102 protein-coding genes, 1 tRNA gene, 3 rRNA genes and 1 pseudogene (2 of these 107 running past the window's edge) are annotated in these 114,738 nt (G+C 63.3%); 60 read left to right on the top strand and 47 right to left on the bottom strand.

Annotated features, from left to right (window positions below; genetic code table 11):
- The 9 genes from EP007_RS01110 to EP007_RS01070 all read left to right on the top strand — a co-directional run.
- A protein-coding gene (locus EP007_RS01110; protein ID WP_128475893.1) for a FlaD/FlaE family flagellar protein crosses the window boundary here: on the top strand, positions 1-1,241 show its 3' portion. It extends 283 nt beyond the left edge of the window; the window shows 1,241 of its 1,524 coding nt (coding positions 284-1,524); the start codon falls outside the window, past its left edge; it ends in the stop codon at positions 1,239-1,241.
- Positions 1,225-1,674: a fla cluster protein FlaF gene (locus tag EP007_RS01105; protein ID WP_128475892.1), complete on the top strand. Its 450-nt coding sequence runs from the start codon at positions 1,225-1,227 to the stop codon at positions 1,672-1,674. The genes EP007_RS01110 and EP007_RS01105 overlap by 17 nt, the downstream gene beginning before the upstream one ends.
- Positions 1,675-2,127, top strand: coding sequence for a flagellar protein G (locus EP007_RS01100; protein ID WP_128475891.1), 453 nt, complete (start codon positions 1,675-1,677; stop codon positions 2,125-2,127).
- Positions 2,124-2,891 carry an ATPase domain-containing protein gene (locus EP007_RS01095; protein WP_128475890.1) on the top strand — a complete coding sequence of 256 codons (768 nt, stop codon included), beginning with the start codon at positions 2,124-2,126 and terminating at the stop codon, positions 2,889-2,891. The genes EP007_RS01100 and EP007_RS01095 overlap by 4 nt, the downstream gene beginning before the upstream one ends.
- Positions 2,892-2,901: 10 nt before the next feature.
- Entirely contained in the window at positions 2,902-4,692 is a 1,791-nt protein-coding gene (locus tag EP007_RS01090; RefSeq protein ID WP_128475889.1) for a type II/IV secretion system ATPase subunit, read from the top strand.
- Between the two features lie 143 nt (positions 4,693-4,835).
- Positions 4,836-6,572, top strand: coding sequence for an archaellar assembly protein FlaJ (gene flaJ, locus EP007_RS01085; protein WP_128475888.1), 1,737 nt, complete (start codon positions 4,836-4,838; stop codon positions 6,570-6,572).
- 118 nt (positions 6,573-6,690) lie between these two features.
- On the top strand, positions 6,691-7,545 hold the full coding sequence (locus EP007_RS01080; protein WP_128475887.1) for a CheF family chemotaxis protein: 855 nt from the start codon (positions 6,691-6,693) through the stop codon (positions 7,543-7,545).
- Between the two features lie 103 nt (positions 7,546-7,648).
- Positions 7,649-10,003, top strand: a complete 2,355-nt coding sequence (locus EP007_RS01075) for a PAS domain S-box protein (RefSeq protein ID WP_166035400.1) — start codon at positions 7,649-7,651, stop codon at positions 10,001-10,003.
- A gap of 81 nt (positions 10,004-10,084) precedes the next feature.
- Positions 10,085-10,171 (top strand) — tRNA-OTHER (locus EP007_RS01070).
- Positions 10,172-10,590: 419 nt separating this feature from the next.
- Here EP007_RS01070 and EP007_RS01065 read toward each other — a convergent pair.
- Both EP007_RS01065 and glmS read right to left on the bottom strand, forming a co-directional pair.
- Entirely contained in the window at positions 10,591-11,538 is a 948-nt protein-coding gene (locus tag EP007_RS01065) for a polysaccharide deacetylase family protein (protein WP_128475885.1), read from the bottom strand.
- Positions 11,539-11,616: 78 nt separating this feature from the next.
- Positions 11,617-13,440, bottom strand: coding sequence for a glutamine--fructose-6-phosphate transaminase (isomerizing) (gene glmS / locus EP007_RS01060; RefSeq protein WP_128475884.1), 1,824 nt, complete (start codon positions 13,438-13,440; stop codon positions 11,617-11,619).
- Positions 13,441-13,887: 447 nt separating this feature from the next.
- On the opposite strand from glmS, the gene glmU reads away from it, so the two are divergent.
- Entirely contained in the window at positions 13,888-15,069 is a 1,182-nt protein-coding gene (gene glmU, locus EP007_RS01055) for a bifunctional sugar-1-phosphate nucleotidylyltransferase/acetyltransferase (protein ID WP_128478467.1), read from the top strand.
- A gap of 85 nt (positions 15,070-15,154) precedes the next feature.
- Here glmU and EP007_RS01050 read toward each other — a convergent pair whose 3' ends face one another.
- On the bottom strand, positions 15,155-15,574 hold the full coding sequence (locus EP007_RS01050) for a chemotaxis protein CheW (protein ID WP_128475883.1): 420 nt from the start codon (positions 15,572-15,574) through the stop codon (positions 15,155-15,157).
- A gap of 112 nt (positions 15,575-15,686) precedes the next feature.
- On the opposite strand from EP007_RS01050, the gene EP007_RS01045 reads away from it, so the two are divergent.
- The 6 genes from EP007_RS01045 (at position 15,687) to EP007_RS01020 (ending at position 21,427) form a co-directional block, all read left to right on the top strand.
- Entirely contained in the window at positions 15,687-16,025 is a 339-nt protein-coding gene (locus EP007_RS01045; RefSeq protein WP_128475882.1) for an ArsR/SmtB family transcription factor, read from the top strand.
- Positions 16,026-16,113: 88 nt separating this feature from the next.
- Positions 16,114-16,395, top strand: a complete 282-nt coding sequence (locus tag EP007_RS01040) for a DUF7521 family protein (RefSeq protein ID WP_128475881.1) — start codon at positions 16,114-16,116, stop codon at positions 16,393-16,395.
- A 192-nt stretch (positions 16,396-16,587) separates the two neighbouring features.
- Positions 16,588-17,169, top strand: a complete 582-nt coding sequence (locus EP007_RS01035; protein WP_128475880.1) for an archaellin/type IV pilin N-terminal domain-containing protein — start codon at positions 16,588-16,590, stop codon at positions 17,167-17,169.
- Positions 17,170-17,254: 85 nt separating this feature from the next.
- On the top strand, positions 17,255-18,475 hold the full coding sequence (locus tag EP007_RS01030; RefSeq protein WP_128475879.1) for a HEAT repeat domain-containing protein: 1,221 nt from the start codon (positions 17,255-17,257) through the stop codon (positions 18,473-18,475).
- 112 nt (positions 18,476-18,587) lie between these two features.
- Complete coding sequence (locus EP007_RS01025; RefSeq protein ID WP_243700415.1) at positions 18,588-20,480, top strand: methyl-accepting chemotaxis protein; 1,893 nt, start codon at positions 18,588-18,590, stop codon at positions 20,478-20,480.
- A gap of 77 nt (positions 20,481-20,557) precedes the next feature.
- A complete protein-coding gene (locus tag EP007_RS01020; RefSeq protein WP_128475877.1) occupies positions 20,558-21,427 on the top strand; it encodes a CheF family chemotaxis protein in 870 nt (289 codons plus the stop codon).
- A gap of 75 nt (positions 21,428-21,502) precedes the next feature.
- Here the strand turns inward: EP007_RS01020 and EP007_RS01015 are convergent, their stop codons facing one another.
- The 3 genes from EP007_RS01015 to EP007_RS01005 form a co-directional block, all read right to left on the bottom strand.
- On the bottom strand, positions 21,503-22,468 hold the full coding sequence (locus EP007_RS01015; protein ID WP_128475876.1) for an NAD-dependent epimerase/dehydratase family protein: 966 nt from the start codon (positions 22,466-22,468) through the stop codon (positions 21,503-21,505).
- 92 nt (positions 22,469-22,560) lie between these two features.
- A complete protein-coding gene (locus EP007_RS01010) occupies positions 22,561-24,027 on the bottom strand; it encodes a flippase (RefSeq protein ID WP_128475875.1) in 1,467 nt (488 codons plus the stop codon).
- A 36-nt stretch (positions 24,028-24,063) separates the two neighbouring features.
- Complete coding sequence (locus EP007_RS01005) at positions 24,064-25,869, bottom strand: hypothetical protein (RefSeq protein WP_128475874.1); 1,806 nt, start codon at positions 25,867-25,869, stop codon at positions 24,064-24,066.
- Positions 25,870-26,127: 258 nt separating this feature from the next.
- Between EP007_RS01005 and EP007_RS17255 the strand changes: the two genes are divergently transcribed.
- A complete protein-coding gene (locus EP007_RS17255; protein ID WP_166035398.1) occupies positions 26,128-26,292 on the top strand; it encodes a DUF7331 family protein in 165 nt (54 codons plus the stop codon).
- 60 nt (positions 26,293-26,352) lie between these two features.
- Here the strand turns inward: EP007_RS17255 and EP007_RS01000 are convergent, their stop codons facing one another.
- The 7 genes from EP007_RS01000 to EP007_RS00970 form a co-directional block, all read right to left on the bottom strand.
- Entirely contained in the window at positions 26,353-27,441 is a 1,089-nt protein-coding gene (locus EP007_RS01000; RefSeq protein ID WP_128475873.1) for a lipid II:glycine glycyltransferase FemX, read from the bottom strand.
- Positions 27,438-28,532 carry a polysaccharide deacetylase family protein gene (locus tag EP007_RS00995; RefSeq protein WP_243700414.1) on the bottom strand — a complete coding sequence of 365 codons (1,095 nt, stop codon included), beginning with the start codon at positions 28,530-28,532 and terminating at the stop codon, positions 27,438-27,440. Before EP007_RS00995 ends, EP007_RS01000 begins: the two co-directional genes overlap by 4 nt.
- Positions 28,525-29,586 carry a non-hydrolyzing UDP-N-acetylglucosamine 2-epimerase gene (gene wecB, locus EP007_RS00990; RefSeq protein WP_128475872.1) on the bottom strand — a complete coding sequence of 354 codons (1,062 nt, stop codon included), beginning with the start codon at positions 29,584-29,586 and terminating at the stop codon, positions 28,525-28,527. The genes EP007_RS00995 and wecB overlap by 8 nt, the downstream gene beginning before the upstream one ends.
- Positions 29,587-29,869: 283 nt before the next feature.
- On the bottom strand, positions 29,870-31,219 hold the full coding sequence (locus EP007_RS00985; RefSeq protein ID WP_128475871.1) for a nucleotide sugar dehydrogenase: 1,350 nt from the start codon (positions 31,217-31,219) through the stop codon (positions 29,870-29,872).
- On the bottom strand, positions 31,216-32,238 hold the full coding sequence (locus tag EP007_RS00980) for a Gfo/Idh/MocA family protein (RefSeq protein ID WP_128475870.1): 1,023 nt from the start codon (positions 32,236-32,238) through the stop codon (positions 31,216-31,218). Before EP007_RS00980 ends, EP007_RS00985 begins: the two co-directional genes overlap by 4 nt.
- Complete coding sequence (locus tag EP007_RS00975) at positions 32,228-33,310, bottom strand: DegT/DnrJ/EryC1/StrS family aminotransferase (protein WP_128475869.1); 1,083 nt, start codon at positions 33,308-33,310, stop codon at positions 32,228-32,230. Before EP007_RS00975 ends, EP007_RS00980 begins: the two co-directional genes overlap by 11 nt.
- Positions 33,307-33,840 (bottom strand): acyltransferase, encoded by a 534-nt coding sequence (locus EP007_RS00970; protein ID WP_394346046.1) that lies wholly within the window; start codon positions 33,838-33,840, stop codon positions 33,307-33,309. Before EP007_RS00970 ends, EP007_RS00975 begins: the two co-directional genes overlap by 4 nt.
- Positions 33,841-34,368: 528 nt before the next feature.
- Here EP007_RS00970 and EP007_RS00965 point away from each other — a divergent pair.
- Positions 34,369-34,929: a DUF7344 domain-containing protein gene (locus EP007_RS00965; RefSeq protein ID WP_208023513.1), complete on the top strand. Its 561-nt coding sequence runs from the start codon at positions 34,369-34,371 to the stop codon at positions 34,927-34,929.
- On the top strand, positions 34,930-36,288 hold the full coding sequence (glmM, locus tag EP007_RS00960; RefSeq protein WP_128475868.1) for a phosphoglucosamine mutase: 1,359 nt from the start codon (positions 34,930-34,932) through the stop codon (positions 36,286-36,288). It begins immediately after the preceding gene.
- Positions 36,289-36,294: 6 nt separating this feature from the next.
- On the opposite strand, the gene EP007_RS00955 is transcribed toward glmM, so the two are convergent.
- The 3 genes from EP007_RS00955 to EP007_RS00945 form a co-directional block, all read right to left on the bottom strand.
- Positions 36,295-36,522, bottom strand: a complete 228-nt coding sequence (locus EP007_RS00955; protein WP_128475867.1) for a hypothetical protein — start codon at positions 36,520-36,522, stop codon at positions 36,295-36,297.
- A complete protein-coding gene (locus EP007_RS00950; RefSeq protein ID WP_128475866.1) occupies positions 36,512-36,763 on the bottom strand; it encodes a hypothetical protein in 252 nt (83 codons plus the stop codon). Before EP007_RS00950 ends, EP007_RS00955 begins: the two co-directional genes overlap by 11 nt.
- A 247-nt stretch (positions 36,764-37,010) precedes the next feature.
- Positions 37,011-37,265: a hypothetical protein gene (locus EP007_RS00945; protein ID WP_128475865.1), complete on the bottom strand. Its 255-nt coding sequence runs from the start codon at positions 37,263-37,265 to the stop codon at positions 37,011-37,013.
- 238 nt (positions 37,266-37,503) lie between these two features.
- Between EP007_RS00945 and EP007_RS00940 the strand changes: the two genes are divergently transcribed.
- Positions 37,504-39,138: an alkaline phosphatase family protein gene (locus EP007_RS00940; protein WP_243700413.1), complete on the top strand. Its 1,635-nt coding sequence runs from the start codon at positions 37,504-37,506 to the stop codon at positions 39,136-39,138.
- Position 39,139: 1 nt separating this feature from the next.
- Entirely contained in the window at positions 39,140-40,159 is a 1,020-nt protein-coding gene (locus EP007_RS00935) for a GNAT family N-acetyltransferase (RefSeq protein ID WP_128475864.1), read from the top strand.
- 79 nt (positions 40,160-40,238) lie between these two features.
- Here the strand turns inward: EP007_RS00935 and EP007_RS00930 are convergent, their stop codons facing one another.
- Genes EP007_RS00930 through EP007_RS00915 form a run of 4 tightly spaced genes read right to left on the bottom strand, consistent with a single transcriptional unit; the run spans position 40,239 to position 43,806 of the window.
- The gene (locus EP007_RS00930) at positions 40,239-40,613 is read right to left on the bottom strand and encodes a methylglyoxal synthase (protein WP_128475863.1); all 375 of its coding nucleotides are present in this window, start codon (positions 40,611-40,613) and stop codon (positions 40,239-40,241) included.
- A gap of 50 nt (positions 40,614-40,663) precedes the next feature.
- On the bottom strand, positions 40,664-42,109 hold the full coding sequence (locus EP007_RS00925; RefSeq protein ID WP_128475862.1) for a hypothetical protein: 1,446 nt from the start codon (positions 42,107-42,109) through the stop codon (positions 40,664-40,666).
- 15 nt (positions 42,110-42,124) lie between these two features.
- A complete protein-coding gene (locus EP007_RS00920; RefSeq protein WP_128475861.1) occupies positions 42,125-42,766 on the bottom strand; it encodes a metal-dependent hydrolase in 642 nt (213 codons plus the stop codon).
- A gap of 23 nt (positions 42,767-42,789) precedes the next feature.
- Positions 42,790-43,806 (bottom strand): DUF1616 domain-containing protein, encoded by a 1,017-nt coding sequence (locus EP007_RS00915; protein ID WP_128475860.1) that lies wholly within the window; start codon positions 43,804-43,806, stop codon positions 42,790-42,792.
- Between the two features lie 440 nt (positions 43,807-44,246).
- Between EP007_RS00915 and EP007_RS18345 the strand changes: the two genes are divergently transcribed.
- Together EP007_RS18345 and EP007_RS00910 are read left to right on the top strand one after the other, a co-directional pair.
- A complete protein-coding gene (locus EP007_RS18345) occupies positions 44,247-44,366 on the top strand; it encodes a DUF7556 family protein (protein WP_449405015.1) in 120 nt (39 codons plus the stop codon).
- A 161-nt stretch (positions 44,367-44,527) separates the two neighbouring features.
- Positions 44,528-44,728 (top strand): XapX domain-containing protein, encoded by a 201-nt coding sequence (locus EP007_RS00910; protein ID WP_128475859.1) that lies wholly within the window; start codon positions 44,528-44,530, stop codon positions 44,726-44,728.
- Positions 44,729-44,794: 66 nt separating this feature from the next.
- Here EP007_RS00910 and EP007_RS00905 read toward each other — a convergent pair whose 3' ends face one another.
- The 5 genes from EP007_RS00905 to EP007_RS00885 all read right to left on the bottom strand — a co-directional run bounded on the left by EP007_RS00905 (position 44,795) and on the right by EP007_RS00885 (position 49,461).
- Positions 44,795-46,633 carry an FAD-binding protein gene (locus tag EP007_RS00905; protein WP_128475858.1) on the bottom strand — a complete coding sequence of 613 codons (1,839 nt, stop codon included), beginning with the start codon at positions 46,631-46,633 and terminating at the stop codon, positions 44,795-44,797.
- Positions 46,634-46,654: 21 nt separating this feature from the next.
- Entirely contained in the window at positions 46,655-47,530 is an 876-nt protein-coding gene (locus EP007_RS00900) for a succinate dehydrogenase/fumarate reductase iron-sulfur subunit (RefSeq protein WP_128475857.1), read from the bottom strand.
- Positions 47,531-47,532: 2 nt separating this feature from the next.
- A complete protein-coding gene (locus EP007_RS00895) occupies positions 47,533-47,898 on the bottom strand; it encodes a succinate dehydrogenase (protein ID WP_128475856.1) in 366 nt (121 codons plus the stop codon).
- A 1-nt stretch (position 47,899) separates the two neighbouring features.
- Positions 47,900-48,292: a succinate dehydrogenase, cytochrome b556 subunit gene (sdhC, locus tag EP007_RS00890; RefSeq protein WP_128475855.1), complete on the bottom strand. Its 393-nt coding sequence runs from the start codon at positions 48,290-48,292 to the stop codon at positions 47,900-47,902.
- A 101-nt stretch (positions 48,293-48,393) separates the two neighbouring features.
- Positions 48,394-49,461, bottom strand: a complete 1,068-nt coding sequence (locus tag EP007_RS00885; protein WP_128475854.1) for a succinylglutamate desuccinylase/aspartoacylase family protein — start codon at positions 49,459-49,461, stop codon at positions 48,394-48,396.
- A 99-nt stretch (positions 49,462-49,560) separates the two neighbouring features.
- On the opposite strand from EP007_RS00885, the gene EP007_RS00880 reads away from it, so the two are divergent.
- Both EP007_RS00880 and EP007_RS00875 read left to right on the top strand, forming a co-directional pair.
- Positions 49,561-50,904, top strand: a complete 1,344-nt coding sequence (locus EP007_RS00880; RefSeq protein ID WP_128475853.1) for an ATP-grasp domain-containing protein — start codon at positions 49,561-49,563, stop codon at positions 50,902-50,904.
- A 193-nt stretch (positions 50,905-51,097) separates the two neighbouring features.
- Positions 51,098-51,709, top strand: coding sequence for a DNA-3-methyladenine glycosylase family protein (locus EP007_RS00875; protein WP_128475852.1), 612 nt, complete (start codon positions 51,098-51,100; stop codon positions 51,707-51,709).
- A gap of 245 nt (positions 51,710-51,954) precedes the next feature.
- Here the strand turns inward: EP007_RS00875 and EP007_RS00870 are convergent, their stop codons facing one another.
- Positions 51,955-52,326, bottom strand: coding sequence for a DUF7344 domain-containing protein (locus EP007_RS00870; protein ID WP_128475851.1), 372 nt, complete (start codon positions 52,324-52,326; stop codon positions 51,955-51,957).
- A 444-nt stretch (positions 52,327-52,770) separates the two neighbouring features.
- On the opposite strand from EP007_RS00870, the gene EP007_RS00865 reads away from it, so the two are divergent.
- The 6 genes from EP007_RS00865 (at position 52,771) to rrf (ending at position 61,754) form a co-directional block, all read left to right on the top strand.
- Entirely contained in the window at positions 52,771-53,805 is a 1,035-nt protein-coding gene (locus EP007_RS00865) for an ABC transporter ATP-binding protein (protein WP_128475850.1), read from the top strand.
- On the top strand, positions 53,802-54,632 hold the full coding sequence (locus EP007_RS00860) for an ABC transporter permease (RefSeq protein ID WP_128475849.1): 831 nt from the start codon (positions 53,802-53,804) through the stop codon (positions 54,630-54,632). The genes EP007_RS00865 and EP007_RS00860 overlap by 4 nt, the downstream gene beginning before the upstream one ends.
- Positions 54,633-54,722: 90 nt before the next feature.
- The gene (gene aglM / locus EP007_RS00855) at positions 54,723-56,009 is read left to right on the top strand and encodes a UDP-glucose 6-dehydrogenase AglM (protein WP_128475848.1); all 1,287 of its coding nucleotides are present in this window, start codon (positions 54,723-54,725) and stop codon (positions 56,007-56,009) included.
- A gap of 661 nt (positions 56,010-56,670) precedes the next feature.
- Positions 56,671-58,142: ribosomal RNA gene (locus tag EP007_RS00850) — 16S ribosomal RNA — on the top strand.
- 438 nt (positions 58,143-58,580) lie between these two features.
- A 23S ribosomal RNA gene (locus tag EP007_RS00845) occupies positions 58,581-61,499 on the top strand.
- A gap of 132 nt (positions 61,500-61,631) precedes the next feature.
- A 5S ribosomal RNA gene (gene rrf, locus EP007_RS00840) occupies positions 61,632-61,754 on the top strand.
- The 16S, 23S and 5S rRNA genes sit together here, the layout of an rRNA operon.
- A gap of 120 nt (positions 61,755-61,874) precedes the next feature.
- Here the strand turns inward: rrf and EP007_RS00835 are convergent.
- Positions 61,875-63,488, bottom strand: a complete 1,614-nt coding sequence (locus EP007_RS00835; RefSeq protein ID WP_128475847.1) for a lipopolysaccharide biosynthesis protein — start codon at positions 63,486-63,488, stop codon at positions 61,875-61,877.
- Between the two features lie 186 nt (positions 63,489-63,674).
- Between EP007_RS00835 and EP007_RS00830 the strand changes: the two genes are divergently transcribed.
- Together EP007_RS00830 and EP007_RS17845 are read left to right on the top strand one after the other, a co-directional pair.
- Positions 63,675-64,664, top strand: a complete 990-nt coding sequence (locus EP007_RS00830) for an extracellular catalytic domain type 1 short-chain-length polyhydroxyalkanoate depolymerase (RefSeq protein ID WP_128475846.1) — start codon at positions 63,675-63,677, stop codon at positions 64,662-64,664.
- Positions 64,665-64,670: 6 nt separating this feature from the next.
- On the top strand, positions 64,671-64,916 hold the full coding sequence (locus EP007_RS17845; RefSeq protein WP_128475845.1) for a PKD domain-containing protein: 246 nt from the start codon (positions 64,671-64,673) through the stop codon (positions 64,914-64,916).
- A gap of 70 nt (positions 64,917-64,986) precedes the next feature.
- On the opposite strand, the gene EP007_RS00820 is transcribed toward EP007_RS17845, so the two are convergent.
- The gene (locus EP007_RS00820; protein WP_128475844.1) at positions 64,987-65,937 is read right to left on the bottom strand and encodes a hypothetical protein; all 951 of its coding nucleotides are present in this window, start codon (positions 65,935-65,937) and stop codon (positions 64,987-64,989) included.
- 183 nt (positions 65,938-66,120) lie between these two features.
- Here EP007_RS00820 and hisD point away from each other — a divergent pair, with 183 nt between their 5' ends.
- Entirely contained in the window at positions 66,121-67,395 is a 1,275-nt protein-coding gene (gene hisD / locus EP007_RS00815) for a histidinol dehydrogenase (RefSeq protein WP_128475843.1), read from the top strand.
- Positions 67,396-67,401: 6 nt separating this feature from the next.
- Here hisD and EP007_RS00810 read toward each other — a convergent pair whose 3' ends face one another.
- Positions 67,402-68,808, bottom strand: coding sequence for a hemolysin family protein (locus EP007_RS00810; protein WP_128475842.1), 1,407 nt, complete (start codon positions 68,806-68,808; stop codon positions 67,402-67,404).
- A 173-nt stretch (positions 68,809-68,981) separates the two neighbouring features.
- A complete protein-coding gene (locus EP007_RS00805; protein WP_128475841.1) occupies positions 68,982-69,350 on the bottom strand; it encodes a HesB/IscA family protein in 369 nt (122 codons plus the stop codon).
- Positions 69,351-69,488: 138 nt separating this feature from the next.
- Between EP007_RS00805 and EP007_RS00800 the strand changes: the two genes are divergently transcribed.
- On the top strand, positions 69,489-70,334 hold the full coding sequence (locus tag EP007_RS00800; RefSeq protein WP_128475840.1) for a twin-arginine translocation signal domain-containing protein: 846 nt from the start codon (positions 69,489-69,491) through the stop codon (positions 70,332-70,334).
- Positions 70,335-70,364: 30 nt separating this feature from the next.
- On the opposite strand, the gene EP007_RS00795 is transcribed toward EP007_RS00800, so the two are convergent.
- From EP007_RS00795 to EP007_RS00780, 4 genes are all read right to left on the bottom strand, one after another.
- On the bottom strand, positions 70,365-70,565 hold the full coding sequence (locus tag EP007_RS00795) for a dodecin (RefSeq protein ID WP_128475839.1): 201 nt from the start codon (positions 70,563-70,565) through the stop codon (positions 70,365-70,367).
- Positions 70,566-70,694: 129 nt separating this feature from the next.
- The gene (locus tag EP007_RS00790; RefSeq protein ID WP_128475838.1) at positions 70,695-71,345 is read right to left on the bottom strand and encodes a hypothetical protein; all 651 of its coding nucleotides are present in this window, start codon (positions 71,343-71,345) and stop codon (positions 70,695-70,697) included.
- Entirely contained in the window at positions 71,342-71,950 is a 609-nt protein-coding gene (locus EP007_RS00785) for a hypothetical protein (RefSeq protein ID WP_128475837.1), read from the bottom strand. Before EP007_RS00785 ends, EP007_RS00790 begins: the two co-directional genes overlap by 4 nt.
- Before the next feature lie 88 nt (positions 71,951-72,038).
- The gene (locus EP007_RS00780) at positions 72,039-73,013 is read right to left on the bottom strand and encodes a metal-dependent hydrolase (protein ID WP_128475836.1); all 975 of its coding nucleotides are present in this window, start codon (positions 73,011-73,013) and stop codon (positions 72,039-72,041) included.
- Positions 73,014-73,601: 588 nt separating this feature from the next.
- On the opposite strand from EP007_RS00780, the gene EP007_RS00775 reads away from it, so the two are divergent.
- Positions 73,602-74,792, top strand: coding sequence for a pyridoxal-phosphate-dependent aminotransferase family protein (locus tag EP007_RS00775; RefSeq protein WP_208023512.1), 1,191 nt, complete (start codon positions 73,602-73,604; stop codon positions 74,790-74,792).
- A gap of 67 nt (positions 74,793-74,859) precedes the next feature.
- Here EP007_RS00775 and EP007_RS00770 read toward each other — a convergent pair whose 3' ends face one another.
- On the bottom strand, positions 74,860-75,183 hold the full coding sequence (locus EP007_RS00770) for a DUF7116 family protein (protein ID WP_128475835.1): 324 nt from the start codon (positions 75,181-75,183) through the stop codon (positions 74,860-74,862).
- Positions 75,184-75,305: 122 nt separating this feature from the next.
- Complete coding sequence (locus EP007_RS00765; RefSeq protein ID WP_128475834.1) at positions 75,306-75,545, bottom strand: DUF5816 domain-containing protein; 240 nt, start codon at positions 75,543-75,545, stop codon at positions 75,306-75,308.
- A 102-nt stretch (positions 75,546-75,647) separates the two neighbouring features.
- Here EP007_RS00765 and EP007_RS00760 point away from each other — a divergent pair, with 102 nt between their 5' ends.
- Both EP007_RS00760 and EP007_RS00755 read left to right on the top strand, forming a co-directional pair.
- A complete protein-coding gene (locus EP007_RS00760; protein WP_128475833.1) occupies positions 75,648-77,030 on the top strand; it encodes a bifunctional metallophosphatase/5'-nucleotidase in 1,383 nt (460 codons plus the stop codon).
- 27 nt (positions 77,031-77,057) lie between these two features.
- On the top strand, positions 77,058-77,462 hold the full coding sequence (locus EP007_RS00755; RefSeq protein ID WP_128475832.1) for a universal stress protein: 405 nt from the start codon (positions 77,058-77,060) through the stop codon (positions 77,460-77,462).
- A 49-nt stretch (positions 77,463-77,511) separates the two neighbouring features.
- Here EP007_RS00755 and EP007_RS00750 read toward each other — a convergent pair whose 3' ends face one another.
- Positions 77,512-78,480, bottom strand: coding sequence for a mechanosensitive ion channel family protein (locus tag EP007_RS00750; RefSeq protein WP_128475831.1), 969 nt, complete (start codon positions 78,478-78,480; stop codon positions 77,512-77,514).
- A 106-nt stretch (positions 78,481-78,586) separates the two neighbouring features.
- Here EP007_RS00750 and EP007_RS00745 point away from each other — a divergent pair.
- The 4 genes and pseudogenes from EP007_RS00745 to EP007_RS00735 all read left to right on the top strand — a co-directional run bounded on the left by EP007_RS00745 (position 78,587) and on the right by EP007_RS00735 (position 82,556).
- Positions 78,587-79,329, top strand: a pseudogene (locus EP007_RS00745) (proteasome assembly chaperone family protein).
- A gap of 474 nt (positions 79,330-79,803) precedes the next feature.
- Entirely contained in the window at positions 79,804-80,859 is a 1,056-nt protein-coding gene (trmB, locus tag EP007_RS00740; RefSeq protein ID WP_128475830.1) for an HTH-type sugar sensing transcriptional regulator TrmB, read from the top strand.
- Positions 80,860-81,126: 267 nt separating this feature from the next.
- The gene (locus EP007_RS17250; protein ID WP_166035396.1) at positions 81,127-81,273 is read left to right on the top strand and encodes a hypothetical protein; all 147 of its coding nucleotides are present in this window, start codon (positions 81,127-81,129) and stop codon (positions 81,271-81,273) included.
- A 218-nt stretch (positions 81,274-81,491) separates the two neighbouring features.
- Positions 81,492-82,556 carry a Gfo/Idh/MocA family protein gene (locus tag EP007_RS00735; protein ID WP_128475829.1) on the top strand — a complete coding sequence of 355 codons (1,065 nt, stop codon included), beginning with the start codon at positions 81,492-81,494 and terminating at the stop codon, positions 82,554-82,556.
- 70 nt (positions 82,557-82,626) lie between these two features.
- Here the strand turns inward: EP007_RS00735 and EP007_RS00730 are convergent, their stop codons facing one another.
- The gene (locus EP007_RS00730) at positions 82,627-83,562 is read right to left on the bottom strand and encodes a hypothetical protein (protein ID WP_128475828.1); all 936 of its coding nucleotides are present in this window, start codon (positions 83,560-83,562) and stop codon (positions 82,627-82,629) included.
- 146 nt (positions 83,563-83,708) lie between these two features.
- Between EP007_RS00730 and cyaB the strand changes: the two genes are divergently transcribed.
- The 4 genes from cyaB to EP007_RS00710 all read left to right on the top strand — a co-directional run bounded on the left by cyaB (position 83,709) and on the right by EP007_RS00710 (position 87,656).
- Positions 83,709-84,260, top strand: a complete 552-nt coding sequence (gene cyaB / locus EP007_RS00725; RefSeq protein ID WP_128475827.1) for a class IV adenylate cyclase — start codon at positions 83,709-83,711, stop codon at positions 84,258-84,260.
- A 274-nt stretch (positions 84,261-84,534) separates the two neighbouring features.
- Positions 84,535-85,746, top strand: coding sequence for a methionine adenosyltransferase (locus EP007_RS00720; protein ID WP_128475826.1), 1,212 nt, complete (start codon positions 84,535-84,537; stop codon positions 85,744-85,746).
- 226 nt (positions 85,747-85,972) lie between these two features.
- A complete protein-coding gene (locus EP007_RS00715; RefSeq protein WP_128475825.1) occupies positions 85,973-87,160 on the top strand; it encodes a tRNA sulfurtransferase in 1,188 nt (395 codons plus the stop codon).
- A 40-nt stretch (positions 87,161-87,200) separates the two neighbouring features.
- A complete protein-coding gene (locus tag EP007_RS00710) occupies positions 87,201-87,656 on the top strand; it encodes a DUF5804 family protein (protein WP_128475824.1) in 456 nt (151 codons plus the stop codon).
- Positions 87,657-87,842: 186 nt separating this feature from the next.
- On the opposite strand, the gene EP007_RS00705 is transcribed toward EP007_RS00710, so the two are convergent.
- The gene (locus tag EP007_RS00705) at positions 87,843-88,229 is read right to left on the bottom strand and encodes a hypothetical protein (RefSeq protein WP_128475823.1); all 387 of its coding nucleotides are present in this window, start codon (positions 88,227-88,229) and stop codon (positions 87,843-87,845) included.
- A 441-nt stretch (positions 88,230-88,670) separates the two neighbouring features.
- Between EP007_RS00705 and EP007_RS00700 the strand changes: the two genes are divergently transcribed.
- On the top strand, positions 88,671-89,540 hold the full coding sequence (locus EP007_RS00700) for an ABC transporter ATP-binding protein (protein ID WP_128478463.1): 870 nt from the start codon (positions 88,671-88,673) through the stop codon (positions 89,538-89,540).
- Entirely contained in the window at positions 89,537-91,009 is a 1,473-nt protein-coding gene (locus EP007_RS00695; protein WP_128475822.1) for an ABC transporter permease, read from the top strand. The genes EP007_RS00700 and EP007_RS00695 overlap by 4 nt, the downstream gene beginning before the upstream one ends.
- Before the next feature lie 146 nt (positions 91,010-91,155).
- Here EP007_RS00695 and EP007_RS00690 read toward each other — a convergent pair whose 3' ends face one another.
- Positions 91,156-92,214 carry a PLP-dependent cysteine synthase family protein gene (locus tag EP007_RS00690; protein ID WP_128475821.1) on the bottom strand — a complete coding sequence of 353 codons (1,059 nt, stop codon included), beginning with the start codon at positions 92,212-92,214 and terminating at the stop codon, positions 91,156-91,158.
- A gap of 188 nt (positions 92,215-92,402) precedes the next feature.
- Between EP007_RS00690 and EP007_RS00685 the strand changes: the two genes are divergently transcribed.
- Positions 92,403-92,774 (top strand): thioredoxin family protein, encoded by a 372-nt coding sequence (locus EP007_RS00685; RefSeq protein WP_128475820.1) that lies wholly within the window; start codon positions 92,403-92,405, stop codon positions 92,772-92,774.
- Between the two features lie 37 nt (positions 92,775-92,811).
- Here the strand turns inward: EP007_RS00685 and EP007_RS00680 are convergent, their stop codons facing one another.
- From EP007_RS00680 to EP007_RS00670, 3 genes are all read right to left on the bottom strand, one after another.
- Positions 92,812-94,905: a CHAT domain-containing protein gene (locus tag EP007_RS00680; protein ID WP_128475819.1), complete on the bottom strand. Its 2,094-nt coding sequence runs from the start codon at positions 94,903-94,905 to the stop codon at positions 92,812-92,814.
- A 90-nt stretch (positions 94,906-94,995) separates the two neighbouring features.
- Positions 94,996-95,763, bottom strand: a complete 768-nt coding sequence (locus tag EP007_RS00675) for a DUF7504 family protein (RefSeq protein ID WP_128475818.1) — start codon at positions 95,761-95,763, stop codon at positions 94,996-94,998.
- A 181-nt stretch (positions 95,764-95,944) separates the two neighbouring features.
- Positions 95,945-96,688: a winged helix-turn-helix transcriptional regulator gene (locus tag EP007_RS00670; protein ID WP_128478462.1), complete on the bottom strand. Its 744-nt coding sequence runs from the start codon at positions 96,686-96,688 to the stop codon at positions 95,945-95,947.
- Positions 96,689-97,061: 373 nt separating this feature from the next.
- Here EP007_RS00670 and EP007_RS00665 point away from each other — a divergent pair, with 373 nt between their 5' ends.
- The 3 genes from EP007_RS00665 to EP007_RS00655 all read left to right on the top strand — a co-directional run bounded on the left by EP007_RS00665 (position 97,062) and on the right by EP007_RS00655 (position 99,957).
- On the top strand, positions 97,062-97,418 hold the full coding sequence (locus EP007_RS00665; protein WP_128475817.1) for a hypothetical protein: 357 nt from the start codon (positions 97,062-97,064) through the stop codon (positions 97,416-97,418).
- Positions 97,419-97,603: 185 nt separating this feature from the next.
- On the top strand, positions 97,604-98,290 hold the full coding sequence (locus EP007_RS00660) for a potassium channel family protein (protein ID WP_128475816.1): 687 nt from the start codon (positions 97,604-97,606) through the stop codon (positions 98,288-98,290).
- Between the two features lie 113 nt (positions 98,291-98,403).
- Positions 98,404-99,957 carry a TrkH family potassium uptake protein gene (locus EP007_RS00655; protein ID WP_128475815.1) on the top strand — a complete coding sequence of 518 codons (1,554 nt, stop codon included), beginning with the start codon at positions 98,404-98,406 and terminating at the stop codon, positions 99,955-99,957.
- Between the two features lie 114 nt (positions 99,958-100,071).
- Here EP007_RS00655 and EP007_RS00650 read toward each other — a convergent pair whose 3' ends face one another.
- Positions 100,072-102,246: a thioredoxin domain-containing protein gene (locus tag EP007_RS00650; RefSeq protein WP_128475814.1), complete on the bottom strand. Its 2,175-nt coding sequence runs from the start codon at positions 102,244-102,246 to the stop codon at positions 100,072-100,074.
- Positions 102,247-102,397: 151 nt separating this feature from the next.
- Between EP007_RS00650 and EP007_RS00645 the strand changes: the two genes are divergently transcribed.
- Positions 102,398-102,727, top strand: coding sequence for a hypothetical protein (locus tag EP007_RS00645; RefSeq protein WP_128475813.1), 330 nt, complete (start codon positions 102,398-102,400; stop codon positions 102,725-102,727).
- A gap of 273 nt (positions 102,728-103,000) precedes the next feature.
- Here the strand turns inward: EP007_RS00645 and EP007_RS00640 are convergent, their stop codons facing one another.
- A complete protein-coding gene (locus EP007_RS00640; protein ID WP_128475812.1) occupies positions 103,001-104,689 on the bottom strand; it encodes an acyl-CoA synthetase in 1,689 nt (562 codons plus the stop codon).
- A gap of 81 nt (positions 104,690-104,770) precedes the next feature.
- Positions 104,771-105,676 carry an S-layer glycoprotein N-glycosyltransferase AglJ gene (aglJ, locus tag EP007_RS00635; RefSeq protein ID WP_128475811.1) on the bottom strand — a complete coding sequence of 302 codons (906 nt, stop codon included), beginning with the start codon at positions 105,674-105,676 and terminating at the stop codon, positions 104,771-104,773.
- Positions 105,677-106,078: 402 nt separating this feature from the next.
- Between aglJ and EP007_RS00630 the strand changes: the two genes are divergently transcribed.
- The 6 genes from EP007_RS00630 (at position 106,079) to EP007_RS00605 (ending at position 112,534) form a co-directional block, all read left to right on the top strand.
- The gene (locus EP007_RS00630; protein WP_128475810.1) at positions 106,079-106,693 is read left to right on the top strand and encodes an archaellin/type IV pilin N-terminal domain-containing protein; all 615 of its coding nucleotides are present in this window, start codon (positions 106,079-106,081) and stop codon (positions 106,691-106,693) included.
- A 139-nt stretch (positions 106,694-106,832) separates the two neighbouring features.
- Positions 106,833-107,975 carry a glycosyltransferase gene (locus EP007_RS00625; protein ID WP_128475809.1) on the top strand — a complete coding sequence of 381 codons (1,143 nt, stop codon included), beginning with the start codon at positions 106,833-106,835 and terminating at the stop codon, positions 107,973-107,975.
- Positions 107,976-107,985: 10 nt separating this feature from the next.
- A complete protein-coding gene (locus EP007_RS00620) occupies positions 107,986-109,026 on the top strand; it encodes a glycosyltransferase family 4 protein (RefSeq protein WP_128475808.1) in 1,041 nt (346 codons plus the stop codon).
- A gap of 141 nt (positions 109,027-109,167) precedes the next feature.
- The gene (locus tag EP007_RS00615; protein ID WP_128475807.1) at positions 109,168-110,130 is read left to right on the top strand and encodes a hypothetical protein; all 963 of its coding nucleotides are present in this window, start codon (positions 109,168-109,170) and stop codon (positions 110,128-110,130) included.
- A gap of 92 nt (positions 110,131-110,222) precedes the next feature.
- Positions 110,223-111,581 carry an oligosaccharide flippase family protein gene (locus EP007_RS00610; protein ID WP_166035394.1) on the top strand — a complete coding sequence of 453 codons (1,359 nt, stop codon included), beginning with the start codon at positions 110,223-110,225 and terminating at the stop codon, positions 111,579-111,581.
- Between the two features lie 71 nt (positions 111,582-111,652).
- A complete protein-coding gene (locus EP007_RS00605; protein WP_128475805.1) occupies positions 111,653-112,534 on the top strand; it encodes a hypothetical protein in 882 nt (293 codons plus the stop codon).
- A gap of 39 nt (positions 112,535-112,573) precedes the next feature.
- Here EP007_RS00605 and EP007_RS00600 read toward each other — a convergent pair whose 3' ends face one another.
- Complete coding sequence (locus EP007_RS00600; protein WP_128475804.1) at positions 112,574-113,671, bottom strand: glycosyltransferase; 1,098 nt, start codon at positions 113,669-113,671, stop codon at positions 112,574-112,576.
- A gap of 133 nt (positions 113,672-113,804) precedes the next feature.
- Here EP007_RS00600 and EP007_RS00595 point away from each other — a divergent pair, with 133 nt between their 5' ends.
- Positions 113,805-114,738, top strand: partial view of an oligosaccharyl transferase, archaeosortase A system-associated gene (locus EP007_RS00595; protein ID WP_128475803.1) — the beginning only. The gene runs 2,255 nt beyond the window's last position; only the first 934 of its 3,189 coding nucleotides appear in the window; its start codon is at positions 113,805-113,807; the stop codon falls past the right edge of the window.

The raw sequence follows: 114,738 nt of genomic DNA, 5'->3' as shown, positions 1-114,738 counted from the left end.
GTGGCGGCGGTGACGACGAGTTCGCCATGGGCGGTGGCGGCGGGAGCGGACCGACCCAAGAACTCGAAAACCGGATCGACGAACTGGAAAACGAGGTCGCCGAAATCTCCTCGACGGTCGGCACGGTTCGGAGCGAGAACGAACAGATATCCTCGAAAGTCGATGAGACCGAGGAGAACGTCCGCAAACTCCTCGAAATCTACGAGATGGTGACTCGCGGCGTCAACCCCTTCGTGGACGACGTACAGCAGGGCGGTATGGGCGGTGGCGGTGGTGGCGGCATGGGCGGTGGCGGCGGTGGCTTCGGTCTCTTCGACGAGGAAGAGGAGGAGGAAGACGACGAAGACCTCAGCGAGGATGTCGCCGACGCCGAGGCCGAGAGTTTCTTCGACGACGACTTCGAGGATGACTTTGAGGAGGAGGAGGGCGGCGAGGAGTTCGAGGATGCGGACGACGAGATGGAAGACGGCGACGAGTTCGCCGACGACTTCGAGGACGACGCGGCAGACGACGAGTTCGCCGACGATTTCGAGGACGACGCGGCAGACGACCTCGGCTTCGAGTCACCCGACGAGGCGCTCGACGACGAGGGACCATCCATGGACGACACCGAAACTGAGACCGACACCGATGACGGAGGCGGACAGGCCGGTGGCTCGACGTTCGAGGAACTCAAAGAGGAGTACGAGTCGGGCGACGCCGACTGGGCGGAGGAGGAAGGAGCCGAGGGCGAGCCGGAACCGGAGCCAGAGCCGGACCCCGAACCGGCTATCGAGACCGATCCGACTCCCGACGAACCCGAAGACGGTGATTTCGAGTTCGAGGAACCGTCCGATACCGAACCCGCGACGACCGAGACGGCCACGCCCGCGAGGGGTCGGGGCGGCAAGCCGTACCTCGCACAGCTCCCCAACGGCTACGTCTCGGACCTCGTGGTGATGGAGTGGTTGGAGTTCCTCGTCACCGAGTTCGGTCCCGAGGACGCCGTCCGAACCATCGAGTATTACAACGACATCGGGTGGATAAGCGAGTCGGTCGAGGAGGAGCTGCTGGCGTTCGTGAGCGGATTCGCCGACGTGGAGTCGGTCGATACCGAGGAGACCGGTCCCGCGACGCTCGAAGTTGACGACCATATCCAGAGTCTCACCTTCCTGAGTCAGCTGACCGGCGACGCTGCCCAGCGGAAGATTGTCGAACACTGTGCGCAGATTCGAGGTGGGCGCGATGGGATTCAGCGTTAGCGGCGGGACCGTCGTCCTGTTCCTCGGTATCTTCATCAGCTTCGGCATCGCCTTCTCAGCGGGGAGCAACGGTCTCGAACGGGTTAACAAGGCTTACGAGGCGAACGCGGACGACGAACTCACGCGTCAAAACACCGCGATAGACATCGGTAACGCTTCGACGACCGACGTGGGCGGGCAGCGCTACGTAAACGTGACAGTCAACAACACCGGCTCCACGACATTATCGATAAATGACACGGACATACTTATAGGTGGAAATTACACCAATCACACGAGTCCGAACATGGAGACATTGGAAGTAGCGGGCGCGGCCGAGACGGACCTCTGGCTTCCCGGAGAGACGTTGCGGTTCAACGTCTCCGTTGACGCCGCCCCCGACCGTGTGAAAGTCGTTGCCGGGCCAGGTATCGCCGACTCGGAGGTGGTCTGAGTGGCGAGCGTCTCCAGTTCCCATCTCATCCTGTTCATCGCCAGTCTCATCATCGCCGCGAGCGTGGCGGGAACGTTCACGCAGGGCGTTCAACGACTCTCCTCGGCGCTCGGCGACAGGAGCGTTGACGTGAGCGGCGACATCCGTACCGATATCACCATCATCAGCGACCCCGGAAGCGGCGCGGTGTACAACGCATCTGGGAACGAGAACGTAACGGTGTTGGTAAAGAATACTGGGTCACGTCCGCTCCCTGCGGAGAGTGACCAAATTGAAGTGCTCGTAGACGGGAGGTATCAGACGAACGTCGGTGTCACCGTTCTCGACGGGTCGGCGTGGCGCGTCGGCAACGTCGCCAGACTCGAAATCGATCAGTCGCTCGACACCGGTACCGACCATCGCGTGAAGATTATCGTCAACGGCGACGAGGAGGTGCTTCAGTTCCGAACATGAGTCAAGACAATCTCTACTCCCTCGGCCTCGAAGACCACGACCGATTGAATCACGAACTCGGCGGCGGCGTCCCCAGAGGGTCCATCGTCCTCATCGAGGGCGACTACGGCGCGGGCAAGTCCGCGATAAGCCAGCGGTTCAGTTACGGGCTTTGCGAGACCGACCACTCGGTCACGCTACTTTCGACCGAACTCACCATCGGCGGGTTCATCGACCAGATGCACTCGCTGTCGTACGGCATCGAGGACCACCTGCTGGACGAGCGCCTGTTGTTCCTCCACGCCGACGTGGACACCGGTAGCGGTCGTCGCCTCACCAAGCCAGACGAGGACGAAGAAGGCAACCGCAAGGAACTGCTCAACCGCCTGATGAACGCCGAGGCGATGTGGAACGCGGACGTGGTCGTCATCGACACCTTCGACGCCATCCTCCGCAACGACCCCATGTTCGAGGCGCTGATCCGTCAGAACGAGGAGCGCCAAGCCGCCCTCGAAATCATCTCGTTCTTCCGCGATCTGGTCTCGCAAGGGAAAGTTATCGTCCTGACGGTTGACCCCTCGACGGTTGACGAGGAAGCCATCGGGCCGTTCCGAGCCATCGCTGACGTGTTCATGGAACTCCAGATGGTCGAAGTCGGGAACGACGTGCGCCGAAACATCTCCGTGAAGCGTTTCGCCGGGATGGGCGAGCAGGTCGGCGACACCATCGGATTCTCGGTGCGGGCCGACGCCGGAATCGTCATCGAGAGCCGTAGCGTCGCGTAACGACCTCATTATGACAGAGCACGGGACCGCACAGATTCAGGACGACCTTCGGGAAGTCGCCATGCGGCGACCCCACCTGCGGGACTATCTCAAGCGGTTCAAACAGTTCACCGGCGAGTTCCCGAGACTCATCGACGAACCGGGCGACGAGTGGGAGGTCGATAAGCCCAACGTCATTTACCCGGTCGGCGGTCCCATCTACTGCCACGTCTACGGCGACGTGGGACAGGACACCGAGTATTACGCGGTCGAACCGGAGCTATCCGGCACCGAACAGGAGTTGTTCGGCAAGGTCCGTGGCGAGATTCTCGAAAAGAGCGTCAAGAAGCCCGCTCCCCAAGACGAGGCGGAGTACGACGACCGCATCGAGGAACTGCTCGACGACACGGTGTTGGTCAACAACGGCAACAACGGCGGCGGCGGTGGGAGGGCTAACCTCGAAAACGTCTCGGCTGGCCGGATTCTCGACTGGATAAAGAACATCTCGTACAACGACTTCAAGCAGGGCGTTCGCGGGTTCTCGACCGACGACATCGTGCAGTACGTCAAGGACTTCACCAACATCGGCACCTACGAAGTGTCCGAACAGACCTACGAGAACATCCGCTATCGGCTCAATCGGGACATCGTCGGCTTCGGTCCGCTCGAACCCATCATGCGCGACCCTGCCAACGAGGACATTCACGTCATCGGTCCCCACGAGACGTACGTGGACCACGGCACGTTCGGCATGCTCGGGACCAGCGTGGACTTCGGGTCGCCCGACCGCTTCGACAACTGGCTGCGCAACATGGGCGAACGAATCGGCGACCCCGTGAGCGACTCCGACCCCATCGTGGACTCGACGCTACCCGACGGGTCGCGTATCAACATCATCTACTCCGACGACGTGAGTCTGAAGGGACCGAGCCTCACCATCCGTCAGGGCGAGGGGACGCCGCTGTCGGTCGCCCAGATTACCAAGTGGGGTACGCTGTCGCCCAAACTGGCGGCGTACCTCTGGCTCTGTCTGGAGAACGAACAGACCGTGTTCGTGGTCGGGGAGACGGCGTCCGGGAAGACGACGACCCTGAACTGTATCATGTCGTTCATCCCCCGCGACTCGAAGATTTACACCGCGGAGGACACCGCCGAGGTCCTGCCGCCACACGATACGTGGCAACAGCTCCTGACCCGCGAGGGCGGCGGCGAGGACAGCACCGACGTGGACATGTTCGACCTCGTGGCGGCCGCGCTCCGTTCGCGCCCCGACTACATCGTCGTGGGTGAGGTCCGTGGCGAGGAGGGTCGCATGGCCTTCCAAGCCGCCCAGACCGGCCACCCCGTGATGCTGACGTTCCACGCGAGCGACATCGTTTCGATGATTCAGCGTTTCACCGGTGACCCCATCAACATCCCTGAGACGTTCATGGACAACGCCGACGTGGCGCTGTTCCAGAACCGGGTCAAGCAGGGCGACGACGTGCTTCGTCGCGTGACCTCGGTGCAGGAAATCGAGGGCTACTCCAAGGAGATGGGCGGGGTTGTCACCCGCCAGTCGTTCTACTGGGACCCCGTCGAGGACGAAATCGTCTTCCAAGGCATGAACAACTCCTACGTCCTCGAAGAGCAGATTGCGACCCTGCTCGGGTACGAAAACACCCGCGACATCTACAACGAACTCGACTTCCGAGCGGAGATATTCGAGCGGATGATAGAGGAGAACATTCTCGGCTATCACGAGGTCAACGAGACCATCGAGTCGTTCCAGCGCGACGGCGTGGACGGGTTGCCCTTCGACATCCACCGCTCTATCGACTAGCGACCGGTAGCGCGCTCGTCGCCCGTATTTTCTCCGGACTCGGCGACTCCGGCGACGCCGTCGCCGAGTATCAGTAGGAATATTCCGAGGGAAAGAGAATTGAGGGTGGAACGTAAACCCCGCGAACACCGACGGCCTCCACCATGGCGACCAACGAACAATCAGAGGACGCTCCCAAGGACGTGAAAGACCTCGTTTCGGGCTTCGCGTCCTCGACCATCGAGTCCTACCAGCACATGGAGACGCCCGTCTCCAGATATCTCACGCTGGTCGTGGCTCCCGCGGTCGTGTTCTTCCTGTTCACCGTGGTGGTCTACGTCGTCACCGACCTGCCGATGCTCATCGCCGCGCCGATTCCGCTGCTCGGTCTACTGTCGGTCGGGGTCGCGGTCGTCTACCCGAAGATTCTGCGCGACCAGAAGCGCAAGGAGATAGAGGACAGTCTCCACCTGTTCATTACCCACATGACCATCCTCTCGACCGCGAACATCGACCGCGTCGAGGTGTTCCGGACGCTCGGCGAGGAGGAGGAGTACGGGGCGCTGGCCGAGGAGATGCGGCGCATCACGCAACTCGTGGATACGTGGAACCAGAGCCTCGACGACGCCCTGCGTATTCGGGCGAACAAGTCCCCGAGCAAGCCGTTCGCCGACTTTCTGGACCGACTGGCCTACACCATCAACGCCGGACAGGAGATTCAGGACTTCCTGTTGAGCGAGCAGGACGTGGTGATTCAGAACTACGTCACCATCTACGAGGGGTCCTTACAGAACCTCGAAGTGATGAAGGACCTTTATCTCTCGATGGTGCTGTCCGTGACGTTCGCGCTGGTGTTCGCTACAGTGTTGCCGATTCTGACCGGGAGCAACCCCACGATGACGGTCGGTGCAGTCGTGATGCTGTTCGCGTTCGTCCAGACCGGGTTCATCGTCCTGATTCGCAACACCGCGCCCTACGACCCGGTGTGGTTCCACCCCGAGGGACAGACCACGGATACGGAGTGGCGCATCCGCATCTCGGTCGCGGTCGGGTTCGTCCTCACGGTTGCGCTCATCGTCGCCTGCCTGCTGGTGTTGATGGGCCAGACTGGAATCGACCCCAACTCCATTCCGCTCCCCATCTACGCCGCGATTCCGACGACGCCGCTGTTGATTCCCGGCATCGTCGCGCGCCGCGAGGAGGAAGACATCAAGGAGCGCGACGAGGAGTTCACGAGTTTCATCCGGGCGCTCGGCGCGACCGAGACCGCAAAGCAGAGTACCACCACCAAGGTCCTCCAGAGCCTCCGCGGGAAGAACTTCGGCGCGCTGACGGACAACGTCGATGACCTCTATAAGCGTCTGAACATGCGCATCGAACCGTCGATGGCGTGGCGACATTTCACCGCCGAATCGCGGTCGTACCTCATCCAGAAGTTCAGCGAGATGTTCCTCATCGGGCGACAGATGGGCGGCGACCCGAAGAAACTCGGCGAACTCATCTCCGCCAACATGAACGAGGTGTTGCAACTCCGCGAGCGCCGCGCCCAATCGACGGTGACGCTCATTGGGGTCCTCTACGGGATTACCGCGGCCTCGACGTTCGCGTTCTTCATCGGTCTTGAAATCGTCGAGGTGCTGTCCCAGATGTCAATCGGTCTCAACAGTAACCAACTCGACATCACGACCATCATCCACACCAACGTCTACGACATCCCGACTATCGAGTACCTGCTGGTCATCATCATCCTGCTCAACGCCGTGCTGTCGTCGCTGATGATTCGCATCGCCGACGGCGGCCACAAAGTCAACGCCTACATGCACTTCGTCCTCTTGACGTGGTCTTCGAGCGTCATTGCGGTATTCACCCGCATCGTCGTCGGGTCGTTCCTGAACGTCTGAGTGTTGTGTTCCTCGGACCGCCCGAGGACGGATACAGGACCGAAAAAATATTTACCCCGACTGAGAATTGCATTGCAAAGAGGCGCGCGGACAGCGAGCGCCCTCGGTCCCGTCTACTATGTCCGAAAAGGTAATCGCCGACTTCGTCGCACGTTTCAGCCTCGATACGTTCGACTCGCCGGAGCCGGTCAAAGGTCGAATCGTCCTCAGTCGGAAGCGTCTGGTGCTGGCGTCCGGCGACTCGAAGACGACGGTGCCGCTCTCGTCTATCTTCGATATCAACGTCGGACAGGTCCCCGGCGACCTCGAATCGTTCTTTCAGGACACGATCACCATCGCGTATCGGAAAGACGACCGTCGCCGGACCGCGGTCGTCGAGGCCGGAAGCGAGGAGGTGACCCGGTTCAAAACCGTGCTGTTCAAGGCCCAACTCAACGGCTCGAAGGCGAAAGTCAAACATCCCTCGCGGGTCGGCGGCCGCGTGACCGGCGCATCGTTCCGGCCCTCGAAGCTCAAGATTCGACCCGGCGAGGTCGAGTTCGTCGGGAGCGAGTCGGTGACGGTCAACCTCGCCAACGTCACCCACTTCCAGAAGGAGACCCGCGAGCGCGGGTCGGTCCTCGCAGTCCGTCACGCCGACGAGGGTCAGTCAGTCACCTCGGAGTTCGCCATCGAGAGCGACCGGAAACTCAACCTTCTCGGGCGGTATCTCCGCCTCGAATACTCGGAACTCGCCCAAGAGGTCGAGGAGGTGACGACCTCCGAGGACGAGATGGAGGCGCTGGTCGCCATCTACTCGGGGGCGCGAAGCGGCGACCTCGCCGGAACGCTCGGCGTCGATTCGAGTCGAGTCACGATGCTGCTCAACGACCTTCGGGAGAAGGGCCTTATCGACGAGGGCCAGAAGGGCCTGTCGCTGACCGCGCAGGGCCAACTTCTCGTCAGCGACCGCATCGAGTCGGTCAACACTTAGGAAATTTTGTCATTTCAACTTGTAAATAATATATTCCAAAGTATTCACCGACGCAAATCTCCTATGGATTTTTATGCAGCCGTTTGGTAAACAACAACATACAATGGGGCACGCCATCCGCGTCTTGTTGGTGGACGATGATCCGGCCATCGCGGACCTGACTGCCACGTATCTGGAGCGGGCGAGCGACCGCATCGAGACGGTCGTCGAAACCAGTCCGGATGCGGCCCTCGACCACGTAACCCGCCAGAGTATCGACTGCGTGGTCAGCGACTACGAGATGCCCGAGATGGACGGTCTCGAGTTTCTGGACGCGGTCCGCGAGACCGCTCCGTCGCTTCCGTTTATCCTGTTCACTGGACGAGGGAGCGAGGAAATCGCCTCCGAGGCCATCTCGGCGGGCGTCACCGACTACCTCCAGAAGGCGACCGGCTCCGACCAGTACGCTGTGCTGGCCAACCGCGTCGAGAACGCCGTCGCTCAGTTCCGCGCAGAGCGAGAAGCCGAGGAGGCCGACGAACGGATTCGCCGCATCTTCGAGCGAATCACGGATGCCTTCTTCGCGCTGGACGACGAGTGGCGGTTCACCCACGTCAACGAGCGCGCGGCCGACTTCTTCGGCCGCGACGCCGACGACCTCCTCGGCGAGGACATCCGAGAGGCGTTCTCGAAGGACTTGGGCGAGCAGTTTCACGCGGCCTATCGGAAGGCCTTCGACGTGCAGGAACCGGTCACGCTCGAAGCCGAATCGACGTTTCAGCCCGGAACGTGGCTGGAAGTTCGGGTCTACCCCGCAGAGGACGGCCTGTCGGTGTACTTCCGGAACGTCACCGAGCGTCGCGGTGTCCAGATGGAACTCCGCGAGACCAAACAGAAGATAGAGGCCCTTCACGACGTTGCCGCCCGAGCGGTCGCCTGCACGTCCGAACAAGAGATTTACGACCTCGCCATCGAGGCCGCCGAGGAGATTCTGGCGTTCGACCTCTGCACAGTGGACGCCGTGGAGAGCGACGAACTGGTCACGAGGGCCGTCTCGAAGGTGGTCTCGACGGACGGCTACTACGACCGCACCCCGTTAGACACCGAGGACAATCTCGCGGCGACGGTCTTCCGCGAGGGCGAGACCTCGCTGGTCGAAGACCTCCACGCGACGAACATGGTGCCCGCCGAGAGCGAGTACCGGTCGGCGCTGACGGTTCCGATAGGCGACCTCGCGGTGTTTCAAGCGGTCTCGAAGGACGTGGACGGCTTCAACTACGGCGACCGCGAACTCGCCGAACTGCTCGCGGCCCACATCTCGGAGGCGCTGGCCCGCATCCGGACCGAGACCGAACTCCGGGCCGAGCGCGACCGCTTCGCCGCGCTGTTCGAGAACGTTCCCAACGCGGTCGTGCGCTACGAAATCGACGGCACCGACGCGATTTGCCGGTCGGTGAATCCGGCGTTCGAGGACGTGTTCGGCTGGCCCGAGGACGAAATCGTTGACAGCCCCGTGGACGACTACATCCTGTCGGACGACCAGCGCGAGGAGGCCGAAGCCCTCAACGAGCGAGTGAGCCACGGCCAGCGCATCGAAGGGGAGGAGGTCCATCGCCGGACCCGCGACGGCGGACGGGACTTCCTGCTCCACACCGCACCGGCGGGCGACGGCGACGACGAGGCGTTCGCCATCTACGTGGACATCAGCGAGCAGAAGGAGCGCGAGCGCCAACTGGCCCGCCAGAACGCGCGACTGGAGGAGTTCGCCAGCGTCGTCAGTCACGACCTCCGCAATCCGCTCAATGTCGCCCTTGGCCGGTTCGACCTGCTCGCCGAAGAAGTCGAGAGCGAACACCTTCCGCCCATCGCCCGGTCACTCGACCGGATGGACGGTCTCGTCGAGGACCTGCTCACGCTCGCCCGGCAGGGACAGGTCGTGGACGACCCCCAACCCGTCGAACTCTCGGCGGCCGCCCGGCAAGCGTGGGAGACCGTCGATACCGGCGAGGCGTCGCTATCGATAAACGACGACGCCGTGGTGGACGCCGACGCCGCCCGGTTCCGGGAACTGCTGGAGAACCTGTTCCGAAACGCGGTCGAACACGGGTCTGCGAGCAGTCGTCGTGCCGACGACGACGCGGAACGCGACTCCGCGAACGGTGTCGTCGTGGACCGCGCCGATTCGGAACTCGTCGTGGAGGTCGGCGTGCTGGACGACGGCCGCGGCTTCTACGTTGCCGACGACGGGCCGGGAATCCCCGAACACGAGCGCGAGAGGATATTCGACCACGGGTTCACGACCGACGAGGAGGGCACCGGCTTCGGTCTCGCTATCGTCTCTTCCATCGCAAACGCTCACGGCTGGAACGTCGAGGCCGTGGACTGCGACTCCAGCGAGGAGACCGGCAGCGACTGCGACGGCGCGCGCTTCGAGTTCTCTCGCGCCCCCGTCCGGGACAAATCGGCGTCGGAACGTTGATTGGGGTCCGGGACTCACACTCCGAGTGCAAGCGTTCAGGCAGTTCGTAACGAAGTCGGTCTGGACCGAACTGCCGGACGAGGAAGGGTAGCTCAGTGGTAGAGTGCCACCGGGCGGTACCGGTGGCAGCCTTACAGGCTTCGCGTGGTTCGACTCCCGCCCCTTCCGTTCTGTGGCGAGCAACCGGCGAGCACCGCGTAGCGTGTCCTCGCCACACTGCGAGCCACGAACGGAGTTCTGAAGGGAGTCGAGCAGACGAGTCGCAAGCCCGGAACGGCGCGAAGCGCCGCACGCCCGGACCGTCTCGGCGAGTTCGACTCCCGCCCCTTCCGCTTTTGCGACGAACAGACGGTAAGCAGTTCACCTGTTCGCTACTTCCTGAACCATCTGATAGAACTTCGTCGGGAGAGCTGGCTTCAGGCGTGAGCCAATCATACCGCATCCGCCCCGCACAGCACCGCGTCAGCCTCACGCCTCCCCAACCTCTTTTCCCTCCCTCCGGTCGCTCAGTCATCCACCGTCAGAAGTCGAATCGAACGAGCCGAGAAACGGTCAGTATCGTCGGCCGGAATCGCGGCAAAGCCCGATTAGCGCGGGCCGATAGGCTCGCGCGGGAGCGGTTCGTCGTCCTTGATGTCGGCCGCGATGGACCCCATCGTCTCGACCGAAAGCGGGGTCGTGTCCCGAACCTGCGCGAGGTACGAGAGGATAGCGTCGAGTCGGTCGAAGTCCCGCTCGTCGGTCAGGTTGTTCGGATGGAGCCACATGTGGAACACGCCGTTCTCGGCGCTCGCGCGGTCGATGCCGCGCTTGGCCACGCTGACGACGGGGTCGTCGGTCACGCGCTCGACGGCGGCCCGCGGTCGGCCCTCGAAGCAGAACAGATAGAGCGAGGCCGGGATGTTGACCAGTCCGTACTCGTCCTCCTCGGGGGTGACCAGCGTCGGCGAAACCGCGCCCGTAGGCCACCCCAGTAGCTTGCTCAGCGCCCCGAGCGGGCCGCGGTCGTACCACTGCCGGGGTTGGGTTCCCCGGTAGCTCTTGACGCCGTAGGCCGCCAGCACGTCGCGGTGGCCGACGTAGTTTCTCGGGAAGACGACCGAATCGACCGAGAGACCTCGGTCCTCGGCGAGTTCGACGCACTCGCGCATCTCCGCCGACGCGATTTCCCGCGTGGTGTGGCCCATCTCGACGTGCGAGTAGGTGTGGGAGCCGATTTCGTGGTCGGCGTCGGCGTCCTCGATGGCGTCGATTAGCTTCGCGCCGTACCACTGTTCGTCGCGGCCCTCCCACGTACCGGGGTCGCGGTCGAACCACCCTTCGGGTGTCGGATGCGCCTCGTGGTCGCCGTCGCAGGAGTCGTGGAACAGGTGACCCACGACTGCCCATGTCGCCGGAATCCCGTGGTCGTCGAACAGGTCGAGCAGGCGAAGCCACGACTCGCGGGCCGTGGTCACCCGGTCTTCTGGCATCGTCTCGCGGTCGTGGAACCCCCACGCGAGTTCGGCGTCGAGGGAGAGTACGACAGAACCCATCGTGTCGCTTCGTTCGGGCGGTCGGTGAGTAAATCGGACCGACCGTTCAGGTGCGTTCTGCACGGTAATCGTCGGTTTCTACTCGACGGTCACGCTCTTGGCGAGGTTTCTCGGCTTGTCGATGGCGCGCCCGAGCAGGTCGGCGGCGTGGTACGACAGCAGTTGCAACTGGACGTTGGCCAGCACGCCCGCCACGTCGGGGTGCGTCTCGGGAATCGTCAGCACCTCGTCGGCGTACTGGTGGACCATCTCCTGCTCGGGGCTGGCGACCGCGACCACGGGCGCGCCCCGCGCCTCGGCCTCCTTGACGTTGCCCAGCGTCTTCTCGTCGTTGCGGCCGGTGAACACCGCGAAGACGGGCGTCTCGGGCGTGACGAGCGCGAGCGGGCCGTGTTTCAACTCGCCCGCCGCGAACCCCTCGGCGTGTTCGTAGGAGATTTCCTTGAACTTCAAGGCCCCTTCCAGCGCGACCGGTCGGACCGCGCCCCGGCCGATGAAGAAGTACGCCTCGCTGTCGCGGTAGCTTTCGGCGACTCTGCGGGCGCTCGTGTAGTCGAGAATCTGCTGGACGTGACCCGGCAGGTCCGAGAGGGCTTCGAGACGCTCGCGGGCGTCGTCGGTGCGCGACCCCGTCGCGTCGCGGACGAGGCGCTCGGCCAGCAGGGCGAGCGAGACGACCTGCGAGGAGAAGGTCTTGGTCGCCGCGACGCCGATCTCCGGCCCGGCCCGGATGAACAGCGCGTCGTCGCACTCGCGGGCCGCAGTCGAACCGACGACGTTCGTCACCGCCAGCGTTCGCGCGCCGGAGGCGTTGGCCCGCCGGAGCGCGCTCAAGGTGTCGGCGGTCTCGCCGCTCTGGGTCACGCCGACAACGAGGGTGTTCTCATCGACCGGCGGTTGAGCGGTCGCGTACTCGCTGGCGAGGAACGCTTGGGCGGGCACGCCGCCCGAAGAGAGGAACTGGGACCCAACGAGACCTGCGTGGTAGGAGGTCCCGCAGGCGACGAACTGGACCCGGTTCACGCCCGCGAAGGTCCCCTCCGGGAACTCTTCGAGGTGGATGTCGCCGGTTGGGGGGTCGGCCCGGCCGCGGAGGGTCTGGCGGAGCGCGGCGGGTTGCTCGTGAATCTCCTTGAGCATGTAGTGGTCGTAACCGCCCTTTCCGGCGTCTTCGGGGTCCCAATCGACCGTCTGGACCGAGCGTTCGACCGTCTCGCCCTCGGTAGTCGAGATGCGGTGGCCGTCGGGGTTCACGACGACCACGTCGCCGTCGTCCAGATATATCACGTCGTCGGTGAAATCGAGAAACGCGGGCACGTCGCTGGCGAGGAAGTATTCGCCCTCGTCCACGCCCAGCACCAGCGGGGACCCGCGTCGAGTGGCGTACACCGCGTGGTCGTGTTTCGTTATCATCGCCACCGCGTAGCTCCCCGAGAGCTTCTCGATGGTCTCGCGGAACGCGGTCTCGGGGTCGGTCCCCTCGGCCAACTGCTCTTCCACGAGGTGGGGAATGACCTCGGTGTCGGTGTCGCTCTCGAAAGCGTGGCCGCGGGACTGCAACTCGGCTTTCAGTTCGTCGTAGTTCTCGATGATGCCGTTGTGGACGACTGCAACCTCGCCGGTGCAGTCGGTGTGGGGGTGGGCGTTCGCGTCGCTCGGCGGTCCGTGGGTGCTCCAGCGGGTGTGACCGATGCCGAGGCCGCCCTCGGGAACGTCGTCAGCGAGGGCGTCTTTCAGGTGCGAGATTTCGCCTTGGCGCTTGAACACCTCCGGACCGCCGCCGTTCTTGATGGCCACCCCGGCCGAGTCGTACCCGCGGTACTCCAGATTTTCGAGTCCCGTGAGCAGTTCATCGACCGCGCTGTCGTCGTCACCGCCGATTCGCGCGATGATGCCACACATCAGCGGGACACCCCCGTCGTCTCGGTCGCAAGCTTCGCGTTGGTAATTATCATGGTTAGAGCGTGGTAATGCGATATTCGTCCGGGACGGCGCCGACCGCCGCATAATCCGCGCCTATCGTTCGTCCGGGCTACTCCATCGGGCATTGTACCGTTCTGACCGCCCCGACGTGCGGGAAGCGGGTGATACTCGACAGATTGCGTCCGGTCCCCTTTGTTATACGCTCGCTGACCGCTCGGTAGGGAACGATACGCGGCCTGTAGGCGACACTTATCCGGAAACGACCGTCTCGGTTTCCCGTCCGTATCGACGTTCGCAGGAGCGTCCGGCGACGCGTGAACCGAGAACAGACCGAGAAATCCGACCGATAGCTCACACTTACGCCGGGTCAAGCGGGTGGTAACAAAGCTCGCTCCCGGACACGTCTCTCCAATGACAGCCGAGCAGATTCAGGCAGTCGTCCTCGCCGCCGGTGAGGGCACCCGAATTCGGCCGCTGTCGGCGTCGCTCCCGAAACCGATGCTCCCGGTTGCCGACCGACCGCTGGCCGCCCACGCCGCGGACGCGGCGGTGAGCGCGGGCGCTGACGAACTGATACTCGTCGTCGGCTACGAGGCCGAGACGGTCCGCGAATACTTCGGCGAGGAGTACGCGGGCGTCCCGGTAACCTACGCGGTCCAGCGCGAGCAGGCGGGGACCGCCGACGCGGTGCGCGCGGCCCGCGAGCATCTAGACGGCGAGTTCGCGGTGCTGAACGGTGACAACCTCTACGACCCCGCGGGCGTCGAACGACTCTTCGAGGCCGGGCCCAGCGTCGGCGCGCACCGCGTCGAGGACCCGACGAGCTACGGGGTCCTCTCAACGGCGGGCGACTCCGTCACCGACATCACGGAGAAACCCGCCGAGCCGCAGACTGACCTCGCCAACACCGGTGCCTACGTCTTCCCCGCGGAGGCCCGCGAGTGGCTGGACGTACCCGCCAGCGAGCGCGGCGAGCGCGAGATTACCGACGTGCTGGCGCGCACCGTCCGCGAACACGAGGTCACGGCGGTCGAAATCGACCGCTGGCTCGACGTTGGCCGCCCGTGGGAACTGTTGGAGGCCAACGAGTGGAAACTCGCCGCCCTCGACCGCGCCGTCCGCGGGTCCGTCCACGAGGACGCCGACCTCCGGGGTGCGGTCGTGGTCGAGGAGGGCGCGGCCGTGGATTCGGGAGTCGTCGTCGAGGGTCCCGCGCTGATTCGCTCGGGCGCGAGCGTCGGCCCGAACGCCTACGTCCGCGGTGCGACGCTGGTCGGCGAGGACGCAACGGTCGGCCACGGCGTCGAGATAAAAAACAGCGTCCTAATGGCGGGCGCGACCGTCGGCCACCTCAGTTACGTCGGCGACAGCGTGCTGGGCCGAGACGTGAACTTCGGCGCGGGGACGACCGTGGCGAACCTCCGCCACGACGACGCCCCCGTAAAAATCACTGTCAAGGGCGAACGCGTCTCGACGGGCCGCCGGAAGTTCGGCGTCGTCGTCGGCGACGACGCGAAAACCGGTATCAACGTCGCGCTCGACGCGGGCACGATACTCTCGCCGCGCGTCGGAATCGTGCCGGGCGAGACCGTGACTCGTGACCGGTGAGGTCGGTCCGTCACGAGCGACCGATAGAAAATACCGAACTGTCACGCGCGGCCGATAGAAAACGTGACGAGCGGAATCCGACGGCTCAGTTGTTGATCTCTTCGGGCTTGACCCAGACCACGAAGTCGTCGTCCTGCCGGATGATTCCCCGGACCGAGCCGCTTTCGACGCTCTCGTCCACGTCGTCGGTGTCGATGCTGACGACCTGATTCACCGCGTCGATGAGCCACCCGACGCTTCCGTCCTCGTCGCCGTCGTCGCTTTCGAGGACGACGACGCGCTCGCCGGTCTCGGTCTCTTCGAGGTCGAGCACCCGCTTGGGGTTGATGATCGTCGTCGTGATACCCCGGAGGTCCATCACCCCTTCGACACGAGGGTCGGAGTTCGGAAGTGGTGTCAGTTCGTCCTTGTCCACGATCTCGTCCACATGGGCGATGTCGATGCAGTATTTCCGGTCCTCCAGACGGAATTCGAGGACCTGAACGTCGCCGACTGTCTCTGGCATGTTCGGAGGGTCCCGCGGATACTACTTTACTGTTCCGACGCCGACCAGTTTGGTCCCGCTGATGGGTCGGCTACGGTACCTTTTTAACCCGTGTTTTCAAACGCGATAATTGATGGAGGCCGTGGAACTGCTCCGAGTGCTCGGCAACAAGTACAACGCCGAGATACTCCGCGCCACGAACGAGCCGATGTCGGCTCAGGAGTTGAGTGACGAACTCGAAATCCCGATAGCGACGAGCTATCGCCGTATCGAGGAACTCACCGAGGTTGACCTGCTCGAACTGTCGGGCAGGGAGTTTTCCGACGAGGGGCGGCGCACCAAAGTGTACCGACGCAACGTGGACGCGCTCGAGTTCACCTTCGAGGAAAAGAACATCGACGTGTCCGTCGATGACCGCCCGGACGTGGACAACTCGCTGGCAGACGTGTGGCGCGACCTGAAAGCAGAATGAACCGAATCGATTCCGGAGAACCCCGGCGGCGTCCGTCGGCGATTCGGTTCCCGCTCGCGGACGGGCGGCCTCTCAGCTCAGGAAAACCATGCAAACGATAGAACTGCTGTACGTCGTGTTCAGCGCCACGTTGGCAACTGCCGGTCTCTCGATGGTCGGAATCGCGGTCCGCGCGTATAGTCGGACCTCCAGACAGGCGATGTTCCATCTCTCGATAGGGTTTACGCTCATCGTCGCCGCCGCGATAGCGACGACTGTGAGTGCCTTCGTGACTCGCTTCGAACAGACCCGAATGCTGCTGTCGGTCAACTATCTTATCACCACTATCGGCTATCTGTTCGTCATCTACAGTATCACCGGCGACGAATGAGTCACGACGGGAGAATGTCCGATATTTGCAGGGCTTTACCGCCTGAGAGGTCACGTATCGTATTTCGTTACTGTCCGCCTACCTAATATCAGGACTGATAATCGAGGCCGTAGATTTATTACGGAGCTTCGTTTCGTTCCGCATAGAGTCCGTAGTCAATGTCACATTGACGTTCGGACAGGACGTGAAACAATGAAAGAGAAAATCAAAGAGCGGCTAACTGACAGAGGTCAGGTCGGTATCGGTACGCTCATCGTGTTCATCGCGATGGTGCTCGTCGCAGCAATCGCAGCGGGCGTGCTCATCAACACGGCTGGGTTCCTCCAGACCAAATCCGAGCAGACTGGTCAGGAGAGTAGTGCACAGGTCTCGAACCGCGTGCAGGTCGTCAGTGCGTTCGGCGTCGTCGGTAACGAGGAAGTCGAACAGGTTAACCTGACGGTCATGCGTGGCTCCGGGTCGGACGACATCAACCTCTCGGCGGCCACCATCGAGTGGATCGGGCCAGAGGAAGCCAAGACGCTGACGTACAACGAGACTGCGGACGACAGCAGCTTCTCGGTCAGTCCCATCAAGGACCCCGACGGCTCCTCGCCGGTCCTCAACACGCAGGACGACCGGTTCAAGGTCTCGATGAACGCTACCAAGATTTCCAGCGCACTCGGTGAGGGCGAAGAGGTCAAACTCAAGCTCACCACCCAGTACGGCGCTGTGACTCAGTACCGTGCCAACGTGCCGCAGTCGCTCTCCCAAGAGAGCGCAGTCACGGTCTAAGCCGCATCGCTCGCAAACTGACCTTCCTCTCCGTTTCGACCGCGTAACACCACGTTTTTTCTCGGCGCGACTCTTTCGAACAGTCGTGACTTCGCTGTTCGAACTGGAGAAGACGGGCGATGTGGACCAACTCACCTCGCTGTTGGCCAAGAGCAACAGCGAGCCGGTCCGTCGGCGCGCGGCCGACATCCTCGGCGAGGTGGAGGCCGAGGACCACGAAGTGTTGGACCCGCTGGTGACGGCCGTCCAGAACGACGACAGCGAGGCTGTTCGCGCGGCGGCCATCGACGCGCTCGACCAGCGCCACGCCGTCGAGCGACTCGTCGCCGCGCTGACTGGTGAGGAGATTCCGACCGACGGCGCCGAGTGGGCGCGGGCCGAGGCGCTGGCCGAGACGCTTTCTGCCGACCAACCCGAACTTCGCATGGCGTCGGCCAACGCTCTCGGGCGCATCGGCAACAAGGCCGGGACGAAGGCGCTGGTCAAGCGACTCGGCGACCCCGACCCGCGGGTTCGGGCGCGGGCAGCGCGCGCGCTCGGCCGCATCGAGGACCCGCGGGCTGTCGCCGCACTTCGGAAGCGACTGGGCGACGAGAGCGTTGAGGTCCGTCGGGAGTCCGCCGACTCGCTCGGGCGCATCGGCGGCGACGAGGCGCTGTCGGCGCTGTTGGACCTGCTGGACGACGAGAGCGAGACGGTTCGGCGAATCGCGGCCAACTCGCTGGGCAACTTCGGGAGCGCGAAACCGCTGGACGCGTTGGTGTCGCTGCTCTCCGACGAAATCGAGGCGGTTCGGCGAGCAGCGGTGTTCTCGCTCATCGAACTCCTGTCGAACGCGCCGGGCCAACAGAGCCACGACCTCCGCGAGCGAATGGTCGAGAAGTTGAGCGCCACCGACCACCGGAGCGTCGTGGACTCGCTGGTCGATATTCTCGAAGAGGGCACGCAGGCCCACCAACGTCGGAACGCGGCGTGGTTGCTCGGGCGAGTCGCGGGCGACGACAACCGCGAGGCGGCCATCGAGGCGTTGGCGTCGGTGCTGGACGACAAGGACGGGATGACCGCGCAGTTCGCCGCGACGAGCATCGCGGAGGTCGGCGGCGAAGCGGCCGAGGATGCGCTGCTCGATGTGTTGGACGACACGGAGGCGAGCAGCGATGCGCGCGCCAAGGCGGCGTTCACGCTCGGCAAGGTTGGCGGCGAGCGGGCGCGCAGACGACTCAACGAAATCATCGACGACACCGACGACGAGGAAGTTCGAAAGCGGGCGTTCTCCGCGCTGTCGAAACTCGGTGGCCGCGGATAGTCGGGGTTATCGCGCGTGAAATTTGAGTAAAGCTTTATATCCGGTTGGTGTCTCTTTCCGGAATAAGATGGTCCGGGACAGGCTACTGAAAATTTTAACAAGTTTACGTAATGTGGAGAACGACGGCGAACGACAGCGAAACGTGACGTTCGACGGCGGTACCCAGACCGGTGACGTGTCCGTCTCGTCGGGGGGAACTATCACGCGCTCGGCACTCTCTGGGACGTATCGGGACACCGACGTGAGCGACGACCTGCAACAGGCCCAAGCGGTTCACCTCGGGCACGTACTCGACGACCCCGAGGCCGCGGCGGGCGACGCCGCCGACCTCGGGCGACGCCACGCCGACGCGTCGGTTTCGGCGGGAACGTTCGCCGGTACCTACGGTGTCGGCGTCGAGCAACTGGTCAGCGAGACGTTCGAGCGACTCGAACACCGACTCGGGGCGGACAACGAGGCGGTCGCCGAGGAACTCTCTCGGGCCGAGGACGAACTCCAGTCTGCGCTGTCGGCCACGATGGCCGACATGCAGTCCGGACTCGACGCCTACCAGTCGGCCGGGTCGGGCGAGGAAGAAGAGGAACTCAACGTCGAGGACGACGAGTTGCTCGACGGTATCGGCGTCCCGGTGTTCATGCTCGACACGGAGCGCAAGAAGGTCGCGGCGTGGAACTCCGCACTCGCGGACCTCACCGGCGTCACGTCCGAGGACGCGCTCGGTCTCGAAAACGTCAGCGAGGCGTTCTATCCCGACGGCCGCCGGGTAAAGACGCTGGCCGACAAGGTAGCCGAGGCCCCCGAGTCCGCGCACACCGAGTTCGACGTGGAGAAGGCCGACTCCACCCAAACGCTGTACACCGACGAAGGGACGATGGTAAGCCGCGACGGCGAGGAGCGGAAAATAGAGTTCTCGGCGATGCCGCTGTACGACGACGACGACCTCATCGCGGTGGTCGAGACTGTCCGGGACCGCACCGAGGACATCCACCGACAGGAGGGCGTCACCTCGCTGGTTGAGGAACTCATCGGCACGCTGACCGCGATGGAGATGGGCGACCTCTCGGCGCGGGCCTCCTTCGAAGACGAGTACGATGTCGTTGACGATTCGCTGGTTGAAGTCGTCGATCAAGTCAACGACATGGCCGAGCGCTTCGAGGCGCTGGCCAATCGAGTCGGCGAGAAGGCCGACGAACTCGAAACGTCGGTCGAACAGGCCTCCGAGTCGGCGCAGGTCATCGACAAGCGCGTTGACGCTCAGACTGAACAGCTTTCGGAGGTCGCCACGCAGATGGAGAACTTCTCGGCCAGCATGGAGGAAGTCGCGGCCAGTTCCGACGAGGTTGCTTCCGCGGCCGAGCAGGCCAAAGCGTCAGCCGACAGTGGACTGGAATCCAGTCAGGGCGCGCGCGAGGCCACCGACGAAGTCATCGAGATGAGCGACGACCTCGTGGATACCGTGACCGAACTCGAGTCCCAGATGAACGAGATAGAGGACGTGGTCGAAGTCATCGCCGAAGTCGCCGACCAGACGAACCTGCTGGCGCTCAACGCCAACATCGAGGCCGCCCGCGCTGGCGAGGCCGGAAGCGGCTTCGAAGTCGTCGCCGACGAGGTTAAGGAACTCGCCAACGAGACCCGCGAACACACCGAGGAGATCGCCCAGCGCATCGAGGAGATTCAGTCCCAAGCCAACGAGACCGTGGTCGCCGTCGAGGAGTCCAACGAGCAGGTCAAGTACGCTGGCGACGAGATCGAGGACGCGCTGGTGGCGCTCGAAGAGATCGCCGACGCGGTCGAGGAGGCCGCGACCGGCGTGACCGAGGTCGCGCAGGCCAACGACGAGCAGGCCGCCAACGTCGAACAGGTGATGGCGACCGTCGAAGACGTGCGCGACCAGACCCGACAGGTCGAGAGCGCGACCGACGACATCGTGTCGGCGACCCGCGAGCAGACCCGCGCCATCGACGAACTGTCGGCGCGCGTTGACGACATGCAGAACGACTGACCACCATCCGCGCCTGCCATGAGCGCATTTAAACGCCCCCGACGCGAACGACCGCGCCGAGAACGTAGACACCACGCATGAGCAAGGAAGGCGAGCACAAGATAACCGATACGAAGGGGAAGTTCCTGCAGGTCGTCAAGAAGGGTCGCAAACTCAACGACCCCGACTGGACCAGCGGTCGCATCCTCCTGTCGAACAAGCGAATCGTGTTGGCGGGCAATCAGGGTAAGCGGTCGATTCCCCTTTCGAATATCAAGGGGCTGAAGGGCCGCTACGACGTGAATCAGGCCGTCGCTTCGGTCTCGGACTACCTGAGCATCGAGTTCGGAAACAACGTCGTCCTGCTCGGCACGAGCATGGACATCGACGAGTTCGAGACCGACGTGTACGGGGCCCTGCTCAATCAGGAGATGATCCTGACCAAGCACCCCGCCGTCGAAGGAGGCGTCATTCAGGACACCGACTGGGAGAAAGCCCGCATCAAAATCACCGAGGAGATGGTCAACGTCGCCATCGCCTCGGGCACCTTCGTCGGCATCGAACTCGACGACATCGGCGGGGTTGACAGGGCGACCCGGACCGTCAAGGGCGAACAGCGAACCGTGCTGGAGGTCGAACACACGCAGGGCGACACCAGCGTTCAGACGTACATCTCGGGCGAGACGCGACGGTGTGCCCTGTTGGAGTCGCTGTTGAAGAAAGGCGAGCGCAAGAACGAGGGCGGAGTCGAACTCGACGAGACCGAGAAAGAGGTGCTGATGGCGCTCTACTCGGGCGTCTCGTCGTTCGAGATTCCCGACTTCCTCGGGATGGACGTGGACGAAGTCGAGCGCATCTTCGAGCGACTCGTCGAGGTCGATGTCCTCGAAGAAGTGCGCAAACGGCGCGAAGTGAGTCTGAAGACTCGCGGACGCAACATCGCCAGCGAGTCCATCAACGAGAAGTGACGCTACGGGGAAAGGCGGACGTTCGACTGCTGATTCGTATTGTTCTGTTCTATTCTGAGAGTCGCAAACGCCGACCTATCGCAATCCCTTCACCGCGGCCAACGTCCGAAGTCCGTCCGCCAGCGAAATCGTCGGTTCGTAGCCCAACTCCTCGCGCGCCGTCGAGATGTCGGCCTCGCTGTGGCGGATGTCGCCGGGACGGGTCTCGACATGGGTAATCTCGGCCTCGGAGTTCGTCACCTCGACCACCGTCTCGGCGAGTTCGTTCACCGTGACGCTGTGGCCCGTCCCGACGTTGAACGGTTCGCCCACGCGGTCGGTCGTCGCCGCGAGCAGGTTCGCCTGCACCACGTCGCGGACGTGGACGAAGTCGCGGGTCTGTTCGCCGTCGCCCTCGACGGTGAGGGGACCGCCGTCGGCGGCCTGCTGGAAAAAGACGTTGACGACCGCGCTGTACTCCGGGTTCTGGCGCGGGCCGTAGACGTTGAAGTAGCGCAGTGGGACGGTTTCGAGACCGTAGAGGTCGTGATACCGTCGAGCGTAGTGGTCGAGGGCCAGTTTATCGATGCCGTAGGGCGAGGTCGGGTCTTTCGAGTCGCCCTCGGCGACCGGGACCGAATCGGGGTGGCCGTAAATCGCGGCAGAGGACGCCAGCACCACGCGGGCGTCCTCTTTGCGGGCCGCTTCGAGCAGGTCCACGGTCGCGGCGGCGTTGATGCGGTTGCTCTTGGGCGGGTCGGCGACCGACTCCTCGACCGACACCAGCGCGGCCTCGTGGAACACGAGGTCCACGCCAGCCATCGCGTCGGCGAGCGTTTCGGTGTCGCGTACGTCTCCCTCCACGAGGTCCGCGCCCGTGGGAACGTGGGCGCGCGCGCCTCCCGAGAGATTGTCGAGGATTCGGACCTCGTTGTCTGCAACCAGTGCCTCCGCGAGGTGGCTTCCGACGAATCCAGCGCCCCCGGTTATCAGCACCGTCCGGTCGGACACCTCGCTGTCGCTCGCTATCGAATCGTATCTCGCTGACGCACCCTCGCTCATGGTTTTCCCCTCGATTCGGCGCGGCAAATAAGCCGGGTTTCGGTCGTCGGCCGAACGGTCGTGCGTCGAGTGAGTAGTGTCCGAGTCATGATTCAGGTGAAGATGGTTCTGACGCGCCGCAGGTCGAGCAGGCCGCCCGCGACCGAGAGACCCGCCCAGACCGCGATACCGGCGACGACCGACGCCACGACCGCGAGCGCGCCCGCGGCCTGCGTGAGGACCGCGAGGACCGCCACGGACATCGCGCCCGTGACGGCGGCGACCGCGAGGAAGTGGCGAACGAGCGCGCCGACCGACAGCGAGAGTTCGGCGTGGATGACCCAGAGCGTGACCGCGAGGACGGCGCTGTGGGTGATTACTGTCGCGGCGGCCGCGCCGACCACGCCGAACGCGGGAATCATCACGAGGTTCAACAGGAAGTTGGCGACCGACCCGCCGCCCTTGGCGATTGCTCGCTCGCGCGCCCGCCCGAGGAAGTCGAGCGTGTCGCCCGTGACGTACGAAATCGCTTGGAGGACGACGTAGGCCGCGAACACCTGTAAGACGGGCGCGGCACCGACCCACTTCTCGCCAAAGACGAGCGACAATGCGGGTTCGGCCACGATGACGACGCCCGCCGCGGCCGGGACGTACAGCAGCAGGATGTACTTCAGCGTCGTCTCGTAGATTCCGGCGGCGCGGTCGGTCTCGCCCCCGGCCTTGTGCTCGCCGTAGGCGGGCGAGAGCGTGAACCCGAGCGAGGCCGCGGGCGAGTGGATAAACCCCACGACCTGCTTCGAGAGGTAGTAATACCCCACCGCGACCGGGTTCATGAAGTAGCCCACGAGGATGGTGTCCACGCGCTTGTCGAGGATGTTGGCCCCGCGGGTCGCGGTCAGCGGGACGCTGTACCGGGCGACCCGGCGCTTGAGACCCTCCTCGGGTCGCTCGGCTTTCTCCTCGTCCCGGTAGCACTTCCGGTAGAGCAGGTAGAGACCGAGCAGACCGCCGAGACCGTAGCCGACGATGTAGCCGACCAGCGCGCCGACCGCGCCACCGATGATGAGGACGAACGCCGCCGCGAGCGCGAGTCGAGCGACCGACCCGACCGCCCGGATGAGCGCGCTGTCGGTTATCTGGTTGTACCCTTGAAACAGCACCTGCGAGAAAGTGAACATCGAGTGGGCCGCGATGTAGCCCGTGCCGACGACCAGCAGGGTCGCTATCTCGGGTTGGCCGACGAGTTCGGCGACGTACCCGCCGAGAAGTGCGAACAGGCCGCCGACGGCGAAGACGCACCCGAGGCGATATATCACCGCGGTCCGGAGGACGTGGGGCACCTGTTTGGGGTTCGTCTCGCGGTACTCCGTGACGTAGCGCGCGGCCGCCTTGGCGATGCCCAGATCCGTGAACAGTTGCACGACCCCTAGCACGGCCAGCGCCGACCCGAGCAGTCCGTACTGCTCTTGGGTCAGCAGGTACCGCGCGAGGACGACGGTCAGCACGCCACTTGCCGCCATGTGGAGGGCGCGCGCACCCAGCATCGCCTTGAACGAGCGCGCGAAGCGTTTCAAATCCATGATTGTCGAAATGTCGTGTCGTAGTCGCGTGTCACGCTATCTCGTCTCGTTTACCTGATACAGCTGAAAGCCGCCGTTGGCCTGCACTCGGTTCAGTCCCGGCGCGGCGTCGAGCGAGCGAAAGCCCGCCTCGTCGAACCGGAACGCATCGTACACGTCGAGTTCCTGCTGGCGAACGCGGTCGGTGTACGCCAGATACCGGTCGGCGTAGTGGCGGGCGACGTAGCTCCCGGTGAAGTTCTCGCCGACCGCGGGGTTGCTCTCGTCGGCGTAGAGGCTCCCGGTGCCGAGTCTGCGCTCGCGGCTCTCCTCGTAGCCCAACACGCCGTCGGCCCAGCGCTCGCCGGTCCCCCGAACGCCGACGAACGGGACCGACCCACGGTGGTCGATGGCGGACTCGTAGCCAGTCATCTGACGCTCAGAGACATGGCTGGAACTCTGGTACATATACGGCGACTGGTACACTGTGGGAACCGACGCCGCGAGCATGACCACGAGCGCGACGCCGACGAGCGTCCGCGCGGTCCCCGACGACAGCGAGAAGCGCGTCGAGAGCAGGTCCATCCCGCGGGCGAGTCCGACGCTCCCGAGAATCGTCACCAACACCATGATGAACCCCAACTGCCGGAAGTGGAGCTTCTCGTAGCTGACGACGAAGTAGGCCACGAGCAGTCCGAACAGCGGAATCAGCGCCAGCCCGAAGTACCGGGCGAATGCGGTCACGTCCGGTCTCTCGGTGTGCCCCCAGAATCCGCCGAGGACCAGCAGGCCCGCGAGCGCACAGAACACCAGACTCACCGCGAACAGTTTGACGAACAGCACCTCGATGGAGCCACCGACCGAGGCAACCGACCCCGCGGCCTGCGAGGTTTCGGACCCCAACTGCAGGCCGCTCGCCAACATGTTCAGTAGGGCGGAACTCGCTCCCGAAGCACGCTCGTGGCGGGGCGTCCACAACGCGAACACCCCGACGAGGAAGCCCGCCTGTAGCGCGAACGTTCGGTGGCCGGTCGTCCCCTTCCCGAGGACTCGGGCGAGCAGTTGGAACCCGGCGATTACCGCGAAGACGACGAGGACGTTCGCGGCCTGCTGGGGGTGGACCAACACGATTGCGGTCGAAGCCACCGCCAACAGCGCGCCGGTCGGCGTTCCGACCGATTGCTCGTCGCGGTCGGCCCGCGTCAGGTAGCGCGCCGCCAGATAGAGGACTAGCGGCAGGAACATGATGGCCTGCGTGGTCGGGTGGGGCATGTCGAAGACGCTGACGTTGTTCAGCGGGAGCATGAGTAGTCCCGACAGCGCCGCCAGCGTGGTCGCGCGCCGGTCGCGGGTGATGGCCCACGTCGCCAGCGGGAGAAACAGCAGGAACGTCGCCGTGAACGCCATCACGCTCACGAGCATCGCGCGGGCGAGTTCTATCCCGGTCGCGTCCGCGAGGAAGACCGCGATGGTGTGGGTGCCGGGGTAGAGCAGGTCCACGACGGCCAATTTCCCGGCCGCGATGTCCTTCGCCCACCCGAGGTGCGTCAGCGCGTCGCCCGCGCCGTAGAAGTAGTACGACCGCAGGACGGGCAGGGAGGCGACCGCGAGCATTCCGATGCCGCCGAGGACGAGCGCGAGTCGCCGCGGGACGCCCTCGGCCCGCAGTCCGACGAACACCGCGACGAGGAGTGCCGCGGCGATTCCGAGCCAGAACGCCGGTGGGGTACCGGTGTATATCGAGAGTTCGTACGCCTCCGGCGGCGATCCGCGGGCGGCGAGTACCGCCGCCGCGAGCGAGACGAAACCGACGAGGAGTGCGCCTTTCTCCCGTCTCTGGGAGGGTTGCGTGTCGGAAACCATGGTAATCAGACCGCGCCCGGACGGGCGCGTCGTTACTTCTCCAAAGCCCGTTTCCGGGCTTTGTTATGGGCCGCCTGACGCGCCGTAGGCGTCGAAAACGCCCGACGCCGGAGGGTCGCTTGGGGTCGCTTCGTGGGTCGGTCGAGGGGGTTACGTTCGGCTCACCCAGTTACCGAAACGTTTGCTAGTCCTTATCAACGTACGCCCCCGAGTAACTGACAGAAACTCACTTACTGCCCGTAAGTGAGCGTTCAACAAATGACCGAAACATACGACAGCGAAAACGGCCGTGACGCCGAGGGAGAGACCGACCGCTACGCCGCCGTCGAGGACGGCGGTGGCGAAACCGTCGTCTACGACACAAAAAACGACGCCGCGTGGTTGAAGTCCGACGCGGCGGTCGCCGTCGAAGCGATGCGCTGACTCGTTCTTTCGAACCTTCGAAAATCGACTGCCGGACGCCCTCGCTCCGGACGACCGCGACTACTGGACCAGTTCGTAGGCCCGCTTGGCGACGTTCATCGCCGCGCCCGAGGACTCCACGACGTAGTAAGGTTCGAGGTCTGCGCCGAACTTCGCCTTGTAGCGACAGAGCCGTTCGGTGTTCGCGCCCATCAGGTCGTACTGCGTGACCGATTCGACCGGCGGGTCCTCGATGATGTCCTTGAGGAGTCGCCAGTGGATGAGACTGTTGACCGCGGTGCCCTCGTAGATGGCCTTCGCGCCGCCCTGCCAGAAGTAGGCGTGGTCGTTCGAGTAGAGCGCGGTGATGCCCGAGAGGTACTCGCCGTCGCCGTCGCGGGCGACGTAGGCCCGCGCGCGGTCCTCCTCGGCCAGCGCCTCGAAGAGGTTCCGGACATAGGCCCACGATAGCGCGAACGGTTCGTCCTGCTCGGCGAACCGCTCGGCGGTCGCTCGGTAGATAGCGCGGGCACCCGACACGCCCTCGCACTCGACGGTCACGTCGAGGTCCTCGGCGTCCCGAATCTCGCGCCGCAGGCTCTTGGAGAACGACTTGCGGACGCCTTCGGCGTCTCTGCCCGCCAAGTCGAGGAAGTACGTGAAGTGGGGTTCGACCTGTAGGTTCCCCCACGCGTACGGTCGGGGGTCGCCGTAGGCGGCGTTGCACTCCATGCGGAACAGTGTCAGCCGCGAGTCCACGTCCAGCGAGTCCAGCACGCGCTCGGCCGTCGGCGACTCGACCCCGGCCTCGGCGAGTCGCGCGTCTAAGTCGAGGTCGGTGCCGACGCGCTGGAGGACCGCCTCCGTGAACTCGTTGTTGACCTTCTCCTGCTTGCGCCGCTTGGGGCTGGTCGGCATCAGAATCGGTCCTAGTCGGGGGATACCCATGCCCGGTGGCGGCGAGGTAACCGCGGTGCCGACCGACTTCCGGCGGACGAAGACCGGCAACAGTGCGATGGGCTGTTGGCCCTTGAATCCGCCGAACAGCTTCATCTCGGCGTCGCTGTGTCTATCGACCACTTCCAGCGCGTCGGGCAGGTGAAACACCTCGAAGCCGTCGCTCGGCAGTGCCGACTCCCACTCGTCAAGTTCGAGTTGCTCGACTCTCATCCTGTTGACTCGGTGTTCGGTCCGGTTTTCACTTTGTTATCGTCCGCCTGCCGCCGTCGTAAGTCGGCCCTGCGGCGGTTCTCGGACTCGTCCGACTCGCCAGCGACGCCCTCGTCAGTGACGCCCTCGCCACCGACGACTTCCTCGCCGGGATGGGCCATCGACTCGTAGTAGTCGCGGGGCGGGCCGACCCACGCGCCCATCTCCAGCGCGCGCTCGACCAGTTTCCGGTAGAGTCGCCGATAGCCGGGGAAGTCGGTCTCCGTGAACAGCCGCGGGTGCCAGAGCGCCGACATTACCGCGCCGTTGTCGGCCGCCTCCGCCAGCAGGGACTCACACTCGCGCCACGCGCGCTCGAAGTCCTCGCCGGGGTCCGGGAGCGCACACTCCATCACGGTCAGCGGGAAGACGACGAACTCGTCGCCGAACGGCCGGAGCGGCAGGTAGCCGTGGTCGAAGCCGACCGTCTCGCTCGAACCGGGGCTGGCGTCGTAGTGCAGGCCGATTTCGCGGTGGTGGTCCCACGTCTCCGGCCCGCGGTTCAGGTGGTGCTGGCGGCCGCCGACCACGTCGTCGCCGAGCGCGGCCTCCAGCGTCGTCTTCTCCATGCGGAGGCGATGAGGGTCGTCGTAGGAGTCGTACGACCCGTGGAGTCCGACCTCCCATCCGCCCTCGTCGAGGCGGGCAAGCAGGTCGTACATCTCGGGAGTCTCTATCTCGTAGCGCCCTAGATGCTCGACCCAGTAGAAAGGGTCGAGCCAGTCGCTCGGCGGCCGTTCGAGCAGGTGTTTCTCGCGCAGGAAGTAGAACGCCGACCGGACGCCTAGCGACTCTTCCAGCGCCATCAGTTCCTCGAACTGCCACCACGGGTTGTTGCCGGGGAGCAGGTCGAGCAACTGCCGGGGGTCGCGGCGCGCGACCGCGTGGTACGCCGACTGGACCGTCTTGTACGGCCGGTCCACGTCGTGAGTCAGCAGGAGCGCGAACTCGCTGTCGGCCACGGCGGAGGGGACCCCCGCGACGCGGGGGTCCGCGGGCGCGTCGCTGTTTCCATTCCCCCTCTCGCGCTCGAAGTCACTCTCGTCAGTCATCGTCCAACAGGTCGGTGATTCTGGCCGCGGCGTCGCCGTCGCCGTAGGGCTGGGGTTTCTCTCCCGGCGGGTCGGCGTCGGCCAGCGCCCGCCGGATGGCGGCCTTGTTCGCGCCGACCAACTCGTTCCACCCGGCTTCGACCGTCTCGCGCCACTCGGTCTCCTCGCGCATCGTGACGCAGGGCGTGTCGAGGAAGAACGCCTCCTTCTGGACGCCCCCCGAGTCGGTCGCTACTACGTCGGCGCAGTCTTGCAGTCGCACGAAGTCAAGATAGCCCACGGGGTCCACGAGCGTCAACTTCTCGCGGGCGTCGTCGAGCATTGCGTATTCCCGCATACGGTTTATCGTCCGCGGGTGGGCGGGCAGGACGACTTCGCGGACCTCCGCGGCGAGCGCGTCCAGAATCGCCGCGAGGCGGTCGGGGTCGTCGGTGTTGCTCGCGCGGTGAACCGTCGCCAGCACGTACTCGCCGGACTCGACGCCGAGTTCGGTCAGAATCTCCGAGCGGTCCACGGCGCGGTCGCGCGCCCAGCACACGGCGTCGCACATCACGTCGCCGGTCTCGTGGACCGCGCCCGCGACCGACTCCTCGCGGAGGTTCGCCACCGCGCGCCGGGAGGGCGCGAAGAGGTCGTCGGCGGCGTGGTCGGTCAGCACGCGGTTTATCTCCTCGGGCATCTCGCGGTTGTAGCTCCGGAGTCCCGCCTCGACGTGCGCGAGTCGGGTGTCCATCTTCGAGGCCGCGATGGCCGCCGCGAGCGTGGAGTTGGTGTCGCCGTAGACCAGCACCGCGTCGGGTTCGACGCGTTCGATGCGTTCCTCCAACCCGGCGAGCATCTCGGCGGTCTGTGCGCCGTGGCTTGAGGACCCGACGCCGAGGTTTTCGTCGGGTTCCGGAATGGCCAACTCCTCGAAAAACACGTCGGACATCTCCTCGTCGTAGTGCTGGCCGGTGTGGACCAACACCTCCTCGTGGCGGCGACGGAGTTCGCGCGAGACGGCGGCGGCCTTGATGAACTGGGGCCGCGCGCCGACGACGGTGAGGACCTTCACGAGTCGCCCTCCGCGGTCGATTCGTCGGGTTCTGCGCCGACGGACGGTTCACTTTCGGAACGATGTACGATGCTTTGGAAATTGTTCATACGTTTTTGAGACAGATTTTTCGTTCTGTTCGGACGTTGCGGGTCGGAGTTGCGTCGGAGAGCGTACCGACGCCGCGCGTCGGTCCGCGACGGTCGTTTCGCGGTGTCGGTCCGTGCCGACAGATTCGCGCCGAACGGACCGCTCGGAGCGGTCGGTCGAAAACTGGCGCGACGGCGGCACGCCCGGCCCATCGCTACCCGCTCCCGATGGTGTAGACGCGGTGGTCGGTCTCCGCGAGGTCGAGGCTCTGGCGGCCGTCCACGACCACCAGCGGGTCGAACCGCTCCCACTCGATGTGGTCGAACTCGCCGTGGGGCGTCACCAGCACGATTGCGTCGAGGTCTCGCCCGTAAATCTCATGTTGCGATATTAATCTCGCACCGAACCTCTCGGCGTCGTTCACCATCGGGTCAACCGCGAGAACGGACGCGCCGAGCGCCGAGAGGCGTTCCGCGATGGGACCGGCGGGCGTCGCGCGGGTCTCCTCGACGCCCGGCCGGTAGGTCAGGCCGAGTATCGCCACGGTGGTCTCCTCGGGCGATTTCCCCTCGGCGTCGAGCTCGCGGGTCAGCGTCTCGACGGTGAACTCCGGCATCGAATCGTTGACTTCGCGGGCGGTTTCCAGCAGTGGGGACTCCGTCTCGAAGCCGTTGATGACGAAGTACGGGTAGTAGGGGATGCAGTGGCCGCCGACGCCGGGACCCGGCGAGTGAATCTCGCAGAACGGTTGGGTGTTGGCCGTCTCGATGGCCTCGTTCACGTCGATGCCCATTTCGTCGGTCAGCGTGGCGAGTTCGTTGGCCAAGGCGATGTTCACGTCGCGGTAGAGTCCCTCGAACACCTTCACGGCCTCCGCGGTCGTCGCGTCGGAGACTGCGAGTACGTCGTTGTCCGTAATCTCGCCGTAGACGAGTTCGGCGACGCGCGTGGCCTCCTCGTCCACGCCGCCGACGACCTTGGGGTAGGCCCCGCGGATGTCTTCGAGCGCCCGGCCGCTGGAGGTCCGTTCGGGGCAGAACGCGAGACCGAACTCGTCGTGGCCCGCCGCCTCCGCCAGCAGGGGTTCGAGCAGGTCCTCGCAGGTCCGCGGCGGGACCGTACACTCCACGACCACGAGGTCGCCGGGGTCGAGACCGTTGCCGATATCCTCGGCGACCGACCGCAGGATAGAGAGGTCGGCCTCCCTCTCGTCGGTGATGGGTGTCGGCACGATAACGACGTGGACCGCGGCGCGCTCGGCGGCCTCCGCCGGGTCGTCAGTGGTCTCGAACGCGCCGCACTTGACGCTCTCGGCGACCAACTCGGGCAGGCCGGGTTCGCGCTCGACGTGACACTCCCCGGCGTTGACCGCCTCGACGACCGCGGGGTCCACGTCCGCGCCCACGACGTTGCCCGACACGTCGGCGTACACCGCTGCGAGCGGCAGGCCCATCTTGCCGAGACCGTACACCGCGACGGGGACCCGCCCCGACAGGAACGCCTCGCGCTGGTCGGCCTCCGGGGCGTCGTTGCCGTAGAGGCGCACGACCTCCCGCAGACTCACCGGACGCTCACCTCCGTTTCGGGGCGCTCGTCGGCGGCCGACTCGTGAATCTCGCGCGCGACTTCGAGGACCTTGAGACCGTCCTCGCCCGAGACCACCGGGTCGGCGTCGCCGGTGGCCGCCGAGACGAACGCCTCCAACTCGTTTTTGAGCGGTTCGCCGCTCTCGACGGTCGGGCGCTCCACGATACTCTCGTGGCGGTAGCGCACGTCGCCGTTGTCCTCGATGTACTCCGGCAGCGAGTGGCGGTGTATCTCTATCGACCGGTCGATGTAATCGACGTTGACCCGACAGCTCTCTGCCGTGATGGCCAGTTTCCGGACGCGCTGTTGGGTCACTCTGCTCGCGGTGAGCGAGGCGACGGTCCCGTCGGCGAACGTCAGGTCCGCCGTCGCGTACTGGTTGTTCCGGACGCCGTGGGCGGTGACGCTCTCGGGGTCCTCGCCGAGCATCGCCAACACTACGTCGATGTCGTGAATCATCAGGTCAAGCACCGCGCTCTCGTCTATCTGTCTGCCCTCGGGCGGCGGCCCGAGGCGCTCGGCCTCGACTGCGATAACGTCGAGGTCGGCCACGATGTCTGACAGCGTCCGAATCGCAGGGTTGAACCGCTCGACGTGGCCGACCTGAATCGTCACGTCCGCGTCGTCGGCCCGCGCTATCAGTTCGCGCCCGACCGCGGGGTCGTCAACGAAGGGCTTCTCGACCAGCACGTCCACGCCGCTGTCGATGCAGTCGCGCGCGATGTCGGCGTGGAACCGCGTCGGCACCGCGATGGAGACAACGTCGGCCGTCCCGAGGAGCGCGTCCATCTCCAGCACTCTCGCGCCGTGGTCGGCCGCGACCTCGCGGGCCTGTTGGTCGTCCACGTCGTAGACGCCGACGAGGGTCACGTCCGGCAGTTCGCTGTACGCTCGCGCGTGGTGTCTGCCCATGCTCCCGACGCCGATGACGGCGGCGTTCGTCGGGCCGTCCGCGTCGTCGGTCCGGTCGGTCCTATTGGTCGGTCTATCGGTCATACTCTCTGATTGCGGAGACGATGGTTCTGAGGTCTCGTTCGGAGACGTTCGGGTGAATCGGGAGCGACAGGGTTCGCTCGGCCGCCCGCTCGGCGACCGGTGCGTCGTGAATCACGTCGTCGTAAGCTGGCTGTTCGTGAATCGGCGTCGGGTAGTAGACGCCCGTGCCGATGCCCACCTCATCAAGGTGGGCGGCCAGTCCGTCCCTGTCGTCGGTCCGAATCGTGTACTGGTGGTAGACGTGGGTTCGGTCGGCGGGTTCGGTCGGTGTCGTCACGTCGGCGTCAACCAGCGAGTCGGTGAGGTAGGCCGCGTTCGCCCGCCGGGCCTCGTTGTAGTCCGGCAAACGGTCCAACTGCACCCGGCCGATGGCCGCCGCGATGGAGGTCAGCCGGAAGTTGTGGCCGACGCTGACGTGTTCGTACCCGCCCTCCGGCGGGCGGCCGTGGTTGACGAAGCTCTCGGCGCGCTCGGCCACGTCGTCGCGGTCGGTCGTCACGACCCCGCCCTCGCCCGTGGTCATGTTCTTGGTCGGATACAGCGAGAAGCAGGCCGCGTCGCCCAGCGACCCGACGCGCTGGTCTCGGAACGCCGCGCCGTGGGCCTGCGCGGCGTCCTCGATAACCGCGAGGTCGTGGTCGTCGGCGATATCGAGCAGGTGGTCCATCTCCGCGGGGAGACCGTAGAGATGGACCGGTAGGATGGCGGCCACGTCGGCCTCGCGCCGGACGACTTCCTCGACGGCCACGGGGTCGAGGTTGTACGTCTCGGGGTCGATGTCCGCGAAGACCGGCTCTGCGCCCGCGAGTCGAATCGCGTTCGCGCTGGCGACGAACGAGAACGGCGTCGTCACCACCTTGTCGCCCGGCCCGATACCGAGCGCCTCGAAGGCGGTGTGGAGCGCCGTCGTCCCGTTGCTCGTGGCGACGCCGCGGTCGGTCCCGCAGAACTCAGCGAACTCCTCTTCGAAGGCGCGAACCTCCGGGCCGTCGGCGATGCGCCCCGACTCCATGACCTCGCGCACGCGCTCGATTTCACGTTCGCCCATCTCGGGGTCGGCGATGGGAATCATGCGATTCGATTCCCTCCTTTCAGCGCCGCGGGCAACTCTCGGAACTCGGCGGGCGCGCCCACCGCCAGCGTCTCGGGGGGCACGTCCTCGGTCACGACCGCACCGGCCGCGACGAACGAGCCTTCGCCCACCGTCACGCTGGGGAGTAGGGTCGCGTTCGCGCCCACTGAGACGTGGTCTTCGAGCGTCGGCCCGGCGAGGTCGTACTCCTCGCGGATGGGGTAGGCGTCGTTGGTCAGCACTGCGTTCGGCCCGACGAACACCTCCGAGCCGATGGTCGTGTTCGTCGGCACGTAGACGCCGGTCTGAAGGCTGACGTGCGAACCGACGGTCGTCGTTCCGTCGATAACGGTGTTGGTGCCGACCACCACGTCGTCGCCGACGCGGGTGTCCTCGCGGACCAGCGCGTCGTGTCCGGTGGTGAAGTCGTCGCCGATTTCCACGTCGGCGTAGACGATGGTGCCCGAGCGAATCGTCGCTCGGTCGCCGATTCGGGGCGGTCGGGCGTCAGCGCGGTGGCGGTGGCCCACCGTGGCGTTCGGGGCGACTTCGCAGTCGTCGCCGAGTTCGGGGGCGATTCGGTCCTCGCGCTCGGACCGAGAGTCGGCCTTAGCCACGCTGGCCCACCTCCGCGCGCGAGCGGGGACCCAACGTATCGTTTGCAGGTAGTAACGGAATCATAGTCGGTCAGTCGATTGCCCGGCCGTATCGCCGGACGGCGGGCCGGGCGTTATCGATTCAATGACCTGTGTTCCTCTTTGTTATACGGTCCCTTGAACCGGAGTAGACGGCTCCTGTCGCGGCCCGCACGTCCCGTTTCTCGGGATAGCGAGTTCGAGGGAACGTCCCGGAACGCCGAGGGGTTCGGGGAGGTTACCGGGACCGTATCGCGCTCGAACCCCGGCGTACAGTCGGACTAGCCGCCACAAGCAACTGGGTAACAAAGTGTGAACGTAGTAATATCGAGGGTATGCGGCGGTCTCACCTGCGGACATCCTCCCGACCCGGTGGCTCCGAGCGCGTATCGCCTCCGACGACCTACCGAGTTCCGGAGGAGCATGTCCCGCGCTGACGGACTCTCTCAGGACGAGGTCTTCGAGGTGCTGAAGAGTCCTCGACGCCGGTACGCCCTCTACTATCTCCGGCGGGAGGGCGGCGAGACCGAACTCTCGGACCTGACCGAGCAGGTCGCGGCGTGGGAGAACGAGACGACGCCCGCGGCGCTCTCGACCGAACAGCGAAAGCGCGTCTACATCTCGCTGTATCAGACCCACCTCCCGAAACTTGACGAGGCGAACATCGTCGAGTACGACCGCGACGAGGGCGTCGTCCGCCTCGGCGACCGGGCCTCGGACCTCGACATCTATCTGGGCGACGTTTCCCGCGAGGAGTTCCCGTGGGACAGATACTACCTCGGACTGGTCGGGGCCAGTTCGCTGTTGGTCGCGGCGGTGTGGCTGAACGTCTACCCCTTCGGGCTGATTCCGGGACTCGTGTTGGCGACGCTCATTCTCGCGGTGTTCGGTGTCTCGGCGGTCATCCACTACTTCGAGTACAGGCACGGCGGCGAGGTCGGCACGCCGCCCGAACTCCACCACATCAACGGACAGGAAAACTGAATGTTCGGAACCAGCGGCATCCGCGGACGAATCGGCGACGAAGTGACCTGCGACCTCGCGCTCGCAGTCGGGCGCGCGCTCGCCAGCGAGGGCTACGACCGGGTGGTCGTCGGCAGAGACGCCCGCGAGAGCGGTCGGATGCTGGCCGACGCCGCGGTCTCGGGGGTGCGCGAGTGCGGCGCGGACGCGATTCGAATCGGCGAGGCGGCCACGCCGACCGTCGCCCGGAGCGTCGGGTGGCGCGACGCCGACGCGGGCCTGATGCTGACCGCCAGCCACAACCCGGCCCCGGACAACGGGCTGAAGCTCTGGAACCCCTCGGGGCAGGCGTTCGACGAGCGCCAGCGCGAGACGATTGCGGCCCGCGTGCGCGAGGAGAACTACGACCTGCGACCGTGGGATGACCTCGGCGAGGTCGAGGCGTGGGACGGCGCAACCGAGCGCCATGCGGCGGTGCTGGAGCGGTCGGCGGCGTCCGGTAGTTGCTCGATAGTCGTGGACGCGGGCAACGGCGTCGGGCAGGTCACGGCCGAGGCGCTCCGGCGACTCGGCCACGACGTGCGGACGCTTAACGACCGACCGGATGGGTCGTTTCCCGTGCGGCCGAGCGAACCCACCGCCGAGAACTGCCGGGCGCTCGCGGACTTCGTGGCCGCGACCGACGCCGACCTCGGTATCGCCCACGACGGGGACGCCGACCGGACGCGCGCCGTCACCGAGTCTGGCGAATTCGTCTCGGGCGACTGCCTGCTCGCGCTGTTCGCTCGGGAGGCCGCCACTCCCGGCGACGAGGTGGCCGTCCCGGTTGACACGAGTCTCGCAGTCGCCGACGTGCTCGAACGACAGGGGGCGTCGGTCTCGCGGACGCGCGTGGGTGACGTGTACGTCGCCGAGCGCGCGACCGACTCGGGGGTCGCGTTCGGCGGCGAACCCAGCGGCGCGTGGATCTGGCCCGACGATACGCTCTGTCCGGACGGCCCGCTGGCGGCCTGTCGGCTGGCGGAGATGGTCGCTCGCCGGGGGTCGCTCGACCGACTCGTCGGCGAGGTCGAAAGCTACCCCCTCCGGCGCGGGAGGGTCGAGACCGACGAGAAGGCCGCCGCGATGGCGCGGGTCCGCGAGCGAGTCCGCACGGAGTACGACGACGTGAACGCCCTCGACGGCGTGCGCGTCGAAACCGGCGATGGATGGTTTCTCGTGCGCGCGAGTGGGACCCAACCGCTGGTCAGGGTGACCGCCGAAGCGAGAGAAGAGGGGCGGACCGACCGACTGTTCGCGGCGGCTAGAAGCGTCGTGGAGGAGGCGATTCGCGCGGTCGAACGCGGCGGCGTGGCGGGGAACGCCGAGCGCGCGAACTGACGGAGGTTAGATTCGGTCCACCACGTCACAGACCGAGCAGGCGTCGGCGACGATAAACGCCTCATCGCGCAGCATCTCTTCTTCTTCGGGGAGGAACATTAGATGCCCCCGGTCGTCCTTCCGGGCGCGGATGACTTCCCAGTCGTCGAGTTCGTAGCCGAGGTCCGATGGGTCGGGGTCGCGGGGTGCCTCCCGCCAGCGGTCGGACTCGGTGTGGGCGTTCTCAGGAGCCATTCTGGACCTCTTGAGGGAGGGAGCGATCGAGCGCGGAGGGCGTCGATTCGTCAGCGGAGTAGGTCGCGCCAGCGGGAAGGGTCGCGCCAGCGGGAAGGGTCGCGCCAGCGGGGTTCAGTCGGGTCGGGACCGCTGCCCCGCACCCGGCGACCATCGGCGGCCCGGCGTGCCAGCGGGTCGAACGACGGTCGAAGAGGGCCGGTTCGGGAGTCAAGTCGCGTGCCGTAACGTCGCGTGCCATGCAGTGTTCAATGCGTGATTACCAGTTCAAAAAGGTACCGAATTTAGTTCAATGTTTGGTTTCCAATTTAAATGTAGTGGCCGATATTCCGGAGTACGGTTCTTCGACAGCGTCGCTCCGCTTCAGGTGACCGTGCGTTTCCGGTATAAACAGTCGTTCGCTGGAACGGTGGGTAATCCGGGCTTTCCGGTGATGCGCAAGCTGAATTTCGAAACGGAGCGGAACGTCGGTGAGGAGAAGTCGGTCGCTACTGCGAGTCGCTGGCGTCGCGCGCGCCGTCGGCGGTGACGGCGTCGGATTCGCTCACGGGAGTCTCGCGGTCGCCGTCGGCGACTCGGTGCGTATTCGGAACCACCTCGGTCCCGTCGCCGGACGCCGCGTCCGCAGAACTGCTGGAAACGCCTGCCGCCCCGACCGTCGCGGCCGCCGCACCGGCCAACTTCACGTACGAGCGTCGGTCGAGTAGGGAATCGGAGTCGCCTGCCGTATCGTCGCGTGCCATGCAGTTTCCTCTGGGAGACCGGTCACTGATAAACCCACCGACTTGGATTCAATACTACGTTACTAATTTAAGTGTTATGGCCATCGTCGCAACGGTTGGAACGGAACGGTGGAAACGGCCGAAACCGCTAATTTCGACGGGGTAACGCGAGCTTAACCCGGAAATTGGGGCGTAGGAGTCGTTTTCGTAGCGGCAGTTGCCTCATAACAAAGACTGGCCCGGCGGTGGAACGCAGTACATGTTTGACCGCCCGCAGACCAACATGGATACGCTTCTCGTGGGGGTGGACGCGGGGTGTCGGCCGGTCCTCGAACCCCTCTTCGAGTCCGGCGCGCTCCCCGCTCTCTCGTCAGTTTTCGAATCGGGGGTGTCCGGGTCGCTGGAGTCCCAGATTCCGCCGTGGACCCCGAGCGCGTGGCCGTCGCTCTACACTGGCGTCAACCCCGGCAAGCACGGAGTGTTCGGATTCCTCGCGTTCGACGGCTACGACTGGGACGTGGTGAACGCGACCAACGTCCGCGAACGAACTCTCTGGGAGCTACTGGACGACCACGGCAAATCGAGCGTCGTCGTCAACGCTCCGGTGACCCATCCGCCCGGCGAGATCGACGGCGCAATCGTGCCCGGTTACACCGCCCCGGAGGACCCCGACTGCCACCCCGACGGACTGCTGGCCGATATCCGCGACGAAATCGGCGACTATCGAGTGTACGCGCCCCGAGACGCCGACGGTCCTGAGAGCGTTGAGTGGTACGAGCAACTGGTGGAGATGCGCGGCGAGGCGTTTCGGTACCTCGCCGACCGGTTCGCCCCCGATTTCGGCTTCGTCCAGTTCCAGCAGACCGACACCGTCTTTCACGAGCGCCCCGGCGACGACGACGCGGTCCGGTCCGTCTACGAGGCGGTGGACCGAGAGGTCGGCGCGATTCTCGACGAGTGCGACCCCGACACCGTGGTCGTCGCCAGCGACCACGGCATGGGCGAGTACACCGGTCGGGAGTTCCGACCCAACGAATTCCTGCGCGAGCGGGGACTGGTCGAGACGACGACCGAGGGCGCGGGGATGCCTTCGTGGTCCACCATCGCCGACAATCAGTTACAGGACGGCGAGACCGGGAGAGGCGACGCCGAAGACGACTCGTCGCTCCTCGAACGCGCCGTGGCCGGACTCGCCGGGGTCGGTCTCACCAGCCAGCGCGTCTACAACGCGCTCGGCGCGGTGGGACTCGCGGAGTTCGCGGTCCGGCACGTTCCCACCGACGTTGCCCGTGCAGGCTCCGAGCAGGTCGATTTCTCGGCGTCGAAGGCCTACGTGCGCGACCGTATCGAACTCGGCGTCCGCGTGAATCTGGAGGGCCGGGAACCGGACGGCGTCGTGCCCGAACACCAGTACGACCGACTCTGCGACGATCTCGTTGACGTGCTATCCCGCGTCGAGACTCCCGAGGGAACCCCCGTGTTCGAGCGCGTCGCGCGCCGGGAGGACGTGTTCTCGGGTCCCTACGTCGAGGAGGCCCCGGACGTGGTTACGGTCCCGCGCGAGTTCGACGAGTTCCTCTCGGCGCGCGTCGGCGACGGTCAGTTCGCCCCGCCGAGCGAACCGTACAACCACAAGCGCGACGGCATCGTGGCGATTTCGGGCGACGGAGTAGCTCCGAGCGCGGACCTCTCGGACGCCCACCTCTTCGACGTGGCCCCCACGATTCTGGCGACGATGGGGGTTCCGGCGGCCGACCGGATGGACGGGTCGGTCCTCCCCGCGGTCGAGGCGGTCGGCACCAAATCGCACCCCGCGTTCGACGCGGGCGAACAACGAGCGACTGACGACGACACCGTCGAAGCGCGACTTGCGGACCTCGGCTACATCGAATGATATGAGCGTAACAATCGAACAGCAGGGTATCACTGTCGGACGTGCGGAAGCATTCGAACACCACGACTGGAACGACCTCGTCGAGCGGTCCCCCCAGACCACCCCGTTCCACTACCGGGAGTCGCTAGCGGTGCAGGCGGACCACGCCGACGCCGACTGCCACCTCCTCGTGGGCTACAAGGGCCACGAACCGGTCGGCGTGTTTCCGGTCTTCGAGAAGCGCAAGGGAGGGATGGCGATGGCGTTCTCGCCCGCGCCGGGCCTGTGGGTATCGTATCTTGGTCCCGCACTCCTGAATCACCGAAAGCTCAAGCGCCGGAAGCGCGAGCGCCGGAACAAGCGCTTCGTAAGCGGCTGTCTCGACTGGATAGACCGCGAACTCGGCCCGAAATACATCCAGATTCGGCCCGGCCCGGACTACCGAGACGTGCGCCCGTTCGACTGGCACGAGTTCGATATCGACGTGCGCCACACCTACTCGGTGGACCTCACCCCGTGCGAGGAGGAGGTGTTGATGTCGTTCTCCGGCGACGCCCGGAACAACATCCGGACCGAGGGCGACTACCGAATCTACGAGGGGAGCACCGACGAGATTCGGGCCATCATCTCGCAGGTCCGCGCTCGCCACGACGAACAGGGCGAGAGCTACGGCGTGACCCCGCGGTTCGTCGTGGACCTCTACGAGCGCCTGCCCGATGGCGTGGTCCGGCCCTACGCCTGCGAAATCGACGGGCGAATCGCGGGGGGGATGGTCGCCGTCGAGTCCGGCGACACGATGTATCGCTGGCAGGGCGGCGCGAAACACGACGCCGACCTGCCGGTCAACGACCTCGTGGACTGGGCCATCGTGACCGACGCGATGGAGCGCGGCGTCGAGCGCTACGACCTCGTGGGCGCGAACGAGGAACGACTCTGTGGCTACAAAGCCAAGTTCGGACCCGAACTCCGGTCGTACTACACGATGGAGTCGGGGACGGCCGTCACTAACGCCCTGTCGAGCGTCTACAAGAAGTTCCGGTAGGTCGGCCCTCTTGTCGTGTCGTCGCCTCACACCTCTCCTCGTCGCTTCTCGGCGTGTCACTCAACATCTCTTTTCCTTGCTATTTCTCGGCGGCCAGTCCGTCCAGCAGGTACTCCGCGGAGGTCCGCGTCGTCGCCATCGGCACGTCGTGAACGTCGCAGAGCCGCAGGAGCGCCGCGATGTCGGGTTCGTGGGGTTGGGCGGTCAGCGGGTCCCGGAGGAAGACGATGCCGTCGAGTCGGTTCTCGACGACCTCCGCACCGATTTGGGTGTCGCCGCCGATTGGTCCCGACTCCTTGCGCTCGATTTCGAGGTCGGTCTCCGCGGCGATTCGCTCGCCGGTCGTACCGGTCGCAACGAGGTCGAACGACGAGAGTGACGACTCGTACTCGTTGGCGAGGTCGATTATCTCCGGTTTTTCGTCGTCGTGCGCGATGAGTGCGACGCGAGGCATACCGACCACTCGGAGCGCGAGCGCAAAAATCTATCCGCGAACGAATCCGTTCAGCACGACTCGTCAGTTCGGACGCCGCGCTTGGTCACCGTCGCGTTCTCGCTCCGGATGGCCTCCCCGCCCACGTCGATGGTCGAGTCCCGGACCGAACAGCCCTGCGCGTCGGTGAACGCCATGCCGTCGCGCTCGCCGCCGTGTTCGATGCAGACGCGCTCGAACCGGCAGTCGTTCCGGCGGACCGCTCGGACCGCGGTCCCGGTCGCCGCGCTCCCCGAGATGCGGAGGTCTCTCGCGGTGAACCGCGTGCGCTCGGGGAGACGGTCCATGCTCGGGACAGTCTGGCCCTCCATGCTTTCGATGGGGTCGCGGACGCTGACCGCGTAGGCGTCGGCGTCGGTCCGGACGCGGGTGTTGATCACCGTCACCTCGCCGAACTGCGTGCCGACGACGATGCCGCCGGAACTGTACGTTCCGGTCAGGTCGGTGATGGCGATGTCGCAGTCCTCGATGCGGGCGCTCGCGCCCTCTTCGGCCCAGATGCCGCGCATGTTCGGCTTGTGCTGGGCCTGTCGGGGGTTGTCCACGCGCACGGTCACGCCGCGCACGAGCGCGCCGCTGGTCCCGCCGCCGACGCGGACCTGCTCGATGCCGTTGTTGGCGTAGTAGCCGCCCAGAACCCGGAGCGGGCCGCGGTGGTAGGCCGCGTACAGACCCTCCTTCCAGTGTTCGAGGCGGCAGTTCCGGAACGTCAGCGTTCCGACGCTCTCGGGGAAAACGTACATCGCGTGGCCGGTCGTTGACCCGTCGGGGAGCGAGACGTTCTCGAACGTCAACTCGCCGTCTGAGTCGGTCACCTCGATTTCGAAGGCGGTCCGCGGCGCGTGGCGGTGGCCTCGGACGGCGACGTTTCGGACGAAGCTCTTTCCGCCAGCGGTGCCGACGCGGGCGATGGGCGCAACGTCGTTGGGCCGACAGTCGATGGTGAACCCCTCGAAGAGCAGGTCGTCCAGACCGCCCCACTTCAGCCAGTAGCCGACGCGCTTGGGCGGGACGAGAACTGCGTCGTCGCCGACCACGCCGAGGTTCTGGTAGTCGGTCGCACTCCACTCGTCCAGTCGGTACCGGCCCGCGGGGAAGTACAGTAGAGTGTCGTCGCTAGCGTTCGCTTCGAGGACGGGGCGAACCGACTCCTCGCCGTTCGGGTCGGCCCCGGCGTTCACGACGTTCACGACCGACTCGTAGCCGTGCCGCTCGACCAGTTCGCTCGGCGGGGAGTCGGCCGCCTCGCCGGTCGCCGTCCCGTTCGTCCCCTCGTCGGGCGTCGTCCTCGTCGTCTCGGTCGGTTCCGGAGAACTCGGCCCGCGGTCCTGCCGACCGCACCCCGCGAGCGCGCCCACCGCCGCGGCGGTCACGGCGGTCCGGAGGTACGCGCGTCTCGTCGCCGACCGCTCGTCACCGCTCGTCGCGTTCGCGTTGTCAGGTCTGTCCATTGTCATATGTTCTGAAGCTCGCTACGGCGATTCTTCGGCGGAACGCCCGAGGACGACCCGCGACCAGAGCCACCGGAGCGGCGGCAGGCCGTCGGCGACCCACAGCGCGACCACCGACGCCAGCAGGCCGAGTTCGACCGCGAGGTACGGCGACAGTTCGCCGCGGGCCAGTCGCTCGACGTACCGACCCAACAGCAGTCGGACCATCTCGGCGAACCCGACGCTCGTCTCGCTCGCCGGGACCGGAACGACCGGCCAGAGCAGGAAGTCGTAGTTCGGTTCGCTGCCGACCAGCGCGGGATAGAAGGCGTCGCCCGGTAGATGACTGAGGTAGCCGAGCGCGAACGCCACCCCGGCGCGCGAGTCGTCGCGCGCCGTGGGGTCTCGTCTTGGTGTCGCGCCGTTTCGCCGTCGTCCGAGCGCCGCGCCGACGAACACCGCGAGCGCCGCGACCGGGAGCGCGACGAACACCGAGTGGGCCAGCGAGTGGCCCGAGGGAAGGACGCCGACCGTCCACGCCAGCGGCTTGTCCACGAGGTCTGGAAACTGCGTGCCGACCGCGAGCGCGACGACGGGCCACGGTCGCGGCGCTCCGCGGCCCGACAGTCGGACCGAAAGCGAGTAACAGAGGTAGCCGACGGCGAGATGTTCCCACGGCCACATGGCTCAATGGCTTCTCTCTCCCGTCATTCGGTCACGTTTGTCCAGATGTGGGCGCGCCGATAGGCGTTCTCCGCGGTCGGGTCCCGCGGCGGGTCGCCCTCGTAGACGAGATAGATTAGTCGCAGGTCCTCGCCGGTCATCGTCGGCGCGACCTCGTGGGTTGTCCGCCACGTCTCGCCCGCCGCCACGGTCGGGGAGAAAGTGGTCAGCTGGCGCTGTTCGACCACCTTCGCGCGCCCGCCGTCGCCCTTTCGGACGCGCTGGAGTTCGACCACCACCGAGTAGTCGGTCCGCTCGCCCTCGCGGTTGGTCAACTCCACGACTAGCGGTCGGCTCTGGCCCTGCTCTATCGTCTCCGGGTAGTCCTCGGCGACGAGTTCGCCGGTCTCGTTCTGCGAGAGCAGGGCGACCTCGGTGTAGCTCTGGCCGGGACCGGGCGCCGCGATGGCGTAGCCCATTGCACTGACCGCCAGCGCGACGCCGACGACGAGACCGACGTTCAGCGCGCGCTCGGAGAGCGGGCCGGTCGAGAACGCCCGGCGCGCGTCGTCGAGCCACACCCCGAGAGGGAGCGAGAACCGGCGGTCCGCGGGTCGGCGAACTCGCCGACCCGCGGCGACGACCGCGAACGCGACGGTCACGAGCGCCACCGCGAGCAGGACGGTCGCGGGCGCGAGTTGCCACGGCGAGAGCGAGACCGCGACCCCAACCAGCGGGAGCAGTGCGAGGCTGACGCCGAACCCGAGCGCGGCGCGCTCGGTGCCCGAGAGACCGTGCTGGCCCGCGTCGTCGGGCGTCGCGTCACTCCGGGCGTCGTCGGGCGTCGCGCCGGGGAACAGCGCCGAGACGAGTGCGTAGCCCGGCGCGAAAAACAGGAGCGGAAGCCCGAGCGCGGCCGCTAGCGGCGTCCCGTAGACGCCGGACTGGGAGAGGGCGACGACCGCGACAGCGACGTAGCCGACGACCGCGAGGAGGTCGGCCGCGAGCGCGGGGCGCACGAGGCGCTCGACCCACGCGTCGGCGGGCGTTTCGTGACTCATCGTTCGTTCGACACCGCCTCCGGGCCGGTGTGACGGTACTCGTAGCTGGTTCGACGGCTCATTACCTCACGCCAAGGTCGGATTGGCACTTTGTTATCTCCCGAGTGTCCGACGGTAAGCAGTGATTACCGCCGACTCGAAACGGAGCACGACGGTTTTGCGGTCCTGAAATCCGTTCGCACACGGCCTTCCTCGCGGGGTCGCCTGCCCGCGGTCGGCCCGCGTGACCGAAACACCTGCAACGTGCTTCGGAAGTCGTTTCATTTCGCGTTTGACGGCGATACGCGGCCCGTAACCTTCCCTTACGAATAGGAGGGTGGTGTATACTAAAGACCCTCTCGCGTCTACGATTGACGTACGAACCCGAACCACGGTGATCTACCCTGAGTTGGACACTCCCCACCGCCGAACTGGACGAATCGCTCGACGACGGCGAAGTGATGTTCGCCGTTGACGAGACGGACGACGAGCGCACGACCATCATCGCCGACGTGTCGAACGACGAGGCGTATCTGGCGATGCCCTTCGAGGAATCGAACACGCTCTCGCAGTGGCGCTAACGCGCCGACGCCCTCTTCTCGCCCGGCAGTCGAGGCGACGCTATTCGGCCGCCGAGCGACGCCGCGGCCGACGCTTTTCTGTGACAGTTAGCGTCGTCGCGGTTCTGCCCCCCCGACTGGAATCAGAAATCCCTTCTCACTGCCCTCGTAACGGAGAATCCATGAACGTGACACTCACGCTGCTCGCGCTCCTGACGGGGTTCGTCACGGGCGCGCTGTTCACCTTCCTTGGGGTCCCGCTACCCGCGCCGCCGGAACTTCCCGGCGTCGTCGGCATCGTCGGCATCTACGTCGGCTACAAGACGGTCGAACATTTCGACGCGGGAACCGACCTACTGGCGGCGCTCGGACTCGCTGGCTGAATCGGCGCGCCCTGTACGCGACGAGCGAAAAAATCGGTCGGCGACTGTGCGAAACGAAACCGGTCGTCAGTACGAGCGTTCTTTCGGCTCGTAGGTCTTGTTCTCGCCGTCGAGGATGACCGGCTTGTACCAGAGTTCCGGACTGCCGTCGTTCCACGAGAGCATCGTGTGCTTGAGCCACTCGTCGTCCTTGCGCTCCTGATGGGCCTGTCGCCAGTGGGCACCGCGGAACTCGTCGCGGGCCAGCGCGCCGAGGGTGATGGCCTCCGCGAGGTCGATGAGGTTGCGCGTCTCGATGGTGTGGATGAGGTCGGTGTTGAACGTCCGCGAGGGGTCGTTGACGTAGGCGTCCTGATACGACTCTCGGACCTCCTGAATGTCTTCGAGCGCCTGTTTCAGACCCTCCTCGTTCCGGAAGACGTTGACGTTCTCGGTCATCGACTTCTGGAGGTCGGCCCGGAGTTCGGCGTGCTGGATGCCGTCGTCTTTCTCCATCAGTTCCTCGATGCGGGTGCGCTCGCGCTCGATGGTGTTGCGGACCGTCTCGTCGGGGTCCGCGACCGCCGCGCCACCGTCCGCGACAGCGTCCTCGTCGCTCGTCTCGACCGCGCCGGGTTCGACCGGCGTTTCGAGACCGTCTTCCTCTTCGATTTCGCTCGTCTTGCCCTTCGTAATCTCGGCCTCGCCCAGGTCCGCGCCTGCGGCGTGACGACCCGCGCGCGCGCCGAAGACGATGAGTTCCGGCAGGGCGTTGCCGCCCAAGCGGTTCGACCCGTGGACCGACACGCAGGCACACTCGCCCGCGGCGTAGAGACCGTCGATGAGCGTCTCGCCGTTCTCGTCGGTCTCGATGCCGCCCATCTCGTAGTGCTGGCCGGGCTTGACCGGCATCGGCTCTTCGAGACCGTCCACGCCCTCGAAGTCCCGCGCGAGGTGGAGGATGTTCTCCAGTCGGTCGGTGATGCGCTCCTCGCCGAGGTGGCGCATGTCGAGGTAGACGTACTCGTCTTCGACGCCGCGACCGGAGTTGACCTCGGTCAGTTCGGCGCGCGATACCACGTCGCGGGAGGCGAGTTCGCCGTCGTTGTTGGCGTAGCCGTACTCGAACATGAACCGCTCGCCCTCCGAGTTGTAGAGGATGCCGCCCTCCCCGCGAACCCCCTCGGAGATGAGGACGCCCGTCGAGGGAAGCGTCGTCGGGTGGAACTGGACGAACTCCATGTCTTCGAGCGGGACGCCCGCTCGGTAGGCCATCGCCGCGCCGTCGCCGGTATTGGCGACGGCGTTGGTCGTGTGGTCGTACACCTGTCCGGTGCCGCCCGTGGCGAGGATGACCCCGTTTCGGGCCTTGAAGCCTTCGACCTGTCCGGTCTTGATGTCGTAGGCGACGACACCGTGACACTCTCGCTCGGCGGGGTCGTCGTGGTCCGTGACCGCGAGGTTCGAGACGTACCACTCGTCGTACACCTGTATCCCTCGCTTGACCACCTGCTCGTACATCGTGTGGAGCATGTGGTGGCCGGTCTCGGCCCCGGCGTAGGTCGTCCGGGCGAAAGAGAGTCCGCCGAACGGTCGCTGGGAGACTCGGCCGTCGTCCTCGCGGGAGAACGGCATCCCCCAGTTTTCGAGTTGGATGGTCTCCTCGGGGCTGTCCTGCGCGAGGGTCTCGATTGCCGGGGCGTCGCCGAGGTAGTCCGACCCCTTCATCGTGTCGTAGGCGTGGAGTTCCCAGTCGTCGCCCTCGCGGAGCGCCGCGTTAATGCCGCCTTCGGCCGCGCCAGTGTGGCTTCGCACAGGGTGGAGCTTCGTGACGATTGCCACGTCGGCTCCCTCTTCGTTAGCCGCGATGGCCGCGCGAAGCCCGGCACCGCCGCCGCCGATTACTAGAACGTCGTGTTCGTGCATAGTTAGTCGTTAGTCTCGTTGTTACCAGAACTTGAGGTTCTGCTTGACCGCTTCTCGTTTCATCTCTTGGATGTGTTCGGTCAGCGGGATGTCCTTCGGACAGACGTTCGTGCAGGAGAACTGGGTCTGGCACCGCCAGACGCCGTGTTCTTGGTCCAGCACGTTCATCCGGTGTTCCTTCATATTCTCGCCCTCCCGCTCGTCCATGGCGAAGCGGTAGGCCTTGTTGATTGCCGCCGGACCGAGATACTGGTTGTCTCCGGCCGCGACGTTACACGACGACATGCAGGCACCGCACCAGATACACCGCGTGGACATCTTGATCTTCTCGCGGTTCTCGCGGGTCTGGCGGTACTCTTCGAGGTCGCCGTCGGACTCCTCGTCGGGCTGGAAGAACGGCTCGACCGCGTGCATCTGGTCGTAGAAGTGTTCCATGTCCACGACGAGGTCTTTCACCACGTCCTGATGGGGAAGCGGCTCGACCCGGACCGGCGCATCGAGGTCCGAAATCTGGGTCTGACAGCCGAGTCGCTGACGGCCGTTGATGAACAGCGCGTCGGAGCCACAGACCGCCTGCCGACAGGAGTGTCGGAACGTCAGCGTGGTGTCGTAGCGGTCGCGGGCGTAGATGAGCGCGTCGAGGACCGTCATCCCCTTCTGCTTCGGGATGGCGAAATCGTCGAAGCGCGGTTCCATCTTCCCCTCGACCTCGGGGTCGTAGCGGAACACCTTCAGCTCGAAGGTCTCGCCCTCGATTTCGGCGGGCGCGCCAGACACCGACTGCTCGCGCTTGGCGTCGCGGTCGGCACGGCGACGGTCCCCGTGGGACACGCTCTCGGCGTTGACTTCCTGTTCGGTCTCGGTCTGTTCTTTCTCTTCGGGTACTTGCGTGCTCATGATTACACCAGTCCGTTCAAGACGAGCGCGAGGTAGGTGCCCTGCGCCGCCAGCGCGAGGCCAGCGATGGCGAGGACGCCCTTGACAACGGTCTTCTTCGTGCCCGTCAGGCCCTGATTCAGCAGTGCGGCGTAGACGCCGTTGACGCCGTGGAACGTCGCGGTCCACAGGAACAGGACCATCGTGACGGAGTAGCCCCACTGCTCCATGCGGCCGGTCGTTCCGGCGAACGTCACCTCGGAGGCGTGGTTGACGAAGTGCAGGAGGAAGAAGTGGAACGCCAACACGACCACGAGGAACGCGGCTGTGACTCGCTGGAGGAGCCACGACGCGCTTCCGCTCCGGAACGAGGAGTAGCGTTCGGCCATCTTAGAACGCCCCCTCTAGGAACGTCGGGATGCTCGCTAGCACGATGACGCCCGTAACTATTAGCGATGCGTAGAAGCTCTTGTCCTGCGATTCGAGTCCGAGTCCGAGGTCCACGAACAGCAGGCGAACCCCGTTCAGGATGTGGAAGACGGCCACTGCCAGCAGGCCGACCTCCATGACGCGGACCAGAAGCAGGCTCTCAAGCCCCTGAATCGTGTCAGTGTATGCGTTGGCACCGGAGATGGCGGTACTCAGCACGGCGATGTGCGTGAACAGGTAGCCGACGAGTACCCACCCGGTGAACTTGTGGAATATCCAGGCCCACATCCCGGCCGTGAACTCCCGCCACCGGCCGAAGTCTTCGACGAGGCCTCGATTATACGATTGACTCATACTTGTCCGTTCGGGAGGTTGGACTGTGGGCAAATAGAAGTTTCTACCTACTGCTGAACTCGCCGCAATTCCCGCGCCCGATTTCCGGAGACCGAACACGTTCACCGCCGACTCGGACTCGCGGGCGTCGGCGTCTTCTCGACGGACTCGCTCCGGGCGCGCTCGCGCTTGAGCGCCTTTCGGGTCTTCGCGGAGAGTTCGACCATGTGACAGAGCGGGTTGCCCGGATAGACGACCGGATTCTCCAACACGCCGACGAGAAGCCCCGTGAACGGCGCTTTGACGGGTTCACGGTCGGTCTTGAACGGATTCGTGATGGTGCAGATGGTGTCTCCCTCGTAGACCAGCGACCCGCGGTCGTGGTGCATGTCCACGAGTCCGCCCGCGTCGGCCCGAATCCACGTCTTCTCCTTGGCGTCGTCGATGACGGTCCGCCACCCCGGCCACTTCACCGAGTCGGTGCGGTGGACGCCGTACTCGGCGAGGACGCTCTCGACGCCCTCCAGTCCCCGGTCGATGAACTCTCGCTGGAACCGGTGGGCCTCGCCCATCTCGATGGTGATGGTCGGGATGCCGTAGTCGGTCGCCTCCCGGCGGAGGGTTCCCGTGGGTCCTTCCGACGAGATGATGACGTTCGAGCCGAATGCCTTGGCGAGTCTGGAGACTTCGGGGTCGCCCGTGTCCGCTCGAACGTGTATCATGTTCGTGCGCCCGCGCGTGGACGTGTGAAAGTCGAGTCCGATGTCGCAGGGCGCGATGAAGTTTCGGAAAATCTGGTAGGCCATCCGCTTGGCGCTGGTCGAACCCTGCCGACCGGGGAACGAGCGGTTCAGGTCCCGGTCGTAGATGGGGAGATAGCGCTCCTGTGCGAGGAATCCGGGGACGTTCAGGACAGGCATACATACCAGCGTCCCACGGAGGTCGTCGTGGTTCCAGCCGTGGGCGACCTCGCGGACGACCTCGATGCCGTTGAGTTCGTCGCCGTGGGCCGCCGCCGTGAGAAACACCGTCGGTCCCGGTTCGGCCCCGTTGACGATGGTGACGGGGATTCGAACCGGGTCGCCGAGATACGTCTCGCTGATGCCGTAGCGAACGTTCTGGGTCTCTCCCGGCTCGACGATTCCGCCGTTGTACGTAAACGCCTCCGGGTCCGTGTCCGAACCGGTCATGTCCCCATTCGGACCCCGCCGTATATAAAGGCGCGGCAGTCATCTCGAAGAAATCGATGTTCGGCTTTTTAAGTAGCCGGGTTCAATACGTAACTACCAATGACTGCTGACGGTTCGGACGTGCGGGTCGGTGTACTTAGTCTTCACAACAGTAAGGAAACAAAGGCGATTTTGAACGCTATCGACGACCTCGGTCACGAACCTCTCTGGCTCCGAGAGGAGAACACGGCGGTGCGACTCGAAGACGGGTCGGTCGAACTCGAACCGGAAGTGGACGCGGTGGCGAACCGACTGTTGCTCTCGAACACCGAGCAACCGTCGGAGGCGCTCGGTCTCGCCAAAATCTACGACTCGGTCCGGCCGGTTCTGAACGACCCGAGTTCCGTGATGACCGCTATCCACAAGTTCTCGACCGCGACCACGCTGGCCGACGCCGATATTCCTGTCCCCGACGCGCTGTTGGCGCTGTCGAACGACCGTCTCAACGACGGCCGCGCCGACTTCGGCGACGAAGCGGTGTACAAGACCGCTATCGGGACTCACGGCGGCGGAACGTGGAAGGTCGGCCCGGACGAACTCGTCAACCCGCGAGTCGGCGACCGGCAGGCCTTCCTGCAGGAACTCATCGAGCGCGACGAGGGCAAGCACCGCGACCTGCGCGTCTACGTGGTCGGCGACCGAATCGTCGGCGCGATGAACCGCTACGCGCCCGAGAACGACTGGCGGACGAACGTGGCGCTCGGCGGCGCAGTGGAGGACGCGAGCGACACCCTCCCGAAGGAAGTGGCGTCCATCGCCCGAGAGGCCGCGGATGTCATCGGTCTCGACTGCGCGGGTGTGGACCTCATCGAGGGCCACGACGGCTGGTACGTCCTCGAAGTCAACCCGACCGCGGGCTTCAAGGGACTGTTCAAAGCGACCGGCAAGAGCGCCGCGCCGTACATCGCCCAACTCGCCATCGAGCGCGCGGGCGGCACGGTGGACGAGCAGAAAGTCGAGAACCTTACCGCGACGCTCGACGACTCGGTGCCCGCCTGCAAGCCGATTCCGAAGGAAATCGGAGGAGGCGACCCCATCGTCATCGGCTACACCGAGGAGGTCATCCTCAGCGGGACTAGTGGCTCGGAGACGGTCGTCGCCAAGTCCGACACGGGCGCGACCCGGACCAGCATCGACACCAAACTCGCGGCCGAAATCGGCGCGGGACCAATCAAGTCCATCGCCAAGGTCAAATCCGGGTCCAGCAAGTCGAGTCGGTCCCGGCCGGTCGTGGACGTGGTGGTCGGCGTCGGCGGGAACCGCCACACCGTCACGGCCAGCATCGAGGACCGCGGGCACATGGAGTACCCGGTCCTGCTCGGGCGCGACATCCTGAAGCACTATCAGGTCAACGTCCAGAAGCGCGTGGACTCCGAGGAAGAGACTGAGGAAGAAGAGGAGTAGTCGCTTCGACCCCAAATTTTTGCCCGGAGCCGTCGTCGCTCTCACCGTCATGAGCGACCGGCTCGCCAGACAGACCCGCGAGTCGCCGACTCGTTCGACGCAGTCGTTGCGGAGTGAGCGCGCGACTCGCCGCTAATCCCCGCCGACTCGGAGGCCACACGCTCATCTATCTCCGGTCCGTACTCCGCGTCGAATGACCGATGAAGCCATCGCCGCACTCCGCGGCGACGACTACCTCGGACCGCTAGTCGCCGAGTACGGGCCGATGACCGTCGAACCCGCCGAGAACTTCTACGAGCGGTTCGTCGTCTCCATCCTCCGACAACAGGTGTCGATGGCCTCGGCCGCGGCGACCCGCGAGCGACTGTTCGACCGGGTCGAACCGACTCCCGAAGCGATGCTCGCGGCCGACCCCGAACTCCTGCGCGAGGCCGGTCTCTCCAGACAGAAGACAGCGTACGTCCGGAACGTCGCCGAGGCGTTTCTCGACGCGGGCTACTCGCAGGACTCCTTCGCGGGCGTGCCCGACGAGGAGGTGGTCGCCGAACTCACGTCGATCAAGGGCGTCGGCGCGTGGACCGCGAACATGCAGCTCATGTTCTCGCTCGGGCGACCCGACGTGTTTCCGGTCGGCGACCTCGGCATCCGGAAAGCGATGAACCGCCTCTTCAATGCCGACATGACTCGCGCCGAGATGGTCGAGACCGCCGAGCGATGGGCACCGTACCGGAGTTACGCCAGTCTCTACCTCTGGCGGGCCGACGAAGAGATTACCGAGAGTGTCACAGAGGTGATTCAAGGGTAGAGGACGCTCGGTCAGACGAGTGAACACGGACGAACACAGCAGCCGAAAAGACGAACGCGATAGAAACCAGTCAGCGCCCGAGGAGGGTCGAAAGCGTCGGCGGAGACCGGTTCGGGCGGCCGCCAGCGGAGACCCGACGGCGTGCCGTCGTCGCGCGAGGGCTTTGGCGGGCGATGAGCGAGCGGCTCGGAGAGCTTTGCGGCCGGAGACCGCTGTCGGGACCGGTGCAGAGCGTCAGTCGGGAGTTAGGCGACGTTCTCCTCGGCGGCCGCGAGGTCGAGATACTCTGCGAGGGGAATCTCGTTGGTCTCTGTGAGGGTCACGTACCCTTCGTCTTCGTCGAACTCGACCGCGCCCGCTTCGTCCAAGCGCGGCAGTTGACTGTGGTAGAGGTCCATGCGCACGCGCTGGCCGTCAGCGTCGTCACCCTCCCACGATGTGAGCTGTTCGGCCAGCTTTTCGACCGACATCGCACCACCCTGTTTGCGGAGGCAGTAGAGGACGTAACGACGCCGCTGATTCGAGAGGAGGTCGAGCGTGGCGTCGAGGGCGGGAGAGATGCCACGGTTTCCCCCAGCGCGTCCGTCGGTCACGTCCGGAGCATCCGTATCCATCATGCAATCCCTACTCCAAACTCCGGGGCAAAAAGCACGGTACCTAAAGAATTAGGTGGTGGTGGTGCAAGTCGGGTTTCAGTGACCGCTTTCGGGGGTCTCATTCGGACTCCTTCGGTCGTTCGCGTCCCACTCGGCGCGCGGTCGGCGTCGGTGGACTGGCCGTCTGCGCGCGGCGTCGGAACCTCTTAATCCCCGGAGCGTCTACCGGCGCATGCGTACCTCAAGTCCCCGCCCGAGCGGTCCCACATCGGGAGCGATGACAGCGCGGAGAACCCAGGTACGCGACATAGCGGGTTGCACCCCGAACAGCACGCCCGGCACGAGGGTTTGCCAGCAGATTCGGCACGCCGCCAGAGATGATGCTGGAGGTTAGTGTTCCGGGCGACAGTTCACGCACTCGTAGCGGTGAGTGCGCTTTTACTCATCAGGTCCCTACTACCAGTAATGACGATTCAGCAGAATCGGGAGCATCTCGAAGACGCCGCGGACGAAACGTCCGCGGAGACAACGCGCGCTCCCGCGGGCGAGGACTCGCCCGCCATCGCCGTCGAGGGGCTTCGAAAGCGGTTCGGGAGCGGCGCGGACGCGGTTACTGCGGTCGATGACGTGTCGTTTACGGTCGAACGAGGGTCGGTCGTCGGCCTGCTCGGACCCAACGGCGCGGGGAAGACGACGACGATCAAGCTAATTCTGGGGATGGTCCTGCCCGACGAGGGGTCGGTCCGGATTCACGGTACCGACGTGTACGCGAACCCCCGGCAGGCCTACGCCCACATCGACGCGATGTTGGAGGGTGCCCGCAACGACTACTGGCGGTTGACCGTCCGGGAGAACCTGCGGTACTTTGCCACCATCGGGGGCATCGATCCCGACTCGATAGCCGACCGCCACGACCGACTGCTCGACAAACTCGACCTCGCGGACGCGGCCGACAAGCCCGTTCGAAGCCTCTCGCGGGGGATGAAACAGAAGGTCTCGCTGGCCAGTGTCCTCGCCAGCGAGGCGGACGTGGTGTTCCTCGACGAACCGACGCTCGGACTCGACGTGGAGAGTTCGCTGACGCTCCGCCGGGAACTCCGGCGCATCGTCGCGGAGCGCAACCTCACCGTCGTCGTGAGCAGTCACGACATGGACGTAATCGAGGACATCTGCGACCGCGTCGTCATCATGAACGAGGGGCGAGTCATCGCCGACGATACGGTCGGTAGCCTGCTCCACGGTTTCGACGCGCGCGGCTACCGAATTACCAGTCCCGACTTCGACGAGTCGCTGGTGGCGGACCTGCGCGACCGGTTCGAGGTGTCCGGCCTCGAACGCATCGGCGACCGTACTCGCGTCGAGGTGGCGACCGACAGCGACGGCTTCTACGCGCTGACGGCGTACCTCCGGAGCCACGGCGTGACTCTCGACGCGGTGGAGACGGTCGATTGGGACCTCGAAGACGTGTTCGTGGAGTTGACGGGTGGCGACGCGCGATGACGGACTCGCACCACGACGCTCCCGAGTCTCCCCGCGAGCCGGACGCGCCACGCCGGGCGGGCTACCTGCAACTCGCCAAGGCGGTTCTCTATCGGGAGTATCTGGTCTTCGTGCGCTATCCCGCCAACGCAATCGGCGGCATCGTCGTCTCGCTGTTCTTTTTCGGCCTGCTGTTCTACGGCGGGCGAATGCTCGCCGGGCAGGCGCTGACCGACTCCATCGAGGGCATCATCGTCGGCTACTTCCTGTGGACGCTGTCGGTGGGTGCCTACTCGGCCATCTCCAACGACATCGGGAGCGAGGTCCAGTGGGGCACGCTCGAACGCCACGTCATGACGCCGTTCGGGTTCGCGCCGGTCGCCTTCCTCAAGGGGGTCGCAAAGCTTGTTCGGACGTTCGTCACCTCGACGGTCATCCTCGCCGCGATGTTGCTCGTGACCAGGACGACGCTCGCGCTCGACGTGCTGACCATCGTTCCGGTCGCAGTCCTCAGCGTCGCCTCGGTGCTTGGACTCGGGTTCGCGGCCGGGGGCGTCACGGTCCTCTACAAGCGAATCGGCAGTTGGCTCAACCTCCTCCAGTTCGGTTTTATCGTTCTCATCTCGGCCCCGGCGTTCGGAATCGGCTGGACGAAGTTTCTTCCCCTCGCACTCGGCAGTTCCATGCTTCAGCGCGCGATGGTCGATGGGACCCGCCTCTGGGAGTTCCCGCTGGCCGACCTCGCCGTTCTGACGGGCACGGCGGTCGGCTACGTGGCGCTCGGGTACGCCGTCTTCGAACTCGCCACTCGGCGCGCACGACGACTCGGCGTCCTCGGCGACTACTGATTCGGAGCGAGTCTGCCCCGGTCGATTCACCCTCAGCCCGTCCGTCACGTACCCGTAATGCTCATGTGACACGCCGAGGTGCTGTCAAACGTGCAAATAAACATCATCGGCAGCGGCTACGTCGGAACGACGGTCGGGGCGTGCCTCGCGGACCTCGGGCACGAGGTGACGACCATCGACATCGACGAGGAAGTCGTCGCCGCCATCAACGCTGGCGAGTCGCCGATACACGAACCCGGACTCGACGATTTGCTTGCGGAACACGTCGGTGGAAACCTCACTGCGACCACTTCCTACGACGACCTCGCGGACGCGGCCGTCACCTTTCTCGCGGTGCAGACGCCTTCCCGGCCGGACGGGAGTATCGACACCGGGCCGCTCCTGAGCGCGGCCCGAATGGCGGGCGAGGCGTTGCAGGACACCGAGGACCGACACCTCGTCGTCGTCAAAAGCACTGTTACGCCGCCGAACGTCCGAGAGTTACGCGAGGCCGTCCTCGACGGTGCAGGCGACGCGAGCGATCGCGTCGAAGTGGCCGCCAATCCCGAATTCCAGCGCGAAGGTTCGGCGGTCGAGGACTTCCTCGACCCCCAAAAGATAGTCTTCGGGACCGACTCCGACTGGGCCACCGAGCGGTTGCGAACGGTGTACGCACCGCTAACCGAGGAGAGTGACGCGCAGGTCGTCGAGACGGACCCCGAAACGGCAACGATGGTGAAGTACGCCAACAACGTCTTCCTCGCGTCGAAGATTAGCCTGATAAACGAACTCGGGAACGTCTGCAAGGAGTTCGGCATCGACGCCTACGAAGTGGCCGACGCTATCGGGGTAGACGACCGTATCGGCGAACGTTTCCTCCGGTCGGGCATCGGTTGGGGTGGGTCGTGCTTCCCGAAAGACACCGCCGCGCTTATCGACACTGCGCGCGCGTCGGGGTACGAACCCGAACTGCTCGAAGCGGTCGTCTCGGTCAACGACGGCCAACCCGACCGGATGGTCGAACTGCTCACCGACCACGTTGACGTTGAGGGACGACCCATCGCCGTCCTCGGCTTGTCGTTCAAACCCGGCACCGGCGACATCCGGAACTCGCGGGCGATTCCGGTCATCGAACGACTCGACGCGCTCGGGACCGAAGTCGTCGCGTACGACCCGGTCGCCATCGACAACATGCGCGAACGGTTCCCGGAGATAACATACGCGAACGATGCCGAGGATGCACTCCGAGACGCACACGGCGCGCTCGTCGTCACCGACTGGGACGAGTTCGCAGTGCTTGACTCGGAGTTCGACGAGATGGCTCGCCCCGTCGTCGTGGACGGCCGTCACGTCGTGGAGCGACGTGACGGACTGACCTACGAAGGTCTCACTTGGTAAGTAGCCAGCAGTTGGCTCTTCACTTTTCGTCGCCGCGGTTCCCTTCCTCACGCACGGGCGCGAATGGAGTTTATCAATTTGTTACGGGTCGTCGATACCTGTCGAGTCCCGCCAGCAGAAGACGTTCGTTATACCCATGGAAACGCCCCGCAATGGCCGTTCGATTCGACGGTCTTAAACGTAACCGGGTACTCGGTAGTGATGTACGCGGCGTCCTGCGGTTTCGGACGTTCGCCACACGCCCAATCCGATGCCCTTAAGTGAAACAGGGCACTTCGGATTGAATGTGAACGCGCCTTCGGGGGTCTTCCCACCGAAGGACGATCACGGTTCGATGCCCTTATCCGATGCGGGCACCTCGAACCAAAAGCAGAGAAAGACACGACGCGATTCGCGGAACGTTCAATCCGTTTCGCACTCTCGGGTCGCCGACGAGGCTCGATGGGTTTATAATCCATCGAGACCAACGTTCGGGTCCGAAGAAGATGAGGATTCCACCCCTGCGGTCCGCCGTACACGATGGAATCTGATGTTAGCTCTGGTAGTTCGGTGACACTCGGTCGGTTACGACCGGCGTCGTCGAACTAACGGACCATAGAAGATAGACACGATATATGTGTCTCCGCCAGAAACCCACCGAGCCATTGCGTGCTCGGCAACCATTCCGGTTGATCCTGCCGGAGGCCATTGCTATCGGAGTCCGATTTAGCCATGCTAGTCGCACGAGTTTATACTCGTGGCAGATAGCTCAGTAACACGTGGCCAACCTACCCTATAGACCAGTATAACCTCGGGAAACTGAGGCTAATGCTGGATACGACTCTCAGACTGGAGTGTCGAGAGCCAGAAATGCGTTAGCGCTATAGGATGCGGCTGCGGCCGATTAGGTAGACGGTGGGGTAACGGCCCACCGTGCCGATAATCGGTACGGGTTGTGAGAGCAAGAGCCCGGAGACGGAATCTGAGACAAGATTCCGGGCCCTACGGGGCGCAGCAGGCGCGAAAACTTTACACTGCACGACAGTGCGATAAGGGGACTCCGAGTGCGAGGGCATATAGTCCTCGCTTTTCTGCACCGTAAGGTGGTGCAAGAATAAGGACTGGGCAAGACCGGTGCCAGCCGCCGCGGTAATACCGGCAGTCCAAGTGATGGCCGCTGTTATTGGGCCTAAAGCGTCCGTAGCCAGCCAGACAGGTCCGTCGGGAAATCCACGCGCTCAACGCGTGGGCGTCCGGCGGAAACCAGCTGGCTTGGGGCCGGAAGACCTGAGGGGTACGTCCGGGGTAGGAGTGAAATCCTGTAATCCTGGACGGACCACCGGTGGCGAAAGCGCCTCAGGAAGACGGACCCGACGGTGAGGGACGAAAGCTAGGGTCACGAACCGGATTAGATACCCGGGTAGTCCTAGCTGTAAACGATGCTCGCTAAGTATGGCGCACACTACGAGTGTGCGCTGTGCTGTAGTGAAGACGAGAAGCGAGCCGCCTGGGAAGTACGTCCGCAAGGATGAAACTTAAAGGAATTGGCGGGGGAGCACTACAACCGGAGGAGCCTGCGGTTTAATTGGACTCAACGCCGGACATCTCACCAGCTCCGACTGCAGTAATGAAGGTCAGTGTGATGAGCTTACCTGAGGCTGCAGAGAGGAGGTGCATGGCCGCCGTCAGCTCGTACCGTGAGGCATCCTGTTAAGTCAGGCAACGAGCGAGACCCGCATCTCTAATTGCCAGCAGCACCCTTGTGGTGGCTGGGTACATTAGGGAGACCGCCACGGCTAACGTGGAGGAAGGAACGGGCAACGGTAGGTCAGCATGCCCCGAATGAGCTGGGCTACACGCGGGCTACAATGGCCAGGACAACGGGTTCCAACCTCGAGAGAGGGCGGTAATCTCTGAAACCTGGTCGTAGTTCGGATTGAGGGCTGAAACTCGCCCTCATGAAGCTGGATTCGGTAGTAATCGCGCTTCAGAAGAGCGCGGTGAATACGTCCCTGCTCCTTGCACACACCGCCCGTCAAAGCACCCGAGTGAGGTCCGGATGAGGCCCGGTTCCCGGGTCGAATCTGGGCTTCGCAAGGGGGCTTAAGTCGTAACAAGGTAGCCGTAGGGGAATCTGCGGCTGGATCACCTCCTAACGCACGGGACCATCCCCGACGGGGATGGCCCACAGACTCGTCCGTCATTGTGACGGACACGCGAGGGTTCCTCGACGACTCGTTCGCTATACCGACCGAGCACCTTAGAACTACCAGAGCTACACAATCGTCCCCGAGCGGGGACAAATCCATAGCTCAGTGGCAGAGCACCTTCCTTCGGGAGGTAGTCTCAGGTTCGATTCCTGATGGATTTCTGATTGGGCTTGACGTGAACCGTGTCCCTTAAGTGGGAGACGAGAGAACGTTCAAGTCCGAGACAACCGATGCACTACACCGTGAGAGCGCGTGTAGGAAGGGTTCGATGCACGCTCCTACACCACCTGTAGGACGTGACGATGACGACCGTATGTACGTGCAATCCAGGCGTCCACTGGATCCGATGCAGTCAATCCGGGTCACAGTGCGATGTTTACCAACAGCGTGGCTACTGTGCCAGCTGGTGGATGGCTCGGCTCGAGCGCCGATGACGGACGTGCCAAGCTGCGATAAGCCTGAGGGAGCCGCACGGAGGCGAAGAACTCAGGATCTCCGAATGGGAATCCCCTAGCAATTGCCTTGCGCAATAGGGAACGCCGGAAATTGAAACATCTTAGTACCGGCAGGAAAAGAAATCGCAAGAGATGTCGTTAGTAACTGCGAGTGAACCCGACACAGTCCAAACCGAAGCCCTCACGGGCAATGTGGTGTTTCGGACTGACTTGCAGCACCCGACCGAACAGAAGAAGTCTTCTGGAACGGAGCGCGATACAGGGTGAAAGCCCCGTATTCAGTTCTAGTACGGTGTGCGTCAGCTCCAGAGTAACAGGGATTGGAAATTCCTTGTGAATATCGCGGGCATCGACCGCGAAGACTAAACACGACTCGAGACCGATAGCGAACAAGTAGCGTGAGCGAACACTGAAAAGCACCCCACAAAGGGAGGTGCAATAGAGCCTGAAATCAGTTGGCGATCGAGCGATGAGGCTCGAAAGGCCCTGCAATAAACGAGACGAGTGCAAACTCGCAGTAGGACTTGCAGGGAGCCGGTGTCTCATCGTACGTTTTGAAAAACGAACCAAGGAGTGCATCTGATTGGCGAGCCTAACCGGTTCATCCGGGTAGGCATAGGGAAACCAACATGGCCGCAGCACTTTGTGCGAGGGCCGCCGTCTTCAAGGGCGGGGAGTCAAGCGGATGCGACCCGAAACCAGATGATCTACGCGTGGGCAAGGTGAAGCGTGCCGAAAGGCACGTGGAGGCCTGTTAGGGATGGTGTCCTACAATACCCTCCCGTGACCTACGTGTAGGGGTGAAAGGCCCATCGAATCTGGCAACAGCTGGTTCCAACCGAAACATGTCGAAGCATGACCTCTGTCGAGGTAGTTCGTGAGGTAGAGCGACCGATTAGGGGAACCAACTCCGAGAGGAGTTGGTCCCCTTGTCAAACTCCAAACTTACGAACGCCGTCGACGCAGGGACTCCGGTGTGCGGGGTAAGCCTGTGCACCAGGAGGGGAACAACCCAGAGCTGGGTTAAGGTCCCAAAGTGTAGACTAAGTGTAATTTGAAGGTGGTCTCAAGCCCTAAACAGCCGGGAGGTGAGCTTAGAAGCAGCTACCCTCTAAGAAAAGCGTAACAGCTTACCGGCCGAGGTTTGAGGCGCCCAAAATGATCGGGACTCAAGTCTACCACCGAGACCTGGCCATACGGATAACACCGTAACTGAGTAGGTTGGCATTCCGTTCGGATGGAAGCGCGGGCGAGAGTTCGCGTGGACCGACCGGGAACGAAAATCTTGGTCATAGTAGCAGCGTTAGTCGGGTTAGAACCCCGACGACCTGACGAGCAAGGGTTCCTCGGCAATGCTGAACAGCCGAGGGTTAGCCGGTCCTAAGTCTCACCGCAACTCGAATGAGACAACAGGGAAACAGGTTAATAGTCCTGTGCCGCTATACAACAAAACCGACGCCTTGGGAACCATCAAGCCGGGTTTTCGCCCGGTCGAATCCAGGAACTTCGTGGAAGCCGTAATGGCACGAAGCGAACGAAGCTGGAGACAGCGTAAGTTGATGTTACCTAGGGCCCGTGAAAAGGGAGTATAGCGTCCGTACCGAGATCCGACACAGGTGCTCTGGCAGCGAAAGCCAAGGTCTGTCGGGAGCAACCGACGTTAGGGAATTCGGCAAGTTAGTCCCGTAAGTTCGCGATAAGGGATGCCTGCTCCGGATAGGAGCAGGTCGCAGTGACTCGGACGCTCCGACTGTCTAGTAACAACATAGGTGACCGCAAATCCGCAAGGACTCGTACGGTCACTGAATCCTGCCCAGTGCAGGTATCTGAACACCCGGTACAACGGGGCGAAGGACCTGTTAACGGCGGGGGTAACTATGACCCTCTTAAGGTAGCGTAGTACCTTGCCGCTTCAGTAGCGGCTTGCATGAATGGATCAACGAGAGCGTCACTGTCCCAACGTTGGGCCCGGTGAACTGTACGTTCCAGTGCGGAGTCTGGAGACCCCCAAGGGGAAGCGAAGACCCTATAGAGCTTTACTGCAGGCTGTCGCTGGGACACGGTCGCTGATGTGCAGCATAGGTAGGAGGCGTTACAGAGGTATCCGCGCTAGCGGACCACCCAGCCAGCATTGAAATACTACCCGTCAGTGACTGTGACCCTCACTCCGGGAGGAAGACACCGGTAGCCGGGCAGTTTGACTGGGGCGGTACACGCTCGAAAAGATATCGAGCGTGCCCCAAGATTTCCTCATCCGCGTCGGAAACGCGGAACAGAGCGCAAGAGCAAAAGGAAGTCTGACAGTGTCCTTCACAACGCGGGACGCTGACGCGAAAGCGTGGTCTAGCGAACCTATCAGCCTGCTTGATGCGGGCGATAGATGACAGAAAAGCTACCTTAGGGATAACAGAGTCGTCACTCGCAAGAGCACATATCGACCGAGTGGCTTGCTACCTCGATGTCGGTTCCCTCCATCCTGCCCGTGCAGAAGCGGGCAAGGGTGAGGTTGTTCGCCTATTAAAGGAGGTCGTGAGCTGGGTTTAGACCGTCGTGAGACAGGTCGGCTGCTATCTATTGGGGGTGTTACGGTATCTGACGGGAACGATCGTATAGTACGAGAGGAACTCCGATTGGATGCCACTGGTGTACCGGTCGTCCGAAAGGGCGCGTGCCGGGCAGCCACGCATCACGGGGTAAGAGCTGAACGCATCTAAGCTCGAAACCCACCTGGAAAAGAGATACCATCTGAGACCGCTCGTAGAAGACGAGTTCGATAGACTTGGGATGTACGCGCCGAGGCAACGAGGCGTTGAGTCCGCGAGCACTAACTGGTCAAGCCACACATTCATCACCGCACTGCGCCCGATTGATTACATCGGGTCCAGGCGCAAACTGGATTGCACAAAACACATACGGTCGTTTGCATCGAGCTACCGACGTTGGACAATTGTTCGCGGTTCGATTCCGCGAGTCGGCGTTAAGGCGGCCAGAGCGGTGGGGTAAACACCCGTACCCATCCCGAACACGGAAGTTAAGCCCGCCTGCGTTTCGGGGAGTACTGGAGTGCGCGAGCCTCTGGGAAATCCGATTCGCCGCCTACCATTCATACTGTCACCCTCTTCAGGAAGTAGTCCTGAAGGGGGTTTTGTATTTCGAACGCGACGACACTCAGCGTCGTCCTCGACAGTGACTACGGCAAAGAGTCGTCGAAGCTCCCGCCCTTACTGAACGGCGTCCCACAACTCGTCGCGGTATCGCTTGACCAGCGTCGCGCCGAGTCGTCGCTCGACGGCGGTAAAGCCGAGCAGTCGGAGCGACGTGGCGTACGCGAAAAGACCGAGCGCGGTCCCGACGACGAGCGCCACGACGTCAGGGAGCGCGAACCGGACGAGAAGAGCGAGGAGTGCCAACGGAAGTCCGGCGATCAATGGCTTCGCGTGGAGGCGCGTGAACGGTTGTAACCCTTCGAGGTAATACAGCACCGCCACCTCCAGACCGTTGTTGATAGTGAGCATTAGCAGATAGCTCCCGACGAGCCCCGGCAGTCCGAACCTCGTAGTTAACGGAATCGCCGTCACGACCAGAAACGCCGTGATGACGACGTTGACGACGAGGAGCGCCCGCTGGTGGTCGGTCATCGTCAGCAAGATGCCGGCGCTGCCCGCGGCGCAGGCGGCGTACTGCGCGAGGACGAACCCCGGCAAGAGCGGCGCGTACTCGACGAATGTCGGGCCGAACAGGCCCATCACCGTCTCTCGATAGACGATAACGGGAATCGCCAATCCCGTCACGCCGACCAGCACCAGTCGGCTCGTGACGTGGTAGAGTCGGCCGAGCGCGTCCCGGTGGCCCTCTTCGTGGAGCGCCGCGGCGACTGGCGGGATGAACTGGTTGATACCCATCAGCGGGAGACGGACCAGCGTGCCGACGAGGACGCCGACCGCGAACACGCCGCCCGCGACGCTCGAGAGGAACACCGCAATGAGCGGGTAGAAGCCGAGCCGTTGGGTCGTCGTGGCGACCCCGCCGACGAACAGCGGGAGTGTAAACGAGAGGTATTTTCGCCGGAGTCGCGCGGCGTCCCCGCCCCGGATACGGGGTCGGAAGTCGCGCTCGCGGACGAGCCAGACAGCCGCTCCGATGCCCGACAATCCCATGACGAACACGACGCCCGCGGCCGCGAGCGCGAGGTCGCGGAAGACGAAGGCGGCGACCGCGCCCACTGCGAGTTGCGCGGTCGGGAAGCAGACCCGGAGCGTAAGATTCAGCGGCCCGACCGCTTCGAGACCACGCAGAATCTCTGTCACGGTGAACAGCCAGACGCTCGCCGGGAGACCCGCCGCGAAGATGCGCAAGAAGAGTTCGAACTGCGCGCCTTCGTCGGCGACTCGCGTCACTAGCGGTGCAGCAACGAACAGCATAGTGCCGAACGCGGTGGCGACGCCCACGAGCAATAGTCCCGCGAACGTGGCGAGCACGTCGCGCTCGGCGTCCGAGTCGGCGTTCGGCAGGAATCGGCTTAGGCCGCTCCGGAACCCGAGTGTGAGCCGGAGCAGATATCGCTGAAGCCGCCGGGAGAGTGCGAACACCCCGTACGCGCCCGCGGAGAAGCCGTTCGTCAGGACTGCGGTGAACGCAAGCGTCAATCCGCGTTGGAGGAGGATGGCTGGCACGGAGACGCTCGCGCCGTGGGCAACTCGCTCCAGCGCGTCTTCGAGACGACGTTCCACGGGTTCACGACCGGTCGTCGCGCTCGCGCCGGACTCGTCGGTCGGCGACCGACTCGACTCGCTCTCGGCGGTCGAATCACCCGGCGCAGTCCGTTCGGAGGTCACGGGTTGATTTGCTCTAACCCGCGAATAAATCCGCTGGTCTCCGTCGTGGAGCGTCTCGCTGACTCGAACTTCGCGTCGGTGTCGCGCCGTTCGAGAGCCGCCATTCTATAAATTTTCACCAGATAAAATTTATATATTAACCTCTGGTTAGATTACCTTCCGTCCAGTGGTACGCTATGTCACCTCATGAACTGCGATAGACGCACGCTCATCAAGTCGGCCGGTAGCGCAGTCGGTGTGGCGACCGTTCTCGGCGGCGTCGGAACCGCGGCGGTCTCGGGTTCGTACACGAACCACTACTACAGCGGCTTCGACTACTGGAAGTACGTCCCGGACGGCGTCGGGGCGGGCGACCCCCTCGTCGTGATGCTCCACGGCTGTTCCCAGACGGCCGACCAGTTCCGCGAGGAGACGCGCATGAACGAGGTCGCCGACCGGGAGGGGTTCGCGGTTATCTACCCCGACCAGTACAACGCCCGGAACGGCCTGCTGTGTTGGAACTGGTACTACGATGCCAACACTACCCGCGGAAACGGCGAGGCCGCGGTCATCGCCGGGATGACCCAAGAGACCGTCGAAGCGGAGGGACTCGACCCAGACCGCGTCTACGTCGCGGGTCTCTCGGCGGGCGCGGCGATGGTTCCGAACATGCTCGCGGAGTACGCCGATATCTACGCCGCGGGGGGCGTCCACTCCGGACTGGAGTACGACGCCGCCGAAACCTCCTACGGCGGAACGACCGCGATGTCCGACGGCGGACCCGACCCGCAGAGTCAGGGTACGCAGGCCTACGAGTCGATGGAGGACTACGGCATCACGAGCGAACTGCCAACCATCGTGTTCCACGGCACCGACGACACGACAGTTGACCCGATAAACGGCCATCAGGCCGCCGAACAGGCGACTCAGACCAACGACCTCGCCGCCGACGGTACCGACGACGACGGCATCGACTACGACGCCGACGTGGTGCGCGATGGCACGTCAGACTCCTACAGCTACACCACCTCCGAGTATCACGACGAGAGTGGCGACGCCGTGGTGGAGAAATGGATGGTCGAGGGCATGGACCACGCATGGTCCGGCGGCGAGTCCGGTGGCGAGTTCACTGCGCCGGGCGGTCCCGACGCGAGCCAGATACTGTGGGAGTTCTTCGCGGACAAAAGCCGGGGGTGAGTAACGATGAATCTGCAACGACGCACCCTGTTGAAGTCGCTCGGAAGCGCCGCCGGAGCGGTCGCCTCGTTCGATGGCTCGGCGTTGTCGGACTCGGACGACTCAGTCGCGTCCTACGACTGGGAGTTCGGCGACGACACCGCCGTGACTGGCGAGACTGTCAGCCACAGTTACGATGCCTCGGGCCACTACACCGCGACTCTGACGGTCACAGACCCCGGAAGGTTCTTCCAAAGTACCGATAGCTGTTGAACCGCTTCGCGCTCGGCGAACGCCCTTCCCGTTTCGATTTTCGACGGCGAAACGAGTCGGTCGTTGCGTGCTACATGAACGCCGAAAGCACGACCATCACGAGGAAGAGACCGACGATTACCAGCAGGATAGCTATCGAAGCGAGGAGCGTCACTCTCGTGAGTCCACCCACCATGAGTATCGGTGTGAGAATCGCCGAGAGGAGGGCTGCCAAGTCGAAATTCCCCTCGTTATCGTCGTCGCCCATCTCTAACAGGAAGAAAATGAAGAACCCGATGAACAGCGAGTCCAAGAGCGCGTACACGATATTGAAACGGAATACCACGAACTGCTGGCTCTCGTCTATCGTGGGAACTAGCGGTGCGTACTCGCCGGGGAGCGACTCTGAGAACCCGCCTAACAGACTAGATGGGGTACTCGCTATGTCTGAGACCACCTTCTCGGAACTCGATTTCGGCGGTGGGCGATGGGTAACGTCGAGTTCCACCTCTTTGCCCTCTCCGTCGGAGCGATTCGTACCGAAGTAGTACACTGCCTTCGCGGTGACGGGGAACTCGCCCGGACTCTCGGGGTCGATGGTGATGCGAGTGCCGAACTCCCCGCCGGGTTCGAGGCTCCGCGTGGCGACGTACTGGTTGTCGCCTTCGTCGATATCGTTGACGCCAGTAACCGAGACCCCGCTCGGTGCCTGAAAGATGAGTTGGACCGTCATCGGCCGCTCGTTCGTAACGTAGTTGACGGCGCTGAACTCGAGGTGGGCCTGTTCGCCGTTGTCGATTGCGACGCGCTGAGACGAGAGATATATCGACGTCCGCTCGTTCGAAATGTCGATTATCTTGGTCGTCTTGTTCACAGTTCCGGCGGAGGCGTTCGTCGCGTCGCCGACCACGTCGCTGGTCGGCGGCGTCCCCGTTGCGTCGGCGGACACGTCGCCCGGCAGTCCGACGCCGCCGACGGCTATCGGGAGGAGTACCAGAATCGCACACAGAAGAACAGCGCCTCGAACGAGTAAACGTCTCATTTAGGAGAAATTGAGCGAATCGTTATACTTATCTCTTTATTTATGCGGAACAGGATTTGTTCGTTCGTTGTTCGGTCTGCCCTCTCACGCTCTCCCGCTCCGATTTCGCTCCTCGGTCCGCCATCAGTGGACGCGACGACCCGGAAGGAAACCGTTTTTCGCCCGCGCTCCGAACCGTCTTCCATGAACGTACGAAAGCTGGCGGACCTCGGTCCCGACGACCGACGGGCGCTGTTCGACCGCGACGCGGGCATCGAAGGCGTCCGCGAGGACGTGCGCGACATCGTCTCTCGCGTCCGCGAGGAAGGCGACGTGGCGGTCCGAGAGTTCTGCGAGGAGTTCGACGGCGTCTCGGTCGGCAACTTAGACATCACCGACGAGGCCGAGCGCGCCTACGACGAACTCGACGACGAGATTCGAGACGCCATCGAGACCGCCGCCGAGAATATCCGGGCGTTCCACGAAGCCCAACGCCCCGAAGACTGGCGGCGCAAGTTCGCCGACGGCCGCGAGTTGGGTCGTCGGTTCCGACCGCTCGAACGCGTCGGGGTCTACGTCCCCGGCGGGGCCGCGGCCTACCCCTCCAGCGCGCTGATGGGCGTCATCCCGGCGAAGGTCGCTGGCGTCGAGCAGGTCGCGGTGGCGACCCCGCCCGCCGAGGAGATGAACCCCGTGACGCTCGCGGCCATCCACGCCGCTGGCGCTGACGCGGTGTTCAACGTCGGCGGCGCGCAGGCGGTCGCCGCGCTGGCCTACGGCACCGAACAGATAGACCGCGTCCAGAAAGTCGTCGGGCCGGGCAACAAGTGGGTGACGGCGGCGAAAGCAGAGGTTCGAGGCGACGTGGCCATTGACTTCCTCGCCGGACCGAGCGAGGTGTTGGTCGTCGCCGACGAAACCGCGGACCCGCGACTCGCGGCCGCGGACCTCGTCGCGCAGGCCGAACACGACCCCGAGGCGTCGGTCGTCGCGGTGACCGACGACGAGGCGACCGCCGAGGCAATCGCCGAGGAAATCGAGGCCCAACTCCCCGAGCGCGAGCGGAGCGAGACCGCCCGGAAGGCCCTCGAAAGCGACGAGAGCGGCGTCCTGCTCGCGCGCTCGCCGAGCGAGACCGTCCTGTTCGCCGAGGAGTTCGCCGCCGAACACCTCTCGATTCAGGCCGACGACGACGAGGAGATTCTGGACCGCATCGACAGCGCCGGAAGCGTCTTCCTCGGACCCTACACTCCCGTCGCCGCGGGCGACTACGCCAGCGGCACCAACCACGTTCTGCCGACCACCGGCGCGGCGAAGATAACGGGCGGCCTGTCGGTCGATACGTTCGTGCGCGAGACGACCGTCCAGCGCTTGGACGAGGGCGGGTTAGACGACCTCTCGGCGACGATTACGACGCTCGCGGAAGCCGAAGGACTTGAGGGCCACGCCGAGAGCGTGCGTAAGCGATTCGAGGACTGAGACCCCTCACCTCGCTGGTTCGTCGTCCGAGGGGTCCGCTCGCTTGGGTTCGTCTTCGCTTCTCGTCTCTCTGGATTGACTCGCTCGGCTCGCGTCGCCTCGCTCTCGAACGACGACCGTCGAGACCCGAGCACCCTCGACCTCCTCAACGTCGAGGTAGTAGCCGTCAGTCTTGATGCGGTCGCCGACCTCCGGGGCGCGTCCGAGACGGTCCAGCACCAGACCGCCGAGCGTCCCGAAGTCCGACACCTCGAAGTCGGCGTTCAGTCGCTCGTTAACGTCCGAGACAGCGACGCCACCGTCAACGGTGAAGACACCGTCGCTCCGTCGCTCGATGGTGGGTTCGCGGTGGTCCACGTCGAAGTCGTCTCGGAGGTCGCCGACGACGACTTCCACGAGGTCTTCGACCGTCACGATGCCCTCGAACGACCCCCACTCGTCGATAACTGCGGCCATCTGGCCCTGCTCGTCCTGAAACTCCGTGAGGAGGTCGTTGATGCGGCCGGTCTCCGGAACGACGGTGAGGTCGCGCGCGAGGTCCCCGGCCGTGACGGATTCGGTCGCTCCGTCGGTGGACTCGCTCGCTTCTAGCACGTCTTTCACGTCAACGTAGCCGACGACTTGGTCGCTGTCGTCGGTCTCCACGACCGGGTAGCGGGTGTGGCCCTCGCCGATTATCAGTCGGCGGAGGTCCGACAGCGGGAGGTCGGCGGACGCACTCACCACGTCGGGGCGGGGCACCATGACTTCCCGGACGGTGATGTCGTCGAGGTCGAACACGCGCTCTATCATCTCGACCTCGGACTTGTCGATGTGACCCTGCTTGCCCGAGCGACCCAGTACCATCAGAAGCTCTTCTTCTTCGAGGCTCTCCTCGCTCTCGGTCACCGGCGGGACGCCGATAAGTCGCGTGAAGGCGTTCGCCGTGCCGTTAAACACGATAATACCGGGGACGAACAGGTAGTAGAAGAACTTCATCGGCGGTGCGGCCAGCAGCGAGACGCGTTCTGCCTGCGCGATGGCTATCGTCTTCGGCGCGAGTTCGCCGAAGACGACGTGCAGGAACGTGATGAAGCCGAACCCGGCGGCGAACGCGACGAGGTGGACGAGATTCTGCGGGAGGATGGAGCCGAGGAACGGCTCGATGAGCGCCGCCACCGCCGGTTCTCCGATCCACCCGAGACCCAGCGAGGAAATCGTGATGCCGAGCTGTGTCACCGCGAGGTAGTCGTCAAGGCTCTCCATCACCGTCTGCAACGTCTTCGCGCCCGGTTTGCCCTTCGCGACGAGTCCCTCGACGGCCGTGGATCTGATTCGGACGAAGGCGAACTCCGTGGCGACGAAGAAGCCGTTCAACACCACTAGCACGAGCGCGAGCAGGACGCGCCCGAGCGAGAACGCGAGGTCTACCATTCGGTCCTCCGCGTCTTCCCTGTCGAAGAGTGTCCTCTCCGCCCGGTCGAGTCGTCGCGCGCAGTTCGCTCTGGAACTGGCTCGACGGAGTCGTCTCTGGTCATACCGTCACGTAGCGTTCTCGATGTGATAAGAATGGCCCTCCCGATGCGAGACTCCGATCCGGCGACGGTCTACGTCCGGAAGCTCTCGCCGCACCCGCACTCGCTGACGACGTTCGGATTATCGACGTGGAAGCCCGCGCCCTGCAGGCCGTCCTCGTAGTCCACGACGCTCCCCTCGATGTAGTTCATGCTCGCGGGGTCAACGAACACCCGAAGCTCGTGATGCTCGTAGACCGTGTCGTCTTCTTCCGGTTCCTCGTCGAAGCGCATCCCGTAAGACAGCCCCGCACAGCCGCCCTGCTGGACGAACAGCCGGAGTCCAGCGATGCCGGTGTCCAACTCCTCGCTCTCCAACAGCGCGAGGGCTTCGTCGGCGGCGTCGGGTGTCACCTCTATCTTCGTCGTGGGGTCGCCGTCGGGTGCGGTCTCGGTACTCATACCGTATCGTTGCGCGTCCGGGGTGTTAATGTTGACGCCGAGCGACGAACGGTTTCGAGTCCCTAGGTGGGAAGGATAATAACGACTAGATAGTATTTTGAAAGAACTTTTGTACCGGGAGAGTTGTTCGAAATATACATGTCGAATCACGACCGACGCTCCGTGTTGAAGGGAACCGCCTCGCTCGCTGCCGCAGGGACCGTCGGAACGCTCGTTCCGGGGTCTGCGAGCGCTGCCACGACTGACACGTACCGACTGTACCACTGGATCGGTAGTCTTGAACATGGAACGTTTAACGAACCGGCCGACCTGACCACCGCACTCGACCAGAAACCGATAGACGGCGTCTACCCGATGATTCCTCACAATGGTTTCGAGACCGGCTACAAATCCGACTGGCTCGACTTCGTCGGTCGGATGAACGACCGTGGGGTTCGCGTCGTCCCGGTCGTCAACGGCGTGAAGGCCGACGCGGCCGCGGATGTCGTGCAACAGATGCTCGACTGGAACGCCGACGCTACCTCTGGACAGAAGATAGACGGCATCCAAATCGACGTGGAAGATGGTGCGTACGACGGTGACGCTCAGAAGACGCTGTCCGGTATCGAGACTCACCTCCTCGACTCGTCGCTGACCACCCAAATCGACGGGCAGGGTCTCGATTACGCGCTCGCGGCCATCCCCGCGTGGGGGAACAACGCCACCGCCTCGCAGTTCTCGGCCATCGCCACCGACGACAGTATCGACCGCATCGTCGCCATGACGTACGACCCGACCACCTCCGAGGTGAGAACGCATCTCGAATGGCTCTACGACGATTTCAGCGAGGAGACCGACCACGAGGTTGCCTTCGGTGCCCACGTAGATGGCGTGAACTGGAGCGACATCGAGTCGATGCGTGACGACTTGGACGACGTCTGCTGGGCCGATATTGGTACTATCGACGGATTCGCGGTCTGGCAACTCGACCAACTCGATCTCTGACCGTCGCGGTCCGAGCGCGCTACGCTCTCCTTACCCCTCTAACTCGAAAGCGACCGTGACCTCGGCCTGATACTCCCGGTCCGGCGCGTTGGCGACTTCGACGCCGAGTTCGTCCACCTCCACCCACTTCAAGTTCTCCAACGTTCTCTCGGCGCGGTCGATGGCGTCGTCCGCGGCCGCGTCGAAACTCTCCTCGCTCGTGCCGATGAGCGTGATTTTCTTGAACACCATGGCCACTCCGGGTACCACGTAGAGACGGATAAAGCTACGCGGCCGAACGCCCGCTCGCCGCCAGACACCTGCTCGTGGCTGGATACTCGCCCGCGCCCGGCGCGCTCCCGGAGTCGTGCGCCGAGTCAGTTACTCCGCGCTCCGGCCGCCGTCAAGGCGGTCGGTCAGCGCACCGACAACGTCCGAGAGGTAGGCCGCGCCCCAGATTGCGACGAGGACGCCGCCCACCGTGTCGAACAGCAGGTCCTTCATCGTGTCTTCGAGACCGAACTGGGTGAGTATCTTGTCGCTGCCCAGAATCGTCGCCAGTCCGCCGACGCCGAACTCGATGACCTCCCAGACGACGCCGAACGCGACGACGAACAGCAGGATGAAGACGAACGTGAACCGCGGCGGGAGATAGATGTCGTCGGTATGTTCGTCGAGCGCGCGGGTGGTCGCATACCCGATGGCCGCCACGAGCGACGACGAGAGCGCGTGGGTCATGTGGTCCCACCACCACAACGACGGGTTGCGGTACGGTCCGAGTGTGCCCAGCGCATGGAGGAACACCGCGGTCGTAATCCAGAGGGTGAGACCCGCGTCCATCGGGATGTCGTAGTCCCGTTCCAAGATGGCCGGGAGGAAGGTGATGGCAAACGCGATGCCCGCGTTGACGACGACGCCGATGTTCCGCCGGTAGAGTCCCGCGAGGAGGATGACGACGAGTCCGACCTCCATCGCGCGGGTCACTTGCGTTTGTCGGCGCTCGGAGATTCGGAGTCGGTCGCGGGTTCTCACAGGCGCTCACCGTGTTGGCCCGATAGACGCGCTTCGATGCGCGCGAACCGCCGGAAGTACCACTCGAAGACGACGCCAGCCATGCCGCCGATGACCGTCGCGGCCACGAAGTCCCACATGAGTCGGTGTTCGCTCCGGATGAAGGCGGTGCCGAGATAGATGTCCGAGAGCCACTGGACGACCGCCCAAATTCCCGAGGTAGCAATCGTTGCGACGACGACGAACAGCACCGCGAACCAGTGGGTCATCTCGACGGTGGTGAACGCGTGCAACTCAACGGCGACGATGAGCGCGAGCGCCGCGACGGAAAGATACGTTGCCACCCGCGAGGCCGACGGAAACGTCGCCATCGACCGCCCGAAGATGGGAAGCGCCGCGAGCGCCAGCACCTCCCACGGGAGCATGACAATCCAGTCGCGCTTGGCGACTGTCGGAACCAACGCCAGCGCCCCGACGAAGGCGGTGAACCCGGCCCAGAGCAGATGTCCGTCGAGCATCTCCTCGGCCGAGACGACTGCGAGAAACGCCACGAGCGCCCAGCCGAGACCGGCGTTCACGCGCTCGTCTTCGACGACTCGGTCGAGCCTCCCGGTGCGGCGTGCCATATCACTCCGTAGAGAACGATCCGGTATGAAAGCAGGGGTGTCGGGACGGAGCGCGGCGACGTGACCGAATCGGCGGGCGAGTACAACCTCACGCGAGCGAGTACATCAGATAGACCAGCGTGTAGGTTAGCGCCGCGACCGACACCGCCGCCAGCCCGGTCAACACCCACGTCACGGTCTCGTGCCAGTCGGCGGACAGCACCGACTTCGGAGGGAGGAGGTTCGGCGCGATGCCGACTGCGCCGACCGCCAGAATCGAGAACACGAAGTGGTACGACACGTCGAGTGTCGGCGCGGGCATCGCCACCGCCGCGATGGCGTAGGCGGCCCCGAACGCGGCGCGAGTGTCAACGTGTTGGAGGACCCGCCGGTCGGTGGCCCGCAGATAGACGTAGCCCGCGAGCCAAATCGTCGCCAACTCGACGCCGAACACCGCCAGCAGATTGAGCGTCGGGTCTCCAAGTAGCGTGACGCGCTCGGTCAGCAGGCGCACGTCCAGCGGATAGAGAAACTGCGGCGGCGCGCCAGTGAACAGGTCACCGAAGGGGTGACTGAGCAGTCCGAGGAGCGCCGCGGCGAGCAGTTCCCGCGGGCCGAACTCCCCCCGGCGCGACGCGACCGCCGCGACGACCAGACCCGCGAGCAGGAACGCGAGCATGACCGCGCCGCCGAGCAGACCGCTCTCAGCGACGGCGACGGCGGTCAGGCCCGCGACGAGTGCGACCGCGAGGAGTCGGTGGAACGCCCCGGCCGTGAAGCTGCGGGCACCGCGGCCCGCGACGCTCGCCGCGAACGCCGCGGCGGCGACGACACCGACCACTAACGAGTGGGTCACGGCGCGGTGGACGAGGGTGGAACTCGACCAGAACGCGTCGGTCATGGTCCAGACGCCAGCGAGACCGACCTGCGCGAGTCCGAACACGGCGTAGAGCATGTCTACGTCGGGGACCGCGGCGAACGCGCCCGCCGTAACTCCGAACGCGAGGGCGCGCTCGCTCGGCCACCGCCGCCCCGCGACGGCGGTGGCGACTGCGAACGCCACCATCGCGTGTCCGACCATCATAGGTACGACCGTTGGCGCTCGGACGGTATAAGCGTCTCCCCGACTGGTAATCGGTCGCACTCGCTGGCTCACTGGCGTTGTGCTGGCTCGCTAGTGTCGCTTCGGTACGAAAAAGGCGGTCGTCGGCAGGGCGGAAACCGCCACCGCCGGTGTTGGAAAGACGGCTCGGGACGCCGCGCAAGCGGTCGCAACCGCGGCTCGGCCGCCCTCTCTCGGGCAAGCGGTCGTGCCCGCACGGGGTCGAACCAACCTCCCCCGTTTGGTGTCACCCTCGTGCGGGCTTCGTCGTAGCCGTCCGTCGGTCGCGCCCGCGGTCCCCCGCGGGTCCTGTCGTGCCGTTTCGAAAGTCTCGCCCGTCGAACGCGCCCCCGTCGCGTCCGTCTGGGCGTCTTCCCGTATGCCGGACATCGGAATAAACAGATGTGACCGTTCTGTCCGTTCAGTCGCCGAAACGTCGCGTTTCGCTGGCGGCCGCGCGCTCGGGGTCGGACAACGCGGAGTTACGCGCCGCGGCGTCCTGCGAAACGACGCGATAACCGAATTTCCGGGTTAAAACCGTTTAAGTCGCCTCCGGCGGTAGCACGCGACATGGTGGAGAAACCGGACGTTGGAGAGTTGACGCCGCCGGACAGAACGCTGATGGGTCCCGGACCGAGCGAGGTCCACCCGCGGGTGCTTCGCGCGATGAGTACCCCGCTGGTCGGACATCTTGACCCGTCGTTCATCGAGATTATGAACGAGGTCCAAGACCTCCTGCGGTACACCTTCCGAACCGACAACCAGTGGACGATTCCGGTCTCTGGCACCGGGTCGGCCGCGATGGAGGCCGCAATCGGCAACGTCGTGGAACCGGGCGACACGATGTTGGTCCCGACGAACGGCTACTTCGGCGGCCGGATGGCGAAGATGGCGACTCGCGCGGGCGGCGACGTGGTCCGCGTGGACGCGCCGTGGGGCGAACCGCTCGACCCCGCCGACGTGGCCGCGGCGATGGACGAACACCAACCGGACGTGTTCGGGTTCGTCCACGCTGAGACCAGTACGGGCGTCCTCCAGCCGCAGGTCTCGGAGTTGACCAACGTGGCCCACGACCACGACGCCCTCGTCATCGCCGACACCGTGACCTCGCTGGGCGGCGTCGAACTGAAAGTGGACGACTGGGGAATCGACGTGGCCTACGCCGGACCCCAGAAGTGTCTCTCGTGTCCGCCGGGCGCGGCCCCGCTCACGCTCAACGACCGCGCGATGGAGAAGGTCCTCTCGCGCGAGGCGGACGCCCGGTCGTGGTATCTCGACCTCTCGCTGTTGGAAGGCTACTGGGGCGACGACCGCTCGTACCACCACACCGCGCCCATCACGAACGTCTACGCGCTCCGCGAGGCGCTTCGCCTCGTCGCCGAGGAGGGCATCGAGAACCGCTGGGAGCGCCACCGCGAGAACGCCGCCGCGCTCAAGGCGGGCGTCGAAGCGATGGGGATGGAGATGAACGCGCCCGACGACTACTGGCTTCCGAGTCTCAACGCGGTCCGTGTCCCCGACGGCGTGACCGACACGGACGTTACGAGCTACCTACTCGACCAGTACGACCTCGAAATCGCCACCGGACTCGGGGACTTGGAGGGCGACATCTTCCGAATCGGGTGCATGGGTTATTCCTCGCGGCCCGAGACGGTGTCGTACCTGATGGCCGCGCTCGGCGACGCGCTTTCCGAGCAGGGCGCGGCCGTAGACGTGGAAGCCGGACTCGCCGCGACGGCCCGGAAACTCGGCGAGCGGTAAGCGTCGCTCTCCGGTCGATTGAAAGAGAACCGACGCGCCGGGTGTCCGGCGCGGGAACGATTTTTCGTCAGACCGCTGCTGTGGCACTCGGCGGCGCGCGGTGGACTTCGTAGTCGCCGCTCTCTCGGACGCCGATTATCGCCCACTCGTACTCGGTGTCCGCCCGTCGGAGACGCTGGCGGAGTTCGGACGCGTGCTCGTTCCACGTTACGAAACAGCGTAACTCTCCGTCGTTCGGAGTCGTCTCTGCGTCGGTCAGGGTCGTCACGCGAACGACCCGCCACTTCCGTTCGGCTCGGAACTCGTCACCGTCGTCGCCGGAGACGGTGTAGCCCAAGTTGGAGAAGATGGTCCTCGCCTGATCGATGGGCGGTGTGCTAACAGTGGCCATCCACGTAGTCGTTACACGGACGGGGTAATAAACCTTCTTGCGAGTCAGTTGAGCCGAATGGTCGGGTTCCGGTGCTGAGAGGCGAATTCTTCGATTTCGCCGTTCTGGCGCAGTTCCTTCAGTCACTCGTGGGCGGCGTCCCACTCGGTCGGCTTCCGAACGTTCCCGCAGGCGTTGCACTCGATGCGGCCCATCGAGTCCATCGCGTTGTCGATTCGCTCGCAGTTGCCACAGAGGTAGCCGTAGCGGTCCTCTCGGGACTCGTCGCTGTAAACGACGAAGAACGGTCCCTTCGACCCGCGGTCGCCCTCGTTGCGGGCCACGTACACCGTCCGGTCGTCTGTCGTCGTGGTCGCGTCCATCGCCTCCCGATACGCGCGCCGTGCGTTTAGGCGTACTGACCTCGCTTCGACGACCGTCGCGTCCCGAAGGAATCATACCCCGAGGCTGGAAACCCCGAACAAATGGCTCCCCGCCTCGTCCATTACTCCGACGTAGAGAACGTCTACGACACCCCCGAGCGCGCGGGGCGACTCGCCGGACTCCTCCGCGAGTTGGACGGCGACGACGCCGTCCTCGCCGGGTCGGGCGACAACACCTCGCCGGGCGTCCTCGCGCTGATCGAAGACGGCGCGCAGGCGCTCGATTTCTTCGAGGTGGTCGCCCCTGACGTGGAGACGTTCGGCAATCACGAGTTCGACCACGGACCCTCGGCGCTCCGCAGTCTCGTCGCTGACTCGCCCCAGACGTGGGTCAGCGCCAACGTCTGGCGCGACCGGGAGTCGGGCGACCGATTCGCCGCGGACGCGGGCGTCGTCCCCGCCACGGTCGTACGAGCAGACGGCGCGACGGTGGGCGTCGTCGGCGTCACCACCGAGCGCACCGGGTCGATAAACCCAGAGGCGACCGACATCGAGTTCACCGACCCGGTCGCGGCCGCCCGAGACGCGCTGGCCGACCTCGACACCGACTACCGCGTGGTCCTCTCGCACCTCGGCCAGCGCGACGAGGAGTTGGCCCGCGCCGTCGAGGCCGACGCCATCCTCGGCGGTCACGTCCCGACCGAGCGGTGCGACCGAGTGGACGGAACCCTGCTTACCCGGCCCGGCGACGGCGGGTCGGCCGTCCTCGAAGTGGACCTCGCTGGCGACGTGACCCGCCACCGCGTCGGCGACGCCCCGGTTCACGAGGGCGTCGCCGACGCGATGCGCGCCAGACTCGCCGAGACCGGCCTCAACGACGTGGTCGGAACCGTCTCGGAACCCATCGACCGCGCGGAGACGACGCTGTTCGGCGGCGAGTCTCGACTCGGGAACTTCGTCGCCGACGCCTACCGCTGGGAGACCGACGCCGACGTGGGTCTCCAGAACGGCGGCGGGGTCCGGACCGGCGACGACATCTCGGGTGAGGTCACTGCCGCCGACCTCGTGAGCGTCACCCCTTTCGAGGAGCGCGTGGTGGTCGCCGAAGTTTCGGGCGCACAACTCCGGGCGGCCTTCGAGTGGGCTGCCAGCCCCGACCTCGGCTTCGCGGAACCGGGCTGGTGGCACGCGCAAGTCAGCGGCGCAACAGTCGCGTGGGACCCCGAGCGCCACAGCGTCGAGTCCGTCGAGGTCGGTGGCGAACCGATAGCCGACGACCGGACCTACTCGGTCGCGCTCTCGGACTACGTCCTCCACACCGACGACGAGTTTCCCTCCCTCCGGGAGGACCACCGCGTCTCGACGGCCGGAATCCAGTACGAGGTGCTGGTCGAGTACGCCCGCGAGACGGCCATCGCGCCCGAACTCGACGGGCGCATCGCCGAAGTCGAAATCGACGCCGGAGCGCGTTCAGCCGAGAGGTAGAAGGTCCCGGACCGCGTTTCTCGACCCGTGACTAGCGTCGTCGTCCCCGTCCGGTATCCGCTGACCGACCATTCGAAGCGGACGCTCGCTGAAGCCCTCCGCGTCGCCGAAGAGTGCGACGCGGCGCTCACGGTCCTGCACGTCAACCTCTATCACCACGGGCGAGAGGTGTCGCGCGCCGAACTGAAACGCGTGGTCGAGAACGAGTTCGGCCGGGTGGCTAACGTCCAGTACGTCGTCCGCGAGGGGTTTCTGGTCGAAGAGACCATCCTCGAAGAGGTTGCCGCCGAAGAGGCCGACGCAGTCATCATCGGCCACAAACAGGCCAGTCGCTGGCGGCGCATGTTCCGGAAACTGACTGCCGACCCCGACATCGAGGGGTTCCTCCGCGAGAAACTCGACGCCGAAGTCCTCACGGTCGGGCGCGAGTAGTTCCGTCTCGCTCGTCGTCTCGAAGTTCGTTTCGCTCGCTCTCGGCGTCTCAGTTCGGCGAGTCGAACTCTTCCGGTGGCGCGGAGCGTTCGTTCCCGTCTTCCGTCCTGGATTGGCGCTCGCGCCCCGCGACTTCCACGTTGGCGGTGCCGCTGGTGTCGTCGAAGACGAGGTGGCTGTGGGGGTAGGCGATTTCCACGTCGGCGTCGTCGAGTTGCTCCCAGATGCGCTCCTGAATTTTCGACTCGACGCGACCCACGTAGTAGGGGTCTTTGACCCAGTAGCGCAGGTCCAGCAGGACGCCGTGGTCGGCGTAGTCCTTGATGTACGCGACCGGCGCGGAGGGGTAGCGCGCGCTCCCGATGCGGATGTCCGGCCCGCCCTCGACGACTTCGGTCGTCTCGCGGGCGGCCCGCTCCAAAATCGCGCGGGCCCGCTCCAAATCGCCCTCGTAGGTCACGAGGAGTTCGAGCGAGAGGCGCGAGCGGGTGTCCTCCGCCGAGTAGTTGATTACGTCCCGGTCGCGCATGTTTGAGTTGGGAATCACGAGGAAGGTGTTTTCGAGCGTGAAAATCTTCGTGTACCGGAGCGTGATGTCCTCGACGTAGCCTCGCTGGTTGCGGTCCACCAGTTCTATCATGTCGCCGACCTCGTAGGGCTGGTCGGCCAACAGGAACAGGCCGTTGATGACGCTCCCGATGATGGGCGCAAGGACGAGTCCGAGAACCGCCGAGAACACCGTCACCGACAGCAGGATGTCGCCTGCCTCGAAGCCGAACTGATCGGCCGCCACCGTCGCCGCCAAGAGCATCACGATGGCTCGAATCCCGCTGAGAATCGTCTTCGTCAGACTCGGACGCTGGAACCGGCGGGCGACGGGGCGACCGAGAAACCGGACGAGCAGTTGGCTCCCGTACCACGCGACGACGAGAATCAGCGTGGCCGTGACGTAGTTCGCGCCGGGCAGACCCCCGAGTAGCCCCAGAACCTCGTCTCTCACCTCGGCGACGCCGACCATGGCACCAACCTTTCTCGGCGGTGGCAAAACGCTTTCGCCTGACGAAGCGCTCGTCGCGCGACGCGCCCGAAAAGAGCTAAGGAGCGCTTTCTCGTACCGTATCGTCATGAGTGGGAACCCGCGGTCCGAAAGCGCGTCGTTCGAAATCAACGCCCACGACATTCAGGAGACGGTCGTCGCCGGATTCTCGCAGTTCGGACTGGCGGGGCTGACCGCCGTGGACTACCTCGTGGACCACCTCGACTTCGAGCAGGTCGGCCACATCACGGCCGACCAACTCCCGGCCATCACGCCGTTCGAGGACGGCCAGCCGCGCCACCACACCCGCGTCTTCTCGCACGCCGACGCGGGCCTCTCGGTCCTCGTCGGCGAACTGTTCGTCCCCGCGTGGGCCGCCCAGCAGTTCAGCGAAGCCGTCTTGGAGTGGACCGAGACCGAGGGCATCGAGGAAGTCGCGGTCCTCCACGGCGTCCCGATTCCCCACGGTCCTGAGGAGCATCAGGTGTTTTACGTCGCCACCGACGACTACCGGGAGCGCCGACTCGCCGACGCCGAGATTCCCCCGATGGGTCGCGGCTTCCTCGACGGAATGAACGCCGAACTTCTCGCCCGCGGGATGGAGTCGGACCTCCGGACCGCGACGTTCCTGACGCCGGTCCACGGGCAGGCCCCGGATGTGGAGGCCGCAATCAGACTCCTCGACGCGACCCAGCGCGTCTATGACCTCGACGTTACACGGGACCGCTGGAGGAGTTCGCCGCCGAGATACAGAGCTACTACGAGGGTCTCGCCGAACGACTTACCGAGCGCGCCGAGACCGACGGGCCGGAGGGCAGGATGTACATGTGAAACTTTTGCTGCGCTCGGAGATTCGCCTCTGGCGAATCTCCTCGCTGGCAAAAGTTTCATGAAAAACACTGCGGTCGTCCCGTTGGTCCTCTCTTGGTCCGCTCGCTCGGTCGCTTCGCTCCCTTCGCTCGCGGTCGTTGTGCTGGTGCCGGTTCTGATGGTTAACTTGTGTGTCCGCTCACTCCCTCCGGTCGTTCGCTCGCAGTCGTTTGCCGGTTCGTTTTCGTACTCTTGTACTCTCGTCCATCCTCGTCGTCACCCGCGCCGAGGGTTTATAAATGAAGCCGAGGCAACCCCGTAGCGTGCCGACTCACCGCGTCGTCCTCGGACTCGTCAATCTCTTTTGTCGGGCGTTTCAGCGACTGCTAACTCGATTCCCCGCCGGAACTACCCAAAGGATGAAACCCGTTTTCGGAAAGCAGTGCTACTCGAAATCGGATAAATCATTTACCCTTCGAGAGTATGGCTTCTCACATGAGTTCGGACGATCTCTACGCGACGATGGAGCAGGTTGGCGACCGGTTCGACCTCGGCGAGTACGAAATCGACGCCTACCTGACGGTTCTCGAACACGGCGACCTGACCGCGAGCCAGATAGCCGACCGGACCGACATCCCCCAACCGCGGGTGTACGACACGGTGCGAAGCCTCAGCGACCGCGGACTGGTCGAACTGCGGGAATCCCGCCCGATGAAGGTCATCGCGGTGGACCCCGACGAAGCCTTCTCGGGCATCCAGTCGTCGCTGATGGACATGGTCTCGGAACTGGAAGCGCGCTACACCGCGCCCGCCAGAGAGACCGAAGCCGTCTCGCTGGTCAAGTCGCGCTCGACCATCCTCCGGTACTTCGAGGAGGTCATCACCGAGGCCGAGTTCGAACTCGCCCTCTCGCTGACCCCGGACCTGCTGAAGCGGTTCGCCGACGAGTTGAGCGCGGCCGTCGATTCGGGCGTCAGCGTCGAACTGCTGGTCACGCCCGCCTCGGAAGCACCCGACCCGGCGGAGTTCGACTACCTCGACGTGGCGACGACCGCCCGCGCTCGGCGAGGAATCACGACGCCTGTCGTCGCCGTCGCCGACGGCGAATACTCCATCTACGCCACGCAGGATGCCCTCCGAGACGACGAGGACCGCTACGGCGTCATCTTCAACCGCTCGGCGCTTGGCTTTCTCGTTTCGGGCTTTTTCGGCACGGTCCTCTGGACCACCGCCGAGCGCACCCTCGCGGCCGACGGCGAGAACCGCCCGTTCCCCCGCCGCTACGCCTCTATCCGCCGCTGTGTCAAGGAGTTGCAGGAACTCGGCGGCGACTTCTACGTCACCATCGAGGGCCGGGACATCGAGACCGGCGACTCGTGGGTCGTGGAGGGCGAAGTCGTCGGCTTCTCGTTCGAGGCGGGCGAGCGCGTCGCCGGGATGAAGATTCAGACCGACGACGGGGTAGTCACGGTCGGCGGACAGGTCGCGGCGCTGGAGGACATCGAGGCCCACGAGATTCGCGTGGGTCGCGGGAGTCCGCCCGCGCGCTGACGGAGTCTCCGTCAGCGCCCGCGACTCGACACCGTCGAGTCGCGCGCTACGGTCCGCGCAGGCCAGCACCTCGTCGGGCGCGTCGGGACTCGTCCCACGCGGCCCGCCACAGCAGTCCATTTCGGTCGTCTCCGCGACCGGTCCGTCACACACCGGACACGCTCGCAGGAGCGTCCGTAGCGGTCCGGCGGCCTGCGCTCGGCGCGTTGCGGTCCGGTCGGTCTCGGCGGCCAGCGTCCGCGACGCGTGGTCCGGCATCGGGTCGCCGTGGTCGAAGTAGTCGCCGGGGAGCCACGAGACCAGTCCCGGCGCGAACCTTGGCGTGTCGGCGACCAGATAGCCGCGGAGCGCGATAGCCGTCGCGCCGACCGCTCCGAGCGCGCCCGCGAGCGCGTCCACCTCTCGACACCGTGACCGGCGACGCCGTCAGCCACAGCCTTTAGTTCGCGTCCATCGAACCGAACGCGAGGAGACCGAACGGCAGTTGTACTGCTGGGAGATGGACGAGCGAATCCTAATGCGTTTAGTCCTGATGTATCCGAAATTGCGACCTTCCCGATTAATGACAGACAGCCGAACAGAAACACCTAACAACGGCTCACGGTTGCCTACGACTAGTAACTATGTCTCGTATGACTGAGCCAGTCCGAGTCGGATTCGTCGGCTTGGGGAACATCGGTCACTACCACGCCGACCGCATCGCGGAGTTAGACGGGGTCGCCATCGTCGGCGGCGTCGATATCAACCCGGACGCGCGGGCGCGCTTCGCCGAGAAGTACGGCGTCGAATCGTTCGAGAGCTACGAGGACCTCTACGGTGCGGACGTGGACGCAGTCGTCGTCACGACGCCCAACAAGTTCCACGAGGAGTACGCCGTCGAGGCGCTCCGGAGCGGTCTCGACGTACTGCTCGAAAAGCCGCTGGCCCACTCGCTGGAGAGCGCCGAGCGAATCGCCGAGGCGGCCACCAACGCCGAGGGGTTCTGCATGGTCGGATTCCACAACCGCTTTCGGAACCCCATCGAGGTCGTGAAGGCGTATCAGGAAGAGGGTCGGTTCGGCCGGACGCGCCACGTCGAGGCTAACTTCATCCGGCGGCGCGGGATTCCGGGCCGCGGGTCGTGGTTCACCAACAGCGATATCGCGGGCGGCGGCGCGCTCATCGACATCGGCGTCCACGCCATCGACCTCTCGCTGCACTTCCACGACTTCCCGACGGTCGAGGAGGTATCGGGGACGATTCGCTCGCAGTTCGGCGACCGAGACGACTACGCCTACCTCGAAATGTGGGGCGAGGACACCAACTCCGGGGAGTTCTCGGTTGACGACTCGGTGAGCGCGTTCATTCGCTGTGAGGGGGGCAAGACCATCGCGCTGGAAGTCGCGTGGGCCGCCAACCGCTCGCCCAACGAAGAGTACATCGTCCGCGGGACCGAGGCGGGCGCGACCTTCGACAGGGGAAACGACACCCTCACCCTCCACGAGACGGGTCAGCAGGGGACCGACCATTTCTCGGACTCCGACATCCAGACCCGCCACGAGGACCCTCACAAGGCCGAACAGCGCGCCTTCTTCGAGGCGGTCCGAGACGGCGTGACCCCGACTCGGAACACCGTCGAGCAGGCGCTGGAGGTCCAGCGCGTCATCGACGCCATCTATCGCTCTCACGACCAACAGCGCGCGGTTCAGTTGGAGTAGTCCCGACGCGATTTCGTCGTCCCGGTAGTTCTCGTCTCGCGCGACAGCCTCGTCGCTCTCATCTCGTGCCCTACAGTCCCATCGCTCCTGTCTCCGCGGCGAAGACGGCCGCCGAGTGGGCCAGCGAGAGGCTGAGGTACGCGAGCGCGGGCACCACCAGCGAGTCGGTCCGTTCGTAGGTCACGGCCGCGAGCGCGAGGACCGCTATTTGGGTGCCCGCGAACAGCGCGCCAGCGAGCGACCCGACCGCGGCGAGCGCCGAGAAAAGGGTCACACCGACGAGCGCCAGCGCGGGCACCGCCGCGAGGTATCGGACCCACCGACGCTTGGCGCGGTCGGCCGCGTAGAGTGCGATTCCACCCGCAAGAGCGAACAGTACCGTACCAGCGAGTCGCCCGCGGGCGGGGAACGGCGACAGGCCGCCCCCGCCGTCGGTCCCCACCAAGAGGAACGCGGTCGTCACCGTCGTCAGCGCCGCGGCAGCGTCGCCGCCGACGGCGCGGTCGAAACTCCCCTGCACGAGGACCTGACAGAGCAGGAGATAGCTCGGCACTCCGACGAACAGGCCCAGTCCGGCGACGGCGAGAACGGGACCGAGCGCGGCGTTCGGAGCGTAACTCGTCTTCGCCAGCGAACTGTACGCCGGGCCGGTCGCGTCGGCGACCAGCGCGGTGAGACCGACGAGAAGTGCGGGACCCGCGAGCGCCCCGAAGGCCGCCGGAAGGTCCTCACGGGTCGGCGGGCGCAGACCGACCTCGATGTCGCGCCACGTCGCGTACGCGCCGACGAGGAGACCGAGACCGGCGAGTAGCGCGGTGCCGTGGAGAAGTCCATCGATCAGCAGACTGTCGGGCAACGCAACGAGGTCTCCGAGTCGAGACGACGCGGCCGCGACGGTTCGAACGACGAGCGCGAATCCGACCGTCGCGGCGACGACGAGCGCGAACTCCGTCGCCAGCGGACGGCCCGCGCCGTCGAAGCGCACGTTCGAGTCGGAGGTAGCCATGACGCCTAATCATCAGCCCGTTGTAATAAAGGTTCGTCGAGACGAGCCGAGCGAGCCGACCGCGGGGCGACGCGCCGCCGAACGTGCAATCTCGGAACCCCGCCGAAAGCGCAACCCCGAAACGCCGCCGAACCGAACCACCGGTCATGTACGAGGTCGAAGTGAAGGTCCGCGCCGACCACGCGACCGTCCGCGAGCGCCTCGCCGAGCGCGGGGCTGAGAAGGTGAACGCGGTCGAACAGGAAGACACCTACTACGACGCGCCCCACCGGGAGTTCGTCGAGACGGACGAAGCCCTGCGGATTCGCCGCGAGAGTCCCGCCGACGCCGACTCGTTCGCGGAACTCACCTACAAGGGACCGCTCGTGGAGACCGAGTCGAAGACGCGCCGCGAGGTCGAGACCGAGGTCGCGGAGGGCGAGGCCGCGGGCGACATCCTCTCGGCGCTCGGGTTCGACCCCGCCGCGACCGTCCGGAAGGAGCGCGAGCGGTTCGCGTTCGACGGCTACACCGTCACCCTCGACACGGTGGAGGGATTGGGCGAGTTCGTGGAGGTCGAGACCGAAGTCGAGGACGAGGCGTCGGTTGAGGCGGCCCGCGAGGCGGCCTTTGAGGTCTTGAGCGACCTCGGTCTCGACCCGGACGACCAGATTCGCACGTCGTATCTCGGGCTTCTGCTCGGCGACGAGGAAGTGTAGCGGCGCTTTCGGGCAGTTCTATCTTCCAGTTCGGCGACGGTGCCAACGGCGATGACGGCGATGGCGATGACGACGCCGCCGACAGCGCGCGCCGAGGACCGGAACGCGCTCGGCAATTTTTACCGAACGCGGTATCGGGCGCGTTCCGACGACTCTGGGCCATCGTCCCGAAATAAGGGGAACGCCCGCCGAAGCGTCGGATAACCTCGGGTAATCCCGACCCGGCGTTTTCTTTTCGCAAGTTATAGAATCCGCGGCCGGATACGTTGGGGTAATGACCGACCGAAATATCCAAGTCGAACCCATCGACCGCCCCGCAGTCGAAGACCAAGAGATAGAGATCGTCGAGCGAAAAGGGTTAGGCCACCCCGACTCCATCAGCGACGGCATCGCCGAGCGCGTCTCCCAAGCGCTGGCTAACGCCTACCTCGACCGCGTAGGGAAGGTCCTTCACTACAACACCGACGAGACACAACTCGTCGCCGGGCGCTCGAACCCTCAATTCGGCGGCGGCGAGATGATCGAACCCATCTACCTGCTCATCGTCGGGCGCGCGACCAAGGAGTACGGCGACCAGACCATCCCGACCGAGACCATCGCGCTCGAAGCGGCCCGCGACTACCTCGGCGAGCACTTCCCAGAACTGGACCTCGGCACCGACATCATCGTGGACGTGAAGTTGGGCGAGGGCAGCGGCGATTTGAAGGAGGTCTTCGGTGAGGAGGGCGTCACGGTGCCGATGGCCAACGACACGAGTTTCGGCGTCGGCCACGCGCCCCTGACCGAGACCGAACAGATAGTCCTGAACGCCGAGCGACGCCTCAACGGCGAGTTCGGCGACGACCACCCCGCCTTGGGACAGGACATCAAACTCATGGGCAAGCGCGAGGGCGACGCCATCGACATCACCGTCGCCGCCGCGATGATAGACAAGTACGTCGAGGACCGCGCCGACTACGACGACACGGTCGAGACGGTCCGGGAGTTCGTCCGCGACGTGGCCGACGAGTACACCGACCGCGACGTGAGCGTCTACGTCAACACCGCTGACGGCGACGGCGACGACGAGGAAAGCGTCTATCTCACGACCACAGGCACCAGCGCCGAGATGGGCGACGACGGCTCCGTGGGCCGCGGCAACCGCTCGAACGGTCTCATCACGCCCAACCGCTCGATGTCGATGGAGGCGACCTCCGGGAAGAACCCCGTCAACCACATCGGAAAGATTTACAACCTGCTGGGCACCGAAATCGCCGAGTCGGTCGTCGCCGAAGTGGACGGCATCCGTGACCTCCGGATTCGCCTGCTGTCCCAAATCGGGCGACCAATCGACCAACCCCACGTCGCCGACGCGGAAGTCGTCACCGAGGAGGGCGTGACCATCGCGGACATCGAGGACGACGTGACCGAAATCATCGACGCCGAACTCGCCGACGTGACCTCCATCACCGAGCGCGTCATCGACGGCGAACTCTCGACGTTCTGAGCGGTCTTCTCGCGCGCGGACTCTCCTTCGACTCTCTGACCCCGAACTGCGCCGAGACCTCCGACTCGAACGTTCCGTCGGTGCGGCGTTTCGGGGGGTTACCTGCCTCCAGCGGAGACGGTTTTCCGGTCGCTATTTCGAGGCGGTTTGCCTGCCTCGCTTCGCTCGGCAGTTTTCCCGCCTCGTAATCGAAGCCCGTTTATCCGCCTCGTGTCTACGCCCGTCCATGCGACAACCGGGAGCCGACACCGTCCTCGTCCGCCACGCCGATGTCGGCGTCAAGAGCGGGAAGGTCCAAACCGAGATGGAGCGACGGCTCCGGGACAACATCGAAGCAATCGTCCGCGACCGAGGCATCGACGCCACGGTCGAGCGCCGCTGGTCGCGTATCCTCCTCCACGCCGACCCCGACGAAATCGACGCCGCGACCGACGCCGCGGCCGACACGTTCGGCGTGCGCTCGGCGAGTCCGGCCGCAATCGTCCCGCCCGAGAAGGGACCCATCGTGGACGCGCTGGCCCGGACCGCCGACGCGAACGCCAACGCCGATGCGGTCGGCGACACCTTCGCGGTGCGCGCCCGACGCGCGGGCAACGCCGATGCCCACCCGTTTACGAGCGAGGACTTGGAGCGAGAGGGCGGCGCGGCGGTGTTCGACGCGCTGGACGACCCCGAGGTGGACCTGACCTCCCCCGACACGACGTTCTCCGTGGAGTGCCGGAAAGACGAGGCGTTCGTCTACACCCACGAGCGGTCCGGTCCCGGCGGGCTTCCCCTCGGAAGCCAAGCGTCGGTCGTCGCGCTCGTGAGCGGCGGCATCGACTCGCCGGTGGCGGCGTGGGAGGTCATGAAACGCGGGGCACCAATCGTCCCGGTCTATCTCGAACTCGGCGACTACGGCGGCTCGGACCACGAGGCCCGCGCGATGGAGACGGTCCGGCGACTCGCCGACTACGCGCCTAACTTCGACATGAACGTTCGGAAAATTCCCGCGGGCGAGGTGATGGACCTGCTCGCCGAAGAGGTCGGCCCGGCCAGAATGCTGGTCTATCGGCGGTTCATGTACCGCGTCGCCGAACACGTCGCCCGCGAGACGAACTCCTCGGGCATCGTGACCGGCGAAGCCATCGGCCAGAAATCATCTCAGACCGCCCGAAATCTGGGCGCGACGAGTCAGGCCACCGATCTCCCGATTCACCGCCCACTGTTGACGATGGACAAGTCCCAGATTACCGAGCGCGCTCGGGCCATCGGCACGTTCCGCGACTCGACGATTCCGGCGGGGTGCAACCGCATCGCGCCCGACTACCCCGAGACGAACGCGACGCTCGAAATCGCGGAGAACGCCGAACCCGACGACCTCATGGCGCGTGCCGAGGACGCCGCCCGAAACGCGACGGTCGTGGATATCTGAGAACGAAATCGCTTTACTCCGTAGGTGCCATCCACGAGGTGTGACTCAGGTCTGTCTCGTCGGGTCCGAGAGCGTGGACCTCCGCACGGAACTCGTCTCGCGGGAGACCGCCCGCGAGGCGCTCTCGACCTACGACCTCCGGGAGCAGTACCAAAACTCCCTGACGCTGGACACCATCAGCCTCGGGTCGGCCGTCGCGCTCCTCAACGACCTGAACTGGTATCTCGTCCGCTTCACCGACGACGCCCTCGTCCTCGAACCGAGCGTCAGTGAGACCGAATGGCTCTCCCGAAGCCTCGCCGAGGCGGTCCGCGACGGCGCAATCGACCCCGCGGAGACCGACGAGTATCTCAAGGTCTACGGACTGACCGCTGAGAGCGACCTCGTGGAACCGATGTATCTAACCCGCCAAGACGGCGAGATTCCGAGCTACGACCTCCGAGACGTCGAGGATACCGTAGTGGTGCGCGTGACCGAATCGGAGTTCGGCGACTGACGATAGTTCCAATCTCAAGATAAGATATAAGACATTCTTCTACCACTTTGTTGCCTTTGTCTGAGGGTGGCTATCGTATCGTCTGTTCGTCGTGAAACTCCTCCCTTGGCGCGCTGGTTGTGTCCTCTACTGGAAGTTCCAATCCGTATATTGTTGGACTACTAAAATAATATATTTAACATAATATTAACCACTTACGTACCCTAGACCCGCACCGACGAGATGTGCCGGAAGCGCGATAATAATCCCCAGAAAGAGCGCCCGCACAAACTCACTGAGTAGCACATCTGTGGGCGGTTGTTTGGTCACGGCCGCAAGGGTAAAAGCACCGAGTGGAATTGACCCGGCGAGAATAATACTAATCACGACTCCACTATTTCGATATGCATTGATCAAGGCCGTAAAACCCATGATCCCGAACAAAATGTACGCGAACCACTGTTGGAACTTCAGATTAGGAGCTAACTCAAAAATCGCAACTATACCGATAAATAAGATAGCTGCGAGACTAGCATGGTTACGCGACACTGTACGGGAACGGCCAAACAGCGTTTCTCTGATTTTGTACTTCATACCTCTATATATAAAATATCTATACTTAAATATTTACATTTAAGTTAGGATGCAAGTGTATGAATTGGCTGTAGATCACTACTGTCAAAAACAAAAAGGAACTGATAGCCGATACTATTTCTCTGTCTACCCACTTAGAAGGGGCAGAAGCAGAAGCTCGTGCAATTCTTACAGTTGCCCTGAGGCTTCAGGTCAATCATCGAGTTCACCTCCAGTTACACATACCTAGTGACTGATGTTAAATATTTCTATATGCGTTAGAATAAAATATTACTTATATATTCGCACTAAATACATAATTCCATCCAACTGTTGTTCCTGAATATTATTATTCATATGTGGATATATGGCTGCTTCGTATAATATTATACGCGACTACTAAATTTTGGAATATGTGCTTTTATTGTAATGGTATAAGTAGGACTATGCGATATGACCGAGATGGAAATACGGATCAAGAACGTCGGCAAACGATATGGTGACCTTTGGGCGCTCCGGAATTTCACGCTCAGTACCACCACCGGTGTACTCGGGTTGCTCGGGCCGAACGGAGCAGGAAAGTCAACGTTGATGCGGATTCTCGCAACTATTACCCAACCGACTGAGGGAACTGTCATGTGGAACGGAACGGACATCGCCGAGTCGCCAAAGAGCGTCCGTTCGGACTTGGGGTATCTCCCCCAGAATTTCGGGACTTATCCTGATTTGACCGCCGAGGATTTCCTCAAATATTTTGCCGCATTGAAAGGAGTCCGTTCAGGCCAAGCCGAAACCCGAATCGATGAACTCCTCGATTTAGTTAACCTTACCGACACCAGAGATCAAAAGCTATCAGATTTTTCAGGTGGGATGGAACAGCGCGTCGGGATTGCACTGGCACTACTTAACGATCCGAATCTGCTAATAGTTGATGAGCCGACGGTCGGACTTGATCCCGCGGAGCGCGTCCGTTTCCGCAACATCTTGTCTAGTCTTGCAGATGACATTGTTGTCATCCTTTCTACCCACATCGTTTCGGACGTTGAGGCAACCGCGAGTGAGATCGCCATAATGAATGGTGGAGCGTTACTGACCCATACAACACCGGAAAAAGCGATTTCTGCAGTTAAAGGAAATGTCTGGGAGTGGATCGTCTCCCGTGAGGACCTCCCAGATATAAAACGGAACTATCTGGTAAGTGGAACGACGCGTCGAAGCGATGGCGTTCACACCCGTGTTATTTCGGATCAAGCGCCAGGACCGAACGCAAATCGTGTAGAACCGACACTCGAAGACGCATATCTCGACATGACTTCTGGTGAGGCACGATGAACAAACTGCGAGCATGCTACCATATTGCTTGGACGAGTTTTCGTAGTCGCCTCGCAGGATATCGTCTCCTCGCAGTCGTCGTTGTCGCATCCTATTTTGCACTTTCTGAAACTGCGACAGTTGGGTTTAACAGAGACTTAGCGGCCAACAACGCAGCACTAGTTGGCGCACACACGGCAGTTGTCGCCGCGATAGCTATTCTCTTATTCGGATTTTTCGTTGTGAGAGATGCAATAGCGATGGACCGGTACGATGGTCCCGGCGAATTAATTGCAGCGACACCTGTTCGAGACGAAACCTACATCTTCGGAAAATGGCTTGGAAATGTATTGGTTCTCTCAATAGTTCTGTGTATTATGATGATTGTGGCTGTGTTCCGGTTTCAAATAGAAGGAGTCGGCAGCTTAGATATCTGGAAACTCGTCTTGCCATTTCTGCTATTGACTTTTCCAGCAGTCGTTCTTGTTTCGGCGCTTGCTATCTTATTCGAGACCATCGAATCATTGCGTGGTGGATGGGCCAGTGTTGTCTATTTTTTCACGGTGCTGTTAGTGTTTGTTTCTGGCATTGTTGACCCGATGGGAATACGGCCCGTCGTATCAAGTATACAGTCGGTACCGGATACCCAGACGCTGAACGGTGAGACGTTATGGAATGGACTTTCCTTGACTGGTACAATTGCCCTCCGACGTCTCTTATACGTCGCTGCTACGCTCGTCGTTGTCGGCATCAGTGCAGTCCAGTTCAACCGATTCGACACCACTGTAGATTCCGGTGATAGCGAGGATGACTCCGAAGTCGAAACGACTTCTCCCTTGAGTACCCCGGACGAAGTTTCGATAGAGACCTCACTCTCGTCAGTCAATACTGATGCTGGGATTGACTTACCCCGGATTCTTTGGGCAGAGGGACGACTCTTACTTGGAGGTCACCGCCGTGGGTGGTATCTCGGAGGTGGACTTCTGTGGTTAGCCTCTGTTTCACTTCCACTACCAACCGTGCGTGATTCTATCGTTCCTTTGCTCTGGATATGGCCGCTTCTGATCTGGTCAAAAATGGGAATTAGAGAGAGCCGACACGGAACAATGCCGTTCGTCGGCTCTTCCCTCTACCCGGTTGGTCAACTCCTCGCTATTTGGGCTGTCGGGGTAGCGATCACACTCTTGTTCATGTCTGGAGTCGGACTCCGTATATTCCTTGCTGGAGACGTGATCCAACTATTCGTTTTAGTCTCAGGTGCAGTCTTTGTTCCTGCACTCGCGCTCGCCAGCGGTAGCTGGACTAAAACCAGTCGGCTATTCGAGGGGAGTTATTTGCTACTTTGGTACGCGGGTGCCCAAAGTAAGTGGCTTGACTTCATGGGAGCAACCGGACAAGCGCATGTCGTGACACCAATCGCATTCGTCTGTTGTGGCGCCATCCTGTTATGGTCAGCAGTCATCAGCCGACGATGTCAACTTCGCAGCTAAAATCACAAATATTAGATTTATATACATTATATACTCGGTTGTTCTGAACAATATCGACCATCTGTACCGTCAGTACAACAATAAAATAGTATATTTATATAATAGGAGTAGTAAAAGTTACAGGTAAAACAACTGCTTTGTGACGGTTAATCGAACATCCCGGTCGAGAGGTATCGCTCGCCGCTGTCGGGGAACACCGTCACGACGAGCGGACAGTCGTCGTAGCCGTCGTTTGCACCGCCGTCGGGTCGAGCGCCCGACGAGGCCTGCACCTCCGCAAGGCGCTCACCGCCGTCGTCGGCCAGCATATTCGCAATGTCGTCGGGGACCTCCGGGCAGTTCAACTCGGGTTCGGCCATGCGCTCGGCCACTCGGTTGGCGGCGACCGACGCCGCGCCCGACGACTGGCCGACCAGAATACCCTCTTCGCGGGCGAGTCGGCGGGCTTCCGCTTCGGCGTCCTCCAACTCCACTGTCTCCACGCTATCGAGCAGGTCCGTATCGAGCAGGTCGCTGACGAACCCCGGACCCATCCCCTGATAGTCGTCACCCTCCGTCGAGAGGCCGCTGTCGGACGAGTCCTCCCCCAGTTCCGTCGAGAGGACGGCGTTTCGCTCGGGTTCGACCGCGACGACCTCCATCTCGGGGAACTCCTCGCGCAGGCGCGAGGCGGTGCCGGTGATGGTGCCGCCGGTGCCCACGCCCGCGACGAAGGCATCGATTTCTCGTCCCTCGACCTGTTCGAGAATCTCCTCGGCGGTGGTCCGGTAGTGGGCCTCGGCGTTCGCCGGGTTCTCGAACTGACCCATCTGGACGACGCCGTCCTCCTCGGCCAGTCGGTCAGCGCGCTCGCGGGCGCTCTCCATCTCGCCATCCACGAGTTCGAGGTCCGCGCCGTAAGCTTTCAGCAGTTTCCGGCGCTCTGGGGACTTCGATTCGGGCATCACGATGGTCAGGTCGTAGCCCCGCGCCGCGGCCGCGACGGCGAGACCGATGCCGGTGTTGCCGCTGGTCGGCTCGACGAGGCGGTCGCCCGGCGTTATCGCCCCGGCGCGCTCGGCGGCGGCAATCATCTCGCGGGCGGGCCGGTCCTTCGCGGACCCGCCCGGATTGAACCCCTCGACCTTGGCCGCGACCGTCGCACCCTCGGGCGACGATACCCTGACGAGCGGCGACCCCACCGCGTCCAGGATTGAGTGTTTCATTACTCACGGGTAGGCACGGGGCGTATAAACGAATGACGGCTGGTGGCAGGACGTGCCGGTAGTCGTTACATTCTGTGGCTTCGGAGAGTAGCGGCCGGTGTCGGTTGCCGGTCGCCGTGCGCTCGGCGAAAATACCCGACTCTGCCCCGACCCGTGCGATTAAGCGCGTCGAGCGCCAATCGACGACCATGGAGACGACCGAACCAAATCCGACGTGGGACGCCGCGGCACACAGCGAAGTCATTGACGCCATTGAGGCTGGCGTCGGCGAGGTCACCTATCGCGTCTGGGGTGCCGACTGGTGTGGCGACTGCCGGAGCGCGCTCCCGGACTTCTTCGCGGCGCTGGAGGCCGCGGGCGTGGCCGACGACCAGATTGAGGTCTACGAAGTTAACCGCGACAAGGACGGCCCGAAGGTCGAGGCGTACGACGTGTCGCTCATCCCGACTATCGTGGTCGAACACGGCGACGAGGAGATCGCGCGCTTCGAGGAGTCCGAGGACCGATCCGCGGAGAAGTACGTCGCCGACCGCCTGCTCGACGCCGACGTGATGGCCTGAGTCTCGGTATTTGGGGCCTCTTCTCGTCTCGAACTGGTTACTCGTCACCGAACCATTCGTCGGTCCAGCAGAGTTCTCCATCGACGACTATTGGTGCCGAGTAGTCTCCGAGCTGGTTCTCGACTTTCTCGACCGAATTCGTGAACCGCTGGACGCCGGGGACGGCGAAGAACTCGGGGTCGTCCTCGTCTCGAAGCGACGAGACGATTATGGACCCGACGGCGTACCCCGGGTCGGGATAGTTCGTTACTTTTGTTTCGACTTCGTTACCGTACTGCACTGGCGTACCCGATGTCATCTCGAAGAGTATCGGCGCGGCGTCATCACATTGCGCCACCGTGATGTTCGGGTCCCCAACCGCAACGTAGTGACGACCGATGCTCGTGTGTTCTTCGACGATTTCGAGCGCGCTACCGACGGTGAAGCCGTAGTTGAGCAGGCGTGCAAACGTCTCACCGACCTCGACCGCACCGAGATTCCCCACGTCTCCCCAACTCACGATGGCCGCGCGGGCACCCGCTTCCACCAGCGCGACCCCTTGGTCGTGCGAGCGACACGCGTTGAGTAGTATCGTCGTCGCTCCTGTTTCCGAGACCGTTTCGGCGTCAAGGATTCCGTCGGGACACGCCAACCCGCGCCCGTCGATGTGGCCGATGAAGTGGAACAGGTCGTGGTCCTCAGCCAACAGCGCCCGGAGTTCGTCGGTCGAGACCCCGAACCGACAGTCCACCTCGAACGGGACCGTCTCTCGTTCGCCGTACACTTCCGAGACGGTGTCCCACTCCTCGCGCATCTGCTCGTCGTTACAGACCACCGTCACCTCGATGACGCCATCGGTTGCCTCCGTTCGCTCGTGGCGGAACGCTGCGGGATGGAGTTTCGTCCCGTGGACCGGCGTCCCGTCGCCGACCCACGCTCGCTCCAGTGCCTCGACTTCGGGAAGCGGGACGTACTCGTCGGAGTCCGGAACGCCGGTCGCTCGGCCGTCGGAGTCCGAGGGAAGGTCGAGCGCGGCGATGTCGGAGCGTCGCTTGAACGAACGCAGCGCGTCCTGCTGGGGGCTGTTTTCGACGTTTGCAGACGGCTGGGAGTCGGACGAAGCGGGCTTCACGCGGAGTATCGAGAGATCGTCGGCGATGTACGGCAGGAGTTCGAGACTTTCCGCGACCGGTCGTGCGTAAGTGACTCGACTCCACCACGGTTGAACCTCGTCGAGAACTGTCTCGGGCACCGAGAGATACGTTGGGAGGCGCTCGGCGAGCGACGCGTCGTACAACGCCTCGAAGTCAAGGTCGGTGACCGACTCGACCGCTCGGCGCTCGGCGAGGTCAACCGGATGGAACCCCTCGGTCTCGGCCCGAGTCACACAATCGAGAACGATTACCTGCTTCAGCACACGAGCGACTTCGTTTTCGAACTTTTCGCCCTCGCCGAGATGATGGACGAATCCGTCCTCGGTAGTCAACCGCGGCGGGTTGCCGGGTACGACGCTCGCCCCGAGGTAGTACGCAAGCGGCGCGACCGGGAAAACGTGTTCGTAGTCGGTCGGGACGTGGAGGGTGACTCCCGTGTCCGGCACGTCGAGTTCGTCCGGAATCGACAACTCCTCGCCTCGTTCGAGACGCGGTGGGTGGCCCCGGAGGGTGGGCCACGCCTGTTCGGGAGTTGTCGTCTTGAGCGCCGACCCGAACGTCGATACCGCTTTCATGACGGCCTCGGGGTCGTCCGGCACCGTGACAGTGGACGCGGGCGAGGTGTGCGATGACCGTGCGCCGACTTTGACAGAGGTTTCGGACCTAAACTCGATTTTGACTTCGGGTGTGCGATTTTCGACATGAAGCGACGAGTCGATGCACAGATACGTCTTGAACGGCGCCCCGACGTGCAGGAGATACTGGTCGTCGTCAAATTGCCGGATCTCGCCGTAACTTATGTCCGAAATGTGTTTCCCGTCGCTCGCGTCCATAATTCCCAAGTAGGGATTCGACGGCAGGGTTATCTTCGAGGTGACGAATCGGCGAGCGACCGACACCGGATACGCGAACGCCTCGGTGTCGGCCGGTTCCAGCGATACGGGTTCGGGAGTGTACAGCACGTAGCGATGGTTTTCGATGGGGTCGATTATTTCCACACCAGTTCCGTCGTCAGGTGAATCGAATCGTGGGCGCATGTTGAGTGACCGTCTTTTCTCGTCGAGAAATCGTCGGGGCGATACCGCCGGTCAGAGCGGGAGCCAGTCGGTCAGCAGGTCGTAATCGGAAACGTGCCACCGCTCCTCGGCGTGGTGGTCGCGGCTCTCGTCGTCAACCGCGCGAATCTCGATTACGGCGTCGAAGTCTGCCGCGAGTCGGGCGACGCGCTCGCCGTCGTACGGTTCGGTCAGCACGTAGTGGCCCATCGCGTCGTAGTCGGCGACGTAGCCGGTGACGACCTGTAGACAGCGACGCACGACATCGGCGTCGTAGTGTTCGAAGAGCGCGCCGAGCGAATCGACGCCGACCCGCAACTGGGCCGGGCGAAGCCCTCCGGCGTGGCGGTTGAACGCCGCCATCGATTCGGCGAGTTCCGCCTGCAACCCCGCGAGCTGCGGGTCCACGACCTGTCGCTCAGAGAGGTCGCTTAGGGGCAAGGCATCGTGGGTCTCGCCCGCGTCCACGACCGACCGCGGTGGCGAGGCGTGGTTGACGATTTCGGTCGTCTCGGCGAACGCACCCGGCGTCTCTTCGGGGTCGGGCAGGCGCTCGACGACGCTCTGTGCGCTCGCGTCGGTGACCGCTAGCAGTCGATAGCGACGCTCGTCGGTCCCCCCGAGCAGTCCCGCGCTGGCTTCCGTAAAGAGGCGACGCGGCGCGTCCCCAACGACAAGCAGATTACAGCCGTCGGCCTTCAGTTCTCGAAGCACGTCGAGAAACCGTGGTTCGTCCACCGAGGGGGTCGCGTCGTCGGTGGACCCACCACCACCACGATACCCGGAACTCCCTGCGCTCATTGAACACACTGTTAAAGATGTATATTTAATAAACTTTCGCACCGTCGAAGACGGAAATATGGCTCCCTAGCGGTTCGTCCCAGTGGGCCATGCCACCGAACGCAGACCTCTGCACCACACTGTTCGCGTTTCTGGAACGTACTTGTTGGACCAGAGAGTCCGCGTGCTCAGTCTTACACGCTTATTGCGTCCCGAATACCTCCAAAGAGTTCTTTTCCAGCGGACCCTTCGAGAAGAGCGAAACGACGTCACCCGTTTGAATGACGGTTTCACCCTTGGGAGTGAGTACGTCGCCTTCCCGTTCAACGCCGACGACGAGCATTTCGTCGGCCAGCAGGTCTTCGTTCACGGCTTGTTCGATAGTCATATCTGCAATCTCTGCTCCCTCCGAGACGGTGAATTCGACGACCTCCGCGTCCCCGGCTAAACTCATGAAGTCCGTTAACGACGGTCCCTTCGGGACGTTTTCTGGACCGAACGGATTGTACGGAGTGTGGTACTCACCTTCGATAACGCTCTCGTCTTCAATTTCTAATCCGAGGTCGGCCAGTTCGCCCGCGATTTGGTTGATGTCGTCGGTATCCGCCCCGACGACCGTAATCCCGAGGTTCGCGGACCCCGCCATCAGTTCCTGAACGGTTACGACTCCGGAAATTTCTAGAGCCGACTGAGCGAGTCGGGCACGGTCCGGAATTGGGGCCGTACATCTGAACCGGTAGGTGACGTATCCCTCGATGGACTTGTAGTTGATGTCGGCCAGATACCCTCGAAGAACGCCTTGCTCTTCGAGCTGTTTGATCCGATTTCGGATCGTCGCTGGAGTTACCCCCATTTCGTCGGCGATATCTGACGTTGAGGTGTTCCGCGCGTCCAATGCCAGATAATAGAGGATGCGTTTGTCGATTTCATCGACGCGGTGAGCCATAGCGGAACTACGCTCAGGACGAATAAAGGTCTTCGCTGTAGAGCGCCGGTTGTCCGGAACTGCCACGGCTTCGCGCTACGTGTTCGTCCCTCCTCGAACGAAGCAGTGGGAGTGTTCCGACGAGTCGTCGGTATCGGTTGGCGGACCATCTAAGGTCAGCAATGGTCGGGGAAGTGCTAGGAATTTGCTTAGCAAAAATATACTGCAGGTATACTCCTCTGAAGCGAAATTATATGCCAAAATTTATGGCTTGTGGGGAATTCAGGGGAAGATAGACTGTACCGGTAACAGCAAACATGTCGCTCGAATCATACCCTCTTCGGTTGTCGGAGAGTGTTTAGCCGGACGAAAGCGGCAACGACCAAATCAAAATATGACTCCACCTGACACCGATTCCCAAGAAGACACCCCTGAGCAGATTACGACTGCGCTCGAAGATAGCAGTGACAGCCAACTCAGGGATATCATTCACTACGCGCAACAACTCCTCCGAGAGCATCCGCCCCTAACAGATGCAATCGAATCACGGTACGGGGAACCAGTTCACGTAGAGGACCACGGCGCGTACACTACCGTCGTCGTGAAACACCCGGACGAAACGGGTGAGGAACACGGGCTATTCGCCTACAGAGTCAAATGGCAACCCAATATCGACGACGAGGGGGGTCAGTATCGGTGGCATTACCTCGGAAAGGTACACGACGAAACGGAGGACAACGACGATGGCTGAGTCGCTTTTCTGCCGGGTCATTGTTCCAGTCGCCAACCGCAATGACGTCGCGCGACGATCTCTCACCGATGCACCCGAGACGGTAACGCCAGTACAACCGTGTCAACTCCCCCGACCGAGAGACGAGCGAAGCGCGAACGAAACCGACTACCGACCGTGCGACAAACAAATAATTTAAACTACACATGTACATTATCATTGTTGGAGCAGGTGATATTGGATCGCCGCTGATCGACATCGCTACGCGTTCCGGAAACGATGTCGTGGTCATCGAGAGAGACACGCAGAAAGCTGACGAAATCGCCAGCGAGTACGACTGCTTGGTGCTTAACGCGGACGCCACGATGAAGGAAACGCTAGCTGATGCCGGAGCAGAACGGGCCGACGCGATCATCTCGACGACGGAGCAGGACGCGACGAACGTCATGGTCTGTCTGCTCGCAAAGGAGTTCGAGATTCCGGGAATCACGTCGGTGGTTCACGACGCAGAGCATATGAATCTCTTCCGTCAGATCGGAGTGAACACCATCGAAAACCCCCAACAACTCATTGCCGGATACCTCTACCGGGCAGTAGCTAGACCAGCTATCGTCGATTACATGCGAATCGGCGACGAAGCGGAGGTCTTCGAGATTACGGTAACGGAGAACGCACCGATCGCTGGAAAAACACTCACCGAGGCTGGCAGGGAGAACATCCTCTCAGACAACGTCCTGATAGTCGCTATCGAACGTGAAAGCGAAAGCAAGCCGCTGACTCCCCGAGGAAATACCCAAATCAAAGCGAACGACCTGTTGACGGTCTACTCCGCAACCGGAGCAGATCCGGAACTCACGGACATCTTCGGGCATTACGAGGATCGAGTAGAGTAAGCGATGTGTTACACTTCTTCCATCGGTCGGGTTGAATTCCGGACAACCTCAAACCCCGTCGTGAGTCCGAAAGCCGACGACGCTCTGCCCAACCTATCGAACGAGTATCAACGATGAGAGTAGATACAAAGACTGTCGGACGTGACGTCGGTCGTATCGTTCAGGCGGTTTCCCTGATGATGGTTGTTTCCATCGGTGTGGCGGCCGTGAACGGCGAGTTCTACGCGATTCCCGCCTTCGTAGTCTCGGCGGTCGTAATGGCGGGACTCGGGACTGGACTCGTCTGGCTGTACCGGGAAGCGGACCCGCCGAGAAAACGCGAAGCGATGGTCACCGCTGCTACCGCATGGGCGCTCGTCGGTGCTCTTGGCGGATTGCCGTTTCTCCTCGTCGCGTGGACGATCCAGATCGATCCGTTCCCCGTCTGGACGAACACTCCACCGATGGATGCGACGACTGCGGTGTTTCTCCACCCGCTCGATTCGGTCTTCGAGAGTATGAGCGGTTTCACCGGGACGGGTCTCACGATGGCCGCCGTCGAGGAGAAACTCCCGCGGTCGCTACACTGGTGGCGGTCGTTCATCGAGTGGGTCGGCGGCGTCGGCGTCATCGTCCTCACCGTCGCAATCCTCCGGCGGAGCGGCGGGAGCAGTGGGTCGTACACGCTCTACGAGAGCGAAGCGCGGTCCGAGAAGATACACCCGAGCATCGTGACCACGGTTCAGGAAATCTGGAAGATCTTCGTGGGTCTCACTATCGGCTCAATCGTCTTGTTCCTCCTCGCCGGGATGCCACTGTGGGACTCGATCAACCACGCCATGACCGGGATTGCGACGGGGGGGTTCTCGGTGCATGCCGATTCCATCGGGCACTACGACAGTCCACTGATCGAGTACGCAACGGTCCCGATAATGGTCGCGGGGAGTATCGCATTTCCCATCCACTACTTGATATTCAAGGGTGAGTTGCGGAATCTCTACGCTGACCTACAGACGCGATGGGTGTTCATCTGGTTCGCAGTCGGGTCCCTCGTGTTGACGGGGATTCTATACACGAACGGACAGTACGCAACGCTGGAGGAGACGTTCCGGGTGAGCTTGTTCCAGTTCGTTTCCGGGACATCGAACACCGGCTTCGGGAGCACCACGATTGGCGGTGGGACCGAGCAGGTCTGGAGCGCTGGCGCGACGTTGGTGACGTGTCTCGGCATGCTCACCGGTGCAGCGGCTGGTTCGACCGTGAGTGGACTCAAGCTCATTCGGGTGATAACGATTATTAAGGGGACTATCTGGCAGATACAGGACGTGTTCCGACCTAACACTGCAATCCGGTATCTGCAACTCGGGGAGCGCAATCTCAGCGAGGAACAGGCCCAACGCGAGTACACCGAAGCGACGGTCGTGTTCGTCCTCTGGCTCACGTTCCTTGCGATTGGCGTCGCCGTCCTCTTGCGCGTTCTCTCACCGGGCTATCCGCTGGAGTACGTGATTTTCGACGTGATGAGCGCCCAGAGTAACGTCGGACTGGACTCCGGAATTACCGGCCCAGGGATGCCCGACACTGCCAAAGGGATGCTAATAATTAACATGTGGGTCGGTCGGCTCGAAATCATCCCGGTCGCGGTACTGATCGGGTCGGTTCTCCAACGACTCAATCTCTATCGGTAAGACGGTGAGGCCGCTGAGTAAAACAACGTATTCGGCTACGTGAATCGCACACGCTCTCTTTTCGCTACCTCATTCGGAGAAAATCCGGCAGTCGCCGTGGTCTATCGGCCGGGTTCACCTCCCACTTTCGGCCCAGTCGAGCGCCGCCGCGAGGTCGGTCTCGGGCGGCGAGCAGGCGAACTCCCGACAGACGTAGACGGTCGCTTCGTCGTCCGTTCGGTCGCGCTCGGCCCAGATGGGCGGAGCCTCGTCGAGACCGAGGCGGTCGAGCCACGTCGATAGCTCCTCGTCGGTCGGCGGGCGGCGCGACAGTAAGCGACTCGGCAGATAGCGCGCGGCGAGTTCCTCGCGCCACGACTCCGGCAGGTCGTCGGCGACGACCGTCATCTCCAGCGACCCGCGAGCGTAGCGGTCGGCCGCGAGCGCCAGCGAGGTGTGTTGAAGCGGGTTCGACTGAATCTCTTGGCCGCGCGTTTCGAGGACGCGCTCGGCGATGTCGGCGAACTCCTCGTCGGGCGTAAACTCCGCGAGCGCGAGCAAGGTATCGGTGGCGACGCCGAGACTGGAGGGCGTCGATTGGTCGTGAGGTTCCTGTGGCCGGGCAACGAGGTCTTCCCCTCGCTCGGGCGTGAAGTAGATGGTCCCCGACTCGGCGTCCCAGAACTCGTCGGCGATGGCGTCCGCGAGGTCCAGCGCGAACCCGAGGTGGTCGGGGTCGCCGGTCGCTTCGTACAGGTTCAGCGCGCCGCGAGCGACGAAGGCGTAATCTTCGAGATACCCCTCGATAGCGACATCGCCGTCCTTGAATCTGCGGGAGAGATGGTTTTCCTCGGCGTCCCACAACTTCTCGCGGACGAACGCGAGCGCGTCTGCCGCGAGGTCGGCGTAGTGGTCGTCGCCGAGGACGAGCGCACCCTCCGCGAGCGCCGAAATCATCAGGCCGTTCCACCCCGCCAGCACCTTCTCGTCGCGCCGGGGTCGGACGCGCTCGGCGCGCGCCGCGAAGACCTGCTCGCGGGCTTGCTCGACGGTCTCCTCGACTTCTGTCTCGCTCATCTCGTACTCGTTTGCGAGGTCCCCAACTGACTCGCTACTCGTCAGGACAGTATCGCCCTCGAAGTTGCCCGACTCGGTGACGCCGAACCGGTCGCAAAAGAGGTCCGCGGCGGTCGAGTCGTCCACGGCGTCGCGGATTTCCTTGGGCGTCCAGACGTAGAACTTGCCCTCCTCGCCGTCGCTCTGGGCGTCGAGTGTGCTGTAGAACCCGCCGCGGGACTCCGCCCCGCGAGCCTCCGAGTGCGACTCGGAGACCCCTTCCGGATGGGTCAGTTCGCGCTCGACGAACTCGAAGGTCCGGCGCGCGGCCGCGGCGTAGCGGTCGTCGCCCGTGACTTGATACCCCGCGAGCATGGCGCGCGAGATTTCGGCGTTGTCGTAGAGCATCTTCTCGAAGTGGGGCACGACCCACTCGCGGTCCACGGTGTAGCGGTGGAACCCGCCGCCGACGTGGTCGAAGAGACCGCCCTCGGCCATCGCCGAGAGCGATTCGGTGGCGACCTCGCGGTACTCCGCGGCGGTGTCGTCGTCGCCCGCGTCCGCCGCGCGCTCGGCGGCCCGGAGAAGCAGGTGGACACGCCCGGCTTGGGGGAACTTCTGGCCGGTGCCGAACCCGCCGTGGTCGCGGTCGGCCGAGCGCACCGCGGCGTCGGCCGCCGAGTCGAGCAGATCCTCGCCGGGGGTCTCGCCGGGGTCAGGAACCGATTCGAGTTCGCCCTCGATGGCGTCGGTCCACTGGTCGGCCCGGCGGTCCATCTCCCGGCGGTCCTCCTCGTCGCTCCACGACTCGGCGATGTTTTCGAGCAACTCCCGGAAAGCGGGTTGGCCCCGCTTGGCCTCCTTCGGGAAGTAGGTCCCGACGTAGAACGGTCTGCCGTCGGGCGTGAGCCACACCGACAGCGGCCACCCGCCTCGGCCTGAGACGGCCTGGCAGATGGTCTGGTAGATGCTGTCGAGGTCCGGGCGTTCCTCGCGGTCCACCTTGATGGGGACGAAGTTCTCGTTCAGTACCGCGGCGGTTTCCTCGTCCTCGAAGCTCTCTTCTTCCATGACGTGGCACCAGTGGCAGGCCGAGTAGCCGACCGAGAGGAAGATAGGAACCTCGCGCTCCGCGGCGGCGTCGAGGGCGGCGTCGTCCCACGGTTGCCAGTTGACGGGGTTGTCGGCGTGCTGGCGGAGGTACGGACTCGCCTCCTCGTCGAGTCGGTTGCGCGCGGTGGGGTCGTCGGTCATGCCTGAGCCGAGGGCCTTGAGAGACGTAAAGGCGGGGTTCCCGGCCAGTGAGGTGGAGCGTCGGGAGCCAGTGAGGGGGAGTGCTGGTAGCGACGACCACTTGGAAATCCGAGTAGTGAGTTTTTCATTCCGGGAGCGAGAAGCAACGCACATGGGCGTGAGGCCACCACCGTCGAACTCGGACGAGGGTCCCGACGTTATCGAATTCGGCATCGCGGAAGTGGCGGCCGAACTCGACGGCGGCGACTTCTCGTTTCCCGCGACCGGCGAGCAAGTCGTGCAGGCACTCTCGAACCCGCGAATCAAGTACGACGCCAAAGGCCACACCGTGGCGCTCTCAGAGGCCGTCGCCGAAGTCGAGCGCGACCGATTCGACGACGAACAGGAGTTTCTGAACGCGCTCCACCCTATTTTCGAGCAGTATCGCCACTCCCGGTCTCCGAGCGTCATCGAGCGCGTTCGGGCGGCGCTACCACTTTGAGTCGGGGTTTTCTGTTTCGTTCGAGGTTTCTGTTCGTTTCTGAGTAGTCCACGACGACGCGGGACGATTGGTGATAGCGGAGAGAAGCTAGCTTCAGGCTTGAGCCAAGGAGTTACCGCAACTGCACAGCACCGCGACAGCCACGTCCGCACTCCGTTGCGGTCCTCGGCCACCGGCGGACAAACCGCGTCCGCCGAGTCTGCACTCGCTTCGCTCGCGCAGACCTCGCCCGCACGCGCCAAGTCGTAGTAAGAAAGAGCGTCCCGAAGTCCCTCACTCCTGCCCGACTTCGGCCTCCTGTTGAGCGTCGTCGTGCAACTCCGTCCGGCGAATCTTCCCCGTCACGGTCTTGGGCAGTTCCTCGACGAACTCGATTTCGCGGGGGTACTCGTGGGCCGAGAGTTCGTCGCGGACGTGTGACTTGACGGTCTCCGCGAGGTCGTCGTCGGGGTCCGCGCTGTCGCTCGGGACAACGTAGGCTTTGACGATGTTGCCACGCTCGCGGTCGGGTTTGGGTACGACCGCCGCCTCCGCGACCGCGGGATGTTCGCCGAGCGAACTCTCCACTTCGAAGGGACCGATGCGGTAGCCCGACGAGATAATTACGTCGTCGGCGCGGCCCTCGAACCAGAAGTAGCCGTCCTCGTCCTTGCGCGCGAGGTCCCCCGAGAGGTACCATTTACCCTCCGAGCCTTCCACGAAGCAGTCGTCGGTCTTCTCGGGCTTCTCCCAGTACCCCGCGAAGAAGGAGGGGTAGTCGCCGCGCTGGGCAATTTCGCCCGTCTCGCCCGGTGCCATTGGCTCGCCAGTCTCGGGGTCCACAATGTCGGCCTCGATGCCGGGAAGCGGTTTGCCCATGCTCCCCGGCTTGAGGTCCATCGTCGGGTAGTTGTTGATAATCATGTTGCCCGTCTCGGTCTGGCCGTAGGTGTCGTGGATGGTGACGCCGAGGGTTTCCTCGCCCCACTCGACCACGCCCGCCGAGAGCGGTTCGCCGATAGAGAGCGCATGCCGGAGGTCGAGGTCCACGCCCGCTAGCACCTCTTCCTTCTCGCGGAGCATCCGGTAGGCCGTGGGGACGCTGAACAGCACCGAGATGGGGTGTTCGTCCAGCAGGTCGGCCCACGTCTCGGGGTCGAACTCGCCCTCGTAGGTGAAGAGGCTCGCGCCCCAGAACCACGCGCCGAGCGTGTTGATGGGACCGGTGAGCCACCCGAGGTCAGCCGTTGACCAGTAGAGGTCGCCGGGTTGGAGGTCCACTGCGTACTTTTGGGTGGCCGCGACGCCCGCGACCCACCGCTGTTTGTGCCGGACGCCCTTCGCGGGACCGGTCGTTCCGCTGGTGTAGTAGAGCAGCGCGTCGTCCTCTCCGCCGGTCCGGGCCGCCTCGTACTCGCTGCTCGTGTCGTCGAGCGCGTCCGCGAACCCGACATCGCCGTCGCCAATCTCGCCCTCGTCGCGGTCCACCACGAGGACGTGTTCGACCGAGGGCGCGTCTTCGAGCGCTGCCCCGACCGTCTCGCGGTTGTCGCTGGTGGTCACGACCACCGACGCGTCGCAGTCGTCGAGTCGGTAGGAGATGCCGTCCGGGCCGAACCGCTCGTTGACGCCGCCGAACACCGCGCCGCGCTTGAGCGTCCCGACGAGCGCGACGTAGTGTTCCGGAATCCGGGGCATGTACGAGAACACCCGGTCGCCTCGCTCGACGCCCAACGCCTCGAGGACGTTGGCGAACTGGCTCGACCGGTCGGCCAACTCTCGGAACGTCGTCTCCGTGAGGTCGCCGTCCTCGCCGACCTGATAGAGCGCGACCTGCTCGCCGTTTGCCGCGTGTCGGTCGCAGACTTCGTGGCCGATGTTGAGTTCGTCGGGCGCGTCCCAGTCGGCGTCGGCGTAGATATCGTCCCAAGCGAACGATTCGCGCACTCCGTCGTAGTCGTGGAGATTGTGACTATCTGGCATGCGGACGCACGTACACAAGTAACAAAAATAACAGTACCGGCAGTTTTCGAGCGACAGGGGCGAGAAATGAAGGGATGCCGACTACTCTAACCGTCGCATCTGCTCGCGGTGCAACGTCACGATGAGGTCCGAGAGGACACCAAACATCAGCAGTTGGACGCCAAATAGGATGGCGAACGCGGCGACCACCGCCAGCACCTCGTGGGACGTGTTCGCCGGGCCGAACCACTCGTAGGCAACGTACCCAGCGATGGCGACGCCGAACACCCCGCTCAACACCCCGACGCTCCCGAAGTAGAACAGCGGGTTGCTCGTCTTCGCCAACTGGTAGAGCGTGAGGAGAATGACCCCGCCGTCTCGAATCGGGTGGAGGTTGGTGTCCGAGTCGTCGGGCCGGGCCTCGTAGCGAATCGGGACTACGGTCGTCGGCACGCCGTGTTTGACACACTCGACGGCCAGTTCGGTCTCGACGCCGAAGCCGTCGGAATCCAGATAGAACTTCTCCACCGACTCGCGGGTGAACGCCCGATAGCCGCTCAAAATGTCCTCGAAGTTCTTGCCGTGGATGGTGCGGAACACCCAGTTGAACAGTCCGTTCCCGAACTCGTTGAAGCGACTCATCGCGCCGTCCTCCATGTCCGCGAAGCGGTCGCCGATGATGTGCTCGTACTCGCCGTTCACCAGCGGGTCGAGCATCGCCTCGGCGTCTTCGGGCCGGTACGTGCCGTCGCCGTCGAGCATCAGGACGTACTCGGCGTCGATGTGCTCGATGGCTTCTCGGACCGCCTGTCCCTTTCCGGACCCTGACTGATACATGACTCGCGCCCCGTGGTCGCGGGCCACGTCGGTGGTTTCGTCGGACGAGTTCCCGTCGATGACGAGGACGTTCTCGTAGCCTCGACTGGTGAACCCGTCGATAACCTCGCCGATAGTCTCGGCTTCGTTCAGAGTCGGGATGAGAACGCAAACGTCCTCGCTGTCGGCCATTGAAATGGAGTGGTCACCACGAGCGCAAAAGGCTTACTCTATGACCTTTCGGTCGGCGCGCTTCGGTCGAATGTCTCGGTCGGCACGGTGGCGATGCCGTTCGCGTGCATCGTCATCGTCGGTGTGCGTGAGCCACCTTAGGGTCAAGCCCCGAGTCACTCGGCCTACTCCGCGTGTAGACCTGCGATAAAAGCGCGTAGAGTTCAATTGGAGATAATTTAAAAGCGATCATCGGACGTGTTCTCTTCGGAGACCACTCTGAATATGGATGCATGTCTTCCTTCGAGCAATAAATAGACGAAATGACGCCGATTATCACTGGTGAAAACGGACGAACGTTATATATATCGTTGGTGGTACGTCCAAGTTGGGAAAGTTCCCGAATACAAAAAGGTCCGAATAATGTCACGGAATTATATCTCAGCAGTAAAAGATAGAATCGAGGGCGCGGTCAACGACCGCGGTCAGGTGGGTATCGGTACGCTCATCGTCTTCATTGCGATGGTGCTTGTCGCCGCAATTGCAGCGGGCGTGCTCATCAATACGGCCGGATTCCTCCAGACGAAGTCCGAGCAGACCGGTCAGGAGTCCAGTGCGCAGGTCTCGAACCGCGTGCAGGTCGTTAGCGCGTTCGGTAGCGTTGCCAACGAGCGGGTCGAAAAGATCAACCTGACGGTCATGCGCGGTTCCGGGTCCGACGATATCAATCTATCGTCAGCCACCATCGAGTGGATCGGGCCAGAGGAAGCCGAGACGCTGACTCATAACGACGACGGCAATAGCCTCGGTGACGGCGAGTTCAACGTCAGCGCCATCAAGGATCCTGACGGCTCCGAACCCGTCCTCAACACGCAGGACGACCGATTCAAGATCACGATGGACGCCACCCAGATCTCCAGCGCCCTCGGCGAGGGCGAAGAGGTCAAGCTCAAGGTGACGACCCAGTACGGCGCAGTGACGCAGTACCGCGCTAACGTGCCCCAGTCGCTCTCCCAAGAGAGCGCAGTCACGGTCTAACGCGGTATCCGACCTTCCTCTCACTTTCGTCCTGTCCGTACATTTCTTTCGTGATGCTACGTTGTCGGATAGCCGACGGCCCGTCTTCGTCTCGCCGACGACCAACAGTATGTTATAGTCCGATTCCATACCCGGTCGTATGAACTCTCTCGTGGCCGCCGCGGGGGCGCTCGTCGCCGCCACGGCGCTGCCGTATCTCGCGTACTTAGCCCTCTACGCGGTCGTCGGGCCGAGCGGGTCGCCCGCCGACAAGCGCGACGCGGAACCGACCGTCAGCATCGTTCTGCCGACCTACAACGAATCGGGCATCATCGAGAAGAAACTCGACGACGTGGTGTCGCTGGACTACCCGATGGAGAAGGTCGAACTGGTCGTCGTGGACTCCAGCGACGACGAGACGCCCGAAATTATCGAGTCGTACTTCGAGGACCGCGCGCATCCGGACCTGAACCTCATCCGCGAGCAGGAGCGCCGGGGACTTGCGCCCGCCCTAAACGACGCCTACGCCGCCGCCGACAACGAAATGGTCGTCAAGACCGATTGCGACTCCTACGTCGCCGACGACGCGCTCCGAGAGGCGGCCGCCAATCTCGCGGACCCCGGCGTGGCTGCGGTCACGGGCCAGAACGCCGAAGTCCTCGGCGGAAGCGAGGTTGAGGCCGGGTATCGGGGCGTACAGGCCCACATCCAGACGCTTGAATCGCACCTCGACTCGACGCTCATCTTCCACGGTCCCTTCTCGGCGTTCGACAACGACGCCATCGTCCCAATCGACCCCAACTCGCTGGCCGACGACACCGAGTTGGCGCTGAAGATTCGTCGGGGCGGTGACCGCGTCGTTTTCGACCCCGCGGTCAGGTACAAGGAGGCGTCTCACTCCGACTTCGGCAAGCGCAGGCTTCAGAAGGACCGCCGCGGGATGGGTCTGATTCGCCTGCTCGCCCAGCACCGCGACGCGCTCGGAAAGTACGGCAACTACGGCAAAGTGGTCCTCCCGTTCAACTGGTGGTTCATGATAGTCTCTCCGTGGCTCGTCGCGCTCGACGTGCTGGCGGTCACCGCCGCTGGACTCTCCGTCGCGGGTCTCGCCGGGCTCGCGGTTCCGGCCGCGCTCGCCGCGTTCGTCTGGCTCGGTCAGAAAGACTTCCTCGGTCCGCTACAGGCTATCTACGCTGTCTTCGACTCGCAGGTGTCGCTGCTCCACGCCGCCGTCGAACTGCTCCGCGGGAAAGGCGACGGGACGTGGGAAGTAGACGAGGAGTTGCGGGAGGCGTTCGACTGAGGATAGTTCGATGAATATTTTACAAGTCGCACCGCGGTATCCGCCTCATACTGGTGGCGTCGAGACTCACGTCGCCGAAATCAGTCGCCGACTCGTCTCTCGTGGCCACGACGTGACGGTGTTCGCGGCCGATGCCGAGGACGGACTCGCCCGGCGCGAGACCCGCGACGGTGTTCGTGTGCGCCGCTTTCGAGGGTTCGCGCCCGGCGGCGCGTTCCACGTCGCGCCGGGCATCGCACCCGCAGTTCGACGGGCCAACCAGGACGTGGTCCACGCGCACAACTATCACTCGCTCCCAGCCTTCTTCGCGGCGTTAGGAGTCGCGGACGCACGGTTCGTAGTGACGCCTCACTATCACGGGGGAAGCGCGAGCGGGTTCCGCGACAAACTACTCTCGCTCTACCGACCGCTCGGCCGATGGGCGCTCGGGCGCGCGGACGAGGTAATCGCGGTCAGCGACTGGGAGCGCGACCAGTTACGCGCGGACTTCGGACTCGACGCCACCGTGATTCCGAACGGCCTGGACGTAGAGCGGTTCGCCGACGCGACGCCCGAGAAGCGCGACCGACCGTATCTACTCTGCGTTGGCCGACTGGAAGCGTACAAGGGTGTTCAACACGCGATTCGCGCACTCCCGGAACTCCCGGAGTACGACCTACTGATTGCTGGCTCCGGCGATTACCGGTCCGAGTTAGAGCGGACTGCACGCGAGACGGGCGTTTCCGAGCGCGTCGAGTTTCTGGGCTACGTCGCCGACGAACGCCTACCGGGACTGTACGCTGGGGCGTCGGCCTACCTTTTACTCTCGGAGTTCGAAGCGTACGGTATGACGGTCGCCGAGGCACTGGCCAGCGGGACCCCCTGCGTCGTTCGGACGGGGAGTGCGCTCGACGACTGGGTGTCGAACCGCGGCGTGATTGATGTACGCAAAATCGGTCCTATGGAAGTGGCCGATGCAGTGGACGCTGCTTTGAACGCCGACGTTAGTAGCATGCAGGTCTTCACCTGGGGAACCGTCACCGAGCGACTCGAACCTCGACTCAAAACGTAGCCGAGTACACTCCGGAAAATATAGGAGGCACCTCGATTAACCACGAGAGTAGCTACTCTCCCATCGTAAACGAAAACCGGTGAGCCTATAAAGTGATTGCTCGACAACTGTAGGACAAAGAGAACTAATCCCAAAATCCATATGATCGATAAAATTACGTACGCAACGAACGAGATTCTGAAGAACGGAGACGATCCGTACTGGTGGCGTCAGCGGTTTACATCACGGATAGCTGGACCGATGCTCGGTAAGATACACGGTAACCATGGCGAAGATTTCATGGAGAAAGACTGGGATAATCTTCTTATCCTCGACGCATGTCGTGCTGACATGTTTGAGCAGGCTATCGATACGTCTCAGTTTGATGAATATGATTCTGTCCACTCTGTCGGATGTTCAAGCCCAGAATGGATGAAGAACACGTTCACTGCGCGCGAATTTCCTGATACCGTATATGTAACTGCCAATCCGTGGATATCGAAAATTGCACCTTACTCCTTCCACGATGTCGAGAACCTCTGGATAACCGAACACGACGCCAGCCGTGAAGATCTCTCTAGTGCGGGCGTACTCGAAGAGGCAGGTCTTGGAGACGTTCCGACCATCTATCCGGATACCCTGAGCGACGTAGCGAGAAGAGTCCATGAACAGTATCCCGAAAAGCGACTTATCGTCCACTATTTCCAACCTCACGCCCCCTGTGTCGGTAATGCTGATGGAACACGAAAAGATCAGATCCGTGACGAAATGCATCCTGGAGTTGACTTGAAAAACGGGAGCGTAACTCGACAGGAGGTTTGGAACGAGTACATTCAGAACCTTCTATACGCTTTCCAATACGCTGATGAACTAGCGGATGACCTTGGCGGAAAGTCGGTCTTCACCGCGGATCACGGCGAACTGTTCGGTGAACGGCTCTGGCCGTTCCCTATTCGAGGCTATGCTCATCCCGATGGTGTTCGACATCCGAAACTCACGGAGGTTCCGTGGGCCGTGAAGACTGTCGGCGACCGACGAAAGATCGTCTCCGGTGATGTCGAGATGCATGAGGCTGATGAAGATGAGATCGACGATCGTCTCCGTAACCTTGGGTATAAAGTTTGAGTATCGGAGATACTGATTTTGGTATTCAGGTCGGAATCGGTTTTATTGGACGAATAGCAACTGCTATCGTCGCATTCGTGGGATCCGTATTCTTGGCTCGCATCCTCGGCCCGGAGGGATACGGTACGTTCTATTTTCTCATGGCGATTGTCGCCTTTCTCGATAATCCAGTCACAGGGTGGGCGAACGCATGTCGAAAGCGGCTCACAGAAAAAGATGTTCCGTCAGGGGAAGCGGTCGGCTCAACAATTGCTGGAATTGTTATATTTTCCGTCATTGTATTCGTCGGTTCGTGGGTCGCATCGCCGCTTATCACTGCACAGGTCGGCAATCCTGACGCATGGCTCCTTCTGAGCTTGCTCTTCGTCGGGATGGTTTCGTTCCTCACCTCATTAGAGGTCCTAAAAGCAACTGAGCAGTTCGGGTCAAGCTCATGGGTTCAGGCTGGTAGGGACGTGGTGCGAGTGCTGGCCCAGGCCGCACTCGTCGCTTCAGGTATGGGCGTAGCCGGAATGGTTGGGGGCATGGTTGTCGCCAACCTCGTCGTAGCACCGATTGTAATCTACCTCGTCGGAGCCAAACCAGAGATACCATCGAAAGATACCCTTCGAAGCGTGTGGGAGTTCGCAAAGTCGAGTATTCCAAACGGAGTTGTGGCTACTGCTCAGAGTCGGATGGATGTCATTCTTCTCGGTCTTCTTGTTGGCCAGAGCGTCGTCGGGAATTACGAAGTTGCCCTTCGAATGACGATGCCCGCAATGTACGTGGCAGGAATCGCACAGGGCGGACTGATGGGGCGTATCAGTAACCGACGGAGCAAAGGTGAAGAGGTCATTACGGATATCCAGAACAATCTTTCGTACGTGAGTATTATCGCAATTCCGCTGTTCTTCGGCGCGCTTACCGTCGGTCGTCCCGTCGTCGTCACAGCCTACAGTAGCAAATTCGCTGAGGCAGGAGTTTACTTGGCGGGTCTTGCGTTCTTCCGAGCTATTCGTTCACAAAAGTCTATACTCGTTTCGACGTTGGATGGAATCGACCGACCGGAGCTCAACCTCCGTGTGTCTACGTTCGTCTTCGTCTTCAATCTCACGCTCGGAATCGGACTCCTGTACACCATCGGTCCGTTCGGCGTCGTCGTCGCTACCGTTGTGAGCGAAGCGATAGCGTACGTTGCTAGAGCATACTTCGTCCGGTCGTTGATGCCCTCTCTCAACCTTCTCCCACGACCACTGCTGGAACAGTTCGCTAGCGGCGTTCTGATGGCCGCGGTGACTTATGCGGTGCGTCTCGCACTACCACTTTCATTTTGGCCTTACGTTGCCCTGGTAGTCGGAATTGGAGGTGTAGTGTACTTCAGCTCACTGTTACTCATTAGCGAACCCTTCCGAACGACGATTCGAGCGCTTGCCGAAGATGCGGGACTAACTAACTCGAATAAAGCTAGCTAAGACTGGAACACCGCAAGGATTATTTAGATTGCATAACTTACCTTAGCCAGCACTCATAGGGAAGAAATAATATGGAATTTGTTTTTTGCGTTCCACCAAACGAAGGTAGTCAGCAAGCCTCTGCACTCGCGCGATCTCTGGCCGATCAGTATCCCGAGACGTCGATTTACGCTCATGTCGTCTCTTCTGAACGGTCACGCATTTCTGATACCGCCTTGGAAACGATAAACGAACATGCTGAAATTATTGACGGAGAAATTCCGATTGACGGATATCCTGTAAGTTCGAAGCTGGACGCACTTGTTCGGGCGACTGAGCGAACGACGGAGCCAGTCGTCTTTCTTGACTCAGACATTATTGTTCTGAACCAGTTTTCGGAGTTCGAAAACGGTATTTCGGCTGACTTAAGCGCAAAGCCCGTAGATATTTCGACACAATACTGGGCGACGGAGAAGTTACACGAGGGGTGGCGATCTGTCTACGACGCCGTCGCCGTAGAACCGCCACAAGAATGGCAAGTTCAGACGACCGTGGACAAAAAATCCATCTTGCCGTATTTCAATGCCGGTGTCGTCGCTGTCGATTCCGCGGCTGTTGCTCGCCGTTGGCTTGAAGTAACAAGGATCGTTCGGAAGGTAATCGCCGACGAAACGACATTCGCGGACCAAATTGCTCTTGGCGTTATCGCGTCGCAATCGGATATCTCGTTTCGAGAACTGTCGGAAATATCAAACTGGCCGCTTCCAATCCGCCAAGGAATAGGGAAATCGGCCGCAGCAGTTCATTATCACAGTTACTCGCACGTTGATCGAGTATGGAAACCAACCGTTCGGCGGCGCTTGCTCCGGTACTTAGAGCCTCATATATCTGAAACGCGCTCTCTGAAGCGACTCTATGAGTCGGTTCGGTCTTGGTGGTGGCCAATGAAACTCCGCCTTTTTGGCATGGGATAAGATCGTCTGATTAAGTCAATTCATACCGCTTTCCCTCTCTCAAGCGGCTGAACTATCACATAACTGTTGGTATGTTTTGACGTGTTTATCCGCCACTCCGTCGATAGACTGAGATTTCCGATAGTCCTTCAGGGCTGCGACAAGACGAGTCCTTTGGTCCTCATCGTCGAGTAGCTCACGGACGTTTGCTAGAGCAGCGTCGGCGTTTCCGGAGTCGAACAGCGAAACGCAGTTCCACTGCGTGTTGAGGTTACGGAAGTACTGTTCGTCACTCGCTATAACAGGAAGCTCGTAGGCGACGCACCAATTGAAAATGCCGCTCTGGGTCACTTCCTCGTACGGAAGCAGGATTAGGTCGGCCGCATTAAAGACTGCGTGAAACTCAGAGTCGTTAAGTACGCCGGTTATCTGAACGTTTTCTGGAGCCTGCTGTGAAATATTCGCCATGTACTCGGCGTCGTCCTCGTTCTGGTTACCTCCTGCAATAAGAAACTCGTAGTCAGGAGCATTGCGGGCGACATCAAGAAACGTTTCGTATCCTTTCTCTGGGCGGACGTATCCCGGTTCGACGATGAGGGTTTCCTCCGGCTTATAGCCGAACGTCTCTTTGGCCGTTGCCGAGTCTATTTCAACAGTGTCAGTCTGGACACCATGTGGTAAGACTTCATACGAAGAGAGTGACGTACTTTGTAGAAACCTTTCTTTACAATTATCTGATAAAAAAATGGCGTGATCGGCGACGGCTGCTAAAAGTGAGTTATTGAACCGGACGTATATTTTCTTTAAGCCCATAAGTGGTGGGCCAATCGTCTCATCGTTCCACGCACTGTGAAACGTAATAACTACTTCTTCCCCAAAAATATTAGAAATTACATATAGGGCAGGGAAGAACAGCCAACTCATCAGACTTTTGGGTCCGAAGATACCGTACTCGTGTTGAACATGAACCACGTCAGAGTGGTCTCCTTTTAGTTGAAGAACTGCCGCTAGATACGAAAACGGATTCCAACTACCTAAGGGGACCGTGACGTGACGAATGTCTAAACTGGTATCGAGATTCTTCAAGAGCGTGCCTGTGTACGTTCCGATACCACATGAGCCGTCGTCCGGAGTAGAGATAAACGTGACTTTCGTCATTTTAGCTATTCACGCCAACGTACACGCCGAGGAGTAGGTAAACATTGTTGTTCTCGTCGATTGATACTGCCGATTACTCGTGACCGGGGTCAGATGATAAGGCTTATGCGCGTTTTGGCATTCCTTCAATCCAATGAGCCAGCAGACTGAACAGGTCGAGGATTCGTCCGACACCGCCGGTTCTATCCTCGACTCGTTCGAGGACTGGTATCACGTCCCCGTACTCGCCGCAGCGCTTTCGTTCATGCTGTGGGTGCGACTCCAGTCGTACGACAAGTTCGTCCAGAACGGGCAAGTCCTCTTCGACGGGAACGACGCGTGGTATCACCTTCGACAGGTACAGTACACAGTGAGCAACTGGCCCTCCACGATGCCGTACGACCCGTGGACGTACTTCCCGTTCGGAACCAGCGTCGGCCAGTTCGGGACGCTCTATGACCAACTCGTCGCCACGGCGGCGCTGATAGTCGGTCTCGGCGACCCCTCCCAGAAGACGGTTGCGATGACCCTCCTCGTCGCGCCCGCTGTCCTCGGGACGCTCGTCGCCATCCCGACGTATTTGGTCGGCAAGCGCCTCGGCGGCCGCCCCGGCGGTCTGTTCGGGGTAATCGTCCTCGCGCTGTTCCCCGGTACGTTCCTCCAGCGGGGTCTCGTCGGCTTCGCCGACCACAACATCGCCGAGCCGCTGTTCCAGACGTTCGCGGTGTTGGCGATGATGGTCGCGCTGAGCGTCGCCGAGCGCGAGAAGCCGGTGTACGAACTGCTCGTGGACCGTGACTTCGAGGCGCTCAGAGCGCCCATCGGCTACAGCGTACTCGCGGGTGTCGCCACGGCGCTCTATCTCTGGACGTGGCCGCCGGGCGTCATGCTCGTGGGTATCTTCGCAATTTTCTTCGGGCTTAAGCTGACCGCTGACTACGTCCGCGGCGTCAGTCCGGATCACCTCGCGTTCGTCGGTGCGATCAGTATGGGGGTCGTGGGGCTGCTCATGCTGGTGCCGCTCGGTTCGCTGAGTCCGAGTCCGACCAAGTTCTCGTCGCTCCAGCCCATGCTCGCGTTCGCGGTCG

Source organism: Halorussus pelagicus (assembly GCF_004087835.1).
Lineage (GTDB): Archaea > Halobacteriota > Halobacteria > Halobacteriales > Haladaptataceae > Halorussus > Halorussus pelagicus.
This window is presented reverse-complemented; position numbering and strand designations above follow the sequence as displayed.

What these genes read in the sequence shown, in the direction of transcription:
- EP007_RS00800 (WP_128475840.1), top strand. Translation starts at nt 69,489, where the DNA reads ATGTCGAATCACGACCGACGCTCCGTGTTGAAGGGAACCGCCTCGCTC.
- EP007_RS00620 (WP_128475808.1), top strand. Translation starts at nt 107,986, where the DNA reads ATGAATATTTTACAAGTCGCACCGCGGTATCCGCCTCATACTGGTGGC.
- EP007_RS00670 (WP_128478462.1), bottom strand. Translation starts at nt 96,688, where the DNA reads ATGGCTCACCGCGTCGATGAAATCGACAAACGCATCCTCTATTATCTG.
- EP007_RS01020 (WP_128475877.1), top strand. Translation starts at nt 20,558, where the DNA reads ATGAGCAAGGAAGGCGAGCACAAGATAACCGATACGAAGGGGAAGTTC.
- EP007_RS00690 (WP_128475821.1), bottom strand. Translation starts at nt 92,214, where the DNA reads ATGAAACACTCAATCCTGGACGCGGTGGGGTCGCCGCTCGTCAGGGTA.
- EP007_RS00905 (WP_128475858.1), bottom strand. Translation starts at nt 46,633, where the DNA reads ATGCACGAACACGACGTTCTAGTAATCGGCGGCGGCGGTGCCGGGCTT.
- EP007_RS00965 (WP_208023513.1), top strand. Translation starts at nt 34,369, where the DNA reads ATGTCCCGCGCTGACGGACTCTCTCAGGACGAGGTCTTCGAGGTGCTG.
- EP007_RS00915 (WP_128475860.1), bottom strand. Translation starts at nt 43,806, where the DNA reads ATGAGTCACGAAACGCCCGCCGACGCGTGGGTCGAGCGCCTCGTGCGC.
- EP007_RS01105 (WP_128475892.1), top strand. Translation starts at nt 1,225, where the DNA reads ATGGGATTCAGCGTTAGCGGCGGGACCGTCGTCCTGTTCCTCGGTATC.
- EP007_RS00665 (WP_128475817.1), top strand. Translation starts at nt 97,062, where the DNA reads ATGACTCCACCTGACACCGATTCCCAAGAAGACACCCCTGAGCAGATT.
- EP007_RS17845 (WP_128475845.1), top strand. Translation starts at nt 64,671, where the DNA reads ATGAATCTGCAACGACGCACCCTGTTGAAGTCGCTCGGAAGCGCCGCC.
- EP007_RS00625 (WP_128475809.1), top strand. Translation starts at nt 106,833, where the DNA reads ATGAACTCTCTCGTGGCCGCCGCGGGGGCGCTCGTCGCCGCCACGGCG.
- EP007_RS00865 (WP_128475850.1), top strand. Translation starts at nt 52,771, where the DNA reads ATGACGATTCAGCAGAATCGGGAGCATCTCGAAGACGCCGCGGACGAA.
- EP007_RS00605 (WP_128475805.1), top strand. Translation starts at nt 111,653, where the DNA reads ATGGAATTTGTTTTTTGCGTTCCACCAAACGAAGGTAGTCAGCAAGCC.
- EP007_RS00875 (WP_128475852.1), top strand. Translation starts at nt 51,098, where the DNA reads ATGACCGATGAAGCCATCGCCGCACTCCGCGGCGACGACTACCTCGGA.
- EP007_RS00895 (WP_128475856.1), bottom strand. Translation starts at nt 47,898, where the DNA reads ATGGCCGAACGCTACTCCTCGTTCCGGAGCGGAAGCGCGTCGTGGCTC.
- EP007_RS00705 (WP_128475823.1), bottom strand. Translation starts at nt 88,229, where the DNA reads ATGAAGTACAAAATCAGAGAAACGCTGTTTGGCCGTTCCCGTACAGTG.
- glmM (WP_128475868.1), top strand. Translation starts at nt 34,930, where the DNA reads ATGTTCGGAACCAGCGGCATCCGCGGACGAATCGGCGACGAAGTGACC.
- EP007_RS00975 (WP_128475869.1), bottom strand. Translation starts at nt 33,310, where the DNA reads ATGATTCCCATCGCCGACCCCGAGATGGGCGAACGTGAAATCGAGCGC.
- EP007_RS17255 (WP_166035398.1), top strand. Translation starts at nt 26,128, where the DNA reads ATGACCGAAACATACGACAGCGAAAACGGCCGTGACGCCGAGGGAGAG.
- EP007_RS00735 (WP_128475829.1), top strand. Translation starts at nt 81,492, where the DNA reads ATGACTGAGCCAGTCCGAGTCGGATTCGTCGGCTTGGGGAACATCGGT.
- EP007_RS00885 (WP_128475854.1), bottom strand. Translation starts at nt 49,461, where the DNA reads ATGACCGGTTCGGACACGGACCCGGAGGCGTTTACGTACAACGGCGGA.
- EP007_RS00930 (WP_128475863.1), bottom strand. Translation starts at nt 40,613, where the DNA reads ATGCCTCGCGTCGCACTCATCGCGCACGACGACGAAAAACCGGAGATA.
- EP007_RS00950 (WP_128475866.1), bottom strand. Translation starts at nt 36,763, where the DNA reads ATGGCACGCGACGTTACGGCACGCGACTTGACTCCCGAACCGGCCCTC.
- EP007_RS01040 (WP_128475881.1), top strand. Translation starts at nt 16,114, where the DNA reads ATGCAAACGATAGAACTGCTGTACGTCGTGTTCAGCGCCACGTTGGCA.
- EP007_RS00880 (WP_128475853.1), top strand. Translation starts at nt 49,561, where the DNA reads ATGACTGCTGACGGTTCGGACGTGCGGGTCGGTGTACTTAGTCTTCAC.
- EP007_RS00805 (WP_128475841.1), bottom strand. Translation starts at nt 69,350, where the DNA reads ATGAGTACCGAGACCGCACCCGACGGCGACCCCACGACGAAGATAGAG.
- EP007_RS01075 (WP_166035400.1), top strand. Translation starts at nt 7,649, where the DNA reads ATGGGGCACGCCATCCGCGTCTTGTTGGTGGACGATGATCCGGCCATC.
- EP007_RS00795 (WP_128475839.1), bottom strand. Translation starts at nt 70,565, where the DNA reads ATGGTGTTCAAGAAAATCACGCTCATCGGCACGAGCGAGGAGAGTTTC.
- EP007_RS00600 (WP_128475804.1), bottom strand. Translation starts at nt 113,671, where the DNA reads ATGACGAAAGTCACGTTTATCTCTACTCCGGACGACGGCTCATGTGGT.
- EP007_RS00820 (WP_128475844.1), bottom strand. Translation starts at nt 65,937, where the DNA reads ATGAGACGTTTACTCGTTCGAGGCGCTGTTCTTCTGTGTGCGATTCTG.
- EP007_RS00940 (WP_243700413.1), top strand. Translation starts at nt 37,504, where the DNA reads ATGTTTGACCGCCCGCAGACCAACATGGATACGCTTCTCGTGGGGGTG.
- EP007_RS00935 (WP_128475864.1), top strand. Translation starts at nt 39,140, where the DNA reads ATGAGCGTAACAATCGAACAGCAGGGTATCACTGTCGGACGTGCGGAA.
- EP007_RS00785 (WP_128475837.1), bottom strand. Translation starts at nt 71,950, where the DNA reads ATGGCACGCCGCACCGGGAGGCTCGACCGAGTCGTCGAAGACGAGCGC.
- EP007_RS00945 (WP_128475865.1), bottom strand. Translation starts at nt 37,265, where the DNA reads ATGGCACGCGACGATACGGCAGGCGACTCCGATTCCCTACTCGACCGA.
- EP007_RS00655 (WP_128475815.1), top strand. Translation starts at nt 98,404, where the DNA reads ATGAGAGTAGATACAAAGACTGTCGGACGTGACGTCGGTCGTATCGTT.
- EP007_RS00980 (WP_128475870.1), bottom strand. Translation starts at nt 32,238, where the DNA reads ATGACCGATAGACCGACCAATAGGACCGACCGGACCGACGACGCGGAC.
- EP007_RS00660 (WP_128475816.1), top strand. Translation starts at nt 97,604, where the DNA reads ATGTACATTATCATTGTTGGAGCAGGTGATATTGGATCGCCGCTGATC.
- EP007_RS00750 (WP_128475831.1), bottom strand. Translation starts at nt 78,480, where the DNA reads ATGGTCGGCGTCGCCGAGGTGAGAGACGAGGTTCTGGGGCTACTCGGG.
- EP007_RS00780 (WP_128475836.1), bottom strand. Translation starts at nt 73,013, where the DNA reads ATGATGGTCGGACACGCGATGGTGGCGTTCGCAGTCGCCACCGCCGTC.
- EP007_RS00925 (WP_128475862.1), bottom strand. Translation starts at nt 42,109, where the DNA reads ATGACAATGGACAGACCTGACAACGCGAACGCGACGAGCGGTGACGAG.
- EP007_RS01000 (WP_128475873.1), bottom strand. Translation starts at nt 27,441, where the DNA reads ATGAGAGTCGAGCAACTCGAACTTGACGAGTGGGAGTCGGCACTGCCG.
- EP007_RS00955 (WP_128475867.1), bottom strand. Translation starts at nt 36,522, where the DNA reads ATGGCTCCTGAGAACGCCCACACCGAGTCCGACCGCTGGCGGGAGGCA.
- EP007_RS00995 (WP_243700414.1), bottom strand. Translation starts at nt 28,532, where the DNA reads ATGACTGACGAGAGTGACTTCGAGCGCGAGAGGGGGAATGGAAACAGC.
- EP007_RS00700 (WP_128478463.1), top strand. Translation starts at nt 88,671, where the DNA reads ATGGAAATACGGATCAAGAACGTCGGCAAACGATATGGTGACCTTTGG.
- EP007_RS00810 (WP_128475842.1), bottom strand. Translation starts at nt 68,808, where the DNA reads ATGGTAGACCTCGCGTTCTCGCTCGGGCGCGTCCTGCTCGCGCTCGTG.
- EP007_RS01010 (WP_128475875.1), bottom strand. Translation starts at nt 24,027, where the DNA reads ATGGATTTGAAACGCTTCGCGCGCTCGTTCAAGGCGATGCTGGGTGCG.
- EP007_RS00715 (WP_128475825.1), top strand. Translation starts at nt 85,973, where the DNA reads ATGCGACAACCGGGAGCCGACACCGTCCTCGTCCGCCACGCCGATGTC.
- EP007_RS00900 (WP_128475857.1), bottom strand. Translation starts at nt 47,530, where the DNA reads ATGAGCACGCAAGTACCCGAAGAGAAAGAACAGACCGAGACCGAACAG.
- EP007_RS00645 (WP_128475813.1), top strand. Translation starts at nt 102,398, where the DNA reads ATGGGCGTGAGGCCACCACCGTCGAACTCGGACGAGGGTCCCGACGTT.
- EP007_RS00650 (WP_128475814.1), bottom strand. Translation starts at nt 102,246, where the DNA reads ATGACCGACGACCCCACCGCGCGCAACCGACTCGACGAGGAGGCGAGT.
- EP007_RS00765 (WP_128475834.1), bottom strand. Translation starts at nt 75,545, where the DNA reads ATGGACGCGACCACGACGACAGACGACCGGACGGTGTACGTGGCCCGC.
- EP007_RS00910 (WP_128475859.1), top strand. Translation starts at nt 44,528, where the DNA reads ATGAACGTGACACTCACGCTGCTCGCGCTCCTGACGGGGTTCGTCACG.
- EP007_RS00775 (WP_208023512.1), top strand. Translation starts at nt 73,602, where the DNA reads ATGGTGGAGAAACCGGACGTTGGAGAGTTGACGCCGCCGGACAGAACG.
- cyaB (WP_128475827.1), top strand. Translation starts at nt 83,709, where the DNA reads ATGTACGAGGTCGAAGTGAAGGTCCGCGCCGACCACGCGACCGTCCGC.
- flaJ (WP_128475888.1), top strand. Translation starts at nt 4,836, where the DNA reads ATGGCGACCAACGAACAATCAGAGGACGCTCCCAAGGACGTGAAAGAC.
- EP007_RS01045 (WP_128475882.1), top strand. Translation starts at nt 15,687, where the DNA reads ATGGAGGCCGTGGAACTGCTCCGAGTGCTCGGCAACAAGTACAACGCC.
- EP007_RS00630 (WP_128475810.1), top strand. Translation starts at nt 106,079, where the DNA reads ATGTCACGGAATTATATCTCAGCAGTAAAAGATAGAATCGAGGGCGCG.
- EP007_RS01050 (WP_128475883.1), bottom strand. Translation starts at nt 15,574, where the DNA reads ATGCCAGAGACAGTCGGCGACGTTCAGGTCCTCGAATTCCGTCTGGAG.
- glmS (WP_128475884.1), bottom strand. Translation starts at nt 13,440, where the DNA reads ATGTGTGGCATCATCGCGCGAATCGGCGGTGACGACGACAGCGCGGTC.
- EP007_RS00770 (WP_128475835.1), bottom strand. Translation starts at nt 75,183, where the DNA reads ATGGCCACTGTTAGCACACCGCCCATCGATCAGGCGAGGACCATCTTC.
- EP007_RS00730 (WP_128475828.1), bottom strand. Translation starts at nt 83,562, where the DNA reads ATGGCTACCTCCGACTCGAACGTGCGCTTCGACGGCGCGGGCCGTCCG.
- EP007_RS00640 (WP_128475812.1), bottom strand. Translation starts at nt 104,689, where the DNA reads ATGCCAGATAGTCACAATCTCCACGACTACGACGGAGTGCGCGAATCG.
- EP007_RS00860 (WP_128475849.1), top strand. Translation starts at nt 53,802, where the DNA reads ATGACGGACTCGCACCACGACGCTCCCGAGTCTCCCCGCGAGCCGGAC.
- EP007_RS01015 (WP_128475876.1), bottom strand. Translation starts at nt 22,468, where the DNA reads ATGAGCGAGGGTGCGTCAGCGAGATACGATTCGATAGCGAGCGACAGC.
- EP007_RS00615 (WP_128475807.1), top strand. Translation starts at nt 109,168, where the DNA reads ATGATCGATAAAATTACGTACGCAACGAACGAGATTCTGAAGAACGGA.
- EP007_RS01005 (WP_128475874.1), bottom strand. Translation starts at nt 25,869, where the DNA reads ATGGTTTCCGACACGCAACCCTCCCAGAGACGGGAGAAAGGCGCACTC.
- EP007_RS01095 (WP_128475890.1), top strand. Translation starts at nt 2,124, where the DNA reads ATGAGTCAAGACAATCTCTACTCCCTCGGCCTCGAAGACCACGACCGA.
- EP007_RS01065 (WP_128475885.1), bottom strand. Translation starts at nt 11,538, where the DNA reads ATGGGTTCTGTCGTACTCTCCCTCGACGCCGAACTCGCGTGGGGGTTC.
- trmB (WP_128475830.1), top strand. Translation starts at nt 79,804, where the DNA reads ATGAGTTCGGACGATCTCTACGCGACGATGGAGCAGGTTGGCGACCGG.
- EP007_RS00920 (WP_128475861.1), bottom strand. Translation starts at nt 42,766, where the DNA reads ATGTGGCCGTGGGAACATCTCGCCGTCGGCTACCTCTGTTACTCGCTT.
- EP007_RS00685 (WP_128475820.1), top strand. Translation starts at nt 92,403, where the DNA reads ATGGAGACGACCGAACCAAATCCGACGTGGGACGCCGCGGCACACAGC.
- sdhC (WP_128475855.1), bottom strand. Translation starts at nt 48,292, where the DNA reads ATGAGTCAATCGTATAATCGAGGCCTCGTCGAAGACTTCGGCCGGTGG.
- EP007_RS00675 (WP_128475818.1), bottom strand. Translation starts at nt 95,763, where the DNA reads ATGAGCGCAGGGAGTTCCGGGTATCGTGGTGGTGGTGGGTCCACCGAC.
- EP007_RS01080 (WP_128475887.1), top strand. Translation starts at nt 6,691, where the DNA reads ATGTCCGAAAAGGTAATCGCCGACTTCGTCGCACGTTTCAGCCTCGAT.
- EP007_RS00760 (WP_128475833.1), top strand. Translation starts at nt 75,648, where the DNA reads ATGGCTCCCCGCCTCGTCCATTACTCCGACGTAGAGAACGTCTACGAC.
- EP007_RS01035 (WP_128475880.1), top strand. Translation starts at nt 16,588, where the DNA reads ATGAAAGAGAAAATCAAAGAGCGGCTAACTGACAGAGGTCAGGTCGGT.
- aglJ (WP_128475811.1), bottom strand. Translation starts at nt 105,676, where the DNA reads ATGGCCGACAGCGAGGACGTTTGCGTTCTCATCCCGACTCTGAACGAA.
- EP007_RS01090 (WP_128475889.1), top strand. Translation starts at nt 2,902, where the DNA reads ATGACAGAGCACGGGACCGCACAGATTCAGGACGACCTTCGGGAAGTC.
- EP007_RS00720 (WP_128475826.1), top strand. Translation starts at nt 84,535, where the DNA reads ATGACCGACCGAAATATCCAAGTCGAACCCATCGACCGCCCCGCAGTC.
- EP007_RS00830 (WP_128475846.1), top strand. Translation starts at nt 63,675, where the DNA reads ATGAACTGCGATAGACGCACGCTCATCAAGTCGGCCGGTAGCGCAGTC.
- EP007_RS00695 (WP_128475822.1), top strand. Translation starts at nt 89,537, where the DNA reads ATGAACAAACTGCGAGCATGCTACCATATTGCTTGGACGAGTTTTCGT.
- EP007_RS00870 (WP_128475851.1), bottom strand. Translation starts at nt 52,326, where the DNA reads ATGATGGATACGGATGCTCCGGACGTGACCGACGGACGCGCTGGGGGA.
- EP007_RS18345 (WP_449405015.1), top strand. Translation starts at nt 44,247, where the DNA reads ATGTTCGCCGTTGACGAGACGGACGACGAGCGCACGACCATCATCGCC.
- hisD (WP_128475843.1), top strand. Translation starts at nt 66,121, where the DNA reads ATGAACGTACGAAAGCTGGCGGACCTCGGTCCCGACGACCGACGGGCG.